Annotated in this window: 110 protein-coding genes, 3 tRNA genes and 2 pseudogenes (2 of these 115 running past the window's edge); 41 read left to right on the forward strand and 74 right to left on the reverse strand. The window is 66.8% G+C overall.

Features of this window, described 5'->3' with window-relative positions:
* Positions 1-463, reverse strand: partial view of a transketolase gene (tkt, locus tag GRI75_RS04220; RefSeq protein ID WP_160745710.1) — the 5' portion only. 1,511 nt of this gene lie to the left of the window's left edge; only the first 463 of its 1,974 coding nucleotides appear in the window; its start codon is at positions 461-463; its stop codon lies beyond the left edge, outside the window.
* A 191-nt stretch (positions 464-654) separates the two neighbouring features.
* On the opposite strand from tkt, the gene GRI75_RS04225 reads away from it, so the two are divergent.
* From GRI75_RS04225 to GRI75_RS04240, 4 genes are all read left to right on the forward strand, one after another.
* Entirely contained in the window at positions 655-855 is a 201-nt protein-coding gene (locus GRI75_RS04225) for a hypothetical protein (RefSeq protein ID WP_160745711.1), read from the forward strand.
* Positions 852-1,163: a cell division protein ZapA gene (gene zapA / locus GRI75_RS04230; RefSeq protein ID WP_160745712.1), complete on the forward strand. Its 312-nt coding sequence runs from the start codon at positions 852-854 to the stop codon at positions 1,161-1,163. Before GRI75_RS04225 ends, zapA begins: the two co-directional genes overlap by 4 nt.
* 261 nt (positions 1,164-1,424) lie before the next feature.
* Positions 1,425-2,015, forward strand: coding sequence for a 5-formyltetrahydrofolate cyclo-ligase (locus tag GRI75_RS04235; RefSeq protein ID WP_160745713.1), 591 nt, complete (start codon positions 1,425-1,427; stop codon positions 2,013-2,015).
* On the forward strand, positions 2,015-2,227 hold the full coding sequence (locus GRI75_RS04240) for a DUF2842 domain-containing protein (RefSeq protein WP_160745714.1): 213 nt from the start codon (positions 2,015-2,017) through the stop codon (positions 2,225-2,227). The genes GRI75_RS04235 and GRI75_RS04240 overlap by 1 nt, the downstream gene beginning before the upstream one ends.
* 15 nt (positions 2,228-2,242) lie before the next feature.
* Here GRI75_RS04240 and GRI75_RS04245 read toward each other — a convergent pair.
* From GRI75_RS04245 to thyA, 5 genes are all read right to left on the reverse strand, one after another.
* A tRNA-Asp gene (locus GRI75_RS04245) sits at positions 2,243-2,319 on the reverse strand.
* 203 nt (positions 2,320-2,522) lie between these two features.
* Positions 2,523-3,923, reverse strand: coding sequence for a dihydrolipoamide acetyltransferase family protein (locus tag GRI75_RS04250; protein ID WP_160745715.1), 1,401 nt, complete (start codon positions 3,921-3,923; stop codon positions 2,523-2,525).
* Between the two features lie 4 nt (positions 3,924-3,927).
* Positions 3,928-4,989, reverse strand: a complete 1,062-nt coding sequence (locus tag GRI75_RS04255; RefSeq protein ID WP_202389589.1) for an alpha-ketoacid dehydrogenase subunit beta — start codon at positions 4,987-4,989, stop codon at positions 3,928-3,930.
* The gene (locus GRI75_RS04260) at positions 4,977-6,257 is read right to left on the reverse strand and encodes a 3-methyl-2-oxobutanoate dehydrogenase (2-methylpropanoyl-transferring) subunit alpha (protein ID WP_160745716.1); all 1,281 of its coding nucleotides are present in this window, start codon (positions 6,255-6,257) and stop codon (positions 4,977-4,979) included. The genes GRI75_RS04255 and GRI75_RS04260 overlap by 13 nt, the downstream gene beginning before the upstream one ends.
* A 100-nt stretch (positions 6,258-6,357) precedes the next feature.
* A complete protein-coding gene (gene thyA, locus GRI75_RS04265; RefSeq protein WP_160745717.1) occupies positions 6,358-7,326 on the reverse strand; it encodes a thymidylate synthase in 969 nt (322 codons plus the stop codon).
* A 112-nt stretch (positions 7,327-7,438) separates the two neighbouring features.
* Here thyA and GRI75_RS04270 point away from each other — a divergent pair.
* From GRI75_RS04270 to GRI75_RS04285, 4 genes are all read left to right on the forward strand, one after another.
* A tRNA-Pro gene (locus GRI75_RS04270) sits at positions 7,439-7,515 on the forward strand.
* Between the two features lie 148 nt (positions 7,516-7,663).
* Positions 7,664-9,136, forward strand: coding sequence for an amidophosphoribosyltransferase (gene purF / locus GRI75_RS04275; RefSeq protein ID WP_160745718.1), 1,473 nt, complete (start codon positions 7,664-7,666; stop codon positions 9,134-9,136).
* Positions 9,137-9,138: 2 nt separating this feature from the next.
* A complete protein-coding gene (locus GRI75_RS04280) occupies positions 9,139-9,861 on the forward strand; it encodes an SDR family NAD(P)-dependent oxidoreductase (RefSeq protein WP_160745719.1) in 723 nt (240 codons plus the stop codon).
* An 86-nt stretch (positions 9,862-9,947) separates the two neighbouring features.
* Positions 9,948-10,286 carry a PilZ domain-containing protein gene (locus GRI75_RS04285; protein ID WP_160745720.1) on the forward strand — a complete coding sequence of 113 codons (339 nt, stop codon included), beginning with the start codon at positions 9,948-9,950 and terminating at the stop codon, positions 10,284-10,286.
* 1 nt (position 10,287) lies between these two features.
* Here the strand turns inward: GRI75_RS04285 and GRI75_RS04290 are convergent, their stop codons facing one another.
* Entirely contained in the window at positions 10,288-11,520 is a 1,233-nt protein-coding gene (locus tag GRI75_RS04290) for an SAM-dependent methyltransferase (protein ID WP_160745721.1), read from the reverse strand.
* 98 nt (positions 11,521-11,618) lie between these two features.
* Between GRI75_RS04290 and GRI75_RS04295 the strand changes: the two genes are divergently transcribed.
* The gene (locus GRI75_RS04295; RefSeq protein WP_160745722.1) at positions 11,619-12,383 is read left to right on the forward strand and encodes a phosphatase PAP2 family protein; all 765 of its coding nucleotides are present in this window, start codon (positions 11,619-11,621) and stop codon (positions 12,381-12,383) included.
* Here the strand turns inward: GRI75_RS04295 and GRI75_RS04300 are convergent.
* The 3 genes from GRI75_RS04300 to GRI75_RS04310 form a co-directional block, all read right to left on the reverse strand.
* Entirely contained in the window at positions 12,337-13,251 is a 915-nt protein-coding gene (locus GRI75_RS04300) for a metal-dependent hydrolase (RefSeq protein ID WP_160745723.1), read from the reverse strand. The genes GRI75_RS04295 and GRI75_RS04300 overlap by 47 nt on opposite strands.
* Before the next feature lie 249 nt (positions 13,252-13,500).
* Entirely contained in the window at positions 13,501-14,586 is a 1,086-nt protein-coding gene (locus tag GRI75_RS04305; RefSeq protein ID WP_160745724.1) for a 2-oxoacid:ferredoxin oxidoreductase subunit beta, read from the reverse strand.
* Positions 14,583-16,580, reverse strand: coding sequence for a 2-oxoacid:acceptor oxidoreductase subunit alpha (locus GRI75_RS04310; RefSeq protein WP_160745725.1), 1,998 nt, complete (start codon positions 16,578-16,580; stop codon positions 14,583-14,585). The genes GRI75_RS04305 and GRI75_RS04310 overlap by 4 nt, the downstream gene beginning before the upstream one ends.
* 147 nt (positions 16,581-16,727) lie before the next feature.
* On the opposite strand from GRI75_RS04310, the gene GRI75_RS04315 reads away from it, so the two are divergent.
* Complete coding sequence (locus GRI75_RS04315; protein WP_407925127.1) at positions 16,728-17,216, forward strand: RNA pyrophosphohydrolase; 489 nt, start codon at positions 16,728-16,730, stop codon at positions 17,214-17,216.
* Positions 17,217-17,373: 157 nt separating this feature from the next.
* On the opposite strand, the gene GRI75_RS04320 is transcribed toward GRI75_RS04315, so the two are convergent.
* The 3 genes from GRI75_RS04320 to guaB are packed head-to-tail and all read right to left on the reverse strand — an operon-like array spanning position 17,374 to position 20,614.
* Positions 17,374-17,901, reverse strand: a complete 528-nt coding sequence (locus GRI75_RS04320; protein WP_235911294.1) for a tetratricopeptide repeat protein — start codon at positions 17,899-17,901, stop codon at positions 17,374-17,376.
* 43 nt (positions 17,902-17,944) lie between these two features.
* Positions 17,945-19,123, reverse strand: a complete 1,179-nt coding sequence (locus tag GRI75_RS04325; protein ID WP_160745727.1) for an RsmB/NOP family class I SAM-dependent RNA methyltransferase — start codon at positions 19,121-19,123, stop codon at positions 17,945-17,947.
* Positions 19,124-19,162: 39 nt separating this feature from the next.
* Positions 19,163-20,614: an IMP dehydrogenase gene (guaB, locus tag GRI75_RS04330; RefSeq protein ID WP_160745728.1), complete on the reverse strand. Its 1,452-nt coding sequence runs from the start codon at positions 20,612-20,614 to the stop codon at positions 19,163-19,165.
* A 121-nt stretch (positions 20,615-20,735) separates the two neighbouring features.
* Between guaB and GRI75_RS04335 the strand changes: the two genes are divergently transcribed.
* Positions 20,736-21,077, forward strand: a complete 342-nt coding sequence (locus tag GRI75_RS04335; protein WP_235911301.1) for a DUF2200 domain-containing protein — start codon at positions 20,736-20,738, stop codon at positions 21,075-21,077.
* Positions 21,078-21,228: 151 nt separating this feature from the next.
* Here GRI75_RS04335 and GRI75_RS14420 read toward each other — a convergent pair whose 3' ends face one another.
* A complete protein-coding gene (locus tag GRI75_RS14420; protein ID WP_202389590.1) occupies positions 21,229-21,582 on the reverse strand; it encodes a hypothetical protein in 354 nt (117 codons plus the stop codon).
* A 100-nt stretch (positions 21,583-21,682) separates the two neighbouring features.
* Positions 21,683-22,438, reverse strand: a complete 756-nt coding sequence (locus GRI75_RS04340; protein WP_160745730.1) for a 3-hydroxybutyrate dehydrogenase — start codon at positions 22,436-22,438, stop codon at positions 21,683-21,685.
* A 97-nt stretch (positions 22,439-22,535) separates the two neighbouring features.
* Between GRI75_RS04340 and ypfJ the strand changes: the two genes are divergently transcribed.
* Positions 22,536-23,399 carry a KPN_02809 family neutral zinc metallopeptidase gene (gene ypfJ / locus GRI75_RS04345; protein WP_160745731.1) on the forward strand — a complete coding sequence of 288 codons (864 nt, stop codon included), beginning with the start codon at positions 22,536-22,538 and terminating at the stop codon, positions 23,397-23,399.
* Between the two features lie 450 nt (positions 23,400-23,849).
* Here the strand turns inward: ypfJ and GRI75_RS04350 are convergent, their stop codons facing one another.
* Both GRI75_RS04350 and GRI75_RS04355 read right to left on the reverse strand, forming a co-directional pair.
* Positions 23,850-25,367 carry a M56 family metallopeptidase gene (locus GRI75_RS04350; RefSeq protein ID WP_160745732.1) on the reverse strand — a complete coding sequence of 506 codons (1,518 nt, stop codon included), beginning with the start codon at positions 25,365-25,367 and terminating at the stop codon, positions 23,850-23,852.
* A complete protein-coding gene (locus tag GRI75_RS04355; protein ID WP_160745733.1) occupies positions 25,364-25,753 on the reverse strand; it encodes a BlaI/MecI/CopY family transcriptional regulator in 390 nt (129 codons plus the stop codon). The genes GRI75_RS04350 and GRI75_RS04355 overlap by 4 nt, the downstream gene beginning before the upstream one ends.
* 126 nt (positions 25,754-25,879) lie before the next feature.
* Here GRI75_RS04355 and GRI75_RS04360 point away from each other — a divergent pair, with 126 nt between their 5' ends.
* The gene (locus GRI75_RS04360) at positions 25,880-27,046 is read left to right on the forward strand and encodes an alpha-hydroxy acid oxidase (protein ID WP_160745734.1); all 1,167 of its coding nucleotides are present in this window, start codon (positions 25,880-25,882) and stop codon (positions 27,044-27,046) included.
* 647 nt (positions 27,047-27,693) lie between these two features.
* On the opposite strand, the gene sdhA is transcribed toward GRI75_RS04360, so the two are convergent.
* The 3 genes from sdhA to sdhC are packed head-to-tail and all read right to left on the reverse strand — an operon-like array spanning position 27,694 to position 30,355.
* The gene (gene sdhA, locus GRI75_RS04365; protein ID WP_160745735.1) at positions 27,694-29,547 is read right to left on the reverse strand and encodes a succinate dehydrogenase flavoprotein subunit; all 1,854 of its coding nucleotides are present in this window, start codon (positions 29,545-29,547) and stop codon (positions 27,694-27,696) included.
* Positions 29,547-29,966: a succinate dehydrogenase, hydrophobic membrane anchor protein gene (gene sdhD / locus GRI75_RS04370; protein WP_160745736.1), complete on the reverse strand. Its 420-nt coding sequence runs from the start codon at positions 29,964-29,966 to the stop codon at positions 29,547-29,549. The genes sdhA and sdhD overlap by 1 nt, the downstream gene beginning before the upstream one ends.
* Before the next feature lie 8 nt (positions 29,967-29,974).
* Positions 29,975-30,355, reverse strand: coding sequence for a succinate dehydrogenase, cytochrome b556 subunit (gene sdhC / locus GRI75_RS04375; protein ID WP_160745737.1), 381 nt, complete (start codon positions 30,353-30,355; stop codon positions 29,975-29,977).
* 133 nt (positions 30,356-30,488) lie between these two features.
* On the opposite strand from sdhC, the gene GRI75_RS04380 reads away from it, so the two are divergent.
* The 4 genes from GRI75_RS04380 to GRI75_RS04395 all read left to right on the forward strand — a co-directional run bounded on the left by GRI75_RS04380 (position 30,489) and on the right by GRI75_RS04395 (position 33,753).
* Positions 30,489-31,199, forward strand: a complete 711-nt coding sequence (locus GRI75_RS04380; RefSeq protein ID WP_160745738.1) for an SDR family NAD(P)-dependent oxidoreductase — start codon at positions 30,489-30,491, stop codon at positions 31,197-31,199.
* 100 nt (positions 31,200-31,299) lie between these two features.
* Positions 31,300-32,181 (forward strand): subclass B3 metallo-beta-lactamase, encoded by an 882-nt coding sequence (gene bla / locus GRI75_RS04385; RefSeq protein WP_202389591.1) that lies wholly within the window; start codon positions 31,300-31,302, stop codon positions 32,179-32,181.
* Complete coding sequence (locus GRI75_RS04390) at positions 32,174-33,085, forward strand: 50S ribosomal protein L11 methyltransferase (protein WP_160745740.1); 912 nt, start codon at positions 32,174-32,176, stop codon at positions 33,083-33,085. Before bla ends, GRI75_RS04390 begins: the two co-directional genes overlap by 8 nt.
* Positions 33,046-33,753: a TIGR02117 family protein gene (locus GRI75_RS04395; protein ID WP_160745741.1), complete on the forward strand. Its 708-nt coding sequence runs from the start codon at positions 33,046-33,048 to the stop codon at positions 33,751-33,753. The genes GRI75_RS04390 and GRI75_RS04395 overlap by 40 nt, the downstream gene beginning before the upstream one ends.
* On the opposite strand, the gene GRI75_RS04400 is transcribed toward GRI75_RS04395, so the two are convergent.
* Both GRI75_RS04400 and GRI75_RS04405 read right to left on the reverse strand, forming a co-directional pair.
* Positions 33,754-34,806, reverse strand: a complete 1,053-nt coding sequence (locus GRI75_RS04400; protein ID WP_160745742.1) for an AI-2E family transporter — start codon at positions 34,804-34,806, stop codon at positions 33,754-33,756.
* Between the two features lie 228 nt (positions 34,807-35,034).
* Positions 35,035-35,580, reverse strand: a complete 546-nt coding sequence (locus GRI75_RS04405; protein ID WP_160745743.1) for a hypothetical protein — start codon at positions 35,578-35,580, stop codon at positions 35,035-35,037.
* 76 nt (positions 35,581-35,656) lie between these two features.
* Between GRI75_RS04405 and GRI75_RS04410 the strand changes: the two genes are divergently transcribed.
* Positions 35,657-36,370, forward strand: a complete 714-nt coding sequence (locus GRI75_RS04410) for an SDR family oxidoreductase (RefSeq protein ID WP_160745744.1) — start codon at positions 35,657-35,659, stop codon at positions 36,368-36,370.
* An 89-nt stretch (positions 36,371-36,459) separates the two neighbouring features.
* Here GRI75_RS04410 and GRI75_RS04415 read toward each other — a convergent pair whose 3' ends face one another.
* The 7 genes from GRI75_RS04415 to recN all read right to left on the reverse strand — a co-directional run bounded on the left by GRI75_RS04415 (position 36,460) and on the right by recN (position 43,884).
* Entirely contained in the window at positions 36,460-37,545 is a 1,086-nt protein-coding gene (locus GRI75_RS04415; RefSeq protein ID WP_160745745.1) for a transporter family protein, read from the reverse strand.
* Between the two features lie 51 nt (positions 37,546-37,596).
* Positions 37,597-37,983, reverse strand: a complete 387-nt coding sequence (locus GRI75_RS04420; protein ID WP_160745746.1) for a hypothetical protein — start codon at positions 37,981-37,983, stop codon at positions 37,597-37,599.
* A gap of 208 nt (positions 37,984-38,191) precedes the next feature.
* On the reverse strand, positions 38,192-38,704 hold the full coding sequence (locus tag GRI75_RS04425; protein WP_160745747.1) for a hypothetical protein: 513 nt from the start codon (positions 38,702-38,704) through the stop codon (positions 38,192-38,194).
* A gap of 84 nt (positions 38,705-38,788) precedes the next feature.
* The gene (gene ligA / locus GRI75_RS04430) at positions 38,789-40,906 is read right to left on the reverse strand and encodes an NAD-dependent DNA ligase LigA (RefSeq protein WP_160745748.1); all 2,118 of its coding nucleotides are present in this window, start codon (positions 40,904-40,906) and stop codon (positions 38,789-38,791) included.
* Positions 40,907-40,946: 40 nt separating this feature from the next.
* The gene (locus GRI75_RS04435; protein ID WP_160745749.1) at positions 40,947-41,636 is read right to left on the reverse strand and encodes a GNAT family N-acetyltransferase; all 690 of its coding nucleotides are present in this window, start codon (positions 41,634-41,636) and stop codon (positions 40,947-40,949) included.
* Complete coding sequence (locus tag GRI75_RS14810; protein WP_160745750.1) at positions 41,633-42,007, reverse strand: endonuclease domain-containing protein; 375 nt, start codon at positions 42,005-42,007, stop codon at positions 41,633-41,635. The genes GRI75_RS04435 and GRI75_RS14810 overlap by 4 nt, the downstream gene beginning before the upstream one ends.
* A gap of 212 nt (positions 42,008-42,219) precedes the next feature.
* The gene (gene recN, locus GRI75_RS04445; protein ID WP_160745751.1) at positions 42,220-43,884 is read right to left on the reverse strand and encodes a DNA repair protein RecN; all 1,665 of its coding nucleotides are present in this window, start codon (positions 43,882-43,884) and stop codon (positions 42,220-42,222) included.
* A gap of 206 nt (positions 43,885-44,090) precedes the next feature.
* Between recN and GRI75_RS04450 the strand changes: the two genes are divergently transcribed.
* Complete coding sequence (locus GRI75_RS04450) at positions 44,091-44,423, forward strand: PilZ domain-containing protein (protein ID WP_328597925.1); 333 nt, start codon at positions 44,091-44,093, stop codon at positions 44,421-44,423.
* A gap of 15 nt (positions 44,424-44,438) precedes the next feature.
* Here GRI75_RS04450 and GRI75_RS04455 read toward each other — a convergent pair whose 3' ends face one another.
* Positions 44,439-45,245, reverse strand: coding sequence for an outer membrane protein assembly factor BamD (locus GRI75_RS04455; protein WP_160745753.1), 807 nt, complete (start codon positions 45,243-45,245; stop codon positions 44,439-44,441).
* A 113-nt stretch (positions 45,246-45,358) separates the two neighbouring features.
* Between GRI75_RS04455 and GRI75_RS04460 the strand changes: the two genes are divergently transcribed.
* From GRI75_RS04460 to GRI75_RS04480, 5 genes are all read left to right on the forward strand, one after another.
* Positions 45,359-45,766: a hypothetical protein gene (locus GRI75_RS04460; RefSeq protein WP_160745754.1), complete on the forward strand. Its 408-nt coding sequence runs from the start codon at positions 45,359-45,361 to the stop codon at positions 45,764-45,766.
* On the forward strand, positions 45,766-46,233 hold the full coding sequence (locus GRI75_RS04465) for a hypothetical protein (protein WP_160745755.1): 468 nt from the start codon (positions 45,766-45,768) through the stop codon (positions 46,231-46,233). The genes GRI75_RS04460 and GRI75_RS04465 overlap by 1 nt, the downstream gene beginning before the upstream one ends.
* Positions 46,234-46,336: 103 nt before the next feature.
* Entirely contained in the window at positions 46,337-49,654 is a 3,318-nt protein-coding gene (locus GRI75_RS04470; protein ID WP_160745756.1) for a sensor domain-containing protein, read from the forward strand.
* A 137-nt stretch (positions 49,655-49,791) separates the two neighbouring features.
* Entirely contained in the window at positions 49,792-50,202 is a 411-nt protein-coding gene (locus GRI75_RS04475) for a DUF6152 family protein (RefSeq protein WP_160745757.1), read from the forward strand.
* A 316-nt stretch (positions 50,203-50,518) separates the two neighbouring features.
* Entirely contained in the window at positions 50,519-51,376 is an 858-nt protein-coding gene (locus GRI75_RS04480; RefSeq protein ID WP_160745758.1) for a Crp/Fnr family transcriptional regulator, read from the forward strand.
* 19 nt (positions 51,377-51,395) lie between these two features.
* On the opposite strand, the gene GRI75_RS04485 is transcribed toward GRI75_RS04480, so the two are convergent.
* Complete coding sequence (locus GRI75_RS04485; protein ID WP_160745759.1) at positions 51,396-52,304, reverse strand: CmcJ/NvfI family oxidoreductase; 909 nt, start codon at positions 52,302-52,304, stop codon at positions 51,396-51,398.
* Positions 52,305-52,436: 132 nt separating this feature from the next.
* On the opposite strand from GRI75_RS04485, the gene GRI75_RS04490 reads away from it, so the two are divergent.
* Both GRI75_RS04490 and GRI75_RS04495 read left to right on the forward strand, forming a co-directional pair.
* Positions 52,437-53,462, forward strand: a complete 1,026-nt coding sequence (locus tag GRI75_RS04490; RefSeq protein ID WP_160745760.1) for a methyltransferase — start codon at positions 52,437-52,439, stop codon at positions 53,460-53,462.
* A 161-nt stretch (positions 53,463-53,623) separates the two neighbouring features.
* A complete protein-coding gene (locus GRI75_RS04495) occupies positions 53,624-54,532 on the forward strand; it encodes a hypothetical protein (protein ID WP_160745761.1) in 909 nt (302 codons plus the stop codon).
* 133 nt (positions 54,533-54,665) lie between these two features.
* Here GRI75_RS04495 and GRI75_RS04500 read toward each other — a convergent pair whose 3' ends face one another.
* From GRI75_RS04500 to GRI75_RS14545, 6 genes and pseudogenes are all read right to left on the reverse strand, one after another.
* Positions 54,666-55,541, reverse strand: coding sequence for an HNH endonuclease (locus GRI75_RS04500; RefSeq protein ID WP_202389592.1), 876 nt, complete (start codon positions 55,539-55,541; stop codon positions 54,666-54,668).
* A 28-nt stretch (positions 55,542-55,569) separates the two neighbouring features.
* The gene (locus GRI75_RS04505) at positions 55,570-57,330 is read right to left on the reverse strand and encodes a hypothetical protein (protein ID WP_160745763.1); all 1,761 of its coding nucleotides are present in this window, start codon (positions 57,328-57,330) and stop codon (positions 55,570-55,572) included.
* 230 nt (positions 57,331-57,560) lie between these two features.
* Positions 57,561-57,740: pseudogene (locus GRI75_RS04510) on the reverse strand (hypothetical protein); the annotation flags it as partial.
* Positions 57,741-57,745: 5 nt separating this feature from the next.
* Positions 57,746-57,961, reverse strand: a complete 216-nt coding sequence (locus GRI75_RS04515) for a DUF2283 domain-containing protein (protein ID WP_160745764.1) — start codon at positions 57,959-57,961, stop codon at positions 57,746-57,748.
* The gene (locus GRI75_RS04520; RefSeq protein ID WP_160745765.1) at positions 57,958-58,209 is read right to left on the reverse strand and encodes a hypothetical protein; all 252 of its coding nucleotides are present in this window, start codon (positions 58,207-58,209) and stop codon (positions 57,958-57,960) included. Before GRI75_RS04520 ends, GRI75_RS04515 begins: the two co-directional genes overlap by 4 nt.
* A gap of 236 nt (positions 58,210-58,445) precedes the next feature.
* Positions 58,446-58,604, reverse strand: a pseudogene (locus GRI75_RS14545) (hypothetical protein); the annotation flags it as partial.
* 79 nt (positions 58,605-58,683) lie between these two features.
* Here GRI75_RS14545 and GRI75_RS04530 point away from each other — a divergent pair.
* Positions 58,684-58,845: a Flp family type IVb pilin gene (locus GRI75_RS04530; protein ID WP_160745766.1), complete on the forward strand. Its 162-nt coding sequence runs from the start codon at positions 58,684-58,686 to the stop codon at positions 58,843-58,845.
* Positions 58,846-58,866: 21 nt separating this feature from the next.
* On the opposite strand, the gene GRI75_RS14425 is transcribed toward GRI75_RS04530, so the two are convergent.
* The 3 genes from GRI75_RS14425 to GRI75_RS04540 form a co-directional block, all read right to left on the reverse strand.
* Positions 58,867-59,025 carry a hypothetical protein gene (locus GRI75_RS14425; RefSeq protein WP_202389593.1) on the reverse strand — a complete coding sequence of 53 codons (159 nt, stop codon included), beginning with the start codon at positions 59,023-59,025 and terminating at the stop codon, positions 58,867-58,869.
* Positions 59,026-59,419: 394 nt separating this feature from the next.
* The gene (lepA, locus tag GRI75_RS04535; protein WP_160745767.1) at positions 59,420-61,237 is read right to left on the reverse strand and encodes a translation elongation factor 4; all 1,818 of its coding nucleotides are present in this window, start codon (positions 61,235-61,237) and stop codon (positions 59,420-59,422) included.
* A gap of 68 nt (positions 61,238-61,305) precedes the next feature.
* Entirely contained in the window at positions 61,306-63,816 is a 2,511-nt protein-coding gene (locus tag GRI75_RS04540) for an EAL domain-containing protein (RefSeq protein WP_235911303.1), read from the reverse strand.
* A gap of 320 nt (positions 63,817-64,136) precedes the next feature.
* Between GRI75_RS04540 and GRI75_RS04545 the strand changes: the two genes are divergently transcribed.
* Positions 64,137-65,456, forward strand: coding sequence for an FAD-dependent oxidoreductase (locus tag GRI75_RS04545; RefSeq protein WP_160745769.1), 1,320 nt, complete (start codon positions 64,137-64,139; stop codon positions 65,454-65,456).
* A gap of 37 nt (positions 65,457-65,493) precedes the next feature.
* Here the strand turns inward: GRI75_RS04545 and GRI75_RS04550 are convergent, their stop codons facing one another.
* The 6 genes from GRI75_RS04550 to GRI75_RS04575 form a co-directional block, all read right to left on the reverse strand.
* Positions 65,494-65,886, reverse strand: a complete 393-nt coding sequence (locus GRI75_RS04550; RefSeq protein WP_160745770.1) for a GxxExxY protein — start codon at positions 65,884-65,886, stop codon at positions 65,494-65,496.
* Between the two features lie 38 nt (positions 65,887-65,924).
* Complete coding sequence (gene dnaN / locus GRI75_RS04555) at positions 65,925-67,052, reverse strand: DNA polymerase III subunit beta (protein WP_160745771.1); 1,128 nt, start codon at positions 67,050-67,052, stop codon at positions 65,925-65,927.
* Between the two features lie 167 nt (positions 67,053-67,219).
* Positions 67,220-67,972: a 3-oxoacyl-[acyl-carrier-protein] reductase gene (gene fabG / locus GRI75_RS04560; protein WP_160745772.1), complete on the reverse strand. Its 753-nt coding sequence runs from the start codon at positions 67,970-67,972 to the stop codon at positions 67,220-67,222.
* 50 nt (positions 67,973-68,022) lie between these two features.
* The gene (locus GRI75_RS04565) at positions 68,023-68,421 is read right to left on the reverse strand and encodes a GxxExxY protein (RefSeq protein WP_328597926.1); all 399 of its coding nucleotides are present in this window, start codon (positions 68,419-68,421) and stop codon (positions 68,023-68,025) included.
* A 27-nt stretch (positions 68,422-68,448) separates the two neighbouring features.
* Positions 68,449-69,384, reverse strand: a complete 936-nt coding sequence (fabD, locus tag GRI75_RS04570) for an ACP S-malonyltransferase (RefSeq protein ID WP_160745773.1) — start codon at positions 69,382-69,384, stop codon at positions 68,449-68,451.
* A gap of 22 nt (positions 69,385-69,406) precedes the next feature.
* Positions 69,407-70,231, reverse strand: a complete 825-nt coding sequence (locus GRI75_RS04575) for an LD-carboxypeptidase (protein WP_160745774.1) — start codon at positions 70,229-70,231, stop codon at positions 69,407-69,409.
* A gap of 99 nt (positions 70,232-70,330) precedes the next feature.
* Between GRI75_RS04575 and GRI75_RS04580 the strand changes: the two genes are divergently transcribed.
* Positions 70,331-71,770 (forward strand): glutamate ligase domain-containing protein, encoded by a 1,440-nt coding sequence (locus tag GRI75_RS04580; RefSeq protein WP_160745775.1) that lies wholly within the window; start codon positions 70,331-70,333, stop codon positions 71,768-71,770.
* Positions 71,770-72,018: a hypothetical protein gene (locus tag GRI75_RS04585; RefSeq protein ID WP_160745776.1), complete on the forward strand. Its 249-nt coding sequence runs from the start codon at positions 71,770-71,772 to the stop codon at positions 72,016-72,018. The genes GRI75_RS04580 and GRI75_RS04585 overlap by 1 nt, the downstream gene beginning before the upstream one ends.
* Positions 72,019-72,029: 11 nt before the next feature.
* Here the strand turns inward: GRI75_RS04585 and GRI75_RS04590 are convergent, their stop codons facing one another.
* On the reverse strand, positions 72,030-72,977 hold the full coding sequence (locus GRI75_RS04590) for a DUF808 domain-containing protein (RefSeq protein WP_160745777.1): 948 nt from the start codon (positions 72,975-72,977) through the stop codon (positions 72,030-72,032).
* Positions 72,978-73,599: 622 nt separating this feature from the next.
* Positions 73,600-74,232, reverse strand: a complete 633-nt coding sequence (locus GRI75_RS04595) for a response regulator transcription factor (RefSeq protein ID WP_160745778.1) — start codon at positions 74,230-74,232, stop codon at positions 73,600-73,602.
* 562 nt (positions 74,233-74,794) lie between these two features.
* Here GRI75_RS04595 and rpsF point away from each other — a divergent pair.
* From rpsF to GRI75_RS04620, 5 genes are all read left to right on the forward strand, one after another.
* The gene (rpsF, locus tag GRI75_RS04600; RefSeq protein WP_160745779.1) at positions 74,795-75,157 is read left to right on the forward strand and encodes a 30S ribosomal protein S6; all 363 of its coding nucleotides are present in this window, start codon (positions 74,795-74,797) and stop codon (positions 75,155-75,157) included.
* Positions 75,157-75,381 (forward strand): 30S ribosomal protein S18, encoded by a 225-nt coding sequence (gene rpsR, locus GRI75_RS04605; RefSeq protein WP_160745780.1) that lies wholly within the window; start codon positions 75,157-75,159, stop codon positions 75,379-75,381. Before rpsF ends, rpsR begins: the two co-directional genes overlap by 1 nt.
* A 13-nt stretch (positions 75,382-75,394) precedes the next feature.
* Entirely contained in the window at positions 75,395-76,012 is a 618-nt protein-coding gene (rplI, locus tag GRI75_RS04610) for a 50S ribosomal protein L9 (RefSeq protein WP_160745781.1), read from the forward strand.
* A 201-nt stretch (positions 76,013-76,213) separates the two neighbouring features.
* Entirely contained in the window at positions 76,214-77,236 is a 1,023-nt protein-coding gene (locus tag GRI75_RS04615) for an SDR family oxidoreductase (RefSeq protein ID WP_160745782.1), read from the forward strand.
* A gap of 70 nt (positions 77,237-77,306) precedes the next feature.
* Complete coding sequence (locus GRI75_RS04620) at positions 77,307-78,743, forward strand: AMP nucleosidase (protein WP_160745783.1); 1,437 nt, start codon at positions 77,307-77,309, stop codon at positions 78,741-78,743.
* A gap of 264 nt (positions 78,744-79,007) precedes the next feature.
* On the opposite strand, the gene GRI75_RS04625 is transcribed toward GRI75_RS04620, so the two are convergent.
* The 9 genes from GRI75_RS04625 to GRI75_RS04665 all read right to left on the reverse strand — a co-directional run bounded on the left by GRI75_RS04625 (position 79,008) and on the right by GRI75_RS04665 (position 87,384).
* Positions 79,008-80,816 (reverse strand): M2 family metallopeptidase, encoded by a 1,809-nt coding sequence (locus tag GRI75_RS04625; protein WP_407925128.1) that lies wholly within the window; start codon positions 80,814-80,816, stop codon positions 79,008-79,010.
* A gap of 122 nt (positions 80,817-80,938) precedes the next feature.
* Entirely contained in the window at positions 80,939-81,694 is a 756-nt protein-coding gene (locus tag GRI75_RS04630) for an alpha/beta fold hydrolase (protein ID WP_160745785.1), read from the reverse strand.
* Positions 81,691-82,134, reverse strand: coding sequence for a GFA family protein (locus tag GRI75_RS04635; RefSeq protein WP_160745786.1), 444 nt, complete (start codon positions 82,132-82,134; stop codon positions 81,691-81,693). Before GRI75_RS04635 ends, GRI75_RS04630 begins: the two co-directional genes overlap by 4 nt.
* Positions 82,135-82,173: 39 nt before the next feature.
* Positions 82,174-83,199 carry an aspartate-semialdehyde dehydrogenase gene (locus tag GRI75_RS04640; RefSeq protein ID WP_160745787.1) on the reverse strand — a complete coding sequence of 342 codons (1,026 nt, stop codon included), beginning with the start codon at positions 83,197-83,199 and terminating at the stop codon, positions 82,174-82,176.
* Between the two features lie 94 nt (positions 83,200-83,293).
* Positions 83,294-85,546, reverse strand: a complete 2,253-nt coding sequence (locus GRI75_RS04645) for a S9 family peptidase (protein ID WP_160745788.1) — start codon at positions 85,544-85,546, stop codon at positions 83,294-83,296.
* 83 nt (positions 85,547-85,629) lie between these two features.
* Positions 85,630-86,004, reverse strand: coding sequence for a 50S ribosomal protein L19 (gene rplS / locus GRI75_RS04650; RefSeq protein WP_160745789.1), 375 nt, complete (start codon positions 86,002-86,004; stop codon positions 85,630-85,632).
* 11 nt (positions 86,005-86,015) lie between these two features.
* Entirely contained in the window at positions 86,016-86,747 is a 732-nt protein-coding gene (gene trmD / locus GRI75_RS04655; protein WP_160745790.1) for a tRNA (guanosine(37)-N1)-methyltransferase TrmD, read from the reverse strand.
* Positions 86,744-87,127 (reverse strand): type II toxin-antitoxin system VapC family toxin, encoded by a 384-nt coding sequence (locus GRI75_RS04660; protein WP_160745791.1) that lies wholly within the window; start codon positions 87,125-87,127, stop codon positions 86,744-86,746. The genes trmD and GRI75_RS04660 overlap by 4 nt, the downstream gene beginning before the upstream one ends.
* Positions 87,124-87,384: an AbrB/MazE/SpoVT family DNA-binding domain-containing protein gene (locus tag GRI75_RS04665; protein WP_160745792.1), complete on the reverse strand. Its 261-nt coding sequence runs from the start codon at positions 87,382-87,384 to the stop codon at positions 87,124-87,126. The genes GRI75_RS04660 and GRI75_RS04665 overlap by 4 nt, the downstream gene beginning before the upstream one ends.
* A gap of 84 nt (positions 87,385-87,468) precedes the next feature.
* Here GRI75_RS04665 and GRI75_RS04670 point away from each other — a divergent pair, with 84 nt between their 5' ends.
* Positions 87,469-88,377 carry an NAD(P)/FAD-dependent oxidoreductase gene (locus GRI75_RS04670; protein WP_160745793.1) on the forward strand — a complete coding sequence of 303 codons (909 nt, stop codon included), beginning with the start codon at positions 87,469-87,471 and terminating at the stop codon, positions 88,375-88,377.
* Positions 88,378-88,381: 4 nt separating this feature from the next.
* Here GRI75_RS04670 and GRI75_RS04675 read toward each other — a convergent pair whose 3' ends face one another.
* The 6 genes from GRI75_RS04675 to GRI75_RS04700 all read right to left on the reverse strand — a co-directional run bounded on the left by GRI75_RS04675 (position 88,382) and on the right by GRI75_RS04700 (position 92,819).
* Positions 88,382-89,299, reverse strand: coding sequence for a LysR substrate-binding domain-containing protein (locus tag GRI75_RS04675; RefSeq protein WP_160745794.1), 918 nt, complete (start codon positions 89,297-89,299; stop codon positions 88,382-88,384).
* Between the two features lie 305 nt (positions 89,300-89,604).
* Positions 89,605-90,111 carry a ribosome maturation factor RimM gene (gene rimM / locus GRI75_RS04680; RefSeq protein ID WP_160745795.1) on the reverse strand — a complete coding sequence of 169 codons (507 nt, stop codon included), beginning with the start codon at positions 90,109-90,111 and terminating at the stop codon, positions 89,605-89,607.
* Between the two features lie 6 nt (positions 90,112-90,117).
* Positions 90,118-90,633 carry a 30S ribosomal protein S16 gene (gene rpsP / locus GRI75_RS04685; RefSeq protein WP_160745796.1) on the reverse strand — a complete coding sequence of 172 codons (516 nt, stop codon included), beginning with the start codon at positions 90,631-90,633 and terminating at the stop codon, positions 90,118-90,120.
* Between the two features lie 37 nt (positions 90,634-90,670).
* Positions 90,671-92,134 carry a signal recognition particle protein gene (gene ffh / locus GRI75_RS04690; RefSeq protein ID WP_160745797.1) on the reverse strand — a complete coding sequence of 488 codons (1,464 nt, stop codon included), beginning with the start codon at positions 92,132-92,134 and terminating at the stop codon, positions 90,671-90,673.
* 179 nt (positions 92,135-92,313) lie between these two features.
* Positions 92,314-92,389, reverse strand: a tRNA-Ala gene (locus GRI75_RS04695).
* A gap of 109 nt (positions 92,390-92,498) precedes the next feature.
* Complete coding sequence (locus GRI75_RS04700) at positions 92,499-92,819, reverse strand: TIGR02300 family protein (protein WP_160745798.1); 321 nt, start codon at positions 92,817-92,819, stop codon at positions 92,499-92,501.
* A 198-nt stretch (positions 92,820-93,017) separates the two neighbouring features.
* On the opposite strand from GRI75_RS04700, the gene aroA reads away from it, so the two are divergent.
* On the forward strand, positions 93,018-94,337 hold the full coding sequence (gene aroA, locus GRI75_RS04705; protein WP_160746006.1) for a 3-phosphoshikimate 1-carboxyvinyltransferase: 1,320 nt from the start codon (positions 93,018-93,020) through the stop codon (positions 94,335-94,337).
* 146 nt (positions 94,338-94,483) lie between these two features.
* Here aroA and GRI75_RS04710 read toward each other — a convergent pair whose 3' ends face one another.
* A complete protein-coding gene (locus tag GRI75_RS04710; RefSeq protein ID WP_407925129.1) occupies positions 94,484-94,900 on the reverse strand; it encodes a DMT family transporter in 417 nt (138 codons plus the stop codon).
* 91 nt (positions 94,901-94,991) lie between these two features.
* Between GRI75_RS04710 and GRI75_RS04715 the strand changes: the two genes are divergently transcribed.
* The 3 genes from GRI75_RS04715 to gloB all read left to right on the forward strand — a co-directional run bounded on the left by GRI75_RS04715 (position 94,992) and on the right by gloB (position 98,570).
* The gene (locus GRI75_RS04715) at positions 94,992-95,615 is read left to right on the forward strand and encodes a (d)CMP kinase (RefSeq protein ID WP_160745799.1); all 624 of its coding nucleotides are present in this window, start codon (positions 94,992-94,994) and stop codon (positions 95,613-95,615) included.
* 266 nt (positions 95,616-95,881) lie between these two features.
* Positions 95,882-97,588 (forward strand): 30S ribosomal protein S1, encoded by a 1,707-nt coding sequence (rpsA, locus tag GRI75_RS04720; protein WP_160745800.1) that lies wholly within the window; start codon positions 95,882-95,884, stop codon positions 97,586-97,588.
* A 223-nt stretch (positions 97,589-97,811) separates the two neighbouring features.
* Positions 97,812-98,570, forward strand: coding sequence for a hydroxyacylglutathione hydrolase (gene gloB, locus GRI75_RS04725; RefSeq protein ID WP_160745801.1), 759 nt, complete (start codon positions 97,812-97,814; stop codon positions 98,568-98,570).
* A gap of 216 nt (positions 98,571-98,786) precedes the next feature.
* On the opposite strand, the gene GRI75_RS04730 is transcribed toward gloB, so the two are convergent.
* The 9 genes from GRI75_RS04730 to GRI75_RS04770 all read right to left on the reverse strand — a co-directional run bounded on the left by GRI75_RS04730 (position 98,787) and on the right by GRI75_RS04770 (position 106,893).
* Positions 98,787-99,359: a F0F1 ATP synthase subunit B family protein gene (locus GRI75_RS04730; protein ID WP_160745802.1), complete on the reverse strand. Its 573-nt coding sequence runs from the start codon at positions 99,357-99,359 to the stop codon at positions 98,787-98,789.
* The gene (locus GRI75_RS04735) at positions 99,352-99,846 is read right to left on the reverse strand and encodes a F0F1 ATP synthase subunit B family protein (RefSeq protein ID WP_160745803.1); all 495 of its coding nucleotides are present in this window, start codon (positions 99,844-99,846) and stop codon (positions 99,352-99,354) included. The genes GRI75_RS04730 and GRI75_RS04735 overlap by 8 nt, the downstream gene beginning before the upstream one ends.
* 79 nt (positions 99,847-99,925) lie before the next feature.
* The gene (locus tag GRI75_RS04740; RefSeq protein WP_006832363.1) at positions 99,926-100,153 is read right to left on the reverse strand and encodes a F0F1 ATP synthase subunit C; all 228 of its coding nucleotides are present in this window, start codon (positions 100,151-100,153) and stop codon (positions 99,926-99,928) included.
* 37 nt (positions 100,154-100,190) lie between these two features.
* The gene (locus GRI75_RS04745; protein WP_202389617.1) at positions 100,191-100,997 is read right to left on the reverse strand and encodes a F0F1 ATP synthase subunit A; all 807 of its coding nucleotides are present in this window, start codon (positions 100,995-100,997) and stop codon (positions 100,191-100,193) included.
* 37 nt (positions 100,998-101,034) lie between these two features.
* Entirely contained in the window at positions 101,035-101,352 is a 318-nt protein-coding gene (locus GRI75_RS04750) for an AtpZ/AtpI family protein (RefSeq protein ID WP_160745805.1), read from the reverse strand.
* Between the two features lie 65 nt (positions 101,353-101,417).
* A complete protein-coding gene (locus GRI75_RS04755; protein ID WP_160745806.1) occupies positions 101,418-102,860 on the reverse strand; it encodes a sensor histidine kinase in 1,443 nt (480 codons plus the stop codon).
* A gap of 117 nt (positions 102,861-102,977) precedes the next feature.
* Positions 102,978-103,382: a YdbL family protein gene (locus tag GRI75_RS04760; RefSeq protein ID WP_407925131.1), complete on the reverse strand. Its 405-nt coding sequence runs from the start codon at positions 103,380-103,382 to the stop codon at positions 102,978-102,980.
* Positions 103,383-103,417: 35 nt separating this feature from the next.
* A complete protein-coding gene (locus GRI75_RS04765; protein ID WP_407925132.1) occupies positions 103,418-103,579 on the reverse strand; it encodes a YnbE family lipoprotein in 162 nt (53 codons plus the stop codon).
* Between the two features lie 80 nt (positions 103,580-103,659).
* Entirely contained in the window at positions 103,660-106,893 is a 3,234-nt protein-coding gene (locus GRI75_RS04770; RefSeq protein WP_160745807.1) for a YdbH domain-containing protein, read from the reverse strand.
* Between the two features lie 35 nt (positions 106,894-106,928).
* On the opposite strand from GRI75_RS04770, the gene radC reads away from it, so the two are divergent.
* A complete protein-coding gene (radC, locus tag GRI75_RS04775; RefSeq protein ID WP_160745808.1) occupies positions 106,929-107,669 on the forward strand; it encodes a RadC family protein in 741 nt (246 codons plus the stop codon).
* 6 nt (positions 107,670-107,675) lie between these two features.
* On the opposite strand, the gene GRI75_RS04780 is transcribed toward radC, so the two are convergent.
* A protein-coding gene (locus GRI75_RS04780; protein WP_160745809.1) for a DUF3857 domain-containing protein crosses the window boundary here: on the reverse strand, positions 107,676-109,975 show its 3' portion. The gene runs 442 nt beyond the window's last position; only the last 2,300 of its 2,742 coding nucleotides appear in the window; its start codon lies off the right edge, out of view; it ends in the stop codon at positions 107,676-107,678.

A 109,975-nucleotide genomic window follows, 5' to 3' on the forward strand; every position in this document is an offset into this window, starting at 1 on the left:
CGATCACCCAGGTGCGGTGATCGACCAGATCGTCGCCGAATTCCGCGTTGAGGTGCCGTTCGGCGATAGCCATGCCGACCGCCATCGCCAGGCCCTGGCCGAGCGGACCGGTAGTCGCCTCGACGCCTTCGAGCAGGAAGTTCTCCGGGTGGCCGGCGCAAGGGCTGCCGAGCTGGCGGAAGTTGGCGATCTCCTCCATCGTCGGATGCGCGTAGCCCGACAGGTGGAGCAGCGAGTAGATCAGCATCGAACCGTGGCCGGCGCTGAGCACGAAGCGGTCGCGGTCGGCCCAGTCGGTCGCCGTGGGGTCGAACTTCAGGTACTTGGACCACAGCACGGTGGCGACGTCGGCCATGCCCATCGGCATGCCGGGGTGCCCGCTGTTCGCCGCCTGCACCGCATCCATCGAAAGGGCGCGGATGGCATTGGCCATAGGCGCGAGACGGGCGGGATCGAGGCTCATTCGGACAGCTCCTGCTGGGCGCCGGTTGTGGAGATAAACGGCTTTGATTCGGCGCGCCGCCTCTCTCGCGGACGGTCCGCGCGCCGTCAAGCGCAGCCCCCGGACGGCGGTTTGTCGCCAGCGGAGACCTTTTCACAGCTTTCTGCGCCAAGGCTTTGCCGCGGCGCACGCATTTGCGTAAGCTGCCTGTCATGGAGGGGGATCGCATCACGCGGGCGCTGTCCCGCATAGAGGCCGCGGCAGCCCGGATCGAGAGCGCAGCCGCGCAACCCGTTCGCGCGCCCACGCCCAGCCCCGATGCCGATCTCCAGCGCAAGCACGCGGCCCTGGTCAGCGAAGCCGGCGCCGCGCTGCAGGACCTCGACCGGCTGATCGGAAGCCTGGAGCGATGAGCAACGTCACTCTCGAGATCGCCGGGCGCAAGTTCGCCGTCGCCTGCGCTCCGGGGGAGGAACAGCACATCGCGATGCTCGGCCGCACGATCGACGAGAAGCTGGCCGGCATGCCGAACGTCACCAACCAGTCGGAAGCCCGCGTCCTGCTGTTCGCCGCGCTCCTGCTGGCGGACGAGAATCACGAGCTGAAGCAGGCCCGGCCCACCGCCGAACCCGCCCCCGATATCGCCGAACCGTTGGAAGCTCTCGCCGAACGGCTCGAATCTCTCGCGATGCGGCTTGAGAACGGGCCCGCGAGCTCCTAAATAGGGATCGGCGGGACTGCCCGGCACGCGCCGACAGAATATCCCTGAGGCTATAAGCAATCCATGGGAGTTGTCCCTGTTCGGTCCACGGGTTCGTCCTGAGGTCCGATGCATACGGCGCCCACCTGACGTTAGGCGTCAGAGGATTTCCCCGGCTCCGACCCATGGTGGTTCCGCCACTTCGCCGACAAGTCGAGCCGACGTCTCGACAATCGGCGCAACTGTCTCGACTTCGACCCACGCGAACGGCATGTGAAGCGCATGTCCGATCCCGAAATCATCCAGCAGAAGAAATCCATCCGTAACCGCCTGCGCAAGGCGCGCGTGGAGCATGCCGCATCGCTGCCGAAGCAGGTCAGCGCGCTGGTGTTCCACCGCCCGCCTACCGCAGTTGTCGACATGGTGCCGGAAGACGCCGTGATCGGCCTCTACCGCGCCGATCCCGGCGAGGCCCCGGCATCGTCTTACGCCAAGTTCTTCTTCGAGCGCGGCCACACCATCGCCCTGCCCTGGCTGGTCGATCTCAACACGCCGATGCGATTCCGGGTCCATACCGATCCGTACGGGGAGTCGGATCTCGCCAAGGGCTACTTCGGGCTCATGCAGGGGTCGGAAGATGCGCCCGAAGTCGTGCCCGACGTGCTGTTCATGCCGCTGGTGGCCTTCACCGCGAAAGGCGACCGGCTCGGCCAGGGCGGCGGTTTCTACGACAAATGGCTCGGCGCCCATCCGGACGTGATCCGCATCGGCCTGGCCTGGGACATGCAGGAAGTGCCCGAATTGCCGATCGAGCCGCACGACATGCCGCTGACCGCGATCGTCACGCCCACGCGCCTGCTCGGGCCGTTCTGATGCGCAAGGAGCCGAGCCTGCGCATTCCCCTGGGCATCCTGGCCCTGCTCGCGGGACTGATCGCCTATGCTTTGGGGATCGCCTGGGCTTCGCAGTGGATCGGGCAACTGCCGGTCTGGGCGCAGACCGCGATCTACCCGGTGCTCGGCGTGGTCTGGCTGCTGCCGCTGCGGCGGTTTCTGATCTGGATGGAAACCGGCCGCTGGCGCTAACCAAAAGGTTCCAAGTGGCGCGAGTGACGGGGCTCGAACCCGCGACCTCCGGCGTGACAGGCCGGCACTCTAACCAACTGAGCTACACCCGCGTTTTTCGGTGTCGCACCGCTTGGAAGCCGCGCCACTAAGGCAGGCGATCCGGGGTGTCAACAGGTCCGCGCGAGGCTTTTTCACAAGGCGCGGCAGAAGAGGGATACCGGGCCTGGGCGAAGTGGATTTCCACAGGTTCGGGCGGTCACAAACAGCCAGTTCTCGGCGCAGAACCGCGATTCCGGCGCGGCGCCCTCGCGAATCAATCGGCCAGCAGGAGCACCGGCGTTTCGATCAGCTTCTTCATCTGCTGCACGAAAGCCGCCGCGTCGTAGCCATCGACCACGCGGTGATCGCAGCTGATCGACACGTTCATCAGCTTGCGCTTCTCGATCCGCTCCCCGCCCATTCCGTCGGCCACGAACATCGGCCGCTCGACGATGCGGTTGGGGCCGATGATAGCCACTTCGGGCCGGTTGATGACCGGAGTCGTCGCCACGCCGCCCAAGGGCCCGAGCGAGGTGACCGTCAGCGTCGAGCCCGAAAGCTCGTCCGACCTGGCGCTGCCGTCGCGCGCCGCTTCGGCCAGCCGCTGGATCTCCGCCGCGAGCTGCCACAGGTTCCGGGTCTGGGCGTCGCGGATTACCGGCACCATCAGCCCGCCATCGGTCATCGTCGCCATACCGAGGTGGACCGAACCGTGGCGGGTGACCACGTTCGCCTCGTCATCATAGCGCGCGTTGATCATCGGGAACGCCGGCAGCGCGCGGCAGATCGCGGTGATCAGCAGCGGCAGCAGCGTGAGCTTGGGCTTGCTGCCGCGGTTCGCGTTGAGATCGGCGCGCAGCCTCTCGAGATCGGTGACGTCGCATTCCTCGACATAGGAGAAGTGCGGAATGTTGCGCTTCGACGCCGCCATGTTCTCGGCGATCCGGCGGCGGAGCCCGATGACCTTGATCTGCTCGTCGCGCATCCGGCGGCCGGCCGGAGCGAAACCCTTCGCGCCGCTATAGGCGAGGAACGCATCGAGATCGGCATGGCGAATGCGGCCGTCCTCGGCCGGTCGGACTTCGGCGAGATCGATGCCGAGTTCGTCGGCGCGCTTGCGCACCGCGGGGGAGGCCAGGACTTTGGCTGAAGGCCTGGCGCTCTTCCCCTCACCCGTTCGGGCTGAGCTTGTCGAAGCCCCGTTCTTCTCTTCTGGCGCCGCGCTCGAAGAAAAGGACGGCCCTTCGACAGGCTCAGGGCGAACGGGTTCTGGAGGTGGTGCGGAATCCTGCGGACGAGGCTCGTCCACCGCCTCCGCCTGCTCGCGCGTATCTTCCACATCCTCCGCAGTCGACGTCTCAGCCGCGATCCGCTCCTCGACCGCCTCGGCCTTGGGGGCAGGCGCTTCCTCCACGAGGTCCATCGGGATCTCGCCGTCGGTCTCGATCACCACCAGGCGCGAGCCGATGGCGATCACGTCACCCTCCTCGCCCGCGACTTCGACGATCCGTCCCGCGACCGGGCTTTCCATCTCGACCGTCGCCTTGTCGGTCATCATGTCGGCCAGGCGGTCGTCTTCCTCGACCATGTCGCCAACTTTGACGTGCCAGGCGACGATCTCGGCTTCGGCGATGCCTTCGCCGATGTCGGGCAGGTTGAAGGTGAAGCGGCTCATCGCGTTAGGCTCCCAGCAGCTTGTCGATGGCCTCGCCGATACGGATCGGCCCGGGGAAGTACGCCCATTCCAGGCTGTGCGGATAAGGCGTGTCGAAGCCGGTCACGCGCTCGACCGGGGCTTCCAGGTGATAGAAGCAGCGCTCCTGCACCTGGGCGGCGAGTTCGGCGCCGAAGCCGGAGGTGCGCGTCGCCTCGTGTATCACCAGGCAACGCCCGGTCTTTTCCACCGAGTTTTCCACAGCCTCGATGTCGAGCGGCAGGAGCGTCCGGAGGTCGAGGATCTCCGCGTCCACGCCCTTCTCGCGGCACACCGCTTCGGCGACATGGACCATCGTGCCGTAAGTCAGCACCGTCATTGCGTGCCCTTCCCGCACCGTTCGCGCCTTGCCGAGAGGGATCGAGTAATACCCTTCCGGCACCCGCGCGTCGGGATGGTCCTTCCACGGCTTGGTCGGCTTGTCGTAATAGCCGTCGAACGGGCCGTTGTAGATCCGCTTGGGCTCGAAGAAGATCACCGGATCGTTGTCCTCGATCGCGGCGATCAGCAGGCCCTTCGCATCGTGCGGCGTGCTCGGCACGACAGTCTTGAGCCCGGCCACGTGGGTGAAGATCGCCTCCGGGCTCTGGCTGTGGGTCTGTCCGCCGAAGATGCCGCCGCCGAAGGGGCTGCGCACAGTCATCGGGGCGATGAACTCGCCGGCCGAGCGATAGCGCAGGCGGGCCGCTTCGCTGATGAGCTGGTCGAGCCCCGGATAGATATAGTCGGCGAACTGAATCTCCGGCACGGGCCTCAAGCCATAAGCGCCCATCCCCACGGCGGCGCCGATGATGCCGTTCTCGCTGATCGGCGTGTCGAACACGCGGGTCTTGCCGTACTTCTCCTGCAGGCTCGCCGTGGCGCGGAACACGCCGCCGAAGTAGCCGACGTCCTCGCCCATCACGATCACATCGGGATCGCGTTCGAGCATGATGTCGAGCGCGTCGTTGATCGCTTCGATCATGTTCATCGGCCGGGCCGGCGCGTCGGCCAGGCTGACGACGTCGTCGCGGCTCACTGTGGCCATTTGATCTGCCTTTCGCGGATCGCCTGCTCGGCCTGTTCCTCGAGGTGCCAGGGCAACTCCTCGAAAACATCCTCGAACATCGTGTGGAACGGATGGTGCAGGCCATGGCCGAGGATGCCGTTCTTCTCGGCCTCCTTGGTCGCCGCCTTGACCTGCTCGGCCAGGGCGCGGTCCATCTCCTGCTGCTGCTCCTCCGACCATTCGCCCAGCGCGATGAGGTGCTGCTTGAGGCGCATGATCGGATCGCCGAGCGGCCATTCCTCGCGCTCCTGCGCGGAGCGATAGGCGGAAGGGTCGTCCGAAGTCGAATGGCCTTCGGCACGGTAAGTGAAGTGCTCGATCAGCGTTGGCCCGTTGTTGGACCGGGCACGGTCGGCCGCCCAGCGGGTCGCGGCATAGACCGCCAGCGGATCGTTGCCGTCGATCCGCAGCCCGGCGATGCCATAGCCGATCGCCCGCGCCGCGAATGTCGTCCGCTCGGCTCCGGCGAAGCCCGAGAAGCTCGAGATCGCCCACTGGTTGTTGATCACGTTGAAGATGACCGGCGCGTTGTAGACCGCCGCGAAAGTCATGCCGGAGTGGAAGTCCCCCTCGGCCGTGCTGCCTTCCCCCAGCCAGGTCGCGGCGATCCGGCTGTCGTGGCGGATCGCGCTGGCCATCGCCCAGCCGACCGCCTGGGGAACCTGGGTCGCCAGGTTGCCGCTGATGGTGAAGAAGCTGTGCGCCCGGCTCGAATACATGATCGGCAGCTGGCGGCCCTTCAGCTTGTCTCCACGGTTCGAGTAGATCTGGTTGATCATCTCGAGCAGCGGATAGTCGCGCGCGATCAGGATGCCCTGCTGGCGGTAGCTGGGGAACACCATGTCGTCCGACGCCAGCGCGTGCGCGGCGGCGACACTGGTCGCCTCCTCCCCGGTGCACTTCATGTAGAAGCTGGTCTTGCCCTGCCGCTGGCCGCGGTACATCCGCTCGTCGAACGCGCGGGTCAGCGCCATGTGGCGCAGCATCCCGCGCAGCTTGTCCGGCGTGAGGCGCGGATCCCATGGACCGTGGGCCTGGTGATCGTCTCCCAGCACGCGCACGAGATCGGTGCAGAGCGGATTGGTATCGCTGGGTGCGCAGGCTTCGTCGGGCCGCATCTGTGCGCCGGCCTGCGGCACCGGGATGTGCGAGAAATCGACCGCGTCGCCGGGGCGGAACTTCGGCTCCGGCACATGCAGTGCGAGCCGCGGGCGGTTGTACCCTCCCCCTTCGCCCTGCTTCGCCATGCGACTCTCCCCTTTGTAAGGAAATTCTACGTATGCGACATTTTATTAGCCGACCGCTCGGTCGTCAACTCGTGTGATGCGGACTGTCTGGAACGCCATGTCAGACGGCGACCGGCGCCTTCAGCGCTCCCTGGGGGGCGTAGCCGGTGACCTCGAAATCCTCGAAGCGGTAGTCGAAGATCGTCGGCGGGTTCCGCACGATCGCCAGCCGCGGTTCGCCTGCGGGCTCGCGCGCAAGCTGCGCTTCGATCAGTTCGCCGTGGTTGAGATAAAGGTGCGTATCGCCGCCCATCCAGACCAGCTCGCCCGGCTCGTAGCCCGCCTGCTGCGCGGTCATGCGGGTGAGCAACGCGGCGCCGAACAGGTTGAACGGCAGGCCCAACGCAACGTCACAGCTGCGCTGATAAAGCACGCAGGATAGGCGGTCGCCGGCGATGTGGAACTGGTAGGTCTTGTGGCAAGGCGGCAGCGCCATCCGGTCGAGCTCGGCGACGTTCCAGCCTTCGATGATGTGCCGCCGGCTGCCTGGGTTGCTGCGCAGGCTTTCGACCACTTGCGCAACCTGATTGATGCCGGGACCTGAGCGGTAGAGCCCCTCGCCCGCCGGCTCGTAAGTCGGCCAGTCGACCCATTGCTTGCCGTAGACCGGGCCGAGGTCCCCCCAGGCGGCGGCGAAAGCTTCGTCCTCCACGATCCGCCGCTCGAACTCCGCTTGCGCGATTTCATCGCCGGTGGCCTTGCGGTACTTGGCCAGCGGCCAGTCGCTCCAGATCGTCACGCCCTGCTGCAGCAGGGAGCGGATGTTCGTCTCGCCGGTCAGGAACCACAGCATCTCCCGCGCGGCAGCCTTCCAGTAGACCCGCTTGGTCGTCAGCAGCGGCACGCGGCCCTCAGCCAGATCGAAGCGCAGCTGGGTGCCGAAGATCGACCGTGTGCCGATTCCCGTGCGGTCGATCCGCTCGTCCCCTTCACTCCAGATGCGCCGCATCAGGTCGATATACTGCCATTCCCAATGACGCTCAGGGGGGCGCTGAGGAGAAGAATCGCTCGTGAATGCGGCACTGGCCATGCCCTCTGCGCTACCACTGCAAATGCCCGCTTGCCACCCCGCACACCCGTGCCTATAGGGCCGCCTCTGCCTCGCCCCCGGAACCCAATTCGCTTGGGCCGGGAGCGCCGGTCGGGGAGTAGCTCAGCCTGGTAGAGCACTGTCTTCGGGAGGCAGGGGCCGGAGGTTCGAATCCTCTCTCCCCGACCATTTTTCTTCATAGCGCTGCGGCACTTGGCTTCGACGAAGCCGGCCGCCGCGCGATGTGCCCCGATCCACGGATTGCAACTGTAACCATCTTGTAATCGGGCGCGACAATCGCCATTGGAAGCGCGCGCCCGGCGACTCCCAAGGACATATGAACCTCACCCATCCTTTTCTCGATGCGGACGGCGATAAGCTGCGCGAAGAATGCGGCGTTTTCGGCGTGATCGGCGCGTCCGAGGCGGCAGCGGTCTGCGCGCTCGGCCTCCATGCCTTGCAGCACCGCGGCCAGGAAGCCGTCGGCATCACCAGCTTCGACGGCGCGGAGTTCTACACCCGCCGCGGGCTCGGCCATGTGGCCGACAACTTCTCCAGCGGCGAATCGATCTCCGAACTGCCGGGCACGATGGCTGCCGGCCATGTCCGCTATTCCACCACCGGCGGCGCCGGCCTGCGCAACGTCCAGCCGCTCTACGCCGATCTCGCCAGCGGCGGCTTTGCGGTGGCGCACAACGGCAATATCTCGAACGCCGGGCACTTGCGGACCGAACTGGTCAACAAGGGCGCGATCTTCCAGTCGACCAGCGACACCGAAGTCATCATCCACCTCGTCGCCACCAGCCGCTATCCCACGATGCTCGACAAGCTCGTCGATGCCCTGCGGATGGTCGAAGGCGCTTACTCGCTGATCGTCATGACGCCGCGCGGCATGGCCGCCTGCCGTGATCCGCTGGGTATCCGTCCGCTGGTCATGGGCAAGCTCGGCGACGCGACCGTCTTCGCCAGCGAGACCGTGGCGCTCGACGTGGTCGGCGCCGACTTCGTCCGCCAGGTCGAACCGGGCGAGTTCATCGAGGTCGATTTCGACGGCACGCTGCGGTCCCACCGCCCGTTCGGCGACCGTCCCTCGCGCCCGTGCATCTTCGAGCATGTCTATTTCAGCCGGCCGGATTCGATCTTCAACGATCGCTCGGTCTACCAGTCGCGCAAGATGATCGGCGTCGAGCTGGCCAAGGAAGCGCCGGTCGTGGCCGATCTGGTCGTGCCGGTGCCGGACAGCGGCGTGCCCGCCGCGATCGGCTACTCGCAGGAATCGGGCATTCCGTTCGAGCTTGGCATCATCCGCTCACACTATGTCGGCCGCACGTTCATCCAACCCTCTGACGGGGCGCGCAACGCCGGCGTGAAGCGCAAGCACAACGCCAACCGCGCGCTGGTCGAAGGCAAGCGCATCGTGCTGATCGACGATTCGATCGTGCGCGGCACCACCAGCCTCAAGATCGTGCAGATGATGCGCGATGCCGGGGCCAAGGAAGTTCACTTCCGCGTCGCCAGCCCGCCCACCGGGCACGGCTGCTACTATGGTGTGGACACCCCCGAGCGCTCCAAGCTCCTCGCCGGCCGGATGGACGTCGCCGCGATGTGCGAATTCATCCAGGCCGACAGCCTTTCGTTCGTCTCGATCGACGGTCTTTACCGGGCGGTCGGCATGGCCGGGCGCGACGATGCCTGCCCGCAATATTGCGACGCCTGCTTCACCGGCGACTATCCGACTTCGCTGACCGACCTGGTCGATCGGCGGCAGACGGACGCGCAGCTCTCCTTCTCTGCCAACAAGGTCGCCTGAGGATGTCTGACGGCCGTCTGCTCGAAGGGAAAGTCGCGCTCGTGACGGGCGCCAGCCGTGGGATCGGCGCGGCAACGGCCAAGGCGCTGGCCGCTGCTGGCGCGCATGTCGTGCTCACCGCCCGCACCGCGCGCGATCTCGAAGCGGTCGAGGAAGAGATCCACCAGGCAGGCGGCACGGCGACGATCGCGCCGATGGACCTGACCGAAGGCGAATCGATCGCCCGCCTGGCAGGCGCCGTGGCCGAACGGTGGGACAGGCTGGACGTCCTCGTCATCAACGCGGCGATCCTGCCGGCGCTGACGCCGGTCACCCAGATCGAGCAGAAGTTCTTCAACCGTGCGCTGACCCTGAACGTGCTGGCGACCCAGGCCCTGCTGAGCAACTTCGATCCCCTGCTCAAGCGCGCTGAGGATGCCCGGGTGATCGGCCTGACCAGCTCCGTCGGCGCTGAGCCGCGCGCCTATTGGGGCGCTTATGGCGCGACCAAGGCAGCGTTCGACGCGCTGCTCGGCTCCTACGCGCAGGAAGTCGAGAAGATCTCCGGCGTGCGCGTCGCCATCGTCGATCCCGGCGCGACCCGCACGCAAATGCGCGCGCGGGCCTATCCGGGCGAAGATCCGCAGACGGTCAAGCCGCCGGAAGCCGTGGCCGAGCGCATCCTGGCGCTGGTGGCTGAGGACTTCCCGACCGGCCAGCGCATTCGCGTGGAAGCAACCGCTTAACCACACCTGCAAAGCTCCCGGTAAGCAAATCGGCACATCCTCTCGCGCACGGAAGCATCATTACGATGCGATGCGAGGGACTCAGGATGAGCTTGCACAACGTGGTAGGCCGCTACGAAATCGCAGCCCAGGAAGACCGCAGCGCGCCGCGCACCAGGCTGGCCATCCGCGCGCAACTGCGCCAATCGGGCGGGCGCCCGTTCCAGACGATCGTCAACGATCTCTCGCTGTCAGGCTTCTCGGCGACGTCCGTCGGCCGCATGCACGTCGGCACCGTGTGCTGGCTGACGCTGCCGGGGCTCGAAGCGCTGCAGGCGGAAGTGATCTGGTGGGAAGACAGCCTCTGCGGCTGCGCCTTCGCCAGCATGCTCAGCTCCATCGTCCATGACAATGTGATCGCCCGCTATCGCGCCGGCGAGATCTAGGTCAAGCTTTCACCAGCGTAGCCTGACTTACCGTGATCCCGCCGCCGCGGAAGCCACCTTCGCAGTACATCAGGTAGAACCGCCAGAGATTGCGGAAGCGCTGGTCGAACCCGGCGGGCAGGCGCCCTTCGCGCGCCGCGGTGTCGAAGTTCTCGCGCCAGGCCTTGAGCGTCTCGGCATAGTCGATGGCGAAATCCTCCTGGTCCTCCCAAGAGAGCCCCCGGGCTTCGGCCAGGGCGCGAAACTCGCTGGTCTTGATCAGCAGGCCGCCGGGGAACACGTAAGCCTGGATGAAGTCGGCGTTGCGGGCGTACCCCTCGAACAGCTCCTCGCGCATGGCGATGAACTGGATCGCCGCGCGCCCGCCGGGCTTCAGGTTACGGGCCAGACAGTCCATGAACGTCGGCCAGTATTCGCGGCCGAGCGCCTCGACCATCTCCACGCTGACGACCGCGTCGTACTGGCCGGAGGTGTCGCGATAGTCCTGCTTGCGGAAGTCGATCCCGGGGTGGCGCTCGCGGCACCAGGCCAGTTGCTCGTCCGACAGGCTGATCGCCGTGACGGCACTGCCTTGCCCGGCGAAGGCATTGCTCAGCCCGCCCCAGCCGCAACCGATCTCGAGCAGCGTCTCCGGCGTTCCGAGCCGCTCGGCCAGCCGCGCCCACTTGTGCTTCTGCGCCGCCTCCAGCCCATCCTCGCCGACGCGGTACGCGCTCGAATAGCTCATCGTCGGGTCGAGCCAGGCGGCGTAGAAGTCGTTGCCGAGATCGTAGTGCAGGTGGATGTTCTTCTCGGCCCCAGCGCGGGTATTGCGGTTGAGCCAGTGCGCGAAGCGCGCCGCGAGCCGGAACACGCCCTTGGCCCGGCCGATCTCCCCCAGACTTTCCCCGTTCGCCATGAACAGCGCGAAAAGCTGCACCGGATCGGGGCTCGTCCACTCCCCCGCCTCCCAGGCCTGGTACCAGCCGACCGAACCGCCGGTCGTCAGCCGCAGCAGCGCGCGCCATTCGCGCACCTCGATCTCTGCCGCGAACCCTTCGGCCCGTCCGCCGAGCAGGCGCGTCGAACCGTCCGGCAGCCTGGCGACGATGGATCCTTGTCGCAGCCCAGCGTCGATCCGATCGACCAGCTTGTGGAAGCCGCCCGCGAACATCCGCGACACGATCCCCGGCGCCATGCCGAATCGCCGGCCGGCTTCGAGCAGCACCCCGCCCCGTGCAACCTCCCTGTTCATCGTGCGAATATGCGCGAGGCACGGCCCCTCGGCAAGTGCGGCACAGTGCATAGGCTGGGCGGAGGAACAGCCCGCCCGGCAGGAGGTTTCTTCCCGAGATGACTCTTCCCCAGCAAACCGTGAACCTGCCAAGCCGCGGCTGGCGTATCGATCCTCGCAAGGCGCTCGCCGTCTCGGCCTTGTGCTGGGCTGGGTTCGCGATACTGGTGGTCCTCGTCGTCACCGACAACGGGCGCGGCTTCGACCAGACCGGGCTGATGTTCTGGCGCTACGGCGACGGGCTGGAGCCGAGGGGACCCGAGTGGCTGCTTGAGGCGGTGCGGGACGTGACCGCGCTCGGCGGCGTCCTGCTGCGCAACCTCGTCGCCCTCGGCGCCGTTGCCGCGCTCCTGTTCCTGCGCCTCCGGCGGGAGGCGGTTCTGATGGTCCTGACGGTCGCCGGCGCCTGGCTGGTCGGGTACGGGATCAAGCTCCTCGTCGGGCGAGAGCGCCCCGAGATCGTGCCGCACCTCACCGACGCGGGCGGCGCCAGCTTCCCGAGCGGGCACAGCTTCAATGCGGCGGTGGTCTACATCGCCATCGCGCTCGCCTTCGCGACCATGAGCAGCCGCCAGTCGGTGCGCTTCACCGTCATCGGCGCGGCAGTGATCCTGAGCATGGCTATCGCCTGGAGCCGCGTCTGGCTCGGCGTTCACTTCCCGAGCGACGTCGCCGCGGGCTGGCTCGGCGGCGCCGGGTGGGCATTCATGGCCGCGGCGCTGCTGCGGCGCCCGGCCGACCGGACCGCGGACGCAGCGGAACCGCAGCTCGACAAAGTCAGCCCGAAGGAGAGCGACAGTCCGATGCCGGCAGGACCACGCTGAACCGGTCGCCCCCGCGCGAGGCGAAGCGCGCATCGCCCAGCAGCCACGACCCGTCGGGCTGGCGCCGAACGAACGGCGCCCGCGACCAGAAGAGGAACGCATCGGCGCGTGGGTCGCGGCTGCGAACCGCCGCAAGGTCGCAGCGTTCCAGCGGGACATCGCCCACTCGCTCGCCACCGACCCGCCAGATGCCGTCGCCGTCCCCGGTGATCATCTCGCGCCGCCAGAACTCCAGCGGCACTTCGCTAGCAATCGCCACCTCGGGATAAGGCTCGCTCGTCAGCGCGCGCTGTTCTGCCGCCCAGGTGATGGCGCCGTTCACTCCCATGTAGAGCACAGCCGCCGCCAGAGCCACGCGAGCGGGCCGCTGCCAGCCAACTGTCGCCCGCTTCTCCCGCCGCAGCGAAAGCCATGTGGCGAGGCCCAGGCCGATCCACAGCCAGAGGTCGATGATGAACAGCACGTCGCCATAGAACCACTCGCTGGAGAACGGTTCGAGGAAGCGGATGCCGTAGTTGTTCATCCAGTCGAGCGCCGGATGAGTCAGGCAGGCGATGAAGGAGAGCGCATAAAGCCAGCCGAAATGCACCGGCAGCCGCCCCTCCGGCCGATTGCCGCGCTTCGCCTGCCAGCGGTCGTAGAGCCAGAGAATGCCGGCGAGCACCAGCGGCAGCAGCACCCAGGCGATCGGCCCGTGCGTCAGCCCCCGCCGCATCGCGAGGCTCTCGATCCCATAGACCGTGCAGGCCGCATCGACGTCCGGAAGGTTCGCGCCGATGATCAGCGCCGGCATCGCCAGCCCCGTCTTCCGCTTCAGCCCCGCCTGCCCGAGCAGCGCCCCGACAAGGCTATGCGTTAGATTGTCCATCCGCTCAGTTCACACCGCCCCATGTCACGATGCCGCGCAGATGGCACAAGTTCACGGCTGTAGGACAGAGCTTTTCGTCGCACCGAGATAAGGAGTTTCTCACACGAAGACACCAAGGCCTCACCCGTTCGTGGTGAGCTTGTCGAACCACGGCTAGCACCGCGCTCCCGTCCTTCGACAAGCTCAGGAGAACGGAGGGGGATGCAATCTTCTTAGCGCCTTCGCGCCTTTGCGTGAGAATAAAAAAGATCAGGCTCGGCCCTGCGTCTCCGGGTTGCCGCCCTGGCCGGGAACGCGCGTGCCGATGGGGTCCTGGGCGGTGCCGGGCACCGTCCAGGTTTGGCCTTTGGCGAGCAGCTTGGCAAGGTTCGCTTCCTTGCCGGCGCTCGCCTTGGTGCGCTCCTCGATCACCGCGCTTTCGAAAGTCGGGCGCGGATCGTCGTAGAGGACGCCGAGGGCCATCGGGAACGGGCCGAACGGCAGTTCGATCAGCATGTGGGCGATCGACCGGTTCTTGACGTTGTGCACCAGCACGCCGGCCGCCTGCCAGTCGCCGTCCACCACGTCGACGACCTTCAGCTCGAGCGCATCCCGGTCGAGCGAGATGCCCTTGGTGCCCTTGGCGAACAGCATCGGCTCGCCGTCCGCCAGCCAGAGCTGCTGGTCCTCGGCGCCCTTGGGCGCGGCGAAGTCGTTGAACACGTCCTTGTTGTAGACGATGCAGTTCTGGAAGATCTCGATGAACGCCGCGCCCTGGTGAGCGTGGGCCGCCTTGAGCACGTCCGGCAGGTTCTTCGACACGTCGAAGCCGCGGGCCACGAAGCGGGCACCGGCGCCGAGCGCGAACGCGCACGGGTTCGTCGGCCGATCGACCGAGCCGAGCGGGGTCGAAGGTGTGCGCGTGCCGATCCGGCTGGTCGGCGAGTACTGGCCTTTGGTGAGGCCGTAGATCTCGTTGTTGAACAGCAGGATCTGCAGGTTCACGTTCCGACGCAGCACGTGCATCAGGTGGTTGCCGCCGATCGACAGCCCGTCACCGTCGCCGGTGACCATCCACACGTCGAGCTCCGGATTGGCCAGCTTGATGCCGGTGGCAAACGCCGGGGCGCGCCCGTGGATCGTGTGGAAGCCGTAGCTCTCCACATAATACGGGAAGCGGCTGGAGCAGCCGATGCCGGAGACGAACACGGTCTTCGCCGGGTTCGCGCCGAGTTGCGGCAGCGTACGCTGCACGGCCTTGAGGATCGCGTAGTCGCCGCAGCCGGGGCACCAGCGAACTTCCTGGTCGGTTTCCCAGTCCTTCAGCGTGGTCTGGATGGGGGTCATGTCGTTCATTGGTCTTCCCCGCTTTGCGGCGAGCGCTTGTTCTTGAGCGATCCGTCGTCGTGGCCAGACTCCGCCACCGGCAACTGCGCCAGGTTGGCGGCAACCTCGCCGCCTTCGTTGCCGGCGACATCGTCGAAGTACTTGCCGATGGCCGCTTCCAGTTCCGCGATCTGGAACGGCTGGCCGCTGGTCTTGGTCAGGCTTTCCACGTCGATGAAGAGCTGGTCGCGCAGCACGGTCTTGAACTGGCCGGTGTTCATCTCCGGCACGAGCACGCGGTCGAAGCCGCTCAGCAGCTCGCCCAGGTTCTTCGGCAGCGGCCAGATGTGGCGCACGTGGATGTGGCTGACTTTCTTGCCCTTTTCGCGCCAACGGCGGACCGCCTGGCGGATCGGGCCGTAAGTGCTGCCCCAGCCCACGACCGCCAGCTCACCGGTCTCGTCACCCAGGGAGACTTCCTGGTCCGGCACCATGATCTCGTCGATCTTGGCCTTGCGGGCGTCGGTCATCACCTGGTGGTTGTCGGGCGAATAGTCGATGTTGCCGGTCTCGACGTGCTTCTCGATCCCGCCGACGCGGTGCATCAGGCCGGGCGTGCCGGGCTTGATCCACGGACGCGCGCCCTTGTCGTCGCGCTTGTAGGGCAGCAGCGTGTCGCCCCCCTTTGCATCTTTGGCATTCTTCTCCTGCAGGAACTTCGCGGGGAACGGCGCGAAGGCGCTGGGATCGGGCACTTTCCACGGCTCGGCGGCATTGGCGATATAGCCGTCGGTCAACAGCATGACCGGGGTCATGTACTGCACCGCGATGCGGCAGGCCTCGATCGCCACTTCGAACGCGTCGCCCGGCGAACGGGCGGCGATCACCGGCATCGGCGCGTCGCCGTTGCGGCCGTAGACAGCTTGGTAGAGATCGCTCTGCTCGGTCTTGGTCGGCAGGCCCGTCGAAGGCCCACCGCGCTGGCTGTTGACGATCACCAGCGGCAGCTCGACCATGATCGCCAGGCCCATCGCCTCGCCCTTCAGCGCGATGCCCGGGCCGGAGGAGCTGGTGACGCCGAGCTGGCCGGCATAGGACGCGCCGATCGCGGCGCAGATCGCGGCGATCTCGTCTTCCGCCTGGAAAGTCGTGACGCCGAATTCCTTCAGCCGCGCCAGGTGGTGCAGGATCGCGCTGGCCGGTGTGATCGGGTAGCCGCCGAAGAACATCGGCAGCTCCGCGAGTTGCGCGCCGGCGACGAGGCCGAGCGAGACGCTCTCCGCCCCGGTGATCGTGCGGTAGGTGCCCGGTTCCTGCTCGGCGGCCGGGATATGGGTCTTCTTCAGCGGGCCCGAGATCTCCGCCGTCTCGCCATAGGCATGGCCCGCATTGAGCGCGGCGATGTTGGCTTGCGCGATTTCCGGCTTGTTCTTGAACTTAGCGTTGAGCCAGTCGATCAGCGGCTGGCGGTCACGGTCGAACATCCACAGCGCCAGGCCGAGCGTCCACATGTTCTTGCTGCGGAGCGCTTCCTTGTTGCCGAGGCCGAAGGGCTTCACGGCTTCCAGGGTGAGCGCGCTGATGTCGAACGCGAGCACGTCCCACTTGGCGAGGCTGCCGTCCTCAATCGGGTTGGTCTGGTACTTCGCCTTCTCGAGATTGCGCTTCGAGAACTCGCCGGTGTCGGCGATGATGAGGCCGCCGGGCTTGAGCGCCGCGAGGTTCACCTTCAGAGCGGCCGGGTTCATCGCCACCAGCACGTCGGGCGCGTCGCCCGCGGTGTTGATCTGGCGGCTGCCGAAGTTGATCTGGAACGCCGAGACGCCGAACAGCGTGCCCTGCGGCGCGCGGATCTCCGCCGGAAAGTCAGGGAACGTGGCAAGGTCGTTGCCGGCGAGCGCGGTCGAGAGCGTGAACTGGCCCCCGGTCAGTTGCATGCCGTCGCCGCTGTCGCCGGCAAAGCGGACGACCACTGCTTCGGGAGTCTGGGTGTCGGCCGTGCGTTCGACCGTCTGGGTAGCCATGTGCGGGTCCTGTTCGCCCTTTGGGCGCTGTCATCCAATATGGCAGTGCGAGGTAGGTCCCCCTCCCCGCCCCCGCAATCAAGTTTTTCTGTCGCGAACGAAAAATGCCGATGGAACCCGTCGCGGCCGGCCCCTATTCCGATGCGCATGAGCGACAGGGACCCGACACAATACCGCCTTTGCGTTGGCGTGATGCTGGTGAATGGCGAGGGCAAAGCCTTCGTCGGCAAGCGGATCGACAACAAGGAAGGCGATTTCTGGCAAATGCCGCAAGGCGGCGTCGACCCGGGCGAGGACCCTGGCGACGCGGTGCTGCGCGAGCTGTGGGAAGAGACCGGAGCGAGCGCAGAGCACGTCCAGGTGATCGCCCGCCTGCCGGAGGAGCTGTTCTACGACCTGCCGGACAACCTGAAAGGCAAGCTCTGGGGCGGCCGCTACATCGGCCAGCGCCAGGCCTGGTACCTCGCCCGCTTCACCGGCACCGACGCCGCCATCGACCTCGAAGCCCACGACCCGCCGGAGTTCTGCGAGTTCAAATGGGTCGAGCCCGCCCTGCTGCCGGAGCTGATCGTCCCCTTCAAGCGGGAGGTCTACGCCGCGGTGGTCGCGGAGTTCGAGAGCCAACTCGGATCATAAAATCCTCCCCTGCAAGGGGAGGGGGACCGCCGAAGGCGGTGGAGGGGTGTAACCGTTAGCCGGGACACCCCTCCGTCAGCCCTGCGGGCTGCCACCTCCCCTTCCAGGGGAGGATCGACCAACCCCCATCATCATTCCCGCCAAAGCGGGAATCCACTCAGTTCTGCGTCACCACCGTATCGGGCATGATCGCCTCGGCGGTCAGCGTCGCCGGCTTCGGCCCGCGCTCAAGCGCCGCAGCCAGCTGCTGCGTTTCGCTGCACGAGGCACCGCACAGCGATTGAAGCTGCGAAAGCTTGCGCCGGGCTTTCTCGATGGCGCCCTTCTCCACCAAGGCCTCGCCCTCGCCGGAAATCGCCGCGAGGTTCCCAGGGTCACGCTCCAAAGCACCGCGATAGTAGTGGATCGCCTTGCCCTGCAGCCCTTGGCGGCGAGCGGCCTCGGCCAGTTCCACGTAGATTGCCGTGTGGCCGGGATCGATCGCCAGGGCGGCTTCGAAGCTGTCGATCGCCTCGTTGATCTGACCGGCGGCGAGCTGGCTCTTGCCCTGCGCGGCCAGGGCCGCTGAGCGCGGGTCCGGCTCTCGCTCCGCACCCTGGCTTACGCTGGCGGTGACCGCCACCAGAAGCGAAAGGGCAATTGCTGCGGGGGCATAACGCATCACGTACTCCTTGAGCGCGGGCATCCGGGCTGGTCCTGTGCCTGCCATCATCACGCGCCCATCGCTATCACGGCTTACATAGACGCGCGATGAAAAACCCGTCGGTCTCGTCATGCAACGGAGAGAGGCGGGTTCCGTGCCCGCGCGGGCGGCCGAGCGGCAGCTCCGGCGTCTCGGCACGCCAGCCGGGATGCGCCGCGAGGAACGCATCCACCTGCCCCGCCCCTTCGGCATCGAGCAGCGAGCAGGTCACATAGACCAGCCTGCCGCCCGGCGCGACCAAGTCGCCGGCGATCTCGAGCAGCCGTGCCTGGGTGCGGCCAAGCCGCTCGAGGTCTTCTGCGGCGAGCCGCCAGCGCGCCTCCGGATTGCGGCGCCAGGTCCCGCTGCCGGAACACGGCGCGTCGACCAGAACGGCATCGGCCTTGCCCTGCCACTGCGCCAGTGCCGCCAGTTCCCGGCCGGGGTCGAGCAACACGGTTTCGGCAACCACTGCCCCGGCCCTCATGGCGCGCGGCGCCAGACGCGAGAGGCGGCCCCGGTCCGTATCGGCGGCGATCAGAGTGCCTCGATTCTCCATCGCCGCGGCGAGCGCGAGCGTTTTGCCCCCGGCCCCGGCGCAAAGGTCGATCACCGTCTCCCCGGCGCACGCGGCAACGGCCTCGCAGGCCAGCTGACTTCCGCAGTCCTGCACTTCGACTAGCCCTTCGAGAAACGCCGGCCATTGCTCCACCGGCGTACCGGGCGCGAAGCGGAGTCCTTGCGGAGCCGGCAGACGTTCGCCCGGCAGCGGAAGCTCGAGATTGTCACGGTCGGCCTTCAGCGCGTTGACGCGCAGGTCGAGCGGCGCCCGGCCGAGCAGGGCCTCGGCCGCTTCGCTATCGACCCCGGACGCCTCAAGCACCGTGACCAGCCAGGCCGGCGCCACACCGCCCTCGGCGACGAGTTCGCCCTCTTCGATCACGGGCGGCCCGTAGGGCGATCCGTCGAACGTCAGCAGCAGCGATGGGTCGTCCTCTGCCAGCCGCAACATCGCCGCCCGCCCTGTCTGCGGGATCGGCCCACAAGCGCGGATCGCACGATAGACCAGCTCGCGGATCGCCCGCCGATCTTTCGAACCGGCGAAGCGATGGCCGCGAAACCACTCCGCCAGGATGCGATCCGCCGGCGCCCCCTTGTTGAGCGCGGCCACGATAACCTGGTCGAGCAGCTCGATGGCGGATTGGACGCGTGCGGCGGGAGTCATCGCCAGGTCGCTCCAGAATCCGCTCGGTTCACTGGCGGATCAACGCGAAGGATAGTTCGGCGCCTCACGGGTGATCGACACGTCGTGCACGTGGCTCTCGTTCAGCCCCGCATTGGTGATGCGGACGAACTTGCCGCGCTTGCGCAACTCCTCGATCGAGGCCGAGCCGGTATAGCCCATCGCCGCCTTGATGCCGCCGACGAGCTGGTGAACCACGTCGCGCGCCGCGCCTTTGTAGGGCACTTGGCCTTCGATCCCCTCGGGCACCAGCTTCATCTGGTCCTTGATGTCCTGCTGGAAATAGCGATCCGCGCTGCCCCGCGCCATGGCGCCGACGCTGCCCATCCCGCGATAGGATTTGTACGCCCGGCCCTGGTACAGGAACGTCTCGCCCGGCGCTTCCTCGGTGCCCGCGAGCAGGCTGCCGATCATCACGGTCGAAGCACCGGCGGCCAGCGCCTTGGCCGCATCGCCCGAAGTCCTGAGTCCGCCGTCGCCGATGATCGGCACGTCGCCCGCGGCGCTTGCCGCATCCATGATCGCGGTAAGCTGCGGCACGCCGACACCGGCGACGATCCGCGTCGTGCAGATCGAACCCGGGCCGATGCCGACTTTCACCCCGTCCGCGCCCGCGTCGATCAGCGCCTTGGTGGCTTCCGCCGTGGCGACGTTGCCGGCCACGACCTGAACCGCGTTCGACAGCCGCTTAACCCGCTCGACCGAGCGCGCGACTTCCCGGTTATGGCCATGCGCGGTGTCGATGATGATCACGTCACATCCGGCATCGACCAGCGCCTCGGTCCGCTCGAACCCCTTGTCGCCGACGGTGGTTGCCGCGGCGACCCGCAGGCGGCCCTGGGCGTCCTTGGTGGCGTCGGGGTTGAGGACGGCTTTCTCGATGTCCTTCACCGTGATCAGGCCGACGCAGTGGTAGGCGTCGTCAACCACGAGCAGCTTCTCGATGCGGCGCTGGTGCAGGATCCGGCGCGCCTCTTCCTGGCTCACGCCTTCGCTGACCGTGGCGAGATTGTCCTGCGTCATCAGCTCGCGCACCGGCTGCAGCGGGTTGTCCGCGAAGCGCACGTCGCGGTTGGTCAGGATGCCGCACAGCTTGCCCGAGGGGTCGACCACCGGGATGCCGCTGATGTTGTGGCGGATCATCAACTCCTGCGCCTGGCCGAGCGTCGAGTCCGGATTGATCGTGATCGGATTGATCACCATCCCGCTTTCGAACCGCTTGACCCGGCGCACCGCGTCGCACTGCTCTTCGATCGTCAGGTTGCGGTGGAGCACGCCGATCCCGCCGAGCTGCGCCATGACGATCGCCATGTCGGCTTCGGTCACGGTATCCATCGCCGCAGAGATCACGGGAATGTTCAGCGAGATGCCGCGCGTCAGCCAGGTCTTGGTGCTGGCCTGCGAAGGCAAGATGTCGCTTTCGGCCGGCCTCAGGAGGACGTCGTCGAATGTGAGGCCGGTTTCGATTTCCATGGGTGCCACTATACCTTGTGCGGAGCGATTCGTGGCGGCCCATGTAAACGCGGTTTGTGGCAACCGCTAGTGGGGGTCCCGCGATTGCCGGACCGAGGGAGGGTATCGGACCATGGGCAGAATGAACCTGCGCACGATCAAGTTCTCGAAGGTGTACCCGCTATACGTCCAGAAGGCGGAACGGAAGCAGCGCACCCAGGAAGAGGTCGACGACGTCATCTGCTGGCTCACGGGGTACCACGACGGGGGCCTGCGAGACCAGATCGAACGCGAGACCGACTTCGAAACCTTCTTCGAGGAGGCGCCCTGCCTCCATCCCAACCGCGCTCAGATCAAGGGCGTGATCTGCGGCTACCGGGTCGAAGACATCGAAGACCCGTTCGAGCAGAAAGTGCGCTATCTCGATAAGCTGATCGACGAACTGGCCAAAGGGAAGGCCCTCGAGAAAATCAAGCGCGCCTGAGCACCCGCGCTCACTTGGACAAACCGCTTCGTCGGCTGGCTCGCCAGCAGCCCGCCGTTCACCGCCTGCTCGCGGGTCATGTCGCGGCTCTTCATTGTCGCGGGGGTTTGGTTCCCAACCAGCGGCGTCCAGCCGAAGCCGCCACCCGCAGCTACCGGTCAGTGCCGTCCTCTTCCGGCGGCAACGCGCGCAGGCTTTCGATCTCCCGGGCCGTGCGCTCTGCTGGATCGGTTGCGATCGTCTCCAGAGTGGCCACGCGCTCCTGCAGTCTGGTTACGAGGCTGCGCAGGCGCTCATTCTCTTCATCGATCGACTTGAGGGTCTTGACCGGCTTCGCCTGGGTGTCGGCGAAGAACTCGACGAACCCGCACTGGGTGCATCGCCGCGCGGTCAATTCGACCGACTTCGCTCCGAAGCCGATGATGGACTTCCAGAAGCCCGGCTCACCGTCCATCCACTTCACCCGCCCGCCGGTGTCCGGAAGGAACAAGAAGCCCTGTGACATGCGCCCGCGGCATTTGGGACAGTCCGCCATTTCGGTCCTCCATCTGCGTGTGTATGATCCAACCAACACAGTTCCAGCCGAAGCCCGAGATGTCGATCGCCTATTTCGCCGTCCAGCCGCCATCCATCGCGTAATTCGCACCGGTGATGCTCCTGGCCTCCTCGCGGCAGAGGAACACGGCGAGCGCGGCGACTTCCTCCGGCTGGACGAACTGTTTCGTCGGCTGCCCCGCCAGCAGCACGTCGTTCATCACCTGCTCGCGGGTCATGCCGCGGCTCTTCATCGTGTCCGGGATCTGGTTCTCGACCAGCGGCGTCCAGACGTAGCCGGGGCTGATGCAGTTGGCGGTGACGCCGTGCTCCGCCAGTTCCAGCGCCAGGACTTTGGTCAGCCCGGCGAGGCCATGCTTGGCGGCGACATAGGCGCTCTTGAACGGGCTGGCGGCCAGCGAATGGGCACTGGCGGTGGAGATGATCCGCCCCCAGCCCCGCGCCTTCATGTGCGGCACCGCCAGCCGCGCCGTATGGAATGCGGCCGAGAGATTGAGCGCGATGATCGCGTCCCACTTATCCGGCGGAAAGTCCTCGACCGGCGCGACGTGCTGCATCCCGGCGTTGTTGACCAGGACATCGACCGGCCCCGCCGCGTCCATCAGCGCCTCGATCCCGTCCGGGGCGGTCAGGTCAGCCGCTACGTGGCGCGCTCCGAGTTCGTTGCAAAGCGCGGCGATCTCCCGCTCCTCGCCGAACCCGTTGAGCACGACCTCGGCCCCTTCGGCGGCCAGCGCCTTGGCGATCGCCAGGCCGATTCCGGATGTGGAGCCGGTGACCAGCGCCCGCTTGCCCTGAAGGAACATTCTCGACTCCCCGCGATTGCCTCTATCACTGTTTCCAGCGTGGTTGGCCGCTCCGGTCCAGCCTTTTTCGCATGTGCACAATAGCGAGGGACCTTAGATGCGGCTGAACCCCTTCAACCCCGGCAGCATCAGTGTTCGGCGCGGGGGAGGAGGCGGTTTTCCCGGAGGGGGCGGCGGGCAACTCGGCTGCGGCACGATCGTGATCGCCCTGATCGGCGCTCTCGTGTTCGGCATCGATCCCGGCCAGATGCTCGGGACGATGGAAGGCGCGCAGCAGGGCACGATGGAACAGACCGGCGCGCAAAATGAAAATGCCGCCGAGATCTGTGACGACAATCCCTACGCCACCGAGTCCTGCAACGCGCTCGGCAACCTCAACGAGACATGGCAGCCGCTGTTCAACCAGGGGGGCATCCCGTTCCAGCAGCCCACGCTGGTGTTCTACCAGGGCGGCACCCGCTCCGGTTGCGGCGCGGCGTCGAGCGCGATGGGGCCGTTCTATTGCCCGGCGGACCAGGGCATCTACATCGACACCAGCTTCTACGACCAGATGCAGCGGGAACTGGGCGCAGGCGGCGATTTCGCCCGCTACTACGTCATGGCCCACGAATACGGCCATCACGTCCAGACCATTACTGGCGTCGCCGACCAGATCCGCAGCGCGCAGCAGCAGAACCCGCGCCAGGCCAACCAGCTACAAGTGCTGATGGAGCTGCAGGCGGACTGCTATGCCGGTGTCTGGGCGGGCCGGAACCGCAACCTGATCGAACCCGGTGACTTCGAGGAAGGCATGACCGCCGCTAGCGCGATCGGCGACGACACCCTCGCCCGCCGCTCCGGCCAGGCCGCCAATCCCGAGAGCTTCACCCACGGCACCAGCGAGCAGCGCATGCAGGCCCTGCGCCTCGGCCTGGAAACCGGCGACGAGGCCCAGTGCGACCGGATCATGCAGATCGGCTGAGCACCCCAGCGGTTCGTGGTGAGCTTGTCGCACCACGAACCTCGCGCCAACCTCGTCCCTCACACCACCGCCGTCACCCTGAACTCGTTTCAGGGTCCATTTCGCCGCTGGGGCGGAAGCTGCTCATTGGCAGGCCAAGCCCGCTCGCGCCCTGCGAGTTCCGGTCCCGGCTGATAAATGGATGCTGAAACAAGTTCAGCATGACGAAGTGGGGTTCAGCATGACGAGTTGGTGGGTGCGGCGAACCAGCGCACCAGATCATTGAAGATGCACTCACCCGTTCGTGCCGAACCCTGTCGAACCACGACCTCGCGCCACCGTCCTTCGACAAGCTCAGGACGGACGGTACATGGCAGGCTGACCTTTGCCGCCAGGTGAGCCTGTCGAACCACGGGAGCGCTACGCCTCCCCCCGTCAAGAGGCTCACGACGAACAACAGCGGGGGCGCCGTCACCGCTCCGCTTCGAGGTCGGCGATCTCTTCGTCCAGGTCGCGGAGAACCTCCGCCTTGGCCGATGCGCTCATTCCCGTACTCCGGGCGACGGCGCTGCGTGCCTGGCGCAGACCGCTACGCGCTCCGTCGCGAGCCTGGCGCTCGATCGCACGGGCACAGATGACGATCCGCTGGCGGCCGTCCGAAAGGGTCACATGGCTCACCGGCTCATCGGAATCGCAGCGCTCCACGACTTCCGGCACGTTGTGGCGGACTTCGGCCATCGCCAGGGCATGGGCCCGCATCTCGACCTGCTTGCCGGCCAACTCCTTGCGCAGGTCTTCCATCTCCTCGTTCATTGCCTCGAGGCGCTGGCGCTGTTCCTCGCTCAGGGGCTCGCGCCGCAGTTCGACGTGGCGAACAGTGCGCGGATGATCCCCTTCGGCGCTTTCGCGTACGATCCGCCTGATGCGGAGTTTGTCCTCGGCAGCCGACAGTGCGGGCGCCTCCGGCGCCTCGGGAGCTGCCGGAGCTTCCGGCGCCTCGGGCGCAGCCAGCGGCGCAGGCGGAGCGGCGGCCGAAGGCGGCAGCGGTACTTGTTCGAGCGGCTGGACTTCGGCGGCGGCATAACTGATCGACGCGGTCATCGGCACGGTGATCGCTCCGCCCGCCAGCAACAGGCGGCCGAGCAGCCGGCGCCGGGGCGAAATGTCGGATATGGACAGGCTCCGCAGCCGGTGAATGATCGACTTCTCGCCCAGAACCGGGCAGGCCATCGGCGCCGCAAGGGCGAGGCGAGGTCCGGCGGCAAAGCCGGCGATCACGCCGGCGTAGGCCGCGCGCACGTCCTGCCCGCACCCCTCCAGCACCCGGGCATCGCAAGCCGCTTCCTGGTCGCGCCGCATCGCCCGCCAGCCGAACCATGCAAGCGGGTTGAACCAGTGCAGCGCGAGTAGCGGTTGTGCGGCGAAGTTGGCGATAAGGTCGTACCCGCGGTGGTGCTCCAGCTCGTGGGCGATGGCGAGGTCGCGCGCGCCGCGGTCCTCCATCGCCATGAAGCGCGGCGGCAGGGCGACGACCTTGTCCGTGACCCCGAAAGCCACGGGCGAAGCCACGGCGGGCGTCTCGACCAGGCGGATCCGCCCGGCCTCGCCGACCGGGCGCGCCCCGGCGAGCAGTTCGCGCCGCATTCGCAGGTAAGTGGCGATGCGCCACGCCATGAACAGCGCCGCACCACCGAGCCAGAGCGCCAACAGGAGATCGGCGGCGCCGAAAGCGGGTTCGTGGGCCACGGCCTGCTCAGCCGGCGCGTAAGCCGCCAGCGCCAGCGCCGCTTCGCCGCTCGCTTCCTGCTCGACCGGCGCCATGCTGGCAGGAAGCACGACCGGCGGCAGCACCAGACGCAGCGCGGGTAGTGCCCACAGCGCATAGGCGATCCTCGGCCCGAAGTGGCGGGCCACCGGCCGCCGCAGGATCAGCACCAGCGCGATCAGCACGCCCGTGTAGAGCAGCGTATCCATGAGCCAGGACGTCATTGCCGGATCTCCTTCAACAGGCGCTCGATCTCGCTGATATCCTCGTCGCTCAGCGCCTCGGCTTCGACCAAGTGGGCGAGCAGCGGGGCGGCGCGGCCGCCGAACAGCCGGTCCACCAGCCTGCGCGACTCGCTGCCGACGTAATCGGTCCGCTGCATCGCGGGGGAGTAGAGGAAGCGCCGCCCGTCCGGCTCGGTCGAGACCGCCTGCTTAGAGACCAAGCGAGAAAGCAGCGTCTTCACCGTGGGCAGGCTCCAGTCGCGCTCCTCGCAGACCCGCTCGCAGACTTCGGCCGCGGTCAGCGGGCTCTTGCGCCAGAGGACTTCCATCACTGCATGTTCGGCTTCGCTGATGCGTTCGCCCGGTTCGTCACCCTGTTCGGCCATGACGTTCCTCCCTCGTGACTACGCTTGTAGGCGTTACGATTACATCTGTAAACTGAATTGCCGATGAACAGCTTTCCTCCCGCCCGGCTTGGCAACGCGCGCCGCGGCCCGCTATCACCCCGCGCCATGACGATAGGGCGGGTGAGGACGCTGGCAGATTGCCACAATATCACGGACTTCCGTGAGCTGGCGCGCCGGCGCCTGCCTTTCCCCGTGTTCCATTACATCGACGGCGGCGGGGACGACGAATCCACCAAGGCGCGCAATTCGGCGGCCTTCGACGATGTCGATCTCGTTCCGGACGTGCTCGTGAACGTCGAGTCGCTCGACACGTCGGTCACCGTGCTCGGCAAGACCACCCGCCTGCCGCTGATGCTCAGCCCCACCGCGCTGCAGCGGCTGTTCCACTGGCAAGGGGAACGCGCCGTCGCCGCGGCGGCCGAGAAGTTCGGGCTGTGGTTCGGCGTCTCCAGCCTCTCCAGCGTCGGCATGGACGAGATCGGCGCGCGCTTCTCCGGTCCGAAAATGCTGCAGTACTACTATCACAAGGATCGCGGGCTGAACGCCGCGCTGCTGGAGATGGCCCGCGATGCCAAGTTCGATGCGGTGACCCTGACGGTCGACACGATCGTCGGCGGCAACCGCGAGCGCTGCCTTCGCACCGGCTTCACCAGCCCGCCGCGCTTCACCCCGGCGAGCGCGCTGAGCTACGCCATGAAGCCGCGGTGGGCCCTCGACTACCTGCTGCGCGAGAAGTTCTCGCTGCCGAACCTGGAGAAGCATGTCGCCGCCGGCAGCGACGTGGCGATGTCGATCCAGTCCTACTTCAGCGAGATGCTCGACCAGACGATGGACTGGGCCGCCGCGGAGAAGCTGCGCCACGATTGGGGCGGCAAGTTCGCTCTGAAGGGCGTGATGTCGGTCGGCGACGCCCGGCGGGCAGCGGACATCGGCGTCGACGCCATCTTCATCTCGAACCACGGCGGCCGCCAGCTAGACGGCGCCCGCGCGCCATTCGACCAGCTCGCGGAGATCGTCGATGCGGTCGGTGACCGGGTGGAAGTCATCCTCGACGGAGGCGTCCGCCGCGGCACCCACGTGCTGAAGGCACTGAGCCTCGGCGCCAAGGCCGTCTCCGGCGGACGGCTCTACCTTTACGCCCTCGCCGCCGCCGGACAGACCGGGGTCGAGCGTGCCCTATCGATCATGGAAGCGGAAATCGTCCGCGACATGAAGCTCATGGGCAAGACCAGCATCAGCCAGCTCACCCGCGAAAACCTGCGCGCGCGCTAAGCGCCTTGGCAGGGTTCGTGCGGTCTGTCGGGAGGGACCTGCGAGGCCGTGCCAATCGTGGTTCGACAGGCTCACCACGAACGGATCAGGTAGGTTACCTCGAACCCCGAACCCCGTTCGTCCTGAGCTTGTCGAAGGACCCGAGGCCGCGCCGGTCGTGGTTCGACAGGCTCACCACGAACGGATCAGGTAGGTTACCTCGAACCCCGAACCGTTCGCCCTGAGCTTGTCGAAGGACCCGAGGCCGCGGCAGTCGTGGTTCGACAGGCTCACCACGAACGGATCAGGTAGGTTACCTCGAACCCCGAACCGTTCGTCCTGAGCTTGTCGAAGGACGTGCAGCGGAGAACCACGGTTCGGCAGGCTCACCGCGCGCGGATTGGGTTGTCACTAGCCAAGTTCCGTTCGCCCTGAGCTTGTCGAAGGGCGGTGGCGAAACGCTCGCTCAGCTGCGCGTGGGCTGACGCGCGGCCTACCAGCGGGCGTCCGCTCCCGCCTGCCACATGGACCCTGAAACAAGTTCAGGGTGACGATTTAGGCTGAGGCAACGCGAGAAGCCCCGTCATCCTGAACTCGTTTCAGGATCCATCTCGCCCCACGCGAAGTTCAGGCGGGGTAGCGCGACCGCTCAGTCGAGCAGTCGCGCCTCAGTAAACCCGCTTCTTCGGCTTGATGTACGTCACGTCGTCGGTCAGCGTGTATTCGTGGACCGGGCGGTAGTCGATCCTGACCGAACCGCCCTTGCCGCCCCAGCCGTCGAACCAGGCCGCGGTGTGCTTCATCCAGTTGGCGTCGTCCCGCTCGGGGAAATCCTCGTGCGCGTGGGCGCCGCGGCTTTCCTTGCGGTTGTGCGCGCTGTGCAGGGTCACCGCCGCCTGGGCGATGAGGTTGTCGAGCTCGAGCGTCTCGATCAGGTCCGAGTTCCAGATCAGCGAGCGGTCGGTGACCGAGACGTCCTGCATCGAGGCGTAGATTTCGGTCAGCTTCGCCTTGCCTTCGGCCATCAGCTCGTCGGTGCGGAACACCGCCGCGTGCTGCGACATCGTGCGCTGCATCTCGGTGCGGATCGCCGCCGTCGGCTTGCCGCCCTTGGCGTAGCGGAAATGGTCGAGCCGGGTCAGCGAGAAGTCGGCGCTGTCCTTCGGCAGCTCCGGCTGCGCCGCGCCCGGCTTGACCGTCTCCTTCAGCCGGTGACCGGTCGCGCGGCCGAACACCACGAGATCGATCAGCGAATTGGAGCCCAGGCGGTTCGCCCCGTGGACCGAGACGCAAGCCGCCTCGCCCACCGCGAACAGGCCCGGCACGACCGTTTCCGGATCGCCGTCCGCGCCGATGGTCATCACTTCGCCGTGATAGTTCGTGGGGATGCCGCCCATGTTGTAGTGCACCGTCGGCACGACCGGCAGCGGCTGGCGCGTCAGGTCTACGCCGGCGAAAATCTTGCCGCTTTCGGTGATCCCCGGCAGGCGTTCGGCCAGGACCTTCGGATCGATGTGGTCGAGGTGGAGGAAGATGTGGTCCTTGTTCGGACCCACGCCGCGCCCTTCGCGGATCTCCAGCGCCATCGAACGGCTCACGACGTCGCGGCTGGCGAGGTCCTTCGCGCTCGGCGCGTAGCGCTCCATGAAGCGCTCGCCTTCGGAGTTGGTCAGGTACCCGCCCTCGCCCCGCGCGCCTTCGGTGATTAGCACGCCGGCGCCGTAGATGCCCGTCGGGTGGAACTGGACGAACTCCATGTCCTGCAGCGGCAGGCCGGCGCGCAGCACCATCGCATTGCCGTCGCCGGTGCAGGTGTGCGCGCTGGTCGCGGTGAAGTAGCTGCGGCCATATCCGCCGGTCGCCAGCACAACGGCCTGGGCGCGGAAGCGGTGGATCGATCCGTCGTCCATCGAGATCGCGATCACGCCGACGCACTGGCCGCCGCTCATGATCAGGTCGATGGCGAAGTATTCGATGAAGAAGTCGGAATTGTACTTCAGGCTCTGCTGGTAGAGCGCGTGGAGCATCGCGTGGCCGGTACGGTCGGCCGCGGCGGCGGTGCGCTGCACGGGAGGGCCTTCGCCCATGTTCTGCATGTGCCCGCCGAACGGGCGCTGGTAGATCGTCCCGTCCTGGTTGCGGCTGAACGGCACGCCCGCGTGCTCCAGCTCGTAGACCGCCTGCGGCGCTTCGCGCACCATGTATTCGATCGCGTCCTGGTCGCCCAGCCAGTCCGATCCCTTGACGGTGTCGTACATGTGCCAGGTCCAGTGGTCGGGCGAATTGTTGCCCAGGCTCGCCGCGATGCCGCCCTGCGCCGCCACGGTGTGGCTGCGGGTCGGGAAGACCTTGGTGATGCAGGCCGTCTTCAGCCCCGCTTCGGCGCTGCCCATCGTCGCGCGGAGGCCCGAGCCGCCGGCGCCGACGACGACGACGTCATAGATGTGGTCGACGATCTTGTAAGCCGGCGCGCCGCTGCCGCCCGGGGTCGTCGGCGGGGTCGTGGGGGAAGGGTTGTCCATCACTCGGCTCCTCCGCCCAGCGCCAGGCGCAGGATGCAGAACAGCCCGAACGCCGCGCCGCCGGCGAAGGCGACGTTGAGCAGCGCCGTCACCGCGAACTTGTTGCCCGGCGCGTCGACATAGTCCTCGGTCAGGATCTGCAGCCCGTGCCGCGCATGCCAGAAGGTGTTGATCATGATCAGGGCCAGCACGGTGGCCGGGATCGGCTGCGCGATCCATTCGCGGACCGTGGCATAGCCGAGGTCCGGCAGCAGGATCAGCGACATCGCCAGGAACCCGATCAGGATCAGGTTGCCGATGGCGGTGTAACGCTGGCCGACCCATGCGCCGGTGCCCTCGCCGGCGGCGCCAAGCCCGCGCACGCGCGCGATCGCCGTGCCTTTGCCGCCGTGACGTTCGAGTGAGGTTCGTCTTGCCATGAAATGTCCTACAGCAGCACGATGGCGGCCCAGAAGGCCGCGGTGAGGATGACGCCGATGGCGGTGGTGGCGATCGACCAGCGCTTGTTGGTCTCGATCTCGTAGCCCGCGCCGATGTCCAGCACGAAGTGGCGGATGCCGGAGCTCATGTGGTTGAAGAACGCCCACGAGATGCCGACCAGCACGACATAGCCGAGCGGCGAAGTCGCGGCTTCGGCGAAGTCGGCATAAGCCTCCGGCCCGCTCGCGAGGGCGCCGAGCCACCACAGCAGCATCGGCAGCGCGAGGAAGGCCATCCCGTCGCCGGTGACCCGGTGGAGGATGGAGACCAGCATGTGCGGGCCCCATTTCCAGATGGTGAGATGCGGAGAAAGCGGGCGGTCGGCCATGGCGTGTTCCGGGATTGAAAGATGCGCTTCCTTAGCGATTGTGCGGCCCGAGGCAAGGCCACCCGCCCGGGGCGCCGGACTGGCCGGGGACTCATGTGTTGACGCGGCAACGGCCCGCACTAGGAACCGCCAGATGCCGACCATCCTCGTCACTGGGTCCAGCCGCGGGATCGGCCGCGCCACCATCGACATGCTGCGCCATCGCGGCGCCCGCGCCCTGGGGCACGCCACATACGCTTGGGACGATGACACGATTGTCGCCGACTTCACCGACCCGCCCGCCCCGCAGATCCTCTGGCAGGAGGCTCTCGAGCGCAGCGGCGGGCAGATCGACGTGCTGGTCAACAACGCCGGGATGTTCGTCGCCAATCCGCTTGAGTCGTCGGACATCGGCTGGCTCGACGCCTGGGAGGACACGCTGCGGATCAACCTAACCGCCGCCGCCCAGCTCAGCCGCTTCGCCGTTCGGCACTGGCTGGAGAGCGGGCGCGAGGGCCGCATCGTGCACATCGCCAGCCGCGCCGGCCACCGCGGCGATTCGCCCGATCACTGGCACTACGCCGCTGCGAAGGCCGGCATGCTCGCGCTGCACAAGACCATCGCCCGCGCCTATGCCGCGAGCGGGATCCTCAGTTTCGCGGTCGCCCCCGGCTTCACCGACACCGCCATGGCCGACGACTACCTCGCCAGCCGCGGCGGCCCCGGCCTGCTCGCCGACATCCCGCTCGGCCGCGTGGCCACGCCGGAGGAAATCGCCACTCTCGCCACCTTCTGCGCCCTCGACGCTCCGCCGAGCCTGACCGGCGCGACCCTCGACGCCAATGGAGCAAGCTATGTCCGGTGAATGCCGCCACCACCCCCTGGCCCCCTCCTCTAAAGAGGAGGGGGAGTGCGTTGCACCGGGTGGAAGCCCCCTCCTCTTCAGAGGAGGGGGTTTGGGGGTGGTGGCGGCACTCGCCGTGCTATCCGCCTGCACCGCCACCCAGGCACTCCCGCCGGAACAATCCGCCGCCGGGGTCACGCCCGCCCAGTGGGCCGCACAATGCGCCGACGACTCCGGCTGGGACGAGCCCGGCCCGCCGTTCCAGGTCCACGGCAACACCTGGTACGTCGGCACTTGCGGCATCGCCGCGATCCTCGTGACCAGCGACGAAGGCCACGTGCTGATCGACGGCGGCACCGGCAAAGGCGCAGCCCCGATCGCCGCGAATATCGAGGCGCTCGGCTTCGCCCTTACGGACGTGAAGCTCCTGCTCCACAGCCACGAGCACTTCGACCACGTCGGCGGCCTGGCGGAGCTCCAGCGGCGCACCGGCGCACGCTTGCTCGCCTCACAGGCGGCGGCGCCGGTCCTCGCCAGCGGCCAGTCGGCCGACGATGACCCGCAGAAGGGCGCGCTCGATCCGTTCGCGCCCATTCGCGTCGACGGCACCGTCAAGGACGGCGAGGTCGTCCGTGTCGGCGATCTGGCGCTGACCGCCATTGCCACGCCCGGGCACACGACTGGCGCGCTCAGCTGGCAGTGGCGCTCCTGCGACGAAGCCGGTCAGTGCGAGACCGTGGTCTATGGCGACAGCCTGAGCCCGGTCAGCGCCGACAGCTACCGCTTCTCCAACCATCCCGCTCGGCTGGCCGCCTACCGCGCCTCGCTCAAGCGGTTCGCCGGCCTCGACTGCACGCTGCTCCTCACCCCGCACCCTTCCGCCAGCGGCATGCGCGACCGGATCCTCGGCGGCGATCTCACGAACTCCGCAGCCTGCGCGAACTACGCCGCCGCGATCGGCAAGCGGCTCGACCAGAGACTGGCGAAAGAGACCAATGGCTGATTCCTGGAAGCTCGTCGTCCACGCACCGAAGGACGTGGTCCAAGCCGCGTTGCTGGCCCATGATATCATCGAGGACTGGGACCCGGAGATCGTCGTCTCGGGCAGCGAGATCGCGGCGGGGCAGCCCGACGAGTGGATGCTCGAGGCGTGGCTGCCGCGCCGCCCGCGCAAGGCCGACCGCCAGGCCGTCGCCGCGCTGTTCGCCGGCGGCGGTGTCGAGCCGGCTGCCGAGAAGATCCCAGAAACCGACTGGGTGACGGAAAGCCAGCGCGGCACGCAGCCGATCCGCGCAGGCCGCTTCCATGTCCACACGCCGGACTTTCCGCCGGTCGACGAGCCCGGGATCACCAACCTGGTCATTCCCGCCAGCCAGGCCTTCGGCACCGGCCAGCACGCGACCACCGCCGGGTGCCTCGCCATGCTGACCACGATGAAGCGGCGCGGCGTGACCGCGCGCACGATCGCCGACATCGGCACCGGCAGCGGCCTGCTCGCCATCGCCGCGCTCGACCTCTGGCCCCGCGCCCATGCCGTGGCGACCGACATCGACCCGGTCTGCGGCCCCGTCGTGGCCGAGAATGCCGAGTTGAACGGCGTGCGGATCGGCGCCCGGCCGGGCGAGATGGTCATCGCCATCGCTCCCGGAATGGACGACCGGCTGCTGCGCGAGTGCGGGCCTTACGACCTGCTGATCGCCAACATCCTCGCCGGGCCGCTGATCGAGCTGGCGCCCGATTTCGCCGCCTCCGTGCCGCCGCGCGGCCATCTCGTGCTCGCCGGGCTGCTGACAAAGCAGGAACGCGCCGTGCGCGCCGCTTACCGCGCGCAGGGGTTCGCGCTGGCCGGCCGGATGGTCAACGGCGAATGGTCGATCCTGTGGCTGCGCCGCCGCTTCGTCGGCTGATCCGCCCGCTGCGGTGGGCGCTGATCGCCCTCGCCGGGCTTTTCGCGGCTTATGCCCTGATCGGCTGGATCGGCAGCGCCATTCCGCGCAACGCCGACTGGCGCGAGCCTGACCACGGCATCGAGATCATGGTCGAGACCAACGGCGTCCACACCGCCCTGGTCCTCCCGCTCGTCACGCCGGAACGCGACTGGCGCCCGCTGCTCCCCGCGAGCGATGTCGCCGCGCCAACGCAGCCCTACACCCACGTCTCGATAAGCTGGGGCGAGCGCGAGGTCTTCCTCGAAACCCCCACCTGGTGGGACCTTTCGCCCGCCACCGTGCTGCGCATCATCGGCATCGGCGGCGATGGCATCCTGCATGTCGCCCATTACGTCCGCCCTGCCCCGGCCCCGGACATCCGCCCCTTGCGCATCACTCGCGATCAGTACCGCCGCCTCGTGGCGGAGATCGACCGCTCCCTGCCGCAAGGCCGCCGCGTCGGTTACCCGGGCTACTACGACTACGACGTGTTCTACGAAGCGCCCGGCCGCTACACGATGACGAAGACCTGCAACCAGTGGACCAGCGACACGCTCGCCGCCGCGGGCATTCGCACCGGCTGGTGGACGCCCTTCGCCGGCGGCGTGATGAAGTGGGTGCCGCCGCTTGCCGGCGCAGGAAGCTGATCAGCTCGACCGGCGGAACTCTTCCAGCTCTTCGAAGCTGGACCTGTCGGTCAGCAGCAATGCCGCCGGCTTGAGCGCGTCGAAGTGGGCCATGGCAAGGATCACCAGCACCGTCAGCGGCACCGCCAGGATCGCCCCCGGTATCCCCCAAAGAATGGTCCAAAAGCCAAGCGAGACCAGCACCACCAGCGGCGATACGGCGATCCTGCGGCCCAGTATGAGCGGATCGATCAGGTTGCCCATGATCTGCTCGATCACCAACAGGCCCGCGGCGATCATCGCCGCCGTGCCCGGGTCCTTGCTCACGAAAGCATAAGCCACCGGCAGCAGCCCGGCCACGATCGAGCCGACGGTCGGGATGAAGTTGAGCAGCACCGCCAGCAGCCCCCACAGCAGCAGGTAATCGACCCCGAACAACGCCAGCCACCCGACATAGAGCGCGGCGGTGATCGCCCCCAGCAGCACGCGGGTGTTGAAGTATGTGCGGAACTTCTGGCCGACAGAGCGGCCCGTTTCCCGCATGGTGCGGTCGCTGCTGTCGGCGGAGACGGCGATGAACTTGCGGTGCCAACTTTCCACTTCGGTCAGCATCAGCAGCATCAGGAACAGGATCAGCACGATCCCGCCGAGCGTTCTGGCGGTCAGGCCAAGGGCCGTCATCGCGGTGGACATCGCCGACCCGCTGCCGAACGCGATCGAGGCGATCCCGCCTTGCTCTCCGCCTTCGGGCGAGCTCAATCCAAAGCCCGCCAGCCAGCCTGAGAGCCGCGGCCCCATGTCGCCCACCAGCCCATAGACCTGGTTCGCGGCAACGCCGAGCGCGACCATGAACGCGAGCAGCAGCAGCAAGACCACCAGCAGGCCGGCGAGCGGCCCGAGCCACTTGAGGCTGCGGGGCATGTTGCGGCTGATCGCGCCGACCATCGGCCAGACGGCGAGCGCCAGCAGCAGCGCCGTCACCAGCGGCATCGTGATCGACCGGGTCTCGCGCAGCAGCCAGAACGCGGCGGCGAAGGCGATCACCCCGATCATGATGGCGCGCCAGCTTCGCACCTGTCCGGCTTGGCCGGGCGCTGGTTCTCCCTGATCCATTGCCGGGAAACCCTCCCGATGGCCGCAGCGTTCCCACCGCGCCTCCGGAGCGGGACACTACCAGCGGCGGAGGTTGCAAGCGCGCGGATGATATCGTAAACCGATATCAATTCCAGCAGCAAGTCCGTTCACTCAGCGCGCAGCGCGTCCAATGCCATCGCAGCGTGATATCGCAGCGCCCAACGAGGCTCATCCGCTCCACTTGTCGAGCGCTTCGCGGTAGCTCTCCGCCGCCTTGTCGCGCGCCGCGCGGAGCCGCTCCTTCTCCTGCTCCGACCGTTCCTGCAACTCGGCGATCTTGCGCTCGATCGCCTCGCGTTCCCGCTCCAGCGCCGCGCGTTCGCGGGCATGCTTCTCCTCCGCCTGCTCCAGCGCCGCCTCCGCCTTGTCGAGGCGCGTGCGGCTCGGCGCGGGCTTCCGTTTCTTCGGCTTGGCCGGCTTGGGTTCGCTCTCCGGCTCCGGCTCGGGGACTCTCGCCTTCTTCGCCGGCGCCTTCTTCCCGCCGAGCGCCTTGAGCTGCGCCGCCAGGTCCCCGCGCGAGACGCGGATCACCTCGCCGGGTCGCTTGAGCGCCTCGGCCGTCAGCGCCGGATCGGTCACTTGCTCCGCCACCCCGCGCGCGAACAGGTTGGCATCCGCGCCCCAGGCCTCCAGCGCGGCCTTCTGACTCGGCGCCGCGACATAGGCGTCATGGAACCCGGTGGACGTGCGAAAGACCTTCAGCTGGCGCGGCATTTCGCTCCCTTCTCGGCAACAACCCGGCAACCGAATGGCGGTTTCCGGTGTTGGGGCTCGCGAAAGGCAGGACAACATGGAAAGCAGACTGAAGGACAGGCGCGTCGTGGTGACCGGCGGCGCCGGGGGCGTCGGCCGCGAGGTGGCCCGCCGCATGCTGGATGCCGGCGCGCGCGTCGTCTCCGCCGACATTCCAAGCGCGACGGATCACGCGGAAGGCACGGCGACGTTCGCCGGCGATCTCGGCCGGCAGGAACAGGTCGACCGCCTGTTCGCCTTCGCCGATGCCGAGCTCGGCGGGCTCGACATCCTCGTCGCCTGCGTGGGCCTTCCCGCGGACTCGCTGATGGACATCGACGACGCCGGCTGGCGCCAGGTGATCGACGCCAATCTCGTCAGCTATGTCGGCTGCACGAAACGGGCCATCGAACGCATTCGCGCCGGCGGCCGCGGCGACGGCCAGGTCATCCTGGTCGGATCGATCAGCGTCCACATCAAGGCGATCGGCGAAAGCGTCTACAACGCCTCGAAAGGCGGCGTGGCCCTGTTCGCCGAGACCTTGCGCAAGGAGATGATGAGCGAAGGCATCCGCGTAACCCTGATCGAGCCGGGCGCCATCGCCACCCACCTGCAGCCTTACCCGGACGAGGAACTGCAGGCGTTCGCCAAGGCGCAGGAGATGCTTCCCGCTGCCGAAGTGGCCGAAGCGATCCTCTTCGCAGCGACTCGTCCGCCGGGTGTCGATGTCGTCACCCTGCGGATCGAGCCGCTGCACCAGAAGGTCTGCTGATTCGTCGTCCCGGACTTGATCCGGGACCGCTGGCATTCTGGTCCGACCAGGCGGCCAGCGGTCCCGGCGTTCGCCGGGACGACGAAAGCTCAGAACGCCTGGCTGAGCCCGACGGAGAGGGTCCACTTCTCCGGCGCCTGAATGCCGTTCAGGTCCTGGTAGAGCGGGACGGCGAACTCCATCCCGAGTTGCGGCCGGCTGGTCGCCGCGATCGGCAGCAGCCAGTTGAGGCCCAGCCCGGCCCTCACCACGTCGCCGCCGTAGTTTTCCTGGCGGTCCGGCGGGGAGTCGTGGTGGTGCGGGCCGTCGTAGTGGCCCTCGATCGCGCCTTCGCGGCGGTACTCGATGCGCCCCGTCGCGCCGACGCTGCTGCCGAGCAGGTAGCTGACCCACCCGGTCGCACTCGCCACGTCGCCGAAGCGGAAGCCGGACTCGTTCGCCTTCTCCGTCCGCCAGCGGTAGGACGCCTGCGCCCCCCAGCCCATCGGCCCCTCGCGGCCGTGGACCGTCAGCAAAGGCTCGACATCCCAGGTGCCGCTGCCGGACTGCATGCCGTAGTGGACGAACGTGCCGTCGGCATTGGTCCGGTCGACCCGCCCTGTCGGAGCCCACACCCCGAGCGTCGCATGAGCGCCGAAGCGGTCGCTGCGGGCCAGGCGATAAGAGGCGGATACTAACGTATCCCCGAACCCTTCGGTGGAATGCGCATGCACTTCGCCGAAGCCCATCGCCATGCCCGGCCCGTGCCCGGCGTGGCCGCCGTGCCCGCCGCCTCCGGCTGGGTCGATGCCGACCATCTCCATCCGGTGCCACATGTAGTGTGGCATCACCATCAGCGTGATCGTGTCGTTCGGGGCGAACATCAGGTCGAGCATCGCCATGTCCATCTCCATGGACTTGACCCGCACGGTGTACCCGGCGGCGAGAATGGCGGCGTCGGAGATGTCGTCCGTCCCGGCCTCGTTGATCCCGGCGGAGCGGCTGCGCTCCAGCCGCAGGCCGATCATGAACTCGCCGCCGTCATGCATGTGCTCGTTCATCAATCCGGCGGACGGATGGAGCAAAGGGGCCTGGACGGTGATTTGGTCGAGGTCGGCGCTCTCCTGCGCGAAAGCTGGAGATACCGGGCAAAGCGCGGCCAGCGCCAGCGCGCTGCCGCAAAGCAGATGTTTCATAGATAGCGTCCTGTCAGATCGTGAAAAGACCGGACCAAGGTCCGGCACGGCTCAAACCCTGACAGGCGGCCCCCGCGCCGGCGGCCGCTGCCGCGCCGCCGCGGCCAGCGCGAACGGGCCGTGATCGATCGAAAAGCTTTCCGCCACCGGCTGCGGCAGCGGCAGGTCGAGAGCCGGCGAACCGGCCGCAGCCCCCGCCCAGAAGCCCGCGAACGCGCAGGCTTCCTGGGTCGGCTTGCCCTCATCCGCCGGAACGTCCTTCTCCGGCACGGGGATCTGCAGCACCGCATCGGAATGGCAGATCAGGACGGTGACCGCCCCGTCGTCGGCCCGCTCGGTCATGTACCCCTGCGGCACCGCCGCACGCACGACCAGCGCCGCCACCAGCAGCAGCCAGACGAAGGCGAGCTTCGCGCGGGATCCGGCGATGTCCCTCATGCCCGTGCGCCGCTAGTCGCGCGCAATGGCTCGCGCAAGAGCGGCGGCGCCTGGATACCGGCGTGGGGCGAGCCTCTCGTGGTTCGACAAGCTCACCACGAACGGATGTTGTCCGATGATATCATCCAGGCCGGCTCGTCGATCCACTACGCTCCCCCGATCCGTTCGTCCTGAGCCTGTCGAAGGACGGGCGGGCACCGCCTCAGCCTCAGGCCCTCAACGCCTCGTAGACCACCTTGTCCGTCTGGCTGGTGCACAGCGCGCTGCGGACCTCGCGCTCGCGGCCCGGCAGCTTTGCCAGCAGCAGGCTGGCGCCATAGTCGGGGCAGGCCCCGATCCGCTCGGGCTCTTCGCGGAAGGCTTCGCTGGTCAGGGTGTCCTCGATCACCGCCGTGGCGACCGCGTCCGCCTCGCGCCAGCCCCGGGCGGTGGCGGCGAACCACCTGTCGCCCTCCTTCGCCAGCAGCGCGACCGGGATCGCCGGGCGCCAGTCCGGACCGGCGTTCGGCGGTGGCGGCGGGCTCATACCGGGGAAGCGCTTTACGATCACGTGGCTCGGCGCGGCCAGCGCACGGCGCACGGCCGTCTCGCCGAAGCGATCGCGAGCCGTGGCGAGCAGGTCCTGCTCGACCTGCCTCAGCTCGACTCCCGCGGGCAAAGTATCGAGCGGCCGCACTTCGCTGACCACGCCAACAGCCTCCAGCGCGGTGCATGCCGCCATCCCTGCCGCTAGGAACGGCGCAAGAAGAAGGACCCTTCTCATCCACCGGGTCCAATCCTGCGCGCACCGGAGAGTTCCCCGGCCCTAGCCCGCGGCGCGCACGATCTCCGCCCAGGCGGCCTCGTCGATCACTTCGATGCCGAGCTCGGCCGCCTTCTTGAGCTTGCTCCCCGCGCCCGGCCCGGCGACCAGCAGGTCTGTCTTGGCGCTGACCGTACCCGCCGCCTTGGCGCCGAGACGTTCCGCCTGCGCCTTGGCCTCGTCGCGGCTCATCGTCTCCAGCTTGCCGGTGAACACCACGGTCTTGCCGCTGACCGGGCTGTCGAGCGTCTCCACTTCGTAGCGCGGCGGCGAGACTTCCGACAGCAGGTCATCCCACACGCGCCGGTTGTGCTCCTCGTGGAAGAAATCCCCCAAGGCTTCGACGACGACCGGGCCGACCCCCTCGACACTGGTCAGTTCGGCCACCGCCTCCACGTCACCGCCATGCGCCCTTTCAGCAGCCTCCCGCAGCGCAGGAAGCTCATGGAACCGCTTCAGCAGGTCCCGCGCGGTCACCGCGCCGACGTGGCGGATGCCGAGGCCGAACAGCAGCCGCGCCGCGTCGGGCTGCCGCTTGGCCTCGATCGATGCCAACAGGTTGTCCACAGACTTGTCCTGCCACCCCTCGCGCCCGATCAGATCCGTCCGGTGCCGATGCAGCCGGAAGATGTCGCCCGGCCCTTCGGCGAGCCAGCCGAGCTCCAGGAACTCGAGGATCGTCTTCTCGCCCAAGCCCTCGATGTCGAGCGCCGCGCGGCTGGCGAAGTGCCGCAGCCGCTCGAACTGCTGCGCGCGGCAGATCAGCCCGCCGGTGCAGCGCACGTCGACTTCGCCCTCCTCGGCCACCGCCTCGCTGCCACACACCGGGCAGTGATCGGGGAACGCGAAAGGCTCGCGCAGCTCCTCGCGGGTCAGGTTCTCGACCACTTGCGGGATCACGTCGCCCGCCCGCTGGATGCGCACGCGGTCGCCGGGCCGCAAGCCGAGCCGCTCGATCTCGTCGCGGTTGTGCAGCGTGACATTGGTCACCGTCACCCCGCCGACCAGCACCGGCGCCAGCCGCCCGACCGGCGTCAGCTTGCCGGTGCGCCCCACCTGGATGTCGATGCTCTCCAGCACCGTCTCGGCCCTCTCGGCCGGAAACTTGTGCGCCAGTGCCCAGCGCGGCGCCTTGGCGACGAACCCCAGCCGCTGCTGCAGGGCCAGGCTGTCGACTTTGTAGACCACGCCGTCGATGTCGTAGGGCAGATCCGCGCGCCGCTCGCCGATGCCGCGGTAATGCTGCAGCATCTCCTCCAGCGAATGGCACAGCACGAGATCGGGGGAGATCGGCACGCCCCACTCGGCGATCCGCTGCATCATGCCGAACTGCGACTCCTGTGGCACTTCGCTTGCCGCGCCCCAGCCATGCGCCAGGAAGCGCAGCGGGCGCTGGGCGGTCACCGCGGGGTCCTTCTGCCGCAGCGAACCCGCCGCCGCGTTGCGCGGGTTGGCGAACTGGCGGACCGCAGCCGGATCGAATGCCTCCCCCTTCGCTGCCGCACGCTCCTCCGCCTCGGCCATCAGCCGGGCGTTGAGCGCGGCGAAGGCCTGCTTGTCCATGTAGACTTCGCCGCGGATCTCGAACACCGCGGGCGCAGGCCCGTCGAGTTGCTGCGGAATGCCCCGGACATGCGCCACATTGGCGGTGACGTTCTCCCCCACTTGCCCGTCGCCCCGCGTCGCCGCCAGCACCAGCGCGCCGTTCTCATAGCGCAAGCTGCACGAGAGACCGTCGATCTTGTCCTCGGCGGTGAACGCCAGCGGCGCGTCTTCCGCCATGTTGAGGTAGCGCCGCACGCGCGCGGCGAACTCGGCCACCTCTTCGTCCGCAAACGCATTGTCGAGGCTCATCATGCGCACCGCATGGGTCACTTTCGACAGCGGCGATGCGACGACCTCGTGGCCGACTTTCTGCGAAGGGCTGTCCGGCCGCACCAGGTGCGGGAACGCCGCCTCCAGCTCTGCATTGCGCCGCACCAGCGCGTCGTACTCCGCGTCGGATACCTCCGGCGCATCCTCGGCATGATAGAGCCGGTCGTGCCGCGCGATCGCCCGCGCGAGCCGCATCAGCTCGTTGGCGGCTTCGGCTTCGGGAATGTCGATCGGATTCGCGCTCATCCGAACCGCTATTGCCGGAAAGCCGCCCGCTTTCCAGCCGCTACTCGGCCCGCCCCAGCACGGTCACCACCATCTCGCGGCGGGCGCGGTAGCCGAGCGTCTCGTAAAGCGCGATCGCCTCCGCGTTGTCGGCGTAAGTATGCAGGAACGGCCGGTCGCCGCGCGCGGCGAAATCCGCCATGACCCGCCGCATCAGCAAAGTCGCCAGCCCCTCCCCGCGCGCCGCCGGATCTGTGCAGACACCGCTGACTTCGGCCAGGCCCTTCGCCGGGCGCGTCCGCTCCCCGGCCATGGCCAGCAAGCGCCCGTCCCGCTTGACCCCATAGAACGGGCCGTAACGGTGCGTCGTCGTCGACCACGGCCCCGGCCGGGTCGCATGAGCCAGCGCGTACATGGCAGCCGCGTCGCTCTCGCCCAGCAGCTCGATGCGGCCGTCCTCCGGGCAATCCGCCGGCACACCCTCGAACACCATCTGCAGCAGCGGAGCGGTGCGAAGCACGGTCAGCCCCGAAGGCGCCGGCCACTCCTCCGCCTCCACCAGCCAGATCTCGTCTCCCGGCGCTCGGACCAGAGCCGCCAGCGCCGTCTGCGCGTCCTCCTCCCTATCCCGAGCGGCCGCGAACGGCCCAAACCCCGGATCGATCCGCACCGCCGCGCCGGACGCAATCGCCAGGCCGGCCTGCAGCCCGGTAAGCGAATTCCAAACCGGTCGATCCAGCGCTTCGCTCACAACTCCCCCTCCTCTTCAGAGGAGGGGGTGGGGGGGTGGTGTTCGCAACGCCTCCCCCAGCGCTCCGGCTGCGCATCGAGCGCAATCTTCAGCGCCGTCAGCACCCCGTCAGTATTCCGCATCACGTCCTCGTTCGTAAACCGCACCACGCGGAACCCGAACTCCCGCAGCATGCGCCTGTCGCGCGCCAGATCTCGCTCGCGCTCGTGGGTGTCCCCATCGATCTCCACCGCCAGGCCTCTCGCAGGGCAGAACAGGTCGACGATGCGAAAACCGATCACGTCCTGCCGGCGGAACTTGTACCCGAAGAACTGCCGCGCCCGCAGCGCCGACCAAAGCCGCTTCTCCGGCTCCGTCGGATTGTTGCGCATGTCCCGGGCGCGTTGGAGGAGAACTCTGCGCGTGGGTCCACCACCCCCAACCCCCTCCTCTAAAGAGGAGGGGGCTTTGAGCGTCGCGCTTCTCTTCCCCCCCTCCTCTTCAGAACAAGGAGTTTGAGGGTGGTGCTGCCCTGGCGCCACCCCCTTCCCCCCCTCCTCTTCAGAGGAGGGGGTCGGGGGGTGGTGCTGGCCTGGCGCCACGCTCACACGCCCTCCAGCAACCGGTCCGCCTGTGCCCGCGCTTCGCTGGTGATCTCGGCGCCAGATAGCATTCGCGCGATCTCCTCCTGGCGGCCGGCTTCGTCGAGCAGGTGGACCGACGTGCGGGTCACCGTGCCTTCGCTCGACTTGGCGATGACGTAATGCGTCTGCCCGCGCGCGGCGACTTGCGGGGAGTGGGTGACGGCGAGGAGTTGCCCGCCTTGCGCCAGGCGCGACAGGCGCTCGCCGATCGCGCTCGCCACGGCGCCGCCGACGCCGCGGTCGATCTCATCGAAGATCACCGTCGCGGCCCCGCCCTGCTCGGCGAGTGCGACCTTGAGCGCGAGGATGAAGCGGCTCAGCTCGCCGCCGCTGGCGATCTTGTTCAGCGGGGCGAAGTCGGCGCCGGGATTGGTGGCGATGAGGAACTCGACGCTGTCCATGCCGTGCGCGCCCCAGCGCTCCTCCGGCAGCTCGCTGACCGCCGTGCGGAAGCGCGCGCTGTCGAGCTTGAGCGGGGCGAGCTCGTTCGCGACCGCCGCGTCGAGCCGCAGCGCGGCGGCGACGCGGGCCGCGTGGAGCGCCTCGGCCCTTGCGCGGTAAAGCTCGTGCGCCGCGCGTTCAGCCTGTTCGAGCTCGCCGATGTGGGCGTCGCCCGCCTCGATCGCATCGAGCTGCGCGCGCATCTTGCGCATCTTCGCGGGCAGCTCGTCCACTTCGCAGCGATGCTTGCGGGCCACCGCGCGCAGTTCGAACAGACGGGTCTCGATCCGGTCGAGCTCGGCCGGGTCGAACTCCAGCGCCCGGGCGGCCGCCTCCAGCTTCTCCTCGGCCTCGCCCGCCTCGATCACCGCGCGGTCCAGCGCTGCCAGCGCTTCGGCCAGCAGCGCGTGCTCCGGCGCGATCCGGTCGAGCCGCCGCGCCGCGCCGCGCAGCTTCGCCAGCGCCGAATCCGATCCGTCCCACAGCGTCCGCAGCTCATCGAGATCGCCGGAGAGCTTCTCCCCCTTCTGCATGTCCGCGCGCGCGCCGGCGAGCTGTTCCTCCTCGCCCTCTTCCGGCTGGAGCGCGGTCAGCTCGGCAAGATAAGCGACCAGCAGGTCCTGGTCCGCCCTGGCCTGCTCGATCTCGGCCCGCGCCTGGGCGAGCTCCGCCTCGGCTTCCCGCCAGCCGCGCCACGCCGCCTCGACGCCGCCCGCGTCGGCCCCGGCGTATCGGTCGAGCAGCGCCCGGTGTCCGCGCGGGTTGACCAGGCCGCGGTCGTCGTGCTGGCCGTGCAGTTCCACCAGCGCCGGCGCCAGCTCGCGCAGCAGCGCAGCGCCGACAGGCTGGTCGTTGACGAACGCCTTGCTGCCACCGTCCGCCTTGACCGTGCGGCGCAGGATCAGCGGCTCGCCGGGTTCGATCTCAACATCCGCTTCGGCCAGGGCGTCCCGCACGGCCGCCGGGAGTTCCGCGAACTCGAACGTTGCCGTCACGCCGGCCTTGTCCGCGCCCGCGCGCACAAGCCCGGTCTCTGCCCGGTTGCCGAGCACAAGCCCCAACGCGTCGAGCAGGATCGACTTGCCCGCCCCGGTTTCGCCGGTGAGCACCCCGAGCCCGCGCGTAAAGGCGAGGTCGAGCGCCTCTATCAGCACGATGTTGCGGATGGCGAGCTGGGTCAGCATGGCGGCAGACGCAGCATTACGGCCCGCCCCGGCAAACGCAACGGCGCGCCTGCCCTTGCGCACGGTTCAAGCACTTCGATTGCCCGCGGGTTTTCCACAGCCGGCGCGACGACCCGGCCGCCCTATCCATCCGTGTCGGAAACCGAATCTTAAGATTGTTATGGGCACTTGTGGATAACTGCCGACCGAAGGGGGGTCCGCGCGCCGTGTCAGTTCTGACCATACGTTCGCACAAGAGGTTCGCCGTCCGGCGGGCCATTTCCTTGCATGGCGAGGATTCGAAGCGACGTGGCGGGCTGATGATCGAGCTGTCGTGCGAAGGCTGCCGGATCAGCAATGCCGAAAGCGGCGCGTTCACCACCGATCAGCCGGTCACCATCGACCTGGGCGACGAAGAGCAGCTCGACGGGCGCATCCGCTGGGCCCACGACGGCTTCGTCGGCATCAAGTTCGCGCGCGCGCTGCGGCCCGCGGAATTCGGGGAACTGCTGGCCGCGAGCCGCGCCCCCGCCAGCGAGGCGCGCCGCTACGGCACCTGAGCCCGGCGCTTCGGTTCAGCCGCCCGAAGCGAGCTGCGGAGCCTTGTCGCCGATCAGCTCGTAAGCCCGCTCGTACCACTCGCTGCCCGGGTAGTTTGCGCCAAGCACGGCGGCATACTTCTTCGCTTCGTCGAGAATGCCCAGCGCCAGGCTGGTCTCGGTCAGGCGATAGAGCGCTTCGGGCGTGTGGCTCGTCGTCTGGTAGTTCTCGATCACGTTCTGAAAGCGGATCTGCGCCGCCAGCCAGCGGCCGGAACGCTCGTAGAAGCGGCCGATCTCCATTTCCTTGCCGGCGAGGTGATCGTTCACGAGATCGATCTTCAGCCGCGCATCGGCGGCATATTCGGTCTGCGGATAGCGGCGCTGCAGCTCGGTCAGTGCATCGAGCGCCTGGCGGGTGATCCGCTGGTCCCGCTCCACGTCGCTGATCTGCTCGTAATAGCTGATCGCGATCAGGTAATAGGCGTACGGCGCATCCTTGTTGCCCGGGTGGATCGACAGGAACCGCTGCGCGCCCTGGATCGCCTTTTCGTAATCGCGGCCGGAATAGTGGGCGAAGGCGCCCATCAGCTGCGCGCGGCGCGCCCACGGCGAATAAGGATGCTGCCGTTCGACCTCGTCGAACAAAGCCGCTGCGACCTTGTTGTCGCCCCGGTCGAGCCGTTCCTTGGCCTCGGCGTAGAGCGACTCCACGTCGCGCGCGACATAGGCGACGTCCCCGCCTTGTTTGCCGCCGAGCGCGGAGCAGCCCGAAAGGACCAGCGCGGCGGCAAGGGGGAAGAGGACGGCGGCGCCTCTGGCGCGGGCAATCGGTGCTAGCATGGCAGGCCCTATAGCCAGCGCGGGAATGAACGCCAAGTGAAGTTGCGCCCGGCCGCCCCGCGGGCGCAACCGGGCGTGCGGAAACCGATCCGGGCCGCCGCCGTTTTTGCCCCATGCCCACGCCGGAAGAACTCGTCGCGCAGCGCCGCCCGGGCGGTACGGTCGTCGGCTGGAAGCTCGACCGCGCCCAGCGCTCCGAGCTGCTCGGCCGCTTTCCACCGGCATACGGCAATATCGTGGCCGATCATGTGACGCTGGCGGCCAAAGTCAGCGCCGATACGCCGCTGCCCGACCGGGCTCCCGCCGAGGCGGTCGGCCGGATCGATGACGGCAAGGGTGTGGAAGCGATAGTCGTGGCGATCGGCGGCAGCACTGACCGTCCCGGCGGGGGAACCTACCACATCACCTGGTCGCTCGGCCCCGGCCGGCGGGCCAGGGAAAGCAACGATACGCTCGCCGCCGGCCCATGGCAGCCGCTGGCGCAGCCGATTGCCCTGGCCCTCGAGCCGGCGCGGTTCTGATGCGCCAGCTCTATCTCGATTGCGACGGCGTTCTGGCGGACTTCGACAAAGGCGCGACCGCCGTGCTCGGCCTGCCGCCGCGCGTGTTCGAGAAGCGTCACGGGCTCGGCAAGTTCTGGCAGAAGCTGGCCACGGCGCCGGACTTCTACTTCGGCCTGCCGCTGATGGACGATGCGATGGAGCTGTTCGAGGCGGTCCGGCATCTCGACCCGATAATCCTCACCGGCCTGCCTCGCGGCAACTGGGCGGCCGACCAGAAAGTGCGCTGGGCGGCCGAGTATTTCCCCGGCACCCGGATCATCACCACGATGGCCCGCGATAAGCGCGATCACGCGAAGGAGGGCGACGTCCTGGTCGACGACCAGCTCCGCCACCGCGACCGCTGGGAGGAAGTCGGCGGGATATTCATGCACCACAAGAACGCGCGGCAGTCGATCGAGGAACTGCGGCAGTACTTCCCCTTGTGAGCGGGCCCGGTCTATTCCCCCCAAAAACTACCCGAGCGACCTTAAGCGGATGCAAGAGCCGCGACGGCTAATGACTCTTGTTGGCGGAGGATAGAGTCGAGTCATGGGACAGCACGACGGCGGTCAGGCCGATCTGCAACAGGAAAACGCGCGCCTGCGAGACCAGGTTGCGCTGCTGAGCGACGCCTTGGAAAACATGCGCCACGCCCTGTGCATGTTCGATCCCGAAGGGCGCATCGCCTACTGCAACAGCCGCTATCCCGAAGTCGTCGGCTTGCCTGCGGAGCGGATCAAGCCCGGCCTCCACGCGCGCGACCTGATGGCCATGGCCAAGGAGGCGGGCTTCTACCCTCCCGAACGCACGATCGACGACCTCGAGGTCTTCTTCTGGAACAACCTGTCGGTCGCCGACCCTCAGCGCCAGATCAAGCGCAACGGCCGCTCTCTCGTCGTTCATCCGGGACATGCGCCCAGCGGCAGGATGATCGCGACGTTCGAGGACGTCACCGCCGAAGTCGAGGCCCAAGCCGCCTTGCACGACAGCGAGGCCCGCCTGCGGGCAATCCTCGAGGCGATGCCGGACTGCGTGAAGATCTTCGATCCGAACGGCCGTCTCGTCTACATCAACCCACAGGGCCTAGATCAGCTGCAGGCGCCGGACCTGGAGAGCGCTTCGGCCGCCGGCACCAGCACGATCCCGCCCGAGTACCTGGACCAGTGCCGCGACGTGCACAGCCGCGTGATCGCCGGCGAGAGAGTCGTCTGGCGGTTCGAGATCGTCGGCCTGCGCGGGCGGCGCTCCCAGGTGGAGGCGCACGCGGTGCCTTTCCGCCTGCCCGACGGAACCCCGGCCCATTTGTGCATCTCGCGCGACATCACCGAAAGGATGAACGCGGACGACGCCCTCCGCCGCAGCGAACAGCGCCTTCGCCTTGTCCAGGAAGCCAGCGGCCTCGCCGACTTCGAGACCGATGCGCACGGCGTGTCCCACTGTTCGGACAAGTTCTTCGAACAGTGCGGCATGCCGGTCCCGCCGGATAACCGGATCGACTTCGCCACCTGGATCGAGATCGTGCATCCGGACGATCGCGCGCGGATGATCGAGGAAGTCGACGCCGCGCTGGTGAGTGAGGTCTCCTTCAGCTGCGAATTCCGCATCGTTCGGCGGGACAATGGGCAGATCCGCTGGATTTCCAGCCGCACCCTGATCGAACGCGACGCGGAAGGCCGCCTGGTCGGCACCGTCGGTGCCCACCACGACATTACCGAACGCCGCGAAGCCGAAAATGCCCTCAGGCTCAGCGAGCAGCGCCTGCGCCTGGTGCAGGAAGCGACCGGCCTCGCCGATTTCGAAGCGGGGCCGGACGGCGTCGCGCACTTCTCGCCCAACGTGCTGAAGCAGATGGGCCTGCCCGAGGATCACCCCACGCGTCTGAAGGTGGAGGACTGGATCCACCTGGTCCATCCGGACGATCGGGAGATCGTGAACCGGATCGTGCGCAACGTCCGGGACCAGGACACCCATCAATGCGAATTCCGGATCATGCGCGCCGACAACGGAGAGGTGCGCTGGATCGCCAGCAACCTGATGCTGGAGCGCGACGGGAACGGCAATATCCTGCGCAGCATCGGCGCGCACCTCGACATCACCGAGCACCGCCAGGCCGAAGCCGCGCTGCGCGAAAGCGAGGAACGCTTCCGGCTGGCCGCCGAGGCCGCCGGCCTCGGAGTGTGGGATTACGATGCGTCGCTCGGCAAGCGCGAGTGGTCCGGCCGCTTGCGGGAGATCTTCGGCATCTCAGCCCATGCTTCCGCCACGCTGGAGCGCGCCACGGCCTGCGTGCACGCGTCGCACCGGGCGCGGTTCACGCGGCTCCTGGCACAAGTGCGCGAAGGCACGGCCGAACGCCTCAAGGACTCCTTCCGCATTCGCCGGGCCGACGACCGCGAGGCGCGCTGGATCGAGATCAATGCCTGGCGGACCCACACGACCGGCGGGAAGGTCCGCCGCGTGATCATGACCGCCCGCGACGTGACGGAGGAGAAGACCGCCGAGCAGCGCGTCCGCTGGAGCGCCAGCCATGACGGGCTGACGCGGCTGGCGAACCGTTCGTACTTCCAGGAGAAGCTCGACGAGGCGGTCGGCACCGCGCGCGAGAAGCAGCTGGCCGTCGGCGTCCTGGTGCTCGATCTCGATCACTTCAAGCAAGTCAACGACACGCTCGGCCACGATGTCGGCGATGCACTGCTGAAGATGGTCGCCGCCCGCCTGCGCGAAGTCGCCCGCGCCAGCGATACCGTCGCGCGCCTCGGGGGCGACGAATTCGCCATCGTCGTGCCCGAGCTGCGCAGCGAGATCGACCTGATCCAGCTCGCCCGCAGGATCCAGGACCGCATGCGCGAACCGTTCGTGCACCAGGGCCGCCTGCTCGACTCCCGCGTCAGCTCGGGCGCGGCGATGTTCCCCGAGCACGGGCTCACCACCGAAGAGGTGCTGAAGAACGCCGACATGGCGCTCTACGCCGCCAAGGCGGCGGGCCGCGCGACGATGATGATGTTCGAACCGCACATGCGCGACGACCTCCGGCGGCGCACGGCGATGGTCCAGCAGGCCCGCACCGCCATCCGCGACGAGCAGATGGTCCCATACTATCAGCCGAAGCTCGATCTGGTCGGCGGCGCCGTGGAGGGTTTCGAGGCCCTGCTGCGCTGGCGCATGCCGAACGGCAGGATCGGCCTGCCCGCCGCCCTGCAGGCGGCTTTCGAGGATCTAGAGGTCGCCGCCGCGATCAGCGACCGGATGATCGAGCGGGTGATCGCCGACATGCGCCGCTGGCTGGATCGCGGAACGCCGTTCCGACACGTGGCGGTCAACGCCTCCGCCGCCGAATTCCGGCGCGACAACTTCGCCGAACGGGTGCTTGAGCAGCTCCGCCGGGCTGAAATCCCGACCCACTGCTTCCAGCTCGAAGTCACGGAAACGGTATTCCTCGGCCGCGGCGCCGAATACGTCCACCGCGCCCTCGCCCTGCTCAGCGCCCAGGGGGTGAAGATCGCGCTCGACGATTTCGGCACCGGCTACGCCTCGTTGCGCCACCTCAAGGAATTCCCGGTCGACATCATCAAGATCGACCGCAGCTTCGTGCGCGACATGGAGGCAGATCCCGGCGACGAAGCCATCGTCCGGGCCGTGATCAACCTTGGCAAGAGCCTCAACATCAGCGTCGTCGCCGAAGGGATCGAAGCGGAATCGCAGGCCGAGCGCCTGCTCGATTTCGGCTGCGACTTCGGCCAGGGGTTCGTCTTCTCACCGGCCGTGGGCGCCAGCCGCGTACCCGGGCTGATCTCCCGCCTCGCCGATGCCGCCCGCGCGCGCCCGCCCAGGCCTCGCCAGCCGCGGCTCGTGGCGACAAGAGACTAGGCGACGCCAATACAAGCCTGAACGCCCGCCTGCATGGCCATTCCGTGCGCGTTCATCCAGCGATCCCTAAAAGTGAACGACATCGCCCGGCTCCACTCCACACTCCGGGTGCCAGTGAAAACTTTTAGGAGAGGACTATGACGAAGATTTCCTTGCGTGCCGGCCTGTTCGGAGCAGCCGTTCTGGCGCTCGCGGGCGGCAGCGCCGCCGTGGCCCATCACTCCTTCGCTGCGGAATTCGACCGCACCAAGCCGATCAAGCTGGAAGGCACGGTCGTGAAGTTCGAATGGGTCAACCCGCACTCCTGGATCCACATCAAGGCCGGCAAGCAGGTCTGGCGCATCGAAGGCGGCGCGCCGAGCGCCCTGCTGCGCCGCGGCTGGAACAGGAACTCGCTCCCCGCCGGGACCAAGATCATCGTCCAGGCTTTCCGCTCGCGTGACGGCGACACCCGCGCCAGCGCCGCCGAGATCAGCTTCCCCGACGGCCGCGAACTCTCGCTCGGCAACCCGACGACCGAAGCCGTCGCCGCCGCGGCCAAGCGCTAAACGAAACCCGCTGCCGCCCGACCGGCGGCAGCGACCGAAACAAAGCGACCCGCGGGCCCCGGCCCGCGGGTCTTTTTGTGCGCCCGAAGCACGCCGTCCGGATCCTCCCCTGCAAGGGGAGGGGGACCGCCGCCACAGGCGGTGGTGGAGGGGTGTGACCATCAGCCGATGAGGCGACACCCCTCCGTCAGCCCTGCAGTTGCCACCTCCCCTCGCAGGGGTGGATCGAGACACCCGCGATTGGCTCCCTCTCGGATCGGATTGGCCCCTGCAGCGTTGGGTTAATGCACGCATTTCAAACGGAGTCCCCCCTCCCGTGTACAACCCTCTGGCGATGAAGCTGGAACAGTTCACGCGCTTCGACCCGGTCGAGCGGGCGCGCATCGACGAGCTGATCCGGCACGGCAGCCGGAGCTATGCCCGCGGGGAAAACATCATCAGCGCCGGCGAAAACACCGAAGAGATCCACCTGGTCATGGCCGGGCTGGCGACGCGGTCCAAAGTCACGCACGACGGCCACCGCCAGCTGATCGCCTTCCTCGTCCCCGGCGATCTGTGCGACATCGAAGTCTTCATCCTCGAGGCGATGGACCACGACGTCGTCGCGCTCACCGACACGACTTGCGCCCTGATCCCGGCGAGCGAGATCAAGCGCCTCCTGACCGAATCCTGCAACCTTACGCGGGCTCTCTGGTGGAGCACGATGGCCGATGCGGCGATCCTCCGCGAATGGGTCGTCAGCCACGGGGCCCGCGACGCCAAGAGCCGCCTGGCGCATATCCTGTGCGAGCTGCTGGTCCGCTACCGCGTCGTCGGCCTGGGCGAGAACAACAGCGTGCCCTTCCCGATGACTCAGGAAGAGCTGTCCGACGCCACCGGGATGACCTCGGTCCACCTCAACCGCGTGCTCAAGGACTTGCGCACCGAGGGCCTGGTGGAGCTCAAGTCGCGCATCCTGACGATCGTCGACTTTGAGCGCCTGAGCGAAATCGCCCAGTTCGAGCCGGGGTACCTGCACCTCGTGCGCACGCAAAGGGCCGATCCGGCGGTCGCCGATCGGGTCGGCGATCTCGTCCTGCCGACCGGCCGCGGCTTGTTCGAAAGCGCCTGGGGCTCGGCCCGGCAGGCGCTCGGCCGCGGCGCGCCCCACAAGCCCCGGGCGATGGCTTCCTAGCCACGCAAAGGCTGCGGCCTCACTCCCAGAATGCGACCGAGCGCACCTCGATGCTTTCGCGCGTGTGGGCGTCGGCGAAGCTGCTGTCGATGAACGCCGTGTGCGGGCAGCGCCAGGTGCGCGAATGGTCGCTGTCGTGGAACTTGAACAGCAGCGCGTCGTCGCGCTCCATGTGCGAGAAATACCACCAGCGGTGCGAAGGGTGATAGCTCGGGATCGTCGCCGCCATCATCGTCTCCTCGCCCGCGACGGGCGCAGTCAGCGCTTCGCCTTCCGGGAACTCGTCGACCACGAACAGCGTGTTGCTCTTCTCCTCCCCGCCGAAGCTCGTGCGCCCGTCGCACAGCGCCAGCGGCACGTCCTGCGGCGGCGGCGAGAACGTCCGCCAGTAGGAGCTGACCAGGAACCGCTTGAACCCCGGCCCGTCCGGAAAATGCTTCCTGTAGGTCGCCTCGGCCATCTTCCGGGCGGTCGGGGTGTTGAGGTCGATGTGCGCCTCGCCCGCCGGCGGCTGGATGCCGCCGGTGTGCTGGTAATTCTCCGTCTTCTGCTTGGCGATCTCGGTCAGGTCCGCGCTCGTGCGGATCATCCAGCCGCGCGCGACCACTTTGTCCGCCCCGGTCAGCGCCTGGACGTGCCGCTCGACTTCCCGCTCGTAGACCCGGTCGACTTCCGCCTTGTCGTGGAAGTCCGCCACCGCCGTCGGCTGCCGCGCGATCATGAACCCGTGCACGTCCAGCGCGAAGTGATCGCGGATCGGCATCGCGTCGCGGATCGTCACTTCGTGGTCGGAATACGTCCCGGTGTTGATCTCGCACCCTGCGCTGACATAGCGGCGGGTCACGAAGTCGCCCGGATCGACATAACGGATCAGCGCCCGCGTGGTCCGCGCGCTTTCCTCGATATCCGCTGCCGCGACACTGGCCATTCACTCTCTCCCGACGATTCTATCGTTCGTTACGGTTCTGCCACACCGCTCCCGGCCCGCGCAACCGATCTTGCCGGTTCCGCCTGGCCGAAGCCTACGCTAACACCCTTCGAAACACAGGGGGAGAGAACCATGGGCGCACTGCCGCCGACGATCGACGATACCGCCATCTGGGACGCCTGGCTCAGCCAGTTCCGCTTGCCCATCCTCAACGTCAACGTGGAAGCCGGCACTTTCGCCGCGCTCAGCGAGCAGGCTCTCACCACCGAGGAACTGGCGCAACAGCTCTCCGTCGACGCCCGCGCCCTGGCCATGCACCTCGCCGCCCTCTGCGCCGAAGGCTTCGTCGAGAAGCGCCTCGGCAAGTGGCGCGCCACTCACCTCGCCCGCACCTGGCTCCACCCGCAAGCGACCGGCTTCTGGGGCCACTTCCTCAAGTCGATCGACCGCAACAGCCACCTGCAGGATCGCCTCCGCGAATCCCTCCGCACCGGCAAGCGCCCGAGCGAGGGCACCGACCCCCGCCCCGCCGGCTGGGAGCAGGGCAAGATGCAGCCCGAAGTCGCCGCCAACATCGCCGCCTTCATGCAGGCCCACAGCCAGGCCCCCGCCCTCGGCGCCGCGCGCCAGCCGGTGTTCGGCGAGCTGACATGCCTGATGGACGTCGGCTGCGGCTCAGGCGTCTACGGGATCGAGATCGCCCGCGCCAACCCGGCTTTGCGCGTCATCCTGATGGACCTCAACGAAGTCGCCGCCGAGGCCGCCAAATACGTCGACAAGGCGGGCATGGCCGACCGCGTCTCCACCGCCGGCGTCAACATGTTCGAGCAGGAGTGGCCCCAAGGCCCCGACGGCCACTTGTTCTGCAACGTCTTCCACGACTGGGCCGAGGACACCAACCGCGACCTCGCCCGCCGCAGCTTCGCCGCCCTCCCCTCCGGCGGCCGCATCTTCCTCCACGAGATCCTCATGGACGACGACTACACCGGCCCCTACCCCGCCGCCGCCTTCAGCCTGCTCATGCTGATCGGCACGCTCGGCAAGCAATACAGCCTGGCCGAATTCCGCGACATCCTGGAAAGCGCCGGCTTCGTGGACGTCCAGTCCCAACGCACCGGCGGCGGCTACTACAGCCTCGTAAGCGCCAGAAAACCCTAAGATCCTCCCCCTCTGGGGGAGGTGGCAGCCCGCAGGGCTGACGGAGGGGGCCTATAGACCCTTGGATCCTCCCCCAGAGGGGAAGAACTTTTCACTTTCCTATTCACACCAATCTGGTTCAAAGGCCCGAATCACTCTAACCAACAGCACGGACCAGAGCCATGCCCGAGGAACCACGCCCCACCCCCACGACCGCCCTCACCCAGTTCACCCCCGTCCCCCGCCTGAAGGACCGCTCCAACGGCTGGAGCCCGGAAATCCAGCGCGCCTTCATCGAGGCGCTGGCCGACACCGGCAGCGTCAAGTCCGCCGCCCGCGCGGTCGGCCGCAGCGAGGTCGGCGCCTACCAGCTCCGCCGCCACCCGCAGGGCGCGGAGTTCGCCGCCGCCTGGGCCGCCGCCCTCGCCCACGGCGTCCAGCGGATCGAGGACCTGGCGATGGACCGCGCGATCAACGGCACGGAGGAGCCGGTCTATTCCTACGGCAAGCTCATCGGCACGCGGATGAAGTACAACGATGGCCTGCTGATGTTCATGCTCCGCAACCGCGCGCCGGAGCGTTTCGCCGGCGCCGGCCCCGCGCGCGGCCTGAGCGCCATGGACCGGACGAAAATGGACAGGCTGAAGAAGCAATGGCGCAAGGAGTGGGAGGCCGAGCGCGAGGCCGAAAGCGTCTCCCCCGCCGAGATCCGCGCCAGCATAGAGCGCAAAGTCGCCGCCCTCAAACGCCGCGTCCAGGCCCGCACCAGCCCCCGCGCCTACGAACTCCACCTCGCCTCCTCCGCCCAGAGCCGCGCCGACGAAGAAGCCGGCTGGCTCCCCGGCACCCCCTACGAACCCTACGCCCAGCGCGCCGCCGAACTCCTCCCCGCCTGCATCGAACAGTTGCGCGCGGAGTGGCCCAGCTACGAAAAGGCTCACCCGACCCCGACCGAGGAGGAACTGGCGGAGTGGGAGGAGGCTGCGGAGGAAGAGCGGAAGGCTGAGGCGGAGGAGAAGCCAGAGGGCGAGCCAGACAGAAGCGCGAACTCCGGCCCGCACATCCGGCAGCTGAAGGACGACCGCTGGTAAGCCTCCCCTCCCGCTTGTGGGAGGGGCCGAGAGTAGACATTCTCCCCTCCCGCTTGCGGGAGGGGCTGGGGGTGGGCCTGCAACGCTCATGGCCCGGAATGGCTCAGTCAGCGCCTGAGGCACAAACAAGAGATCAGTGCTTGAAGCAGTTCTCGCGATGCCACTCCAGGAACACCGGATGCGGCCGCAGCGCCAGCCGCTCAGGCGCGAGGGCCTTCCCGGACTTGTTGATGATGGCCTCCACGCCGGAACGGTCATTCACCTGCCGCGAAATCAGTATGTCGAGATCGTCCGAAAAGCCGATAAGCCCCCGGTCGAACATCCAGTGCGCCGTGCCCGACAGGGCAATCCCGTTCTGAATGCTGTCGGGCCCGCCATGCTCGACCGGCTTGATATGCGCCGCCTCCGCCTCCGCGCGCCCGCCGCCATTGATGAGCTTCCAACCCGTCACAGCGCAGCGCTCGTCATAGGCTTGCAGGACCGCACGCCGGAAGAACGCCTTGCGCTCGGGCTTGGCGACAAGCCGCTCGATGATCGGCCGCTCGACATGGTAAGGAGCGCGAAGCTCCTGCAGCATCCGGGGATCGTCAGCCTCGTCCACCCTCGGGAGTACGGTATCGTTGTCCGGCAAGCCGGCATTCACGACCCGCGCGAAATCCGCCGACGAGAGCGGACGAACCGCCGCCTGCGCCCTCCCCGATATCACCCCCGCATCGTTGAGTACCCCGCGCTCGATTGGCCCCTCGGGCCCGCTGAACGGAACTGACCGGATGAAATCGAGGTAAGTCCCAGGGTCGACCAGCGCGAGGAACATGTTGGGCGTGGTGGGGTCGGGGATGATCTTCTCGACCTTGGCGACAGCAAAGTAGCCGCGCGAGTTCCTGACCTTGCGCGGCTCGAGATAGACGATCCAGTCGCCGATGCATGGCTCGGCCCGGCTGAGGTATTGCGAGGGGAATTGGTAGCGCTCAGCCGGGATGTCGTCGTAGATTGAATCGGCTTTGTGCATGAAGACGCAGTGGCCCACGCTATTCCTCCTAATCGATCAAATGATCGATACGACCGGCTACAACCCGGCTACATGCGTCAATAGACGAAACGACCATGTGAATCATCTTGTAGCCAGCTAAGAGAGTAGGGTCTTTCTCCTCGATACCTAGTGATTGAAAAGCGCTAGCCATGTCTCTTTTCGGAAGGTGGGCGTCAGACAAGCGCAATTCGTAGGTGGCGAAGAGTGGTCCGGTAAAAGTGCGCGCCAACTTCGAGTTTGCTTGAGCGGCGATAGCGTTTTCAAATGACTTCAGGCTACCCCAGCTTTTGCCCTTCGGCGGCTTAGCAATCTGCTGTGCCGCTTTCACATCAATTATATCAGCCGTAATTCTGGATATATCCTTAGCGAGTGCGTAAAGCCCGGAACGATCCAACGCTCTAAATCGGTGACACTTGCTGACGATCTCTTCAAAGTTCTCGTGATTTCGAAATATGAAGCATCCGAATCTAGCAAACCATGCCTCATTCAACCGAGCCAAAACTATCGGTAAGAACGTTTCCGGCGCCTGAGTCGTCGCAGGCTCTGCGCGAACCTGAGAAAGCAAGAGTTCGCCGCTGACTTTGCCATCTGGAGTGACATTGAAGCCAGCCCAAAGCCGACGTTCCCACTCAGGCAGCCGAGCAACGTCACGAGCGTAAACAGTGACCAGCCCAATTTCGTTCAACCCGAAATGGACAGAAGGGTCTGAGGGAGTAGATACACCGCCAGTATCCTTTGAATACCAGGAAAACTGCGCACCTCGCCGTGCAGCGATACTTGCTATTATATCTGGCTTAAACCAGAGCCACCTACCAATGTCTTCATCGTTCAGTTCATCCGCATTCATTCTTTGCCCGTCGGCACTTACAATGAATGTGACCTGCGAGGGGACCTCATCGCCTCGTACCCTCGGACTTACTTGAGCCGGCTCCCGCCACTCATCACGCCAAAAATCCCCCATCAAACGCAGCCTATCACCGTCGGGCCTTCTGAAAGACCAAGAGGCCGTGTCGACATTGGTAGGAGTCTCTGGTCCCATTTCAGGAACGTCATCTTCGGGATCAACATCGTTCCGAGAAGCTCGAAAGACAGCAACATTTGAACCCGCTGGATTGCCGGAGGCGTCGAGCCTCATAGAACGATATTCGAGCCGCCCGCCTTCAAACTCCTCTTCTGGCTGCTCCTCGAATTCCTCTGGAGCGTCATCGCTGCGCACGATTAAGTCAAGATCGTGAAACGTAGACAATCTCAGAGCGCTCTCACGCGCACAAAGATAGTCTCGTAGGTATTCCGCCTTGATCTCTATCCCGCACGCGTCGCCATTTTCGTCCAGCACGAGCCTAGCAACTTCGTCATAGCCTTCGGCTGGTCGAATCCACACTCCACCTTCGAACGCAAGACCAAGTGCGATGATGAAGTCTTGATTGAGATGCCATCTGTTAGCCCTGTCGGGAAAAGTCTGCCGTAAGGCCAACCGAATACCAACAAGGTCACCTTCGTCATCTCGCCAATAGGCTTCTGCAGGCTTGTAGTAGCCCTTTGACGCCCAAGGTCTGTGCTCGTGGTTATCCGACCAGCTATACGCCTCTCCGAGTTTACGTTTATCAACCGGAACGACTAAACTGTGCGCCCCTTCAAACTCAGCTCGGTAACTCACATGGGGATATTCGCCGGACTTGGTGAGTTTCGACAATGCTACCGGAACCCAAACACGCTTCGCATAGGGCCGGCGAACCATTTTCCGAAAGTCGGGCCAGGTGTTTTCCATTCAGTTATCATTGCGCTCAGTGCTTGCGTTTGGAACTGCCTGCATCCGTGTTGTCCCCGATTTGCAAACTCAACCGACTGCAATTGAGGTCTGCTAAGCCGCCGCGGCAAAGCCGCGTCGTCAAAGGGCTCGGCTCGCTGGAGGCTTCACCCGCCCCCGGCCGTGACGGCGCTTGATCCGCGTCTAAGCTTCGGTTGCTTCGCAATCCTCGCTTACACGTGGGCGCCGCCTCACTCCTCACCCATCCGCAACGCCGCAATAAACGCCTCCTGCGGGATCGACACATTCCCATACTCCCGCATCCGCGCGTTGCCCTTCTTCTGCTTTTCCAGCAGCTTCTTCTTGCGCGTGATATCCCCGCCAGAGCACTTCGCCGTCACGTCCTTGCGCAGCGCGGCGTTAATCTCCCGCCCGCTCAAGCAGCCTTGAGCGAGGCGAAGGGCAGATCGGTCGCTTCGAGGCTGGTCAGGTCGAGCTTCTTCGAAGCGCCGTCGATGTCGAGCCCGACAACGTTGCCGTCCTGGTCAAAATCGACATTGAGCCCGGCGGCGATCTCGCGCGTCTCGGCCGAGGGCGCGGCGCGCAGCTCGATATAGAGGCTGTCCGTCTCCGGGTAATAATGCAGCTTCATCGCCGGTCCTCACGAAATCCGCGGTCGAGGAAGGCGTTATGGATCGTCTCGCCATCCTCCAGCGTCACAACGCGCAAGATGCGCATTTCCGGCTCGTCTGGCAAGGCAACCCTGCCCCAGTGCCGCACGCGGCCGTCATCCTGAACCTCCTGGTGCAGAGGATCGGCCAGCACACCCCTGCATATCTCGACCGTCAGATAGGGCCGTTTGCGCAGCACCTGCTCCTCGAAATAGCGCGTGGTGCCCACCCTTGCCTCTCCCCTCCCCGGCGGCATGCCCGAAGCCGGTCATAGACCAGGGGCACCCGGTGCCCAAGACTTTGCTTCCGAAGCGGAGCGATCTCTGCCCTGCTTCGTCACCCTGAACTTGATCCAGGGTCCAATTCTCCGCCGGCACCGTCCGTCGCATCTGTTGGATGGATCCCGGACCAAGTCCGGGATGACGAAGGGGGTGGCAGAGGGGCGCGGCTGAACCGCGCGTCGTTCTCCCCCATCCTCAACGCCGCGCTAAACGCCTCCTGCGGGATGCTCACATTGCCATACTCCCGCATCCGCGCCTTGCCCTTCTTCTGCTTGTCCAGCAGCTTCTTCTTGCGGCTGATCTCGCCGCCGTAGCACTTGGCGGTGCGTCCACTGCGCGGCGCGGGCTCCCTTCACCAGGCGGGGGAACCCCTTGGTAACTCCGCCCACCTAAGAGGCCGCATCATCGGAGGAGCGGGGGAAATGATGCGGCAGCTACTACGTGACGAAACGGCCGCCACGGCTATCGAGTATGGCTTGATTGCGGCGCTGATCTCGCTCGCATGCGTCATCGCCTTTGAGATGCTCGGCCTGAACCTGGCGGACGTCTTCAACACGATCACCGACGCGATGGCGGGGCGGTAGAGCACACCGGCTCGGCCTGTGTCACTCCGCACCGCCGGAACGCCCGTTCATGGCCAGCCCCAGCGCGATCGCCAGGGCGATCCCGATGCCGATGCCCATGCCGATGTTGTCCATGGCCGCGCCGATCGCCACGCCGATGGCGATGCCCAGGCCGAGGGGAAGTGCCTTCTGCTTGCCCATACCGCCAGCCTAGAGCCGCGCCGCCTCCACACAAGCACCTGCCGCGACGGAGCGGGCGAGCGATGGGACGAGGAAGGAGAAACCGGATCGCCCTCCCCCACGCGTCACCCTGAACTCGTTCCAGGGCCCGTTTCGCCACCGGCACCGCGGCCCGCGGCTGCGGGATGGATCCCGGATCACGATGACGGGAGGAGCGGTTGTGCGGAACGGAAAGCCATACGGAGGCGAGTTCGGCGGATAACACTTGCCCCCCTCCCCCACTCGTCACCCTGAACTCGTTTTAGGGTCGATCTCGCCACCTGCACCGTCGCCAGCGGCGGAAGCATGGATCCCGGATCAAGTCCGGGATGACGAAAGAGGGGGAAGCTGGTCCGGAAGAACCGCTCTCCGCCGCCTACTCCTCCCCCATCCTCAACGCCGCAATAAACGCCTCCTGCGGGATGCTCACATTGCCATACTCCCGCATCCGCGCCTTGCCCTTCTTCTGCTTTTCCAGCAGCTTCTTCTTCCGGCTGATGTCGCCGCCGTAGCACTTGGCGGTGACGTCCTTGCGCAGGGCGGCGATGGTTTCGCGGGCGATCACTTTGCCGCCGATGGCGGCCTGGATCGGGATCTTGAACAGGTGGCGCGGGATCAGGTCCTTGAGGCGCTCGCACATGTGGCGGCCGCGGGCTTCGGCCACGCTGCGGTGGACGATCATGCTCAGGGCGTCGACCGGCTCGTTGTTGACCAGGATGTTCATCTTCACGAGGTCGCCTTCGCGCAGGCCGATCTGCTCGTAGTCGAAGCTGGCATAGCCGCGGGTGATCGATTTCAGGCGGTCGTAGAAGTCGAACACCACTTCGTTCAACGGCAGCTCGTAAGTCACCTGGGCGCGGCCGCCGACGTACGTCAGGTCGCGCTGGATGCCGCGCCGGTCCTGGCACAGCTTGAGGATCGGGCCGAGGTACTCGTCGGGGGTGTAGACGGTCGCCTTGATCCAGGGCTCCTCGATCAGCTCGATCCGGCTGGGATCGGGATAGTCGGCCGGGTTGTGCAGCATGATCTCGCGCGCGTCGTCCGTCCGGCTCTTGTTCAGCTGGATGCGGTAGACGACCGAGGGGGCGGTGGTGATGAGGTCGAGGTCGAACTCGCGGGTCAGCCGCTCCTGGATGATCTCGAGGTGCAGCAGGCCGAGGAAGCCGCAGCGGAACCCGAAGCCGAGCGCGGCGCTGCTCTCCATCTCGAAGCTGAAGCTGGCGTCGTTCAGGCGCAGGCGGGCGATGCTCTCGCGCAGCTTCTCGAAGTCCGCGGCGTCGACCGGGAACAGGCCGCAGAACACCACCGGCTGCACTTCCTTGTAGCCGGGCAGGGCCTCGGTCGCGCCGCCTTTCGCGGTGGTAATGGTGTCGCCGACTTTGGCCTGCTCGACTTCCTTGATCTGCGCGGTGACGAAGCCGATCTCGCCCGGGCCGAGCTCGGGCAGCTCGACGCGCTTGGGGGTGAAGCAGCCGACGCGGTCGATCAGGTGCTCGGTCCCGCCCTGCATGAACTTGACCTGCTGGCCCTTCTTGATGACCCCGTCGAGCACGCGCACCAGGATCACCACGCCGAGGTAGGGATCGTACCAGGAATCGACCAGCATGGCTTTCAGCGGGGCGGCGCGGTCGCCCTTGGGGGGCGGGATCTTCTTGACGATCGCCTCGAGCACGTCGGGGATGCCGATGCCGCTCTTGGCGCTGGTCAGCACGGCTTCGCTGGCGTCGATGCCGATGATGTCCTCGATCTCGGCGCGGACTTTCTCCGGTTCGGCCGCGGGGAGGTCGATCTTGTTGATGACGGGCACGATCTCGTGGTCGTGCTCGATCGACTGGTAGACGTTGGCGAGGGTTTGCGCTTCTACGCCTTGCGCCGCGTCGACCACCAGCAGCGCGCCTTCGCAGGCGGCGAGGGAGCGGGAGACTTCGTAGGCGAAGTCGACGTGGCCGGGGGTGTCCATCAGGTTGAGCTCGTAGGTCAGCCCGTCCTGCGCGGTGTAGTCCAGGCGCACGGTCTGGGATTTGATGGTGATCCCGCGCTCGCGCTCAATGTCCATGGAATCAAGGACTTGCTCGCTCATCTCGCGCGCGGTCAGGCCGCCCGTGGCCTGGATCAGCCGGTCGGCCAGCGTCGACTTGCCATGGTCGATGTGGGCAATGATGGAAAAGTTGCGGATCAGCGCCAAGTCAGTCATCCGCCGCCCTTAGCCGCGAGATGATGCGCTGTCAGCAGGTAGCTTGCGCGGCCCTTCCCGGCTCTCGCTCAGCCGGCCTTGATCAGCGGCTTGGCGAGCCTGGGCCGGGCTTGCGCCGCTTCGCTCCAGCCGCTGCCGTCGGGCCTAAGCGCTTCCGCGAACTCGAGGCCGATGCGGTCCTGCGCCGACCAGCGAACCGTTCCGGCGATGGTCTGCCGCTCCGAGAGCTGGACCTTGAAGACGGTGCCGACCGGCACGTTCCAGACCCCTTCGATGAGCGCCCCGGTGCCGGACATGTTGCGGATGGTGGCGCTGTATACCTGGCCCGAATGCTCGAGCATGACCCGGCGCAGCATCCGCTGGCGCGGCGCGCGGGACGAGCGCGGGCCTTTGGCGACCGCGGCGAGGCCGGTCCTCAGCCGCTCGGTCGCGGCCGCGGCGTCGAGGGGGCGATCGTAGATGAAGCCCTGGACGTGGCTGCAGCCGTGCATCCGCACGAGGTCGAGCTCGTCGAGCGTCTCGACACCCTCGGCAGTGGTGTCCATGTCCAGCGCCTGGGCCAGGCTGGTGATCGAGGCGATGATCGCGCCGTTGCGGCTGCCCGGCTCGGTAGCCCCGCGCACGAAGCTCTGGTCGATCTTGATCTTGTCGAACGGCGCGGTTTTCAGATAGCCGAGCGAGGAATAGCCGGTTCCGAAGTCGTCGAGCGCCAGGCGTACCCCGATCCGCTTGAGCGCGGCGAACATCGCCTCGGTGCCCTCGTCGTCGTTGAGGAACACGCTCTCGGTGATCTCGAGCTCGAGCCGCGAGGGATCGATCCCCGCCTGCGCGATCGCGCTGGTGACGATCGCCGGCAGCTCCCGGTTGGCGAACTGCAGCGGCGACACGTTGACGGCGCAGCGCACTTCCGCCGGCCAGCTGGCGAGGTGGTGGCAGGCGGTGCGCAAGGCCCACTCGCCGATCTGCGCGATCAGGCCGCTGTCTTCCGCGACCGAGACGAACTTGTCGGGCGGGATCCAGCCCTTCTCCGGATGGTTCCACCGCAGCAGCGCCTCGAACCCGGCGATCCGCTCGCTCGCGGTCGACACCACCGGCTGGTAGAACAGCTGGAGCTCGCCCTGGACGATCGCCTTGCGCAAGTCCTTCTCCACTTCCGCGCGCGCTTCCGCGACGGCGTGCAGATTCTCCGCATAGAAGTGGAACCGCCCGCGACCCGCGTCCTTGGCGGCGTAGAGCGCGAGGTCGGCGTTGCGGATCAGCTGATCGTTGGTGGCCCCATCGTCGGGTGCGATGGCGATGCCGACGGACGCACCGATGACGATGCTGTGCCCCTCGACCGCATAAGGCTGCGAAACGGCGTTGATGATGTCGAGCGCCAGGTTGCCGAGCCGCGCGCGGTCGAGACGCTGGGGCACGATGACCTGGAATTCGTCGCCGCCCAATCGCCCGACCCGGCCGAGCTTGCCGACGACGCGCTCGATCCGCTGGGCGACCTGCTTGAGCAGCGCATCGCCCGCGGGATGGCCCATCGTATCGTTGACCTGCTTGAAGCGGTCCAGATCGAGCAGCATGACCGCGCAGCATCGGTTCATCTGCTGTCGAGCCGACAGGATCTTCTCGAGGAGCTGCGACATCTGCAGGCGGTTCGCCAAGCCGGTGAGCGAATCGTAGTGCGCGAGACGCGACGCCTGTTCCTGGCTGCGCCGCTTTTCGGTCAGGTCTGTGCCCGAGCCGCGGAACCCCACGAAATTGTCGTATTGATCGTAGACCGGCCGCCCGCTTATCGACCACCAGCGCTCGCCCGGCCTGCTGGCGGCGCGAACGGCGAGTTCCTGGAACGCCGATCGCGCAGACAGGTGGAACAGCAGCGTCCGCTCCCCTTCCTCACCCCGATCGAGATTGAACAGCGCGGTGAGCGGCTGGCCGATGAGCGCGTCCTGAGTCTGACCGAGCAGCTTGGCGACGGGGCCTGAAACATAAGTGAGCTGCGAACGGCGGTCTGTTTCCCAGAACCATCCCTGCCCGGTCTCCTCGTAATCCGCGAGGATGTCCCGCGCCCGGGTCTGTGCACGTTCACGCGCCTGCCGTTGCTGCGTGCGTTCGCTGTCGGCCCGCGCCTGCTCTCGTGCGACGAAAACCGCGGCAATGCCGCCAATCGCAAACCATGCGGCTCCGGCGACAGGCAAGCCGAACACGACCACCGGCGCCCAGGCCGCCAACTGGATCACCAGGATGAGCGCGGCGTGCTTGCGGAAATGGGCTGCCGCCACGGTGGAGACCGCGACCATGGTGGCGATCACCTCCCCAGTGGCCAGCAGCCCGTTCGTCGCCCACAGCACGGTGCCCGCGCTGAAGGCCCCCATGGGGACCAAGACGGCTAGGAGGACAGGCACATAGCGGCTTGCGCCTTCCGCGCTCAGCTCAGCCAGGCGGGCCATCCTGAGGCTGAGGATGCCGCACATCGCCAGCAGGAAACAGATCATCGCGGGAGGAGGCGGAAGCTGCCCGGCCAAGCCGCAGTTCAGGGCGATCGCCAGGAACAGCGCCAGCACGAGATTGCGCCAACCGGAAGGCAGCATCGTCGGCTGCTCGGCCTCGCAATCGGCTGGGGGCAGCCTGTCTTCCGACGTGTTCCGGCGGGAGCCTCTGCGGCGCTCCGGGGCCCTGGCGTCCGAGGGCTCCGCGAGGGCGGAGGGGATGGGAGGCGCAGGCAAGCGTTCCCCTGCTTCGCCCGGAGCATGATCCTGCCCCTGGTGTGCTTCTGCGAGTCCCCCGTTCATGGACGGGTTCTGGCCCCCACGCGCTTGAGAATCGGTTAATCGCAGCGAAATCTTCGCGATATCGCAGGGTCTTCTTGCAGCGCAGGACAAGCCGGCTAAGCTTGGGGGAAGGAGGCCCAATGCGCCACATCGCGATTATCGGCTCCGGCCCCGCAGGATACTACACCGCAGAAGCCGCGCAGAAGGCGTTCGGAGAGGACATACGGGTCGATATCTTCGATCTGATGCCGGTGCCCTACGGACTGATCCGCAGCGGCGTCGCGCCCGATCACCAGTCGATCAAGGGGGTTTCGCGGCGTTACGAGAAGACCGCGCTGAGCGACAACGTCCGCTTTGCCGGCAATGTGGCGATCGGGCGCGATGTGAGCATCCCCGAACTGCGTGAGCTGTATGACGCCGTGGTCCTGGCCACCGGCGCCCCGCAAGACCGGCCGCTCGAGATTTCCGGCGCGGAACTCGGCAATGTGTTCGGCAGTGCGGCGTTCGTGGGCTGGTACAACGGACATCCGCAGTTCGCCGAGCTCGATCCGGACCTGTCCGGGACAACCGCCGTAATTATCGGCATGGGCAACGTCGCGCTCGACGTCGCCCGTATCCTCGCCAAGACGCCGCGGGAATTCGACGGCAGCGACATCGTCGCCCATGCGCTCGACCGGCTGGCCGCCTCCAATATCGAGCGCATCGTCTTCCTCGGCCGCCGGGGGCCCCACCAGATCATGATGACGCCGAAGGAACTCGGCGAATTGGGAGAACTCGAGCGCGCCGCGCCGCATGTCGATCCCAGCGACCTTCCGGAGGAAACCGAAGACGCGCTGCTAGAGCCGGGGCTGCGCAAGTCGGTGACGCTGTTGCGCGGCTTCGCCGCCATGCCGGAGCATGCCCGCGCCGCGAAGAGGGTGGCGATCGAGTTCGATTTCTTCGCCCAGCCCCTCGCGCTGACGGGAAGCGGCGAAGTCGAGGCCATCGAAGTCGAGCGCACGAGGGTGACGGACGGCCGTGCCGAGCGCACGGGCGAGACCTACAGCATCCCGGCATCGCTGGTGGTCAGCTGCATCGGCTACCGCACCGCGCCGATCCCTGACGTCCCGTTCGACGAACGCGCCGGCCGCTTCGCCAACGACGAGGGGCGCATCCTCCCAGGCCTTTACTGCGTCGGCTGGGCCCGGCGCGGCCCTTCCGGCACGATCGGCACGAACCGCCCAGACGGCTATGCGCTGGTGGAGAAGATCCGCGAGGATATCGACAGCGGTGCCCTCGGCCACGGGGAGAAGCAAGGCCGCGCCGGCTTCGACGCCCTGGCCGCGGAGCGCGGCCTGGACGTCGTCACCTTTCGCGATTGGAAGAAGATCGAGGAAGCCGAGGAAAAGGCGGCCCGGGAGAGCGCCCCGCGCGAGAAGTTCGTCGACGTCGAGGCGATGATCAGGGCGCGGCGGGAGTGAGATTCTGGTTCACGCCGAGGCGCAGAGACGCAGAGAGTCAGGTGGGCGGACGATAGTCGTTCACTACCCTTTGGATACCTTCCTTCATCGTCGCGGCAGCAAAGTTGAGAAGCAGCCCTACGGGCTGGTTTGTCAGGCGTAGGTATTTCAGCAGCTGTTTGCCGTGGGCCCGCCCGATCTTTTCAACAGACTTGATCTCGAGGATCAGTCTGTTGTCCACCATCAGATCGACACGAAACGCGCCGGGGAACCGCAGTCCGTCGAATTTAACGTCGATCGGCAGTTGCCGATCGACCTTATACCGCATGCGCTCCAAACTGGCCGCGAGGACGGACTCGTATACGCTCTCCAGCAAACCTGGCCCAAGCCCACGATGAATGCGAATGGCTTCGTTCAGAACATCCGAGGTGACGTGATCGATCGGCTTCATCCCGAACTCTCCGCGTCTCTGCGCCTCGGCGTGAACAACTAAACGCGCATCGGCATCAGTACGTAGAGAGCGGGGCTGTTGCTGTCCTGGCGGATCAGCGTCGGGGCGCCGGCGTCGGCTAGGTGCAGTTCGACCGTATCGCCGTCGATCTGGCCGAGGATGTCCTTCAGGTAGTTCGCGTTGAAGCCGATCTCGAAGCCGTCGGAGCTGTACTGCGCCGGCACTTCTTCGGACGCCGTGCCGTTGTCGGGGCTGGTGACCGAGAGCGTCACCCGGTCCTGCTCCAGGCCCATCTTGACCGCGCGGGTGCGCTCCGTGGCGATCGTCGCGACGCGGTCGACGCCTTCGTAGAAGCTCTTCGGATCGACCCTCAGCAGCTTGTCGTTCCCGGTCGGAATGACGCGGCTGTAGTCGGGGAACGTGCCGTCGATCAGCTTGCTGGTCAGGACCATGCCGCCCTCGCCGCCGAGCGTGAAGCGGATCTTGCTGGCCGAGAGGTCGATCAGGACGTTGCTGTCGAGCGCTTCCTCGAGCAGCTTGCGCAGTTCGCCCACGGCCTTCCGTGGCACGATCACGTCCGGCATGCCCGCAGCGCCTTCGGGACGCGGCAGGGTGAAGCGCGCAAGGCGGTGGCCATCCGTCGCGGCGGCCTTGAGGACCGGCTGGTCCTCGTCCGTCACGTGCAGGAAAATGCCGTTGAGGTAGTACCGCGTCTCTTCGGTCGAAATTGCGAAGCGGGTGCGGTCGATCAGCTCGGCAAGCGTCTTGGCCGGGATCTCGAAGCTGGTCGGCAGGTCGCCTTCGACGATCATCGGGAAATCGTCGCGCGGGAGCGTCGGCAGCTGGAAGCGGCTGCGCCCGGCCTTGACGGTCATGCGGTTGTCGGCCGTCTCCAGGCTCACCTGGCTGCCGTCCGGCAGCTTACGGGCGATGTCGAACAGCAGGTGGGCGGAAACAGTGATCGCGCCGGCGCCGTCGACCGAGACGGCCTCGAGGCTTTCGACGACCTGGAGGTCGAGGTCGGTGGCCATGACCCTGACCAGCCCGTCACCCGACGCTTCGATCAGGACATTGGACAGGATCGGGATCGTGTTGCGCCGTTCGACCACGGATTGCACGTGGGACAGGCAGCGCAGCAGCTTGGCGCGTTCGATCGTGGCCTTCATCGGTCGTTCTCTAACCCCCTTGCGCGCCTAAACGGACCGGCATCGACCGGAATCGCCTATCAGCGCCGGAATATCTCCTCTTACCCTTAGCGCGAGGGGAGCGGGCAGCAAGGCTCGTCCGCTCCCGGCAAGGGGAAGCTGGGGATAAACACGGGCAAAGCGCGCCTTCAGGAGAACATCGCCATGCCGCCGTTCACGTGCAGGACCTGCCCGGTGACGTATTCCGCTTCTTTGCTGGCGAGATAGGCGACCGCGGCGCCGACATCCCCGCCCTCGCCCATGCGGCCCATCGGAATGCGGGCATTGAGCGCCTCCTTCTGCGCGTCGGGCAGCACTTCCGTCATCGCCGTACGGATGAAGCCCGGCGCCACGCAGTTGGCGGTGATCCCGCGGCTGGCGACTTCCTGCGCGAAGCTCTTGGTCATGCCCACGAGCCCGGCCTTGGCCGCGGCGTAGTTCATCTGACCCGGATTGCCGGTCGCGCCGACGACGCTGGTGATCGTGATGATTCGCCCGAACCGAGCCTTCATCATCGGCCGCGCGCTGGCGCGTATCAGACGGAATGCGGCTTCGAGGTTGATCCGGATGACCTGGTCCCACTCCTCGTCCTTCATCCGCATGGCCAGGTTGTCGCGGGTGATGCCGGCATTGTTCACCACGATGTCGAGCTTGCCGAACGTGTCGAGCGCCGCGGGAATGAGCTCCTCGACCTGAGTGGTGTTGGAAAGATCGCAGGTGATCTCGACGTGGTCGTGCCCGAACTCGTCGTTCAGCTCCTCTCTAAAGGAGCGGAGCTTGCTGGAGTTGGAGCCCGAGAGCGCCAACCGCGCCCCCTGCCGCGCCAGCGCGCGCGAGATCGAGGAGCCGATCCCCCCGGCTGCGCCGGTGACGAGGGCGGTCATTCCTGTGAGGTCGAACATTGCAGTTGCTCCTGATTTTTTTGCGCTCGCAGAGGCGCGGAGGCGCAGAGTTATCGTGCCGGACCGTGGTTGTTTACGACCCTTCGGATGCCTTGCTTCATGGTTTCGCCAGAGAAATTGAGCAGCAGACCGACGGAAAGACCGGTCAGCCGAAGATAGGTCAGCAATTGCTTCGCGTGCAGGTTCGTCAAGCTGTCCACCGACTTGATCTCGAGGACCAAACGCCTGTCCACCAGCAGATCGATACGAAACGCGCCAGGGAAGCGCAGGCCGTCATAATGAATTTCGACCGGCTGTTGCCGGTCGATGGGAATCCCGCGACGGCCCAACGCTCCGAAGAGAACGGTTTCGTAGACCGACTCCAGTAAGCCGGGGCCAAGCTCGCGATGAATGCGAACGCACTCGTCCACCACGATGCCACTCAGTTCGTCGATGGGAGGTGAAACCACTCTGCGCCTCCGCGCCTCTGCGAGCGCCTAAATACTTTTCGCCAGCGCTTCGATATCGGCCATCGTCACTACGCTCGTGACGGTGACGTCCTCCACCGTGCGGCCGATCATCGGGCCGAGGACTTTGCCGCCGAGTTCGACGAAGTGGTCGACGCCCGCCGCTTTCATCGCCAGCACGCTCTCGCGCCAGCGTACGCGGCCGGTGACCTGTTCGACGAGCAAGCGGCGCTCTTCGAGCGGGTCGGTGACCGCGGCGGCGGTGACGTTGGCGTAGAGCGGCAGGAGGAAAGGCTGCGGCGACGTGCGGCCGAGCGCTTCTTCCATTGCTTCGGCGGCGGACTGCATCAGCGAGCAGTGGAACGGTGCGGAGACCGGCAGCAGGACGCCGCGCTTTATGCCGTGTTCCTTCGCCAGAGCGACCGCGCGCTCGATCGCGGCGCGATGGCCTGAGAGAACCACCTGCCCGGGATCGTTGTCGTTGGCCACCTCGCAAACTTCGCCTTCGGCGGCCGCCTCCGCCAACGCGGTGGCCTTGTCGATGTCGGCGCCGAGCAGCGCGCACATGGCGCCCTGGCCCACCGGCACCGCGGCCTGCATCGCCAGCCCGCGCAGCTTGAGCAGCCGGGCGGTGTCGGCGAGCGAGAACGCCTGGACGGCGGAGAGAGCGGTGTATTCGCCGAGGCTGTGGCCGGCGACGCAATCGGCCTTGTCGGCGATTGCGAGACCGCCTTCCTTCTCGAGCACGCGCAAGACGGCGATGGCGTTGGCCATGATCGCCGGCTGGGCGTTCTCGGTCAGGGTCAGGGTCTCTTCCGGCCCATCGCGCATGATCTTCGACAGGCCCTGGCCGAGCGCCTCGTCCACTTCCTGGAATACCTCGCGCGCTGCGGCGCTGGCGTCGGCCAGGTCGGCGCCCATGCCTACTTTCTGGCTGCCTTGGCCGGGGAAGATGAAAGCTCTCATAGCGGTCTCCTTTCCCGGCCGGTTAGGAGCGGGCGTCGCCTGCTGCAAGGTCGAACGGCACGATCCTGTTGGCAGCATCGTGGCCAATATCGGCGCGCCCGAGGTAGGCTATGCCGGCCCGCGCGCACCAGTCGCGAGCGATGTCTTCGGGTTCGGTACCGAACGGGCGATCGTTCTCCGGCACCGCGCCGAGCCGCCCGAGCCTCAGCGCGGCGATCCCGCGCAAGTGCTCGGTCACGTGGAAGAACAGGCGGTCGACAGCGTAGAGGTGCTCGGCCACTTCCTCGACGAGGACGACGCGGCCGGTAAGGTCCGGCAGGAAGCGGGTGCCGCAGAGCATCGCCAGCGTGGTGAGGTTGAAGGCCACGGCGGGCTGCTCGTTCAGGCCGGGCTCCAGCCCTTCCGTCGAACCCGCCAGCCAGCCCAGCGCGCGACGGACCGCCTCTTCGCCGCCGTCTCGCCGTACGTCGACCGGCATCGGCCCGTGGACGGCTTGCGCAAACCGGTAGCGGTTTGCCGCCGCCAGGAGATAACCGCAGTCGGAATAGCCAAGCCACTGCTGCTCCGCACCGCGTCCGCTCAGCCGCTCGACCGCCTCGGCCACGATCCTGTTCGAGCCATATCCCCCTTTGGCGAACCACACGGCCTCTGCGCCGGAGTTCGCGCAGTCGAGCAGTGCCGCGAGCCGCTCCGCATCGGGCCCGGCGAAATGACCGGCTTCGGCGAAGCACTGCTCGTGGAACTCGAGCTGCAAGGAAGGAAACTCCGCGGACGCTATCGCTTGCACTCGCGCCGCATCTGCGCGGGTGATCGGAGTTGCGGGTGCGCAGATGGCGATGCGGGTCATGGCCCGGGACTACCCCGCCCCCAGCGTTTCGTCACCCCCGCGCCGGCAAGGGGTGGCGGGCGATTGAAACTGGCAGGTTGTTGGCACATAGCACGTCCCATGCCCGACACATCGCCCGCCGACCTCACCGCCCATCCCTGGTTCTTCTGCGGCATCGGCGGGTCCGGAATGCTGCCGCTTGCGACGATCCTCAAGGGGCTCGGCGCGGACGTGGCCGGATCCGACCGCAGCCGCGACCAGGGCCGCTCGCCGGAGAAGTTCGCCTGGCTCGAAGCACAGGGCTTCGGCCTGTTCCCGCAGGACGGCAGCGGCATCACCTCGCCGGAGCAGACGCTCGTCGCCTCCGCCGCGATCGAGGACACGGTGCCGGAAGTCGTTCGCGCCCGCGAACTCGGCTGCCCGCGCATGACTCGTGCCGAGCTTCTGGCGACGCTGTTCAACGCCTCGCCCTGCGGGATCGCGGTGGGCGGGACCAGCGGCAAGTCGACCGTCACCGGAATGCTCGGCTGGGTCATGCACCAGTTCGGGCGCGATCCGACGATCATGAACGGTGCGGTGATGAAGAACTTCGTCGCCGCCGATGCGCCGTTCGCCAGTGCCAAAGTCGGCGCTGGCGGCGTGTTCGTGTCCGAAGTCGACGAGAGCGACGGATCCATCGCGCTCTACCGTCCGCAAGTCGCGGTCCTGCTCAACGTCAGCCTAGACCACAAGAGCATGGAGGAGCTGCGCGCCCTGTTCTCCGGCTTCGTGCTGACCTCGCAGCGGGTCGCGGCGAACTGGGACGACGAGGAGGCCCGGCTGATCGCGGAGCATGCGAGCGGCGTGATCTCGTTCGGCATCACCGACGCGGAGGCGACCATCGGCATTCAGCCCGACACGATCGAGCACACGCCGGCCGGCATTCGTGCGATTCTTGTCGACCGACGCAACGGCAGCACGCATCCGCTGCACCTGCGCATGCCCGGGCGGCACAACCTGGCGAACGCGCTGGCTGCCATCGCCGGGGCGGTGGCGGCGGGCGTTCCGGTCTCCGACGCAGTGAGCGCTCTGGCCACTTTCACCGGGCTGGCCCGCCGGTTCGACGTGATCGGCACCAGCGCCTCCGGCGTCACGGTGATCGACGACTTCGGCCACAATCCGGAGAAGTGCCGCGCCACCCTGCGCACGCTGAAGGCGCATCCCGGACGGGTGATCGCGTTCTTCCAGCCTCATGGCTACGGCCCGCTCCGGCAAATGGGACACGAACTGGCGCGCACTTTCGCGCACGAGCTCGGATCCGAAGACCTGACGATCCTGTGCGATCCGGTCTACTTCGGCGGCACCGTGGATCGCAGCGAGGGCAGCGAGCGCATCGTTAGGCTGATCGAGGAAGCCGGCGGATCCGCCGAATACATTCCGAGCCGCGAGGACTGCGGCCGCCGTATCGTCGAGATCGCCCGTCCCGGCGACCGAATCGTGGTGATGGGCGCGAGGGACGATACTCTGACCGAGTTCGCCAGGAGCATACTGGCTGGCCTCGACGCGCAGCGGAACGGCTGATGGAGTTCGTCGCCGCGTTCATCGCCGGCTTGCTGGGCTGGCAGGTCGGCACGCTCGGCCGCAAGGAAGTCAAGGCGATGATCATCGTCGTGCTTGGCTGGACCACCGTGACCACGATCGCCAGCGTGCCTTACGTCAGCGTTACCGAGGTGCTCGCAACGCTGGCCTTGCGGACGGTTGTGATAGCGGTGCCCTACACGATCGGCGTGCTGCTGCAGCGCTGGCGCAAGGGCAAGCGCCTGCGGTAGCCCGCTTCAGATCAGTGCGCTTTCTTGAGTCCGATCCCCAGGACCTTGTGCAGCACGAACGCGACGAGAGACCCGAGCACCAGCCCGACCAACGCCGAGACCGCGGCATAGGTGAACCAGCCCGACACGCCGGATAGCGCGCCGCTGGCTTCCTCGACCGCATGCTGGATGGCATGGGCAACATCCGACGGGCCGTGCACGCCAAGCTCCTCCAGCCCGTGCAGGATGATCCCGCCGCCGACCCACAGCATGGCGATGGTGCCGATGAAGGACAGCACCGTCAGCAGCTTCGGCATCGCATGGACCAGCACGTCGCCGAGCCGCCTTGCCGTGGCTGAAGAGCGCTGCGCCAGATGCAGGCCGACGTCGTCCATCTTCACGATCAGCGCGACCGCGCCGTAGACCAGCACGGTGATCGCCAGGCCGACCAGCGCGAGGATCAGCGCGCGGGTCGTGAGCGATTCGGCCGACACATCGGCCAAGGTGATCGCCATGATCTCCGCCGAGAGGATCAGGTCGGTACGGATCGCGCCCGCGACTCGCTGCTTTTCGAACTCGGCGACATCTTCGATGGGGTCCTCGAGGGTCTGCCCGTGCTTTTCACCGCCGAGCTTCTCCAGCACCTTTTCCGCGCCTTCATATGCCAGATAGAGGCCGCCGAGCATCAGGATGGGCGTGATCGCCCAGGGCAGGAAGGCGCTGAGCAGCAGCGCTGCGGGCAGCAGGATCAGCAGCTTGTTCTTCAAGCTGCCTTTGGCGATCTGGGCGATGATCGGCAGTTCGCGCGCTGGGGTGAAGCCGGTGACGTAGGACGGAGTGACCGCCGCGTCGTCGATCACGACGCCGGCCGCCTTGCTCCCCGCGCGGGCGGCGGCGATGCCGACGTCGTCCACGGAAGCGGCAGCGGCGCGGGCAATCACCGCGACGTCGTCGAGCAGGGCCATCAATCCACCGGGCAAGTCAGATCCTCCAACACGCGTCGAACTTCCTGCGCCAGTGGCCAAGCTGCCGATGCGATGCAAGGGCGATCGCCATCCCGATAACGCCGGCGCGCCGGCTTGTGGCCCGAGGACCGACAGCTGCATGCAGCGATAACGCCGAAACGAAACATTACTTTCGTACGCCGGTCGCGTACAAGTTAACCATCTTGTTGCAGCAAAGGTGACCATTCAGTGAAACTTGAGGCGGAAATCGAGGCGTTGGAGCCCGGATTCTGGTTCGCCGCTTTGGGGCGATTGTCGCGTCGCCAGGCGGGTGCCGCGCGTGATAGCGTGGAGACTCTTCTGCGCCACGCCTTCCATCTCGTGCAACTGGCACCGGCCCCGCTGAGAACCGTCGTGCGGTGCGAACTGGGGGAGGATGAATTCGAAGCCTTGCTCTCATGCGGAGCTCTCGACTCAGCCGCCCTCGCCCTGATGGCACCGCCGATCGGTTTCGCGCTCCGCTGCGCGCCGGGGAACCGGATGCGCATGTTCGACGCGAGCGTACGCTTTCCCGGCCAGACGAACCCACCGGTCGAAGTCGGTTCGCAAGACCCGGCCTGCTCCCTGCTGGGCGCGTGGGTCGGGGCACTCCTGGCCCTCAGGCAGCAATCGGATGACGATCGTCCGAAGCGTCCAGTCCTGCGTACACCGCCATCCGAATGGCATCCGAACTCGATCGAGCCTTGAGCTTGCGCATCATGTTACCGCGATGGATCTCCACCGTGCGGGGACTGATGCCGAGCGTCTGGGCGATCTCCTTGTTGGAATTGCCCTGCACCATCGACACCAGGACCTGCAGTTCACGCGCGCTCAGTTCCTCCACGGCAGCTTTCGCCTCGGCCCGCCGGCAGGCCTGTTCGGCGCGCCGGTCGCCCTCGTTGGTGAGCCGCTCTACCGCTTTGTCGAGCAGCCTGTCCTCGAACGGAAACTGCAGGTAGTCCAGCGCACCCGCGAGCATCGCATTGACGATCCTGGCGGGAGAGGGCTCCTCCGAATAGACCGCGACGGGAAGCCGCCCGGCGCCTTCAAGAATCTGGATCAGCGCCCGGGCATCGCAGTGGGCCGGATTGTCGACCGCAAGCACCGCCCCCTCGTCAGGGTTCCGCGCGCCGAACTCCTCGACGTCTTCATAGACTTCCGCGTGGATGTTCCGCTGCAAAAGCTCGTAAGCGATGTGCGCCCGCCGGCGGAAGTCGGGATCTATGACGTGGACGTGTGGCCGCGTTGCCATTCTTCTTGTACTCCTCGGCAGCCATTGCTTGCGCCTGCCCGCGAACCCGAGCAAGCGTGGCCGGCGCTATTTTCGCGTTCCCGCGGACAGCCGATAGGTGTTTGTCCTTAACAGTGCGATAACCGGGCCAGGTTGAAGCTGGTGCGGGCCGCTCGGCCCTCATCCAACTTCGCCTAAGCCCCTTCGGGGCTAAGGCTACGTATCCTTCTCCCACGAGTGGGAGAAGGAGGAGGACCGTGAGGTCTTCTCGTTTTCCTTCTCCCACGAGTGAAAGAAGGAGCTGGCCGAGAGCTTGCTGTCTGTTTCCTTCTCCCACTAGTGGGAGAAGGATACGCAGGCTTGGCAGCTTTGCTGCCTAGCCGGAGTTGGATGAGGGCCGCGAGCTTGCTGGCTAGCGGAGCTTGGATGAGGGCCCGGCCGCCCTTGCATTCGCGCCCGAAAGCTGTATGTGCGCGCCTTCCGCGGCAGCCCGAGGCTCCCGGAAATCGAAGAAAGCCGGAGGGGCCCCCGCGATCCGCGCGGATCAGCCAGCGATCGGCATGGACATGAAAGGATTGCGCGCATGCCGCTCTATGAGCATGTATTTCTCGCGCGCCAGGATCTGAGCCAGGCTCAGGTAGATTCCCTGGCTGCCGCCACCACCGAGATCATCGAGAACAACCAGGGCAAGGTCGTGAAGACCGAGACCTGGGGCCTGAAGAACCTGGCCTACAAGATCGACCGGAACCGCAAAGCGCACTTCGTGATGCTCAACATCGAAGGTCCGGGCACGCTGGTCCAGGAACTCGAGCGGCAGAACCGGATCAACGAAGACATCATCCGCTGGCTCACCGTCAGCGTCGACGAGCACGAGACCGGCCCGTCGGCCATGATGCGCAAGAACGAGCGTGAGCGGACCCGCCGCCGCGAGCGGGGAGACGACTGATGGCCCGTCCGTTTTTCCGCCGCCGCAAGTCCTGCCCGTTCGCGGCCAAGGACGCCCCGCAGATCGACTACAAGGACGTGCGCCTGCTGCAGGGCTTCATGTCCGAGCGTGGCAAGATCGTGCCGAGCCGCATCACCGCCGTTTCCGGCAAGAAGCAGCGCGAGCTGGCCAAGGCGATCAAGCGCGCCCGCCACCTGGGCCTGCTGCCCTACATCGTAAAGTAAGGAGGACAGACCCATGGACATCATCCTCCTCGAACGCATCGAGAAGCTCGGCGGCATCGGCGATGTCGTGACCGTCAAGGACGGCTACGCTCGCAACTTCCTGCTGCCGCAGAAGAAGGCGCTGCGCGCCAACGAGTCGAACAAGCAGGTCTTCGAAGCCAACCGCGAACGCCTCGAGGCCGAAAACGCCGAGCGCCGCAGCGATGCCGAGAAGATGGGCGAGAAGGTCGCCGGAGCCGAGGTCGTCCTGATCCGCGCTTCGTCGAACTCCGGCCAGCTCTACGGTTCCGTCAACGTTCGCGACATTGCTGCCGCGCTCGAAGAGCAGGGCCACAGTGTCGACAAGCGCCAGGTCATCATGGGCAGCCCGATCAAGACGATCGGCATGCACGACGTCACCATCGCGCTGCACCCGGAAGTGCGCGTCACGATCAAGGCCAACGTGGCCCGTTCGGACGACGAAGCCGAACTGCAGCGCCAGGGCGTCGACGTGATGGCTCAGGCTTTCGAAGACGGTCGCTCGGACGAAGGTTTCACCGAGGAGCAGGATCGCACCCTCGCCCCCGGCGAGATTCCTGCCGACATGCTCGAGAGACCCGAAGAGTCCGAAGGCGAAGCCGACGAAGCCTGATAGCTTACGCAGCTACGAAACAGAAAAGGGCGTGGTCCACCGGGACCGCGCCCTTTTTCTTTGCTCGAGCGACCCCGCCCTCCGTTCGTCCTGAGCCTGTCGAAGGACGGCTCTCGCGGACCGCCGCTCGCCGGCACCCTTCCGGCGCACAGCCGGCACGATCGCTCCTCGAAGTGATTGGTCAGGGGAAGGAGAAGCCCCGTGAGCATCGATCTCAAGCCCCTAAGCCAGCAGACCATCGTCATCACCGGAGCATCGTCGGGCATTGGCCTCGCCACGGCTCGCCGCGCCGCGCAGGCAGGCGCCGCCGTAGTGCTGGTGTCGCGCAACGCCGAAGCGCTGCGGGAAGCGACGGAGCGGATTCGCGGAGACGGCGGCCGCGCTGCCTGGTGCGTCGCCGATGTCGCGGACTCCTCCTATCCGGAGCGCGTCGGCGAAGTGGCGGACAGCGAGTTCGGCGGCTTCGACAGCTGGGTCAACAATGCTGCCGTCTCGCTTTACGGAACCCTCGATGAAGCCAGCGAGGAAGAGCACCGCCGGGTGTTCGACGTCGGCTATTTCGGCACCGTCGCGGGCTCGCTCTACGCCGCCCGCAAGCTCCGCCAGCGCGGCGGCGGGGCGCTGATCAACGTCGGCTCGGTCCTGTCGGAGCGGGCAATCCCGCTGCAGGGTCCGTACAGCGCGATGAAGCACGCCGTGCTCGGCTTCACCGAAGCGCTGCGGATGGAGCTGGAGCGGGACAAGGCAGGCGTCTCGGTCACGCTGATCAAGCCCAACAGCATCGACACGCCCTACCCTGAGCATGCCCGCAACAAGATGGACAAGCCCGCCTCGCTGCCGCCGGTGCTCTACGATCCCGAGCTGGTCGCCAAGGCGATCTGCTTCGCATGCGAGAACCAGCGGCGCGAACTTCTCGTCGGCGGCCAGGGCTTCATGATTACCAAAATCGGCAACCTGATGCCCGGTGTGACCGACAGGGTCATGGAGCACTTCATGGGCGAAGCCGCCCAGACCTCCGACATTCCGCCGGAGCCTGGCGCAGCGGACAACCTGTTCGAGCCGCGCGCGGACGGCCGCATGCGATCGAACCAGGGCCGGCACGTGCGCAAGACCAGCCTGGCGCTCGAGGCGCAGATGCACCCGCTCACGACCGCCATGCTCACGGTCGGGGCGGCAGCCGCGGCTGTGGCAATCGGCGTAGCAGGATCGCGCCGGAGCGACTGAAGCGGCGCCGTGAGAGCGCTTCCCGCCGGTTCTGGTTTCGCCTTCGCGATTGCTGCGCTAGCTCGGAGAGATGAACTCCCGCGAAGCCATCGCCGAACTGACCGCCATCCACGAGGCCGCGGTCGAGTGCCTCCGGACCGACATCGCCGAATATGCCCGCACCGGGGCGGCGCCTCCGGCCGAGCGGCGGCATGACGGGAGCTACTGTTATCCAGCTCTGCGCGTCCGCTTCTTCGGTGGCGGCAAGGCCGTCGACAGATCCCGCGCCTTCGGCCGCTTGCACCTGCCGGGCACTTACGAGACCACCGTCACCCGGCCGTTGTTGTTCGCCGACTACCTTGCCGAACAGCTCGACTTGCTGATCGCCGACTATGCCGTGGAAATCGACTGCGTCCGCTCGCAGCAGGAAATCCCTTTCCCTTATGTCCTCGACGGCTTCCATGGCCTGGCGATGGCCGGCGTCAGCCCGATGGAGCTGGCCCGTCACTTCCCCACGACCGAGCTCGCGCTGATCGGCGACGAGCTAGCCGACTGCATCGGCTTCGACGACCCCGGCGAAACCATGCCGCTGTCGCTGTTCGACGGGCTGCGAACCGATTTCTCGCTGGCGCGCCTGGCCCACTACACCGGCACCGCGCCCGAACACTTCCAGCGCTTCGTGCTGTTCACCAACTACCACCGCTATATCGACGAGTTCGCCGACTGGGCCGGTCTGCAGGTCGGAGAGGGTTTCTACACCGGGCTCTCCGGCGCCGGCGGGCTCATGCTCGACCGCCGCACCGAGCACGCCCGGATCCAGCTCAACGAGACGACCTGGCGGCGCCACCAGATGCCGGCCTATCACCTGATGGCGCCGGACCGCATGGGGATCACTCTCGTGAATATCGGCGTCGGTCCCTCCAACGCGAAGACGATCACCGATCACCTTGCCGTGCTGCGGCCGGAAGCCTGGCTGATGATCGGCCACTGCGGCGGTCTCCGGCCGACGCAGAAGATCGGCGACTTCGTCCTCGCGCACGCGTACCTTCGCGACGATCACGTGCTGGACGATGTCCTGCCGCCGGAGATCCCCCTCCCGGCCATCGCCGAAGTGCAGCAGGCGCTTGCCGCCGCGGCGGAGGAAGTCAGCGGCGCGCAAGGGTCAGACCTCAAGCAGCGCATGCGCACGGGTACGGTGGTCACGACCGACGACCGCAACTGGGAGCTGCGCTACAGCAAGACGGCTTTGCGCCTCTCGCAAAGCCGAGCCGTCGCCATCGAGATGGAAAGCGCCACGGTCGCCGCACAGGGCTATCGCTTCCGAGTCCCATACGGCACGCTGCTATGCGTCTCCGACAAGCCGCTGCACGGCGAGATCAAGCTGCCAGGGCAGGCCAACGTGTTCTACGAACAGGCGATCGCCGCCCATCTGCAGATCGGCATCCGCGCTTGCGAACTCCTGCGTGCGGAAGGGCCGAGGCTGCATTCGCGCAAGCTGCGGGCGTTCAACGAACCCCCGTTCAGGTAATCGCGCTAGAGCTGTATCGCGATAAGCACCGCGCAAAGCACGAACATGGCGACGACGGCAATTTTCCCTGCTTGCGCCAGGCGAGCCCGCTGGCGGGCAGCCCGCCGTCTACCCTCGTCACTCCTCGGAATCTTGCGCAACTTAGCCCCCCAACCTGGTCGAACACTCCGCCAGCCCGGCAAGTACCGGGCTGGCGCAATGCGGCGCCATTAACCAGAAACGGGACTGCAATCCAGCGTCTGTAAGCAGGGCGATGGGGAAGCTTTACCAGCCCTGCGGCTTGCCCTTGTTCTGCTGGTCCAGCCAGGTCTTCAGCGGAGCGAAGTACTCGGCCATCGCCTTGCCGCTCATCTCGCGGGTTCCGGTGAAGGCTTCCAGCGCGTCGGGCCAGGGCTTGCTCGCACCCATCTCCAGCATCGCATTGAGCTTCCGGCCCACTTCCTTGTTCCCGTAGAAGCTGCAGCGGTGCAGCGGCCCCTTCCATCCGGCCTGGTCACAGGCCGCCTTGAAGAACTGGAACTGCAGCACCCGCGCCAAGAAATAGCGCATGTAGGGCGTGTTGCCCGGGATGTGGTACTTGGCGCCCGGGTCGAAAGCGTCGGCCGGCCGTTCGACCGGCGGCACGATACCCTGGTAGTCCCGCTTCAGGTCCACCCATGCCTGATTGTAGTTGGCCGGCGTGATCGAACCGTCGAACACGCCCCAGCGCCACTTGTCGACCAGCAGGCCGAACGGCAGGAACGCGACCTTGTCCATCGCCTCGCGCAGGAGCAGGCCCAGGTCCTTGTCGGCGCCCGGCACCTGCGAGCGTTCCAGCAGGCCGATCTGCACCAGGTATTCCGGCGTGATCGATAGCGCGACCATGTCGCCGATCGCTTCGTGGAACCCGTCGTTCGCGCCGTTGAGGTGCAGGTAGCTGTGGTTCTTGTAGGCCCGCTGGTAATAGTTGTGGCCGAGCTCGTGGTGGATGACCTTGAAGTCGTCCGCGTTGCGCTTGATGCACATCTTGATACGGATATCGTCCTTGTTGTCGATATCCCAGGCGCTGGCGTGGCACTGCACCTCGCGATCGGCCGGTTTCACGAACAGCGAGCGTTCCCAGAAGGTCTGGGGCAGCGGCTCGAAGCCGAGCGAGGAGAAGAAGTTCTCGCCCGCCTTGACCATGTCGATCTCGGTCATGCCCTTGGCCTCGATCAGCTCGGTAAGGTCGTAGCCAAGGTCGCCGGCACCCTCGGGTGCCACGAGCGGGTAGATGTTGCCCCACTCCTGCGCCCACATGTTGCCGAGCAAGTCTGCCCGGATCGGGCCGGTAGCGGGCTGGACCGCATCGCCGTGCTTTTCGTTCAGCTTCGTGCGCACGTAGGTGTGCAGCGCCACGTAGAGCGGCTTCAGGTCGTCCCAGATCGCGTCGGCAGTTGCGGCGAACTCGTCCGCCGGCATGTCATAGTTGGAACGCCACATCGCGCCGACGTCGGAGAAACCGAGCTCCTTGGCGCCCTCGTTGGCGATGGCGACCATGCGCGCGTAGTCGTTCTTCATCGGCGCGCCGACGTTGGTGTGCCAGCTGGCCCACATCTCGCTGAGCTCGGCCGGCGTGCGCTCCAGGTTGCCCATCTCGGCCTCGATGTCGGACCCGGCGATCGGCTGCCCGTTGAGTGTGCCGCGCCCGCGCGCGTATTGGGAGGAGAGCTTGGTGGCGATCTCGTTCAACTCGGTCGCCGCGCCCGGAGTGGTTGGGGCCGGCAGCACGATACCGGTGCGGAGGATCGTCAGCTTGCGCTCTATCACCGGATCGAGGCCCGGCACCGCCGCGTACTTGGCGGCCTCCAGGGCGTATTTCACGGATTTTTCGGTGCCGACGGCATTGATGGCCGCAGTGAGGGCATCGGTATCGGGTGTCACGAAGTTGGCGTTGACCCAGTTCACCCGGCTTGCCTCCACCGAGTAGTCGAACAGGTCCTTCTCCACGGCGGCGACGAAGTCGGCCGCGCCTTGCGCGGTCATCGGATAGGCCGGAGCTGCAGTTTGCACGGGAGCGGCGCCGGCTTGCTGGGCTGCGGCGGGTGCGGTCATGCCGGCGGCAAGCGCAAGCAGGGCGACGGAAGCGAAAACCTTCATTTCAGGGCACTACCTCTTGAGGGGATTGGAGAAACCGGTTTCAGACGCTACCGGTCTGAACCTGCAGCCCGGCTGAATCAACCCGCCAGGAAGCCGGCAATGGCTTTTCCCAGCTCCGGCTCCGTTACCGAGCTCATGTGAGTGCCCGGTACTTCCTGGAACCGTGCGTCGGGCAGTGCATCGGCAAGTGCCTGGGGCGACCCATTGTCGCGGTCCTTTTCGCCGCAGACCACCAAGGTCGGCACTGTCATGCCAGCCAGCTCAGCAGCGGACGTGTCGTCCACGGACTGCAGCAGCAGCCGCGCGGCGACCCGGTCGATTTTCTGGGTCCTCATGAACGCGACCGCGAAGAAAGCCGGATCGCCGTGCTTCACCTCGTCGAACCGGTCGATCGCATCGATGAAGAAGCTGGCGCGGCGGTCCCAGCCCGCGAGCCCTTCGAGGCCCATTCCCCCCAGCACCATGCGCCGAGGCGAGAGCCCCGCCAGCACGCATCGAACGGCCGTGCGCGCACCGAGGGAGAAGCCTACCAGGTCGTAATCGGTGAGGCCGAGATGAGCGACGAGCGCTTGCGCGTCTCTCACCAGCACGTCGCCAGGATAGGCGGCCGCCTCGTGCGGCTTCCCGCTGGCGCCGTGCGCCCGCAAGTCCGGCATGATCGCCTCGAACCCGGCGTCGGCGAGCCGCTGCGCGTGGCCAAAGCGGATCCAGTTGGTGTTGGCGTCGGAAAACAGCCCGTGCAGCAGCAGGACAGGGCGCCCTTCCCCCATTCGGTGGATTGCCAGATCGGCGGCGTCGAAGGACGCGAAATGCTCGGTTCGGACGTCGCTCACATCGGCACCTCGAGCCCGGCTTCTTGCCAACGCACGGCAACGCTGCTGCCCGGCTCGTCGCTGCGGTGGCGCGGCAGGCCTTTCGTATCGAGCCAGGCTTCGTGCAGGCTCTCGGCGCCGGAATGCTCGGTCGAGACGAACGGCGCGGGATCGTCGAACGAGCCGACGGTGAGATCCATCCGCGGGCTCTCGTTGTAGGCGAAGCCCAGCGGCGTACCGCACTCGCTGCAGAATGGCCGCCTTGCGACCGCGGACGACGCGTACCAGTCAGGCTCGCGCTCCCAAGCGACGTCCGCTTTCGCAAGGTTCTTGAACGCGATCGAGACGCCGCCGGTCGCCCGCTGGCACATCCGGCAGTGGCACAGATAAGCTTCGCCGTCCGCGACCTGCGCCTTGTAGCGCACCCGTCCGCACTGGCATCCGCCGGTCATCTCTCGCATCGCGCCGTTCCTTCTACCCCGGGACGGCCTGCTAACGCGTCACCCCTTCTTGAGGTGACGCCGCCCCAGCAACTCGGCTATCTGCACCGCGTTCAGCGCGGCGCCCTTGCGCAGGTTGTCCGACACGCACCACAGCGACAGGCCGTTCTCGACCGTCGGGTCCTGGCGGACGCGGCTGATGAAGGTGGCGTTGTCGCCGACGCATTCCACCGGCGTGACGTATCCGCCGTCCTCGCGCTTGTCGATGAGCATTACCCCCGGCGCCTCGCGCAGGATGTTCATCGCTTCCTCGGCCGAGATGTCGCGCTCGAACTCGATGTTGATCGATTCCGAGTGGCCGACGAACACCGGCACGCGAACGCAAGTCGCGTTGACCTTGATCTTGGGGTCGAGGATCTTCTTGGTCTCGACCACCATCTTCCACTCTTCCTTGGTGGAGCCGTCATCCATGAACACGTCGATGTGCGGGATGACGTTGAAGGCAATCTGCTTGGTGAACTGCCGCGGTTCGGCCGAATCGCCGACGAAGATAGCGCGGCTCTGCTCGAACAGTTCGTCCATTCCGCCCTTGCCGGCGCCTGAAACCGACTGGTACGTGCTGACGATCACGCGCTTGATCGTGGCCGCATCGTGCAGCGGCTTGAGCGCGACCATCATCTGCGCAGTCGAGCAGTTGGGGTTGGCGATGATGTTGCGCGCCTTGTACCCGTCGATCGCATCGGGATTCACTTCCGGCACGATCAGCGGCACGTCGGGGTCCATGCGGTAGTAGGAGCTGTTGTCGATCACCACGCAGCCGGCGGCAGCGGCCTTCGGCGCGTATTCCTTGGCCGGGCCGGAACCGGCGGAGAACAGGGCGATGTCCCATCCGGTGAAGTCGAAATGCTCGATGTTCTTGCACTTGAGCATCTTGCCGGTGTCGCCGAATTCGATCTCGGAGCCGGTCGAGCGTGCGCTGGCGACCGCCGCCACCTCGTCCACCGGAAACTCCCGCTCGGCGAGGGTCGAGAGCATCTCGCGCCCAACATTGCCCGTCGCCCCGACAACTACCACCCGGTAACCCATTACACACTCCGCTAGCTTGCTTGCCGCGCACACCTAGTGGGCGTGGGGCGCGCCGCAATGCAAAATTGCGACACGCGGGGCAAGCGCGGCTTTGTCACTCCGGCGGAGTCACTCCGTGGCGCTGGAGGAAACCGAAGATCGTGTTCCACAAGTGCACGCTGATCTTCGGCCCGCCGACACGGTGGGTCTGCCCGGGATAGAGCATCATCTCGAACGGCACAGCCTCTGCCTGCAGCTTGGCGATCAGCTCGGAGCTGTTCTCGAACACGACGTTGTCATCGGCCATGCCGTGGATCAGCAGCAGCGGATCGGCGATCTTCCCCGCCTCCGCCAGCGCATCGGCCGCGGCATAAGCGGCAGCATCGGCTTGCGGCGTGCCCATGTAGCGCTCGGTATAGAAGGTGTCGTACAGTTCCCACTTCGTCACGGGCGCGCCGGAGATGCCCGCGGCGTATAGCCCCTGGTCCGCTTCGAGCTGCTTCAGCGTCATGTACCCGCCGTAGGACCAGCCATAGATGGCGATCTTGTCCGGATCGACGAAGTCGAGCGTCTTGAGGTACTCGGCGCCGGCCTTCTGATCCGCGACCTCGGGCCCACCCATCGCGCGGTAGATCGCCTTCTCGAACGCCACACCGCGGTTCTCGCTGCCGCGGTTGTCGATCTCGAATAAAATGTAGCCTTTGTCGACGATCGCCTGGACCAGAGCCCCGCCCCACGCCCGCGTGACCGACTGCGAATGAGGGCCGCCGTAGTGCTCGAAGAACACCGGGTAGCGCTTGCCCGGCTCGAGCTCGGGCGTGACCATCCGCCAGTGGAGCGTGGTCCCGTCCGGTCCTGCGACCGTACCGAATTGCGACGGGCGGTGGCTCGGAAGATAGGGCGTATAAGGGTGGTCGGCGTCGAGGGTGTTCTCCTGAACCCATGCGAGGCGGTTGCCGCTGCCGTCTGCGAGGTAGACCTGCCTGGGCTGGCTGTCGGAGGATCGCGAGACGAGCAGGGTCTTGCCCTTGTAGTCCATCGTCGCCGAGTTCGCGAAGGCAAGCTCGGTCAGCCGCTGCGGCGCACCCGGGGTGCGAAAATCCAGCGCGTAGACCTGCGGCGCGAGAACATCGTCCTTGGTGCCGGTGAAGTAGAGACGTCCGGCCTCTTCATCGAGACCGTCGAGCCGGGAGACCACCCATTCGCCGCTGGTAAGCTGCCGCCATTCGCCATCTGCGAAGTGGTAGAGATGACCGAAGCCGTCCCGCTCCGACCACCAGATCAGGCTGCCGTCCCGCAGGAAGCGATAGTTGTCGCTCAGGTTGATCCAGTGGCCCGGCGCGGCTTTCTCACTGAACAGCACACGGCTTTTGCCGGTCGCCGGATCGACCGCGAGCATGTCGAGCCGAGTCTGCCCACGGTCGATGCGCTGGACGTAAAGCGTGCTGCCGTCCGGCGCCCAGTCCACGCGGGCGAGATAAATGTCGCGTTCCGGCCCGAGATCGACCTGGACGCGGTTCCCGCCGTCGGGGTTCATCACGAACAGGCTGACGTCGACATTGGGCGATCCCGCGACAGGATAGCGCTGCTCGAACGTCGTGGTGCCGCTCGCCCCGATCGCCGCGCGGGTGACGATGCCCACGTCGGCTTCGTCGAAGCGTTCCACGGCGATGCGCGTGTCTTCCGGAGACCACCAGTAGCCGGTCATCCGGCTCATCTCTTCCTGCGCGACGAACTCCGCCTCGCCCCAGAACACCGTCTCGGCTTCCAGCGGCGTGACCGGCTTGGCCTCGCCGCCGACCGGACCGACCCACAGCTGCCGATCGCGCACGAACGAGAGGTAACGTCCCGTGGAACTCAGCTTCGGGTTGAGCTCGCCTTCCTCGCTGTCGGTCAGCCGCTTCACCGCGCCGTCTAAGCTCGCGAGGTAGAGATCGCCCTCCAGCGGCACGAGGATCGACTGCCCGTCGGCGGACCAGTCGTAAGCGACAATGCCCTTCAGCCCGCCGATCCGCAGCCGTTCGCGCTGCATCTTCTCGGCTTCCGAAAGTTCGCGGCCCGACCCGAGCTTCTCGGAGTCGACCACCATCCGCCACTCACCGCTCTGCCGGTCGAAGGCCCACAAATCGTAGCGCTCGCGGTCGCTCTCGCGGTTGCGCAGGACTGTGAGATAGCGTCCGTCAGGTGAGAGCTTGGCCAGACGCGGCGAAGGGCCGTCGAGAGAGGGGCTGGCGAAAACGCGGTCGAAGGTCAGGGTCATGGCTTCCTTGCCGGGCACTTGCGTCACGTCCTCCTGGGCTGCGGCGATTGCCGGGTGGGCCATCAGCGCCAGAGCGCCCGCAGCGGCAAGAAACGGCAGGGAACGCATGAGGGCAAGGCTCCGCAAAGAAAAAGGGCGCCCCAGCGGGACGCCCTGATTCGTTACGCATGAAAGCAGTTGGAGGAAACCCCTCAGCTTTCCTTCTGCACCTCGCGGCGCTCCGCGATGCGGGCGCGCTTGCCGGTGCGGCCGCGCAGATAGTAGAGCTTCGCCCGGCGCACGATGCCGCGGCGGACCACGGTGATGCTCTCGACGTTCGGCGAATAGATCGGGAAGACGCGCTCGACGCCCTCGCCGAAGCTCATCTTGCGAACGGTGAAATTGCTGTTGATGCCGCGGTTAGAGCGGGCGATGCAGACGCCTTCGAAGTTCTGAACGCGGGTGCGCTCACCTTCGACGACGCGGACACCGACGCGCAGCGTATCGCCGGCACGGAATTCGGGGACTTCCTTCCCCGCGCTAAGTGCACCGATGGCCTCGGCCTCGAGCTCCTGGATTAGACCCATGGTGGGCTCCTTCAATCCTTCTGCCGCGCGCCAGAGGCAGGCTGGTCCCGAGCGTCCCGATGACGCTCCCAAAGGTCCGGCCTGCGTAACCGTGTATCGTCTTCCGCCTGCCGTTTCCGCCAAGCAGCGATCTTCGCATGATCCCCCGATCGCAGCACTTCAGGGATCGTGCGCCCTTCCCATTCCTGAGGTCGGGTATATTGCGGGTATTCGAGCAGCCCTTCTTCGAAGGATTCCTCGGCCCCGCTTGAAGCCGCGCCCATTACGCCCGGAAGCAGGCGAATGCAAGCGTCGAGAATGGCGAGCGCGGCAGGCTCCCCGCCGGACAGCACGATGTCCGCTAGGCTGACTTCCTCGATCTCCCGGCCAGCGAAGATCCGCTCGTCGAAGCCCTCGAACCGGCCGCACAGGATCGTCACTCCCGAACCGGCGGCCAGCTCGCGAATCCGCGCCTGGGTGATTGGCTTGCCGCGCGGGGTCATCGCCAGGACGGGGGACCCTGGATGTGCCGCCAGCGCGTGATCTACCGCAGCCGCCAGCACATTCGCCTTCAGCACCATCCCAGCGCCGCCGCCCGCGGGCGTGTCGTCCACCGTGCGGTGCTTGTCTGCAGCAAAGTCGCGGATCTGGACCGTCTCCAGGGACCAGGTTCCCTCTTCCAACGCGCGGCCGGCGAGCGACAGGCCGAGCGGCCCGGGAAACATCTCGGGATAGAGCGTCAGCACGGTAGCGGCGAAAGTCACAGCGGCAGGGTCCAGTTCTCGACCTTCAGCCCCGGCACGTTGGCGAAGTCCGCTTCGTTATTGCTGATCACGGTGGCCCCTATGCTGAGCGCATGCGCCGCGAGCAAGCGGTCGAAACGGGCGCGCTTGAACGGCAGCTTGGCGTAAACGAGGGCGGCCTCCTCATCGAACGGCAGCACGCGCACGACGGTGACGAATAGTGCCAGTGCTTCCGGCGTCGGCGGCTTGCCCTGCTCCATTCCAAGCACAATCTCGGCATAGCTTATCGCCGAGAGGCCGACTTCTCCAGGCGCACAATCACCCAAACGCTCGCGCAGACAGGGATGCTGCCCGGTCGTCGTGAAAATCGTGCAATCGGAGTCGATCAGATAGCGGATCAAGGCTTCGCTTTCAGCGAGCTCGGCCGTGGTTCGAAATCCTCACGTGGCTGAGGCACATGGATCATGCCCTTCGCCTTGCCCCAGAACTTGTCGACGTCGAGCTTCTTCTTCGGCGCGTCCTCCGGCTCGAAGTGATAGCCGCTCTGCTCCTCGCGCAGGACCATCGTCGAGCCTTCCTTCAGCCCCAGCTCCTTCGGCAGGCGAAGCGCCAGCGAATTGCCCGACTTGAACACCTTCGCTTTGTATTCCTTGTCCATGACAGACTCCGTATATACGCGATGTATATACAGGGCCGATCACCGTCAAGGAACGAAGCCGCCCGCAGGGCGCTTGGCAGAGCTATGGACGATTGCATCATCATCGGAGCCGGGCCCGCCGGACTGACCGCGGCGATCTATCTCGCTCGCTACCACCTCTCGATCCGCCTGTTCGACAGCGGCAACAGCCGCGCAGCCATGATCCCCTGCACACACAATCACGCCGGCTTTCCGGACGGCATCTCCGGCAAGAAACTGCTCGCGCGGATGCTGGCGCAGGCGCGCAAGTACGGCGCCATCTGCGAGGACAAGCGCGTGGAGCACCTCGCCAGTCACGATGCCGGGTTCACCGTCGGCACCGACAGCGGCACGTACCGCGCACGGACGGTGCTCATGGCCACGGGCGTGATGAACCACCGCCCGCCGGAGATGGACGATGCTTTCCACGCCAATGCGCTGGAGCGCGGCTTCCTCCGCTACTGCCCTGTCTGCGACGGCTTTGAAGTCACCGACAAGCGCGTCGCCGTGATCGGCAGCGGCACGCACGGCACGCGCGAGGCGGAGTTCCTGCGCGGCTTCACTGCCGATGTGACGTTGATCTCACCGCTGGAGGGTCACGAACTGGACGAGGATTGCACGGGCCGCCTGGCGGAAGCGGGCATCGCCACCGTCTCCGGTCCGTGCGGCGGCTACGAGATCGTGGACGAGAAGATCACCGTGCAAACGGCCGAGGGGCGAATGGTGTTCGACAGCATCTATCCGGCGCTCGGCTCGCACATCCGCTCGGAACTGGCGCTCGCCGCCGGAGCGCGGGGGAACGAGCAAAGCTGCCTGGAAGTGGACGACCACCTGCAAACCACCGTCCCCGGCCTCTTCGCCGCCGGCGACGTTGTCGTCGGGCTGGACCAGATCAGCCACGCCATGGGCCAAGCCGGCGTCGCAGCGACCGCGATCCGCAATCACCTGGCGCAAGAGAAGCCGCTGCGGCGCTAGACAACTATCGCGGCGGAAGGAGCAGGGGCTCCGGCAGCAGGTCCGCATCGCGGGACAGCTCCTGCTGGATCCACTCACGGAAGCGCTCGATCTTGCGCACCCCCGTCCTTCCCGCCTTGTGGACCAGCCAGTTCGAGCTTCCTGGAAGATAGAGCGTATCGAAGGGCTGAACCAGCCTGCCGCTTTCGAGTTGAGCGCGCCACAGGAGCGGGGTCATCATCGCGATCCCGAACCCAGCCTCGACCGCACTTGCCTCCTGCGACTGACTGTCCAGGACAACTCCGCGCCGCGGGGCCGGAGACTCTGCCACGCCGGCTGCGGCGAACCACCCGGCCCACCAGGGATCGTTCGGCGCCAGGCGTTCGACCCGCAGGAGATCCTCCGGACACCTGATTTCATGTCGCTCGATGAACTCCGGTGAACAGATGGGCGTCACGTGTGAACGGAACAGAAAATCACTGCGCAGCCCGTCCCAATCGCCACGGCCGATGCGGATCGCCAAATCGATTTCGCCGCGCGCGAGATCGACGACGTCGTTGCTCAACGACAGACGCACCGCAAGATCCGGAAACGCCAGTTGAAACCGTCCGATGCGGGCCGATAGCCATGTCGCTCCGAGCGAGACCGAAGCACTGACGGACAGCACGCCGGTGCTCTCCTCGTCGAGTCCGGCGAATGCCTGGCGCATCTCGGCGAATGCACCGGTGACCGCCGGCAACAGACGCTGGCCTGCCTCGGACAGCCGCACGCCGCCTTTCTCACGGACGAACAGCGGATGCCCGATGCGCTCCTCCAGTTGCCGCACCTGATAGCTTACCGCCGCCTGGGTCATGCCCAATTCCTCTGCAGCGCGCGAGAAATGCTCGAGACGGCCGGCAGCTTCGAAAGCCCTGATTGCGGAAAGCGGAGGCAGCCTGTCCATGGGCAGGTCATAAGCTCAGCTTATTCGCTGCACCAGGGGTTTTGTTGGTCAACCCGGCATGATCGGTTCAAATTCGCTCCATCAGGAACGAAAGGAAAAGATCATGGACGAACTGCTTTCACGGATGTGGGTAGACCGCGCAGACCGCCGGCAGCAGGAGCGGGAGACGGCTCGCGCTACGGGCGGCTCCGGAGCCCTTAAAGCCGTTGCCCCATCGTACAGCGAAAGGCACGCTTTTGAAGCTGGGCCCGTGCGCGTTGCGTTTCGCTCCTGGCTGACTGCGGCGTTCCGCTAGAGCCAGGAAGTCAGAGTTCGGCAAAAGCGGTGGTGACGACGACGCGCTCGCCGTCCCACGCGGGCACGGCGGCTTCGATCATCGGGACCATGAAGCGCTTGCCGGTGGGCCGCTCGATCTCGAGCACATCGCCCGCGCCGTAGTTCTCGACCGCGACGACCGAGCCCAGTGCTTCACCGGCATCGGAGACCGCCGTCAGTCCGAGCAGGTCGGCGTGGTAGTACTCGCCTTCCGCCAGCGGCGGGAGCGCCGAGCGCGGGACCGTCAACACGGTCCCGCGTAGAGCTTCGGCGCCGTTGCGGTCGGCCACTTCCTCGAACCGGGCGACCGCCCCGCCCTTGCCGTCGTCGCGCAGCTTCTTCAGCGTCAGGGTGCCGCCGTTGAAACGCTTGTGGCTGCGGAGCGTGTCGAGGCCCTCGCCGAACAGCTTCAGGCGGACTTCGCCCGTCAGGCCGTGCGCGCCGATGACGGCGGCCAGCGTGACGGGCTTGTCCCGGGCAGCTTCCTTGGAAACCAAGGCTGTTTAGCCCTCGGCCTTGTCCTCGGCGCCTTCGACCGGCTCGTCCGAACTGGCGGCGACGGTGTTGTCGGCTTCGCCCGGGGTTTCCGCACCTTCGACAGGCTCGTCGGAGCTGACGGCGGTCTCTTCGGCGGCCGGAGCGGCGGCTTCTTCAGCGGCAGCCTTGGCGGCTTCCTCGGCTTCAGCGGCCTTGGCGGCCTTCTCCTCGGCGCGCTCCTTGGCGGCCTGGCCCGGCTCACCCTTCTTCGGGTTGTTGCGGGCCGCACGCTCCTGGATGCCGGCGGCGTCGAGGAAACGAGCCACGCGGTCGGAAGCCTTGGCGCCGACGCCGAGCCAGTAGCGCGCGCGGTCTTCGTTGAGCTTCACGCGGTTCTCGTCGTCCTTGGCGAGGAGCGGGTTATAGGTCCCGATCTGCTCGAGGTACTTGCCGTCGCGCGCGGCGCGGCTGTCGGCAGCCACGATGCGGTAATAAGGACGCTTCTTCGCACCACCGCGCGAGAGCCTGAGAGAGATAGCCATTTTACTTCACCTTTCCGTATCAAATATCTGAAAACCGTTATTTCTTTTTGAGGAAGTCGAGCATATCGGAGGGGAGCTGATTGCCGGGCAGGCCGGGCATTCCCCCGCCTCCGGGTCCGCCGATCCCCGGCTGACCCCCACCCATTCCGCCACCCATTCCGCCGCCGCCGAGCAGCGCGCCGAGGCCCTTGAGCCCGCCCATCTTCTTGATCTGCTTCATCGCGCGGCCCATTTCCTGGTGCATCTTGAGCAGCTTGTTGACGTCCTGCACCTGCAGGCCGGAACCCGCGGCCACACGCTTCTTGCGCCGCGCGTTCATCAGTTCGGGCCGGGCGCGTTCCTGCGCGGTCATCGAACCGATGATCGCATCCATGTGCACCAGGACCTTGTCGTCGACGCCGCTCTGCTGCATCGCCGCCTTGGCCTTTTTCATGCCCGGCAGCATGCCCGCGAGCATGCCCAGTCCGCCCATGTTCTGCATCTGCTTGAGCTGCATGCGCAGGTCGTTCAGGTCGAACTGACCCTTCATCATCCGCGAGGCGAGGCGGTCGGCATCGTCCTTCTGGATCGTCGCCGCGGCCTTTTCGACCAGGCTGACAACGTCGCCCATGCCGAGGATGCGGCCGGCGACCCGCTCGGGGCTGAACGGCTCGATCGCGTCGAGCTTCTCGCCGGTGCCGGCGAACTTGATCGGCTTGCCGGTGACCGCGCGCATCGACAGCGCCGCGCCGCCGCGGGCATCGCCGTCCATGCGGGTGAGGATCACGCCGGTCAGCGGCACTTCGTCGGAGAAGCTTTGCGCGACGTTGACCGCGTCCTGGCCGGTCAGCGAGTCGACCACCAGCAGCACTTCGGTCGGCGCCGAGACCCCGGCGACGGCCTTCATCTCGGCCATAAGCGCTTCGTCGACGTGGAGCCGGCCGGCGGTGTCGAGCAGGAGCACGTCCACGGCCTGGAGCTTCGCCGATTCGAGCGCGCGCCGAGCGATGTCGACCGGCTGCTGGCCGACGATGATCGGCAGCGTGGCGACGTCGACCTGCTCGCCGAGCACCTTGAGCTGCTCCTGCGCTGCCGGACGGTTCACGTCCAGCGAGGCCATCATGGCCTTTTTGCCGTGCTTCTCGCGGATCAGCTTGCCGAGCTTGGCGGTCGTGGTGGTCTTGCCCGACCCCTGCAGGCCGACCATCATGATGACGACCGGCGGCCTGGCTTCGAGGACGAGCGGCTCCGCCCCTTCACCGCCGAGCATCGCCACAAGCTCGTCATTGACGATCTTCACGACCTGCTGGCCGGGCGTGACCGACTTCAGGACCTGCTGGCCGATCGCCCGTTCGGTCACCGCATCGATGAACTTGCGCGCGACGGGCAGCGCCACGTCGGCTTCGAGCAGGGCGACGCGGACTTCGCGCATCGCTTCCCGCACGTCCTGTTCGTTCAGCGCGCCGCGCCCGCGCAGGCGGTCGAAGACCCCGGTCAGGCGATCGGACAGCGTATCGAACATAGGCGTCGCGTACTCTCTCTGCGTGGCCGCTTCCCCGAACGGCGGGAAAGCCCCAAAGCCAAAAACGCCGGCGGACGAAACCTCGTCAGCCAGCGGGCAAATCGGCAATCAGTTCCATGCAACGGGCATGGTGTATTTCGGTCGTTCGGTTTGCCAAGTTTGGGCGGTAAACCGTTGAATGGTGGAGCCTAGCGGGATCGAACCGCTGACCTCTACAATGCCATTGTAGCGCTCTCCCAGCTGAGCTAAGGCCCCGTACCATTCATCTCGGAACGCCCTGGGGGGCGTCCCATCCGCGAACCTTGTCGGCCCGGCGGGTGGTCCCTGTATGAGCACACCCGCCGCTTCGCAAGCCTAAAATTCGTCAGCTGTCTTCGTCTTCGTCGTCGCTCTTGGTCACGCCGAGATCGTCGTCGCCGCCGAGGTCGACGTCGTTGTCGGGCGAATCCTCGTCATCGTCGATGTCGAGATCCTCATCGTCGTCGGCCAGATCGGAATCGGCTTCCTTCGCCTCCGGCTTCTTCTCCGCTTCGAAGGGAATCGGCTGCTTGGATTTGAGCACGGGCTCCGGATACCATTCGTTCCCGCACTCGATGCAGGTCACGGGCTCATCCTTGCCGAGGTCGTAGAAGCGCTCCCCGCACTTGGGGCAGTTGCGCTTGTGGCCCCACTCTGGCTTGACCATGTACAAATATTCCTCTTGGCGCGCCCGCCCCGTGAGGCAGGCGGAAGTCTCGTGAAACTTGATGGGCTTGTCCCTGACGCGATTCAAGGACCGGAATCAACAGCGGGGCGCGCCTTGCCATAGGGCAGGTGCGCTGTCAAAAGCCCGCGCCTTCGCCGTCACGGGAATTCTCTGTTGTCCAGCCACGATCCCAGCGCCATGCGCCCGCGCCGCTTCAGCCCCTCGGGCCCGCTCACCGGCACGATCCGCGTTCCGGGCGATAAGTCGATCAGCCACCGTTCGCTGATGTTCGGCGCCCTGGCCGTGGGCGAGACGCGGGTCAGCGGACTGCTGGAAGGCGAAGACGTTCTCGCCACCGCCGCCGCCTTGCGGGCGATGGGCGCGACGATCGAGCGCACCGGCGAAGGCGAATGGCGCATCCAAGGCGTCGGGGTCGGCGGCCTGCTGCAGCCTTCGGGCGCGCTCGACATGGGCAACTCAGGCACCTCCACGCGGCTGCTGATGGGCCTGGTGGCAAGCCATCCGATCAGCGCGACGTTCGTCGGCGACGCCAGCCTCTCCAAGCGCCCGATGGGCCGCGTGATCGAGCCACTCTCCCAAATGGGCGCGAGCTTCGAGGCGAGCCCCGGCGGGACCCTGCCGCTGATGCTGCGCGGGATCTGTCCCGCCGTGCCGATCGCCTACCGGCTTCCGGTCGCCAGCGCGCAAGTGAAGAGCGCGGTGCTGCTCGCCGGGCTCAACACCGCCGGGATCACCACCGTCACCGAGCCGGTGCCGACGCGCGACCATACCGAACGTATGCTCAAGGGCTTCGGCGCCGACTTGTGGGTCGACGAAGAGAACGGCGAGCGAGTCATCCGCCTGCGCGGCGAGGCCGACTTGCGCCCGCAGACGATCGAAGTGCCGGGTGATCCCTCGTCCGCCGCCTTCTTCGCCGTCGCCGCGCTCGTGGTGCCGGGCAGCGACCTGGTGATCGAGAACGTCGGCCTCAATCCGACCCGCGCCGGGCTGTTCGAAGTGCTGCGCCAGATGGGCGGCAGCATCGAAGAATTGGGCAGGCGCGAAGTGGGCGGTGAGCCGGTCGCGGACTTGCGGGTTCGCCACTCGGCGCTGAAGGGCGTCGAGGTCGACCCCGCCCTCGCCCCGAGCATGATCGACGAATTCCCTGTGTTGTTCGTCGCCGCCGCGCTGGCGCAAGGGCGCACCGTCACAAGCGGCCTCGACGAGCTGCGGGTCAAGGAAAGCGATCGCATCGCGGTAATGGCCGCCGCGCTCGCCGGCGCAGGTGCACGGGTGGAGGAGCGCGAGGACGGCCTCGTGATCGAAGGCACCGGCGGCGATCCGCTGCCGGGCGGCGATTCGCCGGCTGCGACGCACCTGGATCACCGCATCGCCATGAGCATGGCCGTGGCCGGCCTCGTCAGCCGCGACGGCGTGGAAGTGGACGACACGCGCCCAATCGCCACCAGCTTCCCGGCATTCGAAACGCTGCTGGAACAGGCCGCACAGCCCGCCTGAGCCAAAATCCTCCCCGGGACGGGGAGGTGGCAGCGCGTAGCGCCGACGGAGGGGGGCTTTGGCCTGGCTCTACCGTTCTTCCAGGCCAAAGCCCCCCTCCACCACCCGCTACGCGGGCGGTCCCCCTCCCCGTCCCGGGGAGGATTCTAAGTCGGGCTGGACAGCTTCATCAGCACCAGCCCGCCGACAATCAACAGCGCGGCGAGGATGCGCATGGGGCTCGCCGCCTCCCCCAGTACGGCCACGCCGACCACGAACGCGCCGACCGCGCCGATGCCGGTCCAAACCGTATAGGCCGTGCCCAGCGGCAGCGATTTCATCGCCGCGGCCAGCAGTCCGAAGCTCAGGAACATCGCCAGAATGGTGACGACGGTCGGCACCGGGCGCGAAAAGCCGTCGGACAGCTTCATCGCATAGGCCCAGACGATCTCCAGCAGACCGGCGAAAAACAGGATGATCCAAGCCACGGCAGCCTCCATCGTTGGCTGCCGGGCCGTCCCGGTCTTGAGCGCCGCGAACGGCACGGGGGACGTGGCCGCCGCGCCAGCGCAGATAGTTTGCAACAGGCCGGTTCTCAAGACGGCTTTTGCCGACTAGGTGCCGCGGCACACTTTAGCGAGGGGCGGCGATGATCATGGCAGCGAGACGGGTTCGATGATCATTGCCGTCGACGGACCCACTGCCTCCGGCAAAGGCACGATCGCCCGCGCCCTGGCGGAGCATTTCGGCCTGCCGCACCTCGACACCGGCCTGCTGTACCGGGCCGTGGGCCGCCAGGTCTTCCTCGACGGCGGCGATCCGGACAATGGCGGCGACGCACTGACCGCCACGACTTTCCCCGACGGGCTGCTGCTGGACCCGGAGTTGCGCAGCGAAGTCACGGGAGGGCTGGCGAGCCGTGTCTCGGTCCACGCCTCCGTCCGCGCGGCGCTCTACGAACGACAGCGCGCTTTCGCCACGCAACCCGGCGGCGCGGTCCTCGACGGGCGCGACATCGGCACGGTGATCGCGCCGGATGCCGACGTGAAGCTGTTCGTCACCGCCAGCGTGGAAGCGCGCGCCGAACGCCGCTGGAAGGAAATGCAGGAGCGCGGGGCGGCTCGTTCGCTCGAGGAAATCGAAGCCGATCTCCGCCTGCGCGACGAGCGCGACCGTACCCGCGCCGAGGCACCGCTCCGCGCCGCCGAAGGAGCGGTCGTGCTCGACACGTCCGAACTGGACCGCGACGCAGCCGTCGCTGCGGCCATAGCGGCAGTCGAGGCCCACCTCGGCGCCTGATCGGCAGGCGTGGTTTCGCTTGCCTTTCGCCGCGTTTTCGCCTAGCGCGCGCCCGTTCGATCGGGCTGTAGCCCGGGTCGAGAGCGCGCTTCATTGCACGGCCGGCACATTGGGCGGTTCTCCGCCTCAGCCGCTCCATTCCGCTCCCGCCCCACCCGCCCCGAAAGGACGCTCGCGAAGGCAATCGGCCCCGCGGGCAGTTCGGCCACAAAGACCGGCGGATACAACCGCCTGGCCGGAAAAACGTGAATTAGGATTTCGACTTTATGGCGTCTGCTGCCACCCCTACCCGCGACGATTTCGCGAAACTCCTCGATGAACAGCTCGGCGGCGCCGACGATGGCGGCTTCGAAGGCCGTGTCGTGAAGGGCACCGTCACCGCGATCGAAAATGGCATGGCCATGATCGACGTGGGCCTGAAGAGCGAAGGCCGCGTGTCTCTGCGCGAATTCAGCCGCGGCGAAGACGAGCCGGCTCTCAGCGTCGGCGATGAAGTCGAAGTGTTCGTCGACCGCGTCGAGAACGCCGACGGCGAAGCGATGCTCAGCCGCGACCGCGCCCGCCGCGAAGCCGCCTGGGACAAGCTCGAAAACGAATTCGGCGAAGGCAAGCGCGTCGAAGGCCGCATCTTCGGCCGCGTCAAGGGCGGCTTCACCGTCGACCTCGACGGCGCCGTGGCCTTCCTGCCCGGCAGCCAGGTCGACATCCGCCCGGTCCGCGACGTGGGCCCGCTGATGGACATGCCGCAGCCGTTCCAGATCCTCAAGATGGACCGCCGCCGGGGCAACATCGTCGTCTCGCGCCGCGCCGTCCTGGAAGAGACGCGCGCAGAACAGCGCAGCGAGCTGATCGACAAGCTGGCCGAAGGCCAGGTGATCGACGGCGTCGTCAAGAACATCACCGACTACGGCGCATTCGTCGATCTCGGCGGTATCGACGGCCTGCTGCACGTCACCGACATGAGCTACAAGCGGGTCAACCACCCGTCCGAGGTGATCAACATCGGTGACACCGTCACCGTGCAGATCATCCGCATCAACGCCGAAACCCAGCGCATCAGCCTCGGCATGAAGCAGCTCGAAAGCGATCCCTGGGGCGCTGTCGCCGCCAAGTATCCGGTCGGCGCGAAGGTCACCGGCACGGTCACGAACATCACCGAATACGGTGCGTTCGTGGAGCTGGAAGCCGGCATCGAAGGCCTGGTCCACGTCTCGGAAATGAGCTGGACCAAGAAGAACGTCCACCCGGGCAAGATCGTCTCGACCTCGCAGGAAGTCGAAGTGATGGTGCTCGAGGTCGACTCCGAGAAGCGCCGCATCTCGCTCGGCCTCAAGCAGGCCCAGCGCAACCCGTGGGAAGAGTTCGCCGAAAAGCACCCGGTCGGCTCGAAGGTCGAAGGCGAAGTCAAGAACGCCACCGAGTTCGGCCTGTTCATCGGCCTGCCCGGCGACGTGGACGGCATGGTCCACATGTCGGACATCGCCTGGGGCATCTCCGGCGAAGACGCGCTTGCCCTGCACCGCAAGGGTGAGCAGGTCGAAGCGGTCGTGCTCGATGTCGACACCGACAAGGAGCGCATCAGCCTCGGCATGAAGCAGCTCGAAAAGGGCGCCCCGGCAGCCGGCGGCGCCGCAGTCGACGGCCTGAAGAAGAACGACGTGGTCACCGTGACCGTGCTCGAAGTTCGCGACGGCGGCCTGGAAGTCCAGGCTGGCGACGACGGCGCGACCGGCTTCATCAAGCGCAGCGACCTCGGCCGCGACCGCGACGAGCAGCGTCCCGACCGCTTCCAGGCCGGCCAGAAGATCGATGCCATGGTCATCGGCTTCGACCGTTCGAAGAAGCCGAACTTCTCGATCAAGGCCCGCCAGATCTCGGAAGAGAAGCAGGCTGTCGAGCAGTACGGTTCGTCCGACTCGGGCGCATCGCTGGGCGACATCCTCAGCGAAGCTCTGAAGAAGCAGGGCGAGTAACGGCGTCGTCCCGGGCTTGCCCGGGACTGCTGCACCCCATGGGGTAACGAACAGAAAGGCCCGCCCGCTCACCCGAGCAGGCGGGCCTTTTCTGTGGGACGTCGTCCCGGGCCTGACCCGGGACCGCTGTCCGCTTGGTCGGACATCGCTTCCTGCGATCCCGGATCAAGTCCGGGATGACGGGGCCTTTTCTAAGCTTGCCCGGGGCCCTAAGGTCCGGCCCATGCTCCAGGTTCACCAGTTCCCCTGCCTCAGCGACAACTACGGCTTCCTGCTGCACGATCCGGAGAGCGGCGAGACCGCCTGCATCGATACGCCGGACGCCGAAGCCTACTTGCGCGAGGCGGCAGCGAAAGGCTGGCGGATCACGCAGATCTTGAACACCCACTGGCACCCCGATCACGCCGGCGGCAACAGAGCCATCAAGGCGGCCACCGGCTGCACGATCACAGCGCCGGAGGTCGACGCCCCAAAGATTGCCGGCGTCGACCGCACCGTTGCAGATGGCGACGCTGTGGCGCTCGGCGAATGGACTGCCCAGGTGATCGATGTCAGCGGGCACACCATGGGTCACATTGCCTACCACCTACCAGAAGCCGGCATCGCCTTCGTCGGCGACTCGCTGTTCGCGCTCGGCTGCGGGCGGATGTTCGAAGGCTCGCCTCCGCAGTTCTGGTCGAGCCTCTCACGGCTGAAGGCGCTGCCGCCTGAAACGACCCTCTACTGCGCGCACGAGTACACCCAGGCCAATGCCCGCTTCGCGCTGCACGCCGATCCCGAGAACGCGGCGCTGCAGGACTATGCGGCGGAGATCGCACGCAAGCGCGCTGCGGGCGAACCGACAGTTCCGATGAGCCTGAAGCGCGAGCTGGCGACCAATCCCTTCCTGCGCGCCGACACGCCGGAAATGCGCGCCCGCTGGGGCGGCTCCTCGCCGCCGGAGACGTTCGCTGCGCTGAGGGCGGCGAAGGACAGCTTCTAGCTGGAACTCGCTCTGTCGCGGGCGCGAAAAGCCCCCTCCTCTTCAGAGGAGGGGGGTTGGGGGTGGTGGAGGCACGCGAACCGTTCGCCCACCGCAGCACCACCCTGCTGCGACTAGGCTCGCCTTCGGCTCACCAAGTCTCGCTGCCCCTCCTCTGGAAGCGAAGCTGTCCCGAAGGGACAACAGGAGGGGTGGTCCTCCCGCCGAAGCGGCAGATTACATGCTGGCGATGATCTCGTCGGCCAGCTTGCGGTCCTCGGCCTGGCCGTGCTTCTCGGCGATCAACGAACGGGCGGCGAAGGCAGCGGTGGTCGCGACTTTGGCGCGGAGCTCCTCGACCGCGGCGCGCTCGGCGGCGGCGATCTTGTCCTTGGCCATCTGCTCGCGGCGGGCGATCATGTCGGTCGTGTCGGCTTCCGCCTTGGCGACGATCTGGTCGGCTTCGACTTTGGCGCGCTCGACCATGGCGGCGGCGTCCTTCTCGGCACCAGCAATCTTGGCCGCGTATTCGGCGCGGAGAGCCTCGGCTTCGGCGCGGAGCTTCTTCGCCTCGTCGAGCTGCTCGCGGATCGCCGCGATCTTGCGGTCGAGCCCGCCGGCGATCGTCTTGTGCACCTTCGCGCCAAACACGGCGATCAGGATCAGCACCAGCATCGATACCGCGACCCACTGATAGGGCGCGAGGCCCAGCAGGGACGGTTCGACGTGCACGGCGGCGCCGTGCTCGGCCGCCGCGTGGGCGCCGTGGTCGGCCGCCGCCGCGGCGAGGACTTGGAGTGTATCAGCCATGGGCCAGGACTTTCTTCACGGCGGCTTCGGCGTTCGGCCGCGCCACATCGATACCGGCCAGGCGGCGGGCGATGTCCTGCGCCGCGTCGGCCGCGATGCTTTCCACTTCGGCAGCCGCCTCGGCACGGGCCGCGGCGATCCGCTGCTCGGCACCGACCAGCGTTTCGTCGAGCCGCTTCTGCGCCGCAGCGAGCTTCTGCTCCGCCTGCACCGCAGCTTCGGCCTTGGCGGCGCTGATCAGGGCGTGGGCATCGGCGCGATTCTGGTTCTCGCGCTTGCGCCAGGCTTCTTCCTGCTGCTCGGCCAGGTCGCGGGCGGCCTGGGCAGCGGCAAGGTCTTCGGCGATCTGGCTGTCGCGCATGGCGACGGTGTCCATCACCTTCGGCACCATGCCCCGGCCGATGACCAGGAACACCAGGCCGAAGATGATCAGCAGCCAGAAGACCTGGCTGGAATAGGTTTCGGCAAGCTGGGCAATCTGAGGCATTGGCTGGTCCGGCTAATTGAAGAAACACATCCGGCGGACCCGATCGTCGGGCCCGCCACGTCGTGCAAATTCAATAACTTTAGGCGACGAAGATGAGGATCATCGCAACGACGAACGCCAGCAGGCCGAGAAGCTCGGCAGCGGCGAAGCCGATGAACAGGCGGCCCTGCTGGCCGTCTGCCGCGCCCGGGTTGCGCAGCGCGCTTTCGAGGAACGAGCCGAAGACGTTACCCACGCCGATGGCGGCCATACCAGCACCGATCGCCGCGAGACCGGCACCGATCAGCTTGGCTGCTTCCATTTCCATGATCAAACTCCTTTGAAATCTCTTGAGTGAATTGGTCTTAGTGAAGGTTTTCGGCGTCGTTGATGTAGAGCGAGGTCAACAGCGCGAAGACATAAGCCTGGATGCCGGCGACCAGGATCTCCAGCGCGCAGATGCCGACCATCAGCACGAAGCTGGGCAGGCCCACGAGAAGACCGAAGCCAATGCCGGCGTTCCAGCCGTCGATAACGAAGCTGGACAGCACTTCCAGCAGCACGTGCCCGGCCATCATGGCCACGAACAGACGCAGGCCGAGGCTGAACGGACGCACCATGAAGCTGATCAGCTCGATCGGGAAGATGATCGGGATCATCGGCCAGGGCGTGCCGTGCGGCACGAACAGGCTGAAGAAGTGAATGCCGTGCTTCCAGAAGCCGACGATCAGCACGATCGAGAAGCTGAGGATCGCCAGCACGCCGGTGACGGTGAAGTGGCTGGTGAAAGTGAACGGGTGCACCCCGACCAGGCCCAGCGGCAGCAGGCCGAGGACGTTGGCGAACAGGATGAACATGAACAGCGAGAAGATGTAGGGCACGTACTTGCGCCCGGCCTTGCCGACGTTCGCCTCCAGCATCCCGTCGATGAAGCCGGTGAAGCTTTCCACGGCCATCTGCCAGCGCCCGGGCACGAGCTGACGCTTCATGCCGCCGGCGACGAACACCCACAGCGCGACGGCGGAGATCGCCATCCACAACGCACTGTTGGTGAAGGCGATGTTGTAGCCCGCGAGCTCCCAGGCCTCCGAGCCGAACATGGGCTCGATGGTGAACTGGTGCATCGGATCGACTTTGGCTTCGGCTGCCACTTGTCTTCGTGTCCCCAACATTGCGAACACGGCGCCCCTCTCTCCGCCCCATTCGGGGTCAGTCGGGACGCCGGCTTGAAATCCGGATAATGTTCCTGAAGGCGACGACTATCCCGAAGAACAGCATCACCAACAGACCCCAGGGCGACGTACCCGCGAACCGGTCGATAACCCAACCGATCAGCGCGCCGCCAAGCATTCCCCCCAACAGCTCCGCGAGCACGCGATTACCGAGCTTGTACCCGGAATCCGCGCCCTGAACCTGCGGCTTGTTGCGCTGCTCTTCTCGCTCGCGCGCGGCCTTGAGCCGCTCTTCGAGCGCGTCGATCCGCGCATCTTCGCCGATGGGGTCCTGTTCGGGCTTTTCGTCGCTCATGCAGGTCTCCTTCCAAAGGAGTTTCCGGCATAGGCAATGAGTTGCCCGCCGAGGGCGCCGACCCCTTAGGCGGGGGTATTGGGCGAGTCAACCGGCAGCCCGGAGGTTCCGTCATTCGAGCCAACGAGTTGCTCTGCCGAGGCGGAGAGGCAGACCTGCAGACCCTCCGGCCGCCAGTCGCGCGTCAGATCGCCGCCGAGCTGGTGGCGCAGCGTCATGTCGACCAGACGGGTCCCGAAGCCAAGATGTTCCGGCACGCTGACGGGCGGCCCTCCCTGCTCGCTCCAGCACAGCCTGTACTGGTCGCCGATGGTCTCCCCGTGGACCCGCACCTGACCCGCCGGATCGCTGAAGGCGCCGTACTTGGCGGCGTTGGTGGCGAGCTCGTGCACCGCCAGCGAAAGCGCCGTGGCGGCGCTGTCCTTCAGCGGCGCATCGTCGCCTTCGATCACGATTCGCTCGCGCCCCTCAAGGGCATAAGGGCTGAGCAATTGTCGGACTATGCCGAGCACCGTCCCCTGAGCGGGGGAGCCATCGCGGCCATGCGGGCTGGCGTAATCGTGCGCTATGCTGAGCGCCGATATCCGATCGCCAAGCTCGGCGGCGAACGCTTCCGCCTCCGGATGCTGCCGCGCGGACATCGAGAGAAGCCCGCCTATGACAGCGAAGATGTTCTTGATCCGGTGGCTCAGTTCCTTGCTGGCGAGCTCGAGCTGCTCTGCGGCCGCCTTCTGCAAGTGGATGTCGGTGCAGGTCCCCATCCAGCGGATGATTGCCCCCTGCTCGTTACGGACGGGGTGCGCGCGGCCGAGCACCCAGCGGTACTCGGAAGATTGGTGCCTCAGGCGGTATTCGACTTCGAACGGATCGCCGCTCTGCAGGCTCCGCTCCCAACGCATGACCGCCTGCTCGCGATCGTCAGGGTGAACGAGGTGACCCCACTCCTCGCGGGTCGTCGTACCGACCGTGGCGCCGGTGAACTCGTACCAGCGCCGGTTGAAGAAATCGGGGTCGCCATCGGGGCGGGTCGACCAGATCATCTGGTCGACCGATTCGATGATGTCGGACAGAAGGGCGCGGCTTTCCTCCAGCTCGCGCTCGATCCGCTTGCGCTCGGTGATCTCGAGAAACAGCACGGCGAACCGCTCCCCGCCGACGGCATGGGCCCGTGCCTCATATGAGCGGTTGTTCAGCGCCGGCACCTCGATCTCGAACGCCACGGGTTCGCCGGTATCGACCACGGTTTCGTAGCGCCGCATCACATCTTCCGGGAAATCGGCGATGACCTCCCGCGCGCGATGGGAGAGAACCTCATCGGCACCAAAGCCGGTCTGTTCGCTGAAGGCGTCGTTGATCTCGAGGAAGACGAAGTCGGCCGCCCGGCCATCCGCGCCGCGGATCAGTTCGCCCACGAAGAAGCCTTCGCGGATCCTGCGAAACAGGTCGCGGCAATGCTCCTCGGTCAGCGCGAACGCGCATTCAGACGTTTCCGACGCCAACTCAGCCATCCTGGTAGCCGCTCCTTTAGCGAGCGGAACGAATCGTCGCGCGCAGATGTTCCTGCCCGCCCGCAGAGGCGGGCGCGGCAGTGGTAGACCCGGTGGGCTCAACCGCCCGGGATTAGCTCAGGGGCAACGCGGGTCGCGGAGGGGCGGGCCGGAGCCGCGGGTCTGCCAGCTTCCGTCCGGCGCCTGGTACTTCTCCCCCGGCGCGGTGCGGGCGATCGCCAGGCAGCCGGCGGTGAAGGCATATTCCTGCAGCGTCGCCTTCGCGGCCTGCGCCTTTTCGGCATAGACCGCCCGGCGCTTGATGTTGATGTCGTCGACCATCTTGCGCAGCGCGGCATCGCCGCCGCCGACCACGCCGAGATAACCGTCCATCTTTTCGCCGACGAGCCCGGCCTGGCGGGCCGAATCGTAGCCCGGATCACGCTGCGCGAAGGCAGGCGAAGCGATCCCGGAAAGCGCGAGCGCCGCGGCCGAGAAGGCCCATGCAGCACGAGTAAACCCAGTTTTCATGACGCTCTCCATCGAAGGATATTGGGCCACCAGAAGATATTTGGCCATCAGAAGATATCCGCATTCTCGTCGATCGTGTTCCCGGCGTCTGCAGCCAGGCGATAAATCACTTCCTGCGTGATGTTGATGTTGAGCTCTATCACGATCGGCTCGCTGGGAGCGTTCACCGAGATACAGCCCGTAGCCAGGCCGCTGCCCAACATCGCCATCAGCACCGTGCCTGCCCGCCTCGTCCCAATCATCGGGGACTTATGCGGTGGACAGGCCCGGTTGGTCAATTTGGGGATCTTCATGGCAGTTCCTCGCTTTCGCGGCGCTGAATGGCGGGTTCATCGGGGATGGGGACCGGCGGAGTGCCCGGAGGCTCCTGCTCGGCCTCGGTGGTCTGGCGGCGGATGGCGTTGCCTAACTCGTCGATCAGGCCGAGATCGCGCGGATCGCGCACGGCGGCGGGATCGTACATCGACTTGATCGAAGTGATGAGCTGGTAGAACGGCGCCCGGATATTGACGACGAAGCGGAACGGCAGCTTGGCGATCCGCCGGGTGATGAAGTTGCTGGTCGCCCCTTCCCCCTGGCTCACACCGTCGAAGCGCACGCGGGTGACGATCTCGCCGGTCAGCGGCCCGTCCATCGCTACGGTCATGCGCGTGTAGTCGAGCGAGCGGAGCGCATCGAAAGCGATGTTGGCCATCGGCGAGAGGTCTTCGTAAGTCAGCGCACCGACGTAAGCGACATTGCCGCCGGGAGGGCGCGAGACCAGGCGGCCCCCTTCGATCCGCCCGTTGCCGTCCTGATCGAAAATCAGCGGCATGGTTCCGTCGAACACTCCAGTGGCGCTGATGTTCTCGAGCTCCATGCGCTCGACGAACTGCGAGGCTTCGAGCCCGACGATCTCGAGGATGTAGGCGCGCACCTCGCTCATCCCGAGGTTGAGCGTGACCGGGCGCAGCGTCAGCGTGCCGCCCATGAACGGCCATGTGCCGCCGGTAACCTGCAGGACTTCCCCATTGCGGATCTCTATGCCGATCTCACCGTCGAACACCTCGATCCCTGGGTTGACCGAGGCGACGGCGATCCGCTGGTCCCGAGCGGTGGTGAGCCCGAGCAGGTCGGTGAAGACGAGCGTACCCGAAGCGCCGCGCACGGGTCCGAACGCGGCGGCGAAGTCCAGCGACTCGCTGGAGAACGAACCGGTGCTGGTGACGCCGCTCTCGTTCCAATCGATCCGCCCGTTCCCTGTGACGGTGCCGGAGACGTTGGCCACCACACCAAGGGCCAGCCGCGTGAGATCGGTCGGCTGGTAGCCCGGACCGAACTCGACGCCAGGCACGGCGAGGTCCGCGTGACCGCGGCCGGTGGCGAGATCGTGGCGCAGATCGAGCCGGGTCACGAGGCGGTCGCCCGCCGGCTCGCGCAGGTCCGCCTGGGCTGTGATCAGGTTGTCCTGCAGGACCAGCGTCGCTCCGCGTGCGGCGAGCGGCTCGAAGCGGGCGGCCTCCTGCCTATCGACCAGGCGGAAGGATCCGTCGGCTATGCTGAGCCTGCCGGCGGTATAGTCCCAGTTGCCCTCCGCCCCGAGCAGATCGAGCGGCACTGCGTAGAGACGCACGTCGGTGCCGGCGAAACGGCCGGAGATGTTCTTGCCGATCTGGGCAGTGAGGTTGGCGATGGCGAAGCTCGTGGCGGTGTCGCTCGGCCCGAGGGTGACCTGCAACTCGCGCGCGGACAGTGCCCCGGGATAGGCGAAGCCCACAGGGCCGCTGCGGACCGCGATGGGCGTCTCGCCCAGCAGCCCTGCCACGTCCAGCGACGGTGCCCCGGCGGCGATCTGCAGCCCCGACGCGCCGTAGCGGACCATTGCCCGACCCGGCGGCGGGCACAATGTGAGCCGGTTGCGCTGGAGCGTGACGTTGGCGAAGCGCAGCGAATCGAACCGGATCTGCGCGCACTGCCGCCACAGGGCCAGCCCCGACGCCCCTGACCAGTTGCCGGAGAGCGGCAGCAGCAGGTCTTCGGCATGGCCGCCCGGCAGGTTGCCGCTGAGCAGCGCGCGGCCGGAGAAGCCGAGCCGGTCCCCTTCCGAAACAAGGGCGAGCGAGGGGATGGCGAGCCGCCCACCCTCGGCCTCGTAGGTCGCCATTGCCAGGCGGGCGGTGAAGCCGAGGGTGCCACGCCGCTCGATCCGTCCTTCGACGCGCGGCAGGTCGCGTCCACCGGTCGCGAAGTTGCCCGCCAGGCGCGGAAGGCCGCCGCCGCTGTCGCCGTACTGGAAGCGAGAAAGCGACAGGACCCGCTGGCCGCTGCCGCCTGTCACGGCGGCTTGCGGGATCACCAGGCTCACCACGCCGCCGGTCTTGCGGAAACTCGCCTGGCCGGAAAGCGTGCTGCCGGTCGCTTCGCGCAGCAGACCGCCGCGCAGCTTGCGCAGGATCGCGCCGAGCAGCGTACCGTCCGCCGCTTCCGCCGCCTGCCCGATCGTCTCGTCCAGCCCGGCTCCTGGCCGCACGCCGGCGCCGCTGAAATCCGCCTGCAGGCGCAGCCAGTCGAAGCCGTCGCCGGCCCGTACGGTGCCTTCGGCGGAAATCGAGGCGACTTGCGCCTGCGGATGGGCCAGTCCTTCCCCGGCGAACTCGTATCCGGCGGTCAGTTCGCCGCCGCGGAAGGATATCTGGCTATCGAAGCGCAGCGCGTTGACGGCGGCCTCGGCGAAGCGCGCGGCGCGCATGTCGCCGGAGAGCTTGCCTTCGAGGCCGGTTAGGTCACGGTCGAACCTCGCCTCGGCCGCGAGCGTGGTCCGCGCCAGCGCCACCGCGCCGTCCCCGCAGTCGAGCGAGGCCAGCCTCAGCGGGCCCTTGAAGGTCGGCCGCTCGGCATCGATGCCGACCGCGCCGAACAGGGTCGTGCCGGCAAGCTCGCATTCGCCGAGCGTCAGCTCGGGCGCAGTCGCGGCCAGTTCGCCGCGGAACCCGCCCCGCAAGTGCCCTTCGCCCGCCAGGCGCAATCCCACAGGACCGTAATCGGTTTCGAGCAGCCCGCGCCCGTCCCGGATGTGGATTACGAAGTTCGGGAATTCGAACGGCCCCTCCTCGCCGGTAAAGAGCAGGGGATCGAGCGCGCCGAAGCTGAGCTCGCCGTCGATCCAGGTGCCGAAGATGCGCGGACGGGTGAGCCGGAGGCGGCCGATCGTGGGCCAGCCGAAGCGGTAGCGGACGATCACCTCGGCCCGCTCTATCGTCAAGCTGGGGCGCCGCGGATCGCCGACGACGATATTCCGCAGGACCTGGCGCCGGCCGCCGATTCGCTCGATCTCGTATGTCGCCGCGATCCCGCGTGCTTCGAGCTCGCTGGCGATGAGGTTCTCGGCGATGCGTTCGCGCTGCAGCCAGAAGGCGAGGAAGGCCAGGCCGAGGATGACCAGAAGGGGTGCAAGTACCCATCGCCGCCAGAAGGAACGACGCCGTTCCGCCGCAACCGGGCCTGCCGTAACCGCAGTGGTGTCGCTCACGGCTTCCTGCACCATCGTGCCCCACTTGCGCGCAAGCCGCCGCAAAGGCAATGCCGCGGAGGGCCAGGGGGGAGCGAAACTTGTCCGGTAAGCAGCCCGAACAGGCGCGCGGAAGCGCGGATCATGGCGGCAGCGGCCACCGCGCGCGGCTGCGCCGCCGTCTGCTGGACGGCGGGGCCGAAGCGCTGGCGGACTACGAGGTGCTCGAATACCTGCTGTTCGCCGCCCGCCCGCGCGGCGACACGAAGCCCACGGCCAAAGCCCTGCTCGCGCGCTTCGGTTCGCTTTCGGCCGTGCTCAACGCCGATCACCATGCGCTCGCCGAAGTGGAGGGCATGGGCGAAGTAAGCGCGGCGTCGCTGAAGATCGTCGCCCTGGCCGCCCGCCGCATGGCGCGCAGCGAAGTGCGGCAGAAGCCGGTGCTCGGCAGCTGGCAGGCACTGATCGACTACCTGGCGATCGACATGGCGCACCTGACGGTCGAGCGTGTGCGGGTGCTCTATCTCGATGCGCGCAACCGGCTGATCCTCGATCACCACGTCGGCGACGGGTCGATCGACGAAGCGGCGATCCATCCGCGCGAGGTGGTCAAGAAAGCGCTGGAGGTCGGCGCGACGGCGCTGATCCTGGTCCACAACCACCCCAGCGGCTGCCCCGAACCGAGCCGCGCCGACATCCAGATCACCGGCCGCATCGCCGAAGCCGGCCGGCTGATCGGCATCACCGTGCACGACCACGTGATCGTCGGGCGCGAAGGCCACGTTTCGCTGCGCGCCAAGGGGTTGATCTAGGAACGGTCAGTCGAGATCGAAGCCATAACGGGCGTAGACCGGGATTTCCGCGGGGATGCGCGCGATCGCTTCGCGAATGTCCTTCTCGCCCTCCTTGTCTCCACTTGCCCGCCGGATCAATCCTCGCAGAAGCAGCGAATGGTGCTGTCCCGGCTCGGCGGCGAGCGCCGCGTTGGCATCGGCGAGCGCCCTGCCGTAATCTCCGGCCCGCAGGAACGCGAGGGCGCGGCTGTCGAGCACCGGCGCAGGGAATGGCGCCGCTTCCACGGCGCGTGTGCAGACGCTCTCAGCCTCCTCCAGCGCTACCTGCCACGCCGCCATGTGCCAGCATTTGGCGTTGAGTATCTGCGGATCGTCCGCCCGCTCGGCGAGGATCTTGTCGATGCGCTCGAGCCCGGCAGCTGCCCTGCCCTCCCAGCTGTCGAACTCCGCCAGGACGAGCTCAAGCGAATGGCGCACCTGCTGGTCTCCATCCTGCTGCTCAATCAGCGCGCGGGCTCCTTCGATATCGCCGGTATCCGCCATCGCATAAGCGAGCGCGATCGCCCGACCCGGATTAGGGTCCAGTTCCCAGGCCTTCTGCAGATCGTCCCGCGATTTGTCGCGTTGGCGCAGTTCAGCGAACACCATTGAGCGAGCCTGGAGGAGGTCGGCCGAACTCTGCATTTCTACCGCGGCCGTGTAGTCCGCCAGCGCTCCGGCCAAGTCGTAAGTGCCCCGCCGGAATCGCGCACGATTGAGGTAGTGCTCGACCTCGTCCGGCTCCCGGTCGATCTGCTCCTGGTAGGCCCGTTCGACCCGGGTCAATGCGCTGCGATCCGTCGCGCCTGCGTAGTGCCAGCGCCGCCGGGCGCCGGCGGGTGCCGTCAGAACGAGCTGATTGCGCGAAAGCGATGCGGCGCGCTGCTTCTCGGCCGCAATCCGCTCCACCGGCAGTTCCCCGCCGAGATGTATGATCCTCTCGTTTATCGTCAGGGTGTCCTGCTCCAGCCGAGCCGAACGGACCAGGTGCATCCCTGCCAAAGTCTGGTCGATTTCGGTGGCCCCTGTCAGGACGAAACCGTCACCCGGCAGGTGATGGCGGAACGTTACGACGCCCGCGGTCGGATGTCCCAGTTGCACCGGAATATCGCGCCATTGCCGGCGGGCCCGATCGGGAGCGAAGGCGATCTTGCTGCCCGGAAGGTCGAACGTCTGCTCGCCGCGGCCGCCTTCCCACTTGGTCAGTGATGTCATCAGACCTTCGACCACGACGGTTAGCTCGCTGTCGTCCGAACCTTCGATCGGATCGACGGAAAGGACCTGCGACATGCCGAGGATCGGGTGGACTATGTCTGAACCGGCCTCGATCATTTGCTCGTCGCTGATGTTGGCGAACCCGGCGTTGAACATCGCGGCGGCGGGACCGACGAGTTCGAGCCGCGCCTTGTACAATACCGGAATGTCTATCCCGGCGGTCTGATCGAAGTCGATCTCCACCTGCAAATCGGGAACGCGAGGCAGAACCTGCCGGATCTGCTCCAGCTCCGCGCCGGATGCCCTGAGCGGTAGAGCGTATCCGAAGGGCGGGACATTCCCCGCCACCCGCACATTGGCACCCGCCGAGGTGCCATCCAGCCAATAATCCGCGCCATCGATGCGTGCCCGCACGAGGACATGGTCGAAGGCGGCCGCCATCGGCAGCAATTCGGGCAGGCGGTCCCCGCCGACTGACGAGACCAGCACCGGTTCGGCTTCAATGCCCAACTGGTCCAACAGGGACAGCAGCAGCAGTGTCTTGGCCTTGCAATCGCCGTAGCGCAGTTGCCAGGTATCCGTGGGCGACTGCGGCAGATAGTTCCCGCCGTCGAGGCCGTTGGCGAGGTAGCCGATTTCCTCCTGCACGAGCTCAAGCGCCGCAACCGCCTGCGCCAGTGCCCCGGAGTGGGCCCCGCGAACGGCGCTCGCCCGGGCGGCCAGTTCGCTTCCGGGAGCGATTGTCCCGTCCACGCGGTAGTAGGGCTCCATCACCCGCGATACTTCACCCCAATCTTCGAAGGTGCCGATCTGCAGGATCGCCGGCAGGTGGTACCGAGGAGGCGCGTCCCTCGGCATCTCTTCCGCTTTCATGAGGGGCAGACGGAGCTCCAGCCAGCGGTAGCCCCCGCTCTCCTCAAGCTTGGGAAGCTCGACTCCGCGGGTCGCCGCGAAGCCGACCTTCGCCGTGGCGGGCCAGGAGGCCTGGATGCGGGCGAAGCCGGCACGAAAGTCGGGCTCGCGGAACAAGTGGTTAAGGCTCTGGACCTCGCGCCCTAGGGCTTGATCTG

Source organism: Croceibacterium soli (assembly GCF_009828065.1).
GTDB lineage: Bacteria > Pseudomonadota > Alphaproteobacteria > Sphingomonadales > Sphingomonadaceae > Croceibacterium_B > Croceibacterium_B soli.

Bases quoted from the DNA above. Each gene is read 5' to 3' on its own strand.
- GRI75_RS04290 (WP_160745721.1), bottom strand. From the start codon at position 11,520: ATGAACAGGGAGGTTGCACGGGGCGGGGTGCTGCTCGAAGCCGGCCGG.
- rpsP (WP_160745796.1), bottom strand. From the start codon at position 90,633: ATGGCTATCTCTCTCAGGCTCTCGCGCGGTGGTGCGAAGAAGCGTCCT.
- GRI75_RS04250 (WP_160745715.1), bottom strand. From the start codon at position 3,923: ATGAGCCGCTTCACCTTCAACCTGCCCGACATCGGCGAAGGCATCGCC.
- GRI75_RS04500 (WP_202389592.1), bottom strand. From the start codon at position 55,541: ATGCACAAAGCCGATTCAATCTACGACGACATCCCGGCTGAGCGCTAC.
- GRI75_RS04360 (WP_160745734.1), top strand. From the start codon at position 25,880: ATGACGATAGGGCGGGTGAGGACGCTGGCAGATTGCCACAATATCACG.
- GRI75_RS04285 (WP_160745720.1), top strand. From the start codon at position 9,948: ATGAGCTTGCACAACGTGGTAGGCCGCTACGAAATCGCAGCCCAGGAA.
- GRI75_RS04625 (WP_407925128.1), bottom strand. From the start codon at position 80,816: ATGACCGCACCCGCCGCAGCCCAGCAAGCCGGCGCCGCTCCCGTGCAA.
- GRI75_RS04305 (WP_160745724.1), bottom strand. From the start codon at position 14,586: ATGAACGACATGACCCCCATCCAGACCACGCTGAAGGACTGGGAAACC.
- GRI75_RS04760 (WP_407925131.1), bottom strand. From the start codon at position 103,382: ATGGAGAGCGTCATGAAAACTGGGTTTACTCGTGCTGCATGGGCCTTC.
- ypfJ (WP_160745731.1), top strand. From the start codon at position 22,536: ATGCGGCTGAACCCCTTCAACCCCGGCAGCATCAGTGTTCGGCGCGGG.
- GRI75_RS04405 (WP_160745743.1), bottom strand. From the start codon at position 35,580: ATGCCGCGCCAGCTGAAGGTCTTTCGCACGTCCACCGGGTTCCATGAC.
- lepA (WP_160745767.1), bottom strand. From the start codon at position 61,237: ATGACTGACTTGGCGCTGATCCGCAACTTTTCCATCATTGCCCACATC.
- zapA (WP_160745712.1), top strand. From the start codon at position 852: ATGAGCAACGTCACTCTCGAGATCGCCGGGCGCAAGTTCGCCGTCGCC.
- GRI75_RS04595 (WP_160745778.1), bottom strand. From the start codon at position 74,232: ATGGCAACGCGGCCACACGTCCACGTCATAGATCCCGACTTCCGCCGG.
- fabD (WP_160745773.1), bottom strand. From the start codon at position 69,384: ATGAGAGCTTTCATCTTCCCCGGCCAAGGCAGCCAGAAAGTAGGCATG.
- thyA (WP_160745717.1), bottom strand. From the start codon at position 7,326: ATGGCCAGTGCCGCATTCACGAGCGATTCTTCTCCTCAGCGCCCCCCT.
- GRI75_RS04755 (WP_160745806.1), bottom strand. From the start codon at position 102,860: ATGGCTGAGTTGGCGTCGGAAACGTCTGAATGCGCGTTCGCGCTGACC.
- GRI75_RS04225 (WP_160745711.1), top strand. From the start codon at position 655: ATGGAGGGGGATCGCATCACGCGGGCGCTGTCCCGCATAGAGGCCGCG.
- rpsA (WP_160745800.1), top strand. From the start codon at position 95,882: ATGGCGTCTGCTGCCACCCCTACCCGCGACGATTTCGCGAAACTCCTC.
- GRI75_RS04470 (WP_160745756.1), top strand. From the start codon at position 46,337: ATGGGACAGCACGACGGCGGTCAGGCCGATCTGCAACAGGAAAACGCG.
- GRI75_RS04340 (WP_160745730.1), bottom strand. From the start codon at position 22,438: ATGTTCCTTCAGGGCAAGCGGGCGCTGGTCACCGGCTCCACATCCGGA.
- sdhA (WP_160745735.1), bottom strand. From the start codon at position 29,547: ATGGACAACCCTTCCCCCACGACCCCGCCGACGACCCCGGGCGGCAGC.
- GRI75_RS04485 (WP_160745759.1), bottom strand. From the start codon at position 52,304: ATGGCCAGTGTCGCGGCAGCGGATATCGAGGAAAGCGCGCGGACCACG.
- GRI75_RS04575 (WP_160745774.1), bottom strand. From the start codon at position 70,231: ATGACCCGCATCGCCATCTGCGCACCCGCAACTCCGATCACCCGCGCA.
- GRI75_RS04635 (WP_160745786.1), bottom strand. From the start codon at position 82,134: ATGCGAGAGATGACCGGCGGATGCCAGTGCGGACGGGTGCGCTACAAG.
- radC (WP_160745808.1), top strand. From the start codon at position 106,929: ATGCCGCGGAGGGCCAGGGGGGAGCGAAACTTGTCCGGTAAGCAGCCC.
- GRI75_RS04585 (WP_160745776.1), top strand. From the start codon at position 71,770: ATGGAGTTCGTCGCCGCGTTCATCGCCGGCTTGCTGGGCTGGCAGGTC.
- GRI75_RS04580 (WP_160745775.1), top strand. From the start codon at position 70,331: ATGCCCGACACATCGCCCGCCGACCTCACCGCCCATCCCTGGTTCTTC.
- GRI75_RS04465 (WP_160745755.1), top strand. From the start codon at position 45,766: ATGCGCCAGCTCTATCTCGATTGCGACGGCGTTCTGGCGGACTTCGAC.
- GRI75_RS04390 (WP_160745740.1), top strand. From the start codon at position 32,174: ATGGCTGATTCCTGGAAGCTCGTCGTCCACGCACCGAAGGACGTGGTC.
- GRI75_RS04415 (WP_160745745.1), bottom strand. From the start codon at position 37,545: ATGAAACATCTGCTTTGCGGCAGCGCGCTGGCGCTGGCCGCGCTTTGC.
- GRI75_RS04715 (WP_160745799.1), top strand. From the start codon at position 94,992: ATGATCATTGCCGTCGACGGACCCACTGCCTCCGGCAAAGGCACGATC.
- GRI75_RS04425 (WP_160745747.1), bottom strand. From the start codon at position 38,704: ATGGCGGCATGCACCGCGCTGGAGGCTGTTGGCGTGGTCAGCGAAGTG.
- GRI75_RS04320 (WP_235911294.1), bottom strand. From the start codon at position 17,901: ATGCCCGCGCTCAAGGAGTACGTGATGCGTTATGCCCCCGCAGCAATT.
- GRI75_RS04765 (WP_407925132.1), bottom strand. From the start codon at position 103,579: ATGGCGATGTTGGGCAGCGGCCTGGCTACGGGCTGTATCTCGGTGAAC.
- GRI75_RS04735 (WP_160745803.1), bottom strand. From the start codon at position 99,846: ATGCCTCAGATTGCCCAGCTTGCCGAAACCTATTCCAGCCAGGTCTTC.
- GRI75_RS04540 (WP_235911303.1), bottom strand. From the start codon at position 63,816: ATGCTGCCTTCCGGTTGGCGCAATCTCGTGCTGGCGCTGTTCCTGGCG.
- GRI75_RS04545 (WP_160745769.1), top strand. From the start codon at position 64,137: ATGCGCCACATCGCGATTATCGGCTCCGGCCCCGCAGGATACTACACC.
- GRI75_RS04645 (WP_160745788.1), bottom strand. From the start codon at position 85,546: ATGCGTTCCCTGCCGTTTCTTGCCGCTGCGGGCGCTCTGGCGCTGATG.
- rpsF (WP_160745779.1), top strand. From the start codon at position 74,795: ATGCCGCTCTATGAGCATGTATTTCTCGCGCGCCAGGATCTGAGCCAG.
- rpsR (WP_160745780.1), top strand. From the start codon at position 75,157: ATGGCCCGTCCGTTTTTCCGCCGCCGCAAGTCCTGCCCGTTCGCGGCC.
- gloB (WP_160745801.1), top strand. From the start codon at position 97,812: ATGCTCCAGGTTCACCAGTTCCCCTGCCTCAGCGACAACTACGGCTTC.
- ligA (WP_160745748.1), bottom strand. From the start codon at position 40,906: ATGAGCGCGAATCCGATCGACATTCCCGAAGCCGAAGCCGCCAACGAG.
- GRI75_RS04700 (WP_160745798.1), bottom strand. From the start codon at position 92,819: ATGGTCAAGCCAGAGTGGGGCCACAAGCGCAACTGCCCCAAGTGCGGG.
- sdhD (WP_160745736.1), bottom strand. From the start codon at position 29,966: ATGGCAAGACGAACCTCACTCGAACGTCACGGCGGCAAAGGCACGGCG.
- GRI75_RS04750 (WP_160745805.1), bottom strand. From the start codon at position 101,352: ATGAGCGACGAAAAGCCCGAACAGGACCCCATCGGCGAAGATGCGCGG.
- GRI75_RS04740 (WP_006832363.1), bottom strand. From the start codon at position 100,153: ATGGAAATGGAAGCAGCCAAGCTGATCGGTGCCGGTCTCGCGGCGATC.
- recN (WP_160745751.1), bottom strand. From the start codon at position 43,884: ATGCTGACCCAGCTCGCCATCCGCAACATCGTGCTGATAGAGGCGCTC.
- GRI75_RS04530 (WP_160745766.1), top strand. From the start codon at position 58,684: ATGATGCGGCAGCTACTACGTGACGAAACGGCCGCCACGGCTATCGAG.
- GRI75_RS04640 (WP_160745787.1), bottom strand. From the start codon at position 83,199: ATGGGTTACCGGGTGGTAGTTGTCGGGGCGACGGGCAATGTTGGGCGC.
- GRI75_RS04350 (WP_160745732.1), bottom strand. From the start codon at position 25,367: ATGACGTCCTGGCTCATGGATACGCTGCTCTACACGGGCGTGCTGATC.
- GRI75_RS04300 (WP_160745723.1), bottom strand. From the start codon at position 13,251: ATGGACAATCTAACGCATAGCCTTGTCGGGGCGCTGCTCGGGCAGGCG.
- GRI75_RS04745 (WP_202389617.1), bottom strand. From the start codon at position 100,997: ATGTTGGGGACACGAAGACAAGTGGCAGCCGAAGCCAAAGTCGATCCG.
- GRI75_RS14420 (WP_202389590.1), bottom strand. From the start codon at position 21,582: ATGTCACAGGGCTTCTTGTTCCTTCCGGACACCGGCGGGCGGGTGAAG.
- GRI75_RS04315 (WP_407925127.1), top strand. From the start codon at position 16,728: ATGAGCGACAGGGACCCGACACAATACCGCCTTTGCGTTGGCGTGATG.
- GRI75_RS04770 (WP_160745807.1), bottom strand. From the start codon at position 106,893: ATGGTGCAGGAAGCCGTGAGCGACACCACTGCGGTTACGGCAGGCCCG.
- GRI75_RS04410 (WP_160745744.1), top strand. From the start codon at position 35,657: ATGGAAAGCAGACTGAAGGACAGGCGCGTCGTGGTGACCGGCGGCGCC.
- GRI75_RS04490 (WP_160745760.1), top strand. From the start codon at position 52,437: ATGGGCGCACTGCCGCCGACGATCGACGATACCGCCATCTGGGACGCC.
- GRI75_RS04675 (WP_160745794.1), bottom strand. From the start codon at position 89,299: ATGGACAGGCTGCCTCCGCTTTCCGCAATCAGGGCTTTCGAAGCTGCC.
- ffh (WP_160745797.1), bottom strand. From the start codon at position 92,134: ATGTTCGATACGCTGTCCGATCGCCTGACCGGGGTCTTCGACCGCCTG.
- GRI75_RS04620 (WP_160745783.1), top strand. From the start codon at position 77,307: ATGAACTCCCGCGAAGCCATCGCCGAACTGACCGCCATCCACGAGGCC.
- GRI75_RS04355 (WP_160745733.1), bottom strand. From the start codon at position 25,753: ATGGCCGAACAGGGTGACGAACCGGGCGAACGCATCAGCGAAGCCGAA.
- GRI75_RS04730 (WP_160745802.1), bottom strand. From the start codon at position 99,359: ATGGCTGATACACTCCAAGTCCTCGCCGCGGCGGCGGCCGACCACGGC.
- GRI75_RS04550 (WP_160745770.1), bottom strand. From the start codon at position 65,886: ATGAAGCCGATCGATCACGTCACCTCGGATGTTCTGAACGAAGCCATT.
- GRI75_RS04455 (WP_160745753.1), bottom strand. From the start codon at position 45,245: ATGCTAGCACCGATTGCCCGCGCCAGAGGCGCCGCCGTCCTCTTCCCC.
- GRI75_RS04670 (WP_160745793.1), top strand. From the start codon at position 87,469: ATGGACGATTGCATCATCATCGGAGCCGGGCCCGCCGGACTGACCGCG.
- guaB (WP_160745728.1), bottom strand. From the start codon at position 20,614: ATGGAAATCGAAACCGGCCTCACATTCGACGACGTCCTCCTGAGGCCG.
- GRI75_RS04515 (WP_160745764.1), bottom strand. From the start codon at position 57,961: ATGAAGCTGCATTATTACCCGGAGACGGACAGCCTCTATATCGAGCTG.
- sdhC (WP_160745737.1), bottom strand. From the start codon at position 30,355: ATGGCCGACCGCCCGCTTTCTCCGCATCTCACCATCTGGAAATGGGGC.
- purF (WP_160745718.1), top strand. From the start codon at position 7,664: ATGAACCTCACCCATCCTTTTCTCGATGCGGACGGCGATAAGCTGCGC.
- GRI75_RS04665 (WP_160745792.1), bottom strand. From the start codon at position 87,384: ATGGACAAGGAATACAAAGCGAAGGTGTTCAAGTCGGGCAATTCGCTG.
- GRI75_RS04420 (WP_160745746.1), bottom strand. From the start codon at position 37,983: ATGAGGGACATCGCCGGATCCCGCGCGAAGCTCGCCTTCGTCTGGCTG.
- GRI75_RS04505 (WP_160745763.1), bottom strand. From the start codon at position 57,330: ATGGAAAACACCTGGCCCGACTTTCGGAAAATGGTTCGCCGGCCCTAT.
- GRI75_RS04325 (WP_160745727.1), bottom strand. From the start codon at position 19,123: ATGACTCCCGCCGCACGCGTCCAATCCGCCATCGAGCTGCTCGACCAG.
- GRI75_RS04255 (WP_202389589.1), bottom strand. From the start codon at position 4,989: ATGGCCACAGTGAGCCGCGACGACGTCGTCAGCCTGGCCGACGCGCCG.
- GRI75_RS04380 (WP_160745738.1), top strand. From the start codon at position 30,489: ATGCCGACCATCCTCGTCACTGGGTCCAGCCGCGGGATCGGCCGCGCC.
- GRI75_RS04460 (WP_160745754.1), top strand. From the start codon at position 45,359: ATGCCCACGCCGGAAGAACTCGTCGCGCAGCGCCGCCCGGGCGGTACG.
- GRI75_RS04280 (WP_160745719.1), top strand. From the start codon at position 9,139: ATGTCTGACGGCCGTCTGCTCGAAGGGAAAGTCGCGCTCGTGACGGGC.
- GRI75_RS14810 (WP_160745750.1), bottom strand. From the start codon at position 42,007: ATGCGCAACAATCCGACGGAGCCGGAGAAGCGGCTTTGGTCGGCGCTG.
- GRI75_RS04295 (WP_160745722.1), top strand. From the start codon at position 11,619: ATGACTCTTCCCCAGCAAACCGTGAACCTGCCAAGCCGCGGCTGGCGT.
- GRI75_RS04335 (WP_235911301.1), top strand. From the start codon at position 20,736: ATGAACCTGCGCACGATCAAGTTCTCGAAGGTGTACCCGCTATACGTC.
- GRI75_RS04260 (WP_160745716.1), bottom strand. From the start codon at position 6,257: ATGGCGAAGCAGGGCGAAGGGGGAGGGTACAACCGCCCGCGGCTCGCA.
- GRI75_RS04240 (WP_160745714.1), top strand. From the start codon at position 2,015: ATGCGCAAGGAGCCGAGCCTGCGCATTCCCCTGGGCATCCTGGCCCTG.
- rplI (WP_160745781.1), top strand. From the start codon at position 75,395: ATGGACATCATCCTCCTCGAACGCATCGAGAAGCTCGGCGGCATCGGC.
- GRI75_RS04495 (WP_160745761.1), top strand. From the start codon at position 53,624: ATGCCCGAGGAACCACGCCCCACCCCCACGACCGCCCTCACCCAGTTC.
- GRI75_RS04395 (WP_160745741.1), top strand. From the start codon at position 33,046: ATGGTCGATCCTGTGGCTGCGCCGCCGCTTCGTCGGCTGATCCGCCCG.
- GRI75_RS14425 (WP_202389593.1), bottom strand. From the start codon at position 59,025: ATGGGCAAGCAGAAGGCACTTCCCCTCGGCCTGGGCATCGCCATCGGC.
- dnaN (WP_160745771.1), bottom strand. From the start codon at position 67,052: ATGAAGGCCACGATCGAACGCGCCAAGCTGCTGCGCTGCCTGTCCCAC.
- aroA (WP_160746006.1), top strand. From the start codon at position 93,018: ATGCGCCCGCGCCGCTTCAGCCCCTCGGGCCCGCTCACCGGCACGATC.
- GRI75_RS04235 (WP_160745713.1), top strand. From the start codon at position 1,425: ATGTCCGATCCCGAAATCATCCAGCAGAAGAAATCCATCCGTAACCGC.
- rplS (WP_160745789.1), bottom strand. From the start codon at position 86,004: ATGGGTCTAATCCAGGAGCTCGAGGCCGAGGCCATCGGTGCACTTAGC.
- fabG (WP_160745772.1), bottom strand. From the start codon at position 67,972: ATGTTCGACCTCACAGGAATGACCGCCCTCGTCACCGGCGCAGCCGGG.
- GRI75_RS04310 (WP_160745725.1), bottom strand. From the start codon at position 16,580: ATGGCTACCCAGACGGTCGAACGCACGGCCGACACCCAGACTCCCGAA.
- GRI75_RS04475 (WP_160745757.1), top strand. From the start codon at position 49,792: ATGACGAAGATTTCCTTGCGTGCCGGCCTGTTCGGAGCAGCCGTTCTG.